Genomic DNA, 115,343 nt, shown 5'->3' with positions numbered 1-115,343 from the left:
TTTTGTATAAAATACCCAAAAGATAGTGTTGTCGAAGTTGCAAGAATATTCAACAATGAAAAAGCTAAAAATTTAAATCTAGAAATTGGTGTACTTCAAGTTGGAGAAAGTATAATTAGAGTTGAAAATAAAGAAGGAATGAGGAATTACACCGACATTTCGGGGAGTGGAATTGAAATGTCTTTTACTACTTACTTTGGGAAGGTCAGTGTTCATTTATCTCCTAGTGAGAGAGATAATAATAAGATAGAAGTAAAGCTCGGCAATGAAAAAAGCATAGCACGTTTTAGTAAGTTGGAGGATAAATCAAGTTTGGGAGAGAACTGTCTTTTAGGAGGAAAAAATGTTTTAACAGCCATAGAAGATGGTTATTTTAAAAGAAACAGTAACGTTTCTAAAGAGTTAGCTGAGACTATGAAACAGTCAGATTGTACAATAGAAAAATCATATCTTCCATTTAGCTTTATAAAAGAAGCTTATTGCAATCAGTTAGTAAATGAAAGGGGAATTTAAAAATCAGGCTCAAATATTTCAGAAATAACCATTCAAAGCAGCATTTTTTATACAACTTCGTTTTCAATCTATCTGGAAAGAAGATATCAAGTATTCAAAGTCCAATTCGACAAAGCCATAGTCCATTCTTCCTCTAGCTTTTTTTATCACTAATGCAAAATTTAGGTATAAGGTATTGAAACTAACAAGTGGAATGATTAAGTAATGCACATATTAGTAAAAGGAGGTACAACATGAGTAATATAGTTCATTCAAATAAAAACAATAACCGTGATAACTTTAGTGTAAGAGGGTTACAAAGAGCCGTTGATGACATATTTGATAGCTTCTTTACAGGATGGAATCCAGAGCTTTCCAGAAGAAGCAACAGTCTATTGCCAGCTTGTGACTTTTATGAAACAAAGGAAAGCTATTGCCTCTCATTAGAGTTACCAGGTATTTCCAAAGAAAGCATAGATATTAGTATATCTGGCGATAGCTTAATAGTGAAGGGTGAAAAGACATGTGATAACGAGTCAAAAGATAAGCAGTTTATCATCGAGAAAGGTACTATGGCTCTTTCTATAGGTCTATTCAGCTTCCAGTAAATGTAGAGCGAGATAAAGTATCTGCTAGTTTTTCAGATGGAGTATTACATGTAACCATACCTAAGTCAGAGAAACACATCAAGAAGATTGATGTAAAGTAACCAGTAAGTGGTAGCAGGCTTCTAGTTTGAGGCTTGCTATTTTGAATCATTATAGATAGAATATAATAAAGTTCTATTGTCTTTGCGTATTTGTTGTATAGATGGTGTAAGGCCTTTGTTGCGTTTAGATGTTGTTAATAATCTATTAATAGTTCTTATGTTATAATCAAGTTTAGGGGCTTTAATAAGTACGGACTATGACAGAAGCAAATCCAATAGTTACATTGAAGGTTAAAATTAAAGAATTTAGCTTTAGTAAATTAAAGGCTGGCGAGAGCAATAAATCAGCACACTCTGGTGAAACAATGTATTTCGATCTTCCAAGAATGAACTTTGTTATTAATGGAAAGATTATAGATACAGTTTTAACCTCTGCGTTAATGGAAGGAGCTAAATATTGCAAAAGCAACCTTTTTAATAGTTATGATATATATAGTACTGAAACCGCAAGAAAAAAACAAAGAGAAATAGATACAGATCATGGTAGGGCTTTTGTTGATTAACTCCTAAAGGATCTTGAAAAGGAACTTGCACATAACGCGTTAAGTGAATTGTGGGAAAGTCATTGTGAAAATCCTGAAATTCCTGATTATCAGAAAACCAATTCGTACGGTAGGGATTTTGAGAGATTTTACAATGCTGGAAGAGAGCATATGCATCTATTACTCAAAGTAGGAGATGAGAATAAGAACTACCGACCATTTGTAAAAGAAGTTTTTAAGGAAATGTTTAAATATGCTGAAGCAGAAGTTCCGAGTGACCCTATCTTAGAAGAACTAGTTACTAATTGTAATCAAGCAGGATACTTAGCAGGTATATTTATTGAATATTACTCTGCACTTAGCAATTATCGATTAACAACGCAAGACCCTGACAAAGTAATGAATATTGATTACACTGGCCATAATAACATAAGAGTAAAGTCTGATATGGAAATACCTGTAACCAAATTTGATAATCCAGGGGAAAAAATATGTGGTCTATCCACCTCACTGGAATTTACACTTGAGTCTCAAGATGGAAAAGATGGTGTAACCTATAAAGACGGTAAATTATCACTCACTGTTCCCAAGGAATTAAAAAATTATAAAGAGGGAGATAGAAACTTGCTCTCTATTATTAGAGAATATTTTCAAAAATTCTGTGAAAGATTGGGATTTAAATTTGAGATGGAAACACAAAAAATAGAGCATGATTTAGACGATTTGCCGAAAGTAAACAGTCATCTTCAAGACCTAAGAACGCCTATTTCCAGTAACGACCATATCATCGGTCATTAAAAAGTAAGTATGTGTTGTCAGAACGAATGAAAGTTCAGTTAAGCTTTTTCTAAAGTATAGCATTTCTCGTAATAGTCTGAATAGGGTAAGATATGTGGGTAAGGTTATGTTTGACTTGTGTTGTTTTTTTGCTATTGGTTAATTTAATGTAAGTTAAAGGTAAATTAAGTGGATAAGAAAAAGAAAGTATACTTATTTAAAGTTTCTCTAGACAAAAAAATCTACCGTGAGATGGAATTGAAAGCAGTCTTTATAAATTTGCAGAAACTATCATAAAGACCTTTAGTTTTGAGTTAGATCATTCATTTGGTTTTTATAGTAACATAAACGATATTTATGAAAGTAATGAAGTATACACTTTATTTTATGATACTGATTATAGTTTATGCCTAATGAAAAAAGCGTCAAAAATTCTTATATCTACAAGGTTTTTGAGCCAGATAAGTTGATGGATCACCTTGAGGAAAATAGCAGCCGGCTTAATACTTGGTTAGTAAATTAGAAGTATTTCTTAGGAAATTATTTTAATATCTGTGTTTTTTAGGAATGTTCTCTTGCGTTGGATTGGAAGAGCTCTTCTACGTTTTTTAGCTTTGCACTCGGTTCTAGGGTACTATATAACCCAAAGCTTATGCATGCCAATCCAGCAATCACTCCAACTGCTCCTATAGTATGCATTTTCATAATATGTGATATAACACCACTTACCAGTAGCGCTACCCCAACGACACCAACCAGAATAGCTCTTTGTTGAATCGTTTTTGTTGATGATTCTTTATCTGCAATTTTGCAAGATTTATCGTTAACATAAAAGTTAGAAGAAAGACCTTTGAAATTATGTGGTCCCTTTACCACCTTTATTCCTGAGCTGGCGAAATTACCTTGATTTTCTTCATTCCTTTCATAATCTTCACCATTATTAATCTTCTTGCACGGCTGAGCGCCAGTTTCTGTGGTTTCTTCTTGCTGTTCTCCATAAAATTTTTCTTTATACCTATCCGAAACTTCTTCAATATCTTCTGAAACATTACAAGCCACTGATCCTTCCATAATAGTTTCTATTAATGAGTTTTCTCCTTCTTCGTCACTTTTCAATGATGTGATATCACTTGGTACGTCTGAAGTGTCAGTTATCACATTTGGGTTCATCTCTTTCTTATTATTCCAATCCTTAAGATCTTTTACCCTTACTACACCATCTTCAACAGCACTATATGTATGTATTAGTTTTCCATGACTCCCTAAGTAGTGTGAGACTATTTTCTCATTATTAACCTCCTCAGAAAGCTCATGTTCTTTAGCTTCTTCTAAAATATCTCTCGTGGCTCGCTCATTCTTGCAAAATTTAGCGTAATGTAATAGTGTGAATCTGTCAGTTCTACCTCCATATGTATCAATTACTGTTACTAGTAGGAACTTTCGTGTATTACAATCAGGTTTACTAATTTCTTTACTAATACTTTTACCATTTCCTATTTTTTTAACAACTCAAAAAGCTTTTCTTTATCTTTACCTGTTAACTTACCTTCTTCTCTTGCCAATTCATAGGTTATATTTGCTTTATTAGCTTTTTTTAGTATTCTCATATTACTTTTCTCTTTTACCTTTTGTATAGCCAATTTGTATTAGCAAAGTATTAATTGTGTAATTTTTAAGATACCAACTCATAAAACTTCTCCAGCTGCTCACTCCAAAGCATTGGTATTTCCCTCAATTCAGCTAACTTCAAGCTTCTTGGCTGTCTCCCATTTATTATGTCTTCCTTAATCTTCGGTGCTAAATAATTCAACCTTAAAATCTGCTGTATACGTCTTGTACCTATATTAATTTTGGTACTCAGTTCTCCTACACTTGCATATTTCCCTTCTTCTAGTTGCCGTTTCCATAGGTGGGCTCTTACCACTGCTTTCAGTAGCGCATTGTTTGTTTTCCCTTCTGGCTCTATTACTGTGCATTTGTTTCCTTTCTTCTTTAAGTTCATTGGCACAAATTCCACCTTATCCTCCGAACCCACTTCTATTCCATCTTCTCTCACCATTATTTTTACTATTAACTTTTTCACTACTTCTTTCTGTTTCCCAAAACTTAAATTTTTCCACTCTTCTACTTTTTTTTCCAAATTTTCATATAGCTGCTCTGTTTTCCTCATCACTTCTTTTTCCACTTCTCCTGCTACTATAGTTCTGTTTATTGATTCACAATTCTTTCCCCTTAAGTGATTATTACATATATAGTATCGATACCTTTTATTCTTCTTTTTTGAGTATGTTAGCGTCATATTTACATCACAGCTCTTGCACTTAATTATTCCCTTTAGTAGCGCTTCCTCGTATTTCGCCTTTCTATATGGTTGATTCCTTATTAATTCCTGTGCTTTTTGCCATTTTTCTTCTTCTATTATTGCTTCATGCTTTCCCTCATACTCTTTCTCATAATGTCTGATTTTTCCCGTATATATTGGATTTGTTATTATTCTCCTCACCGTTGCCTTTTTGAAGATATCCGATTTTCCTTTCGTCCGGTATCCTTCTCTATTTAACTCCCTTGCCAACTCTGCCATTGACTTCAGCTCCACATATCTTTCAAATATATGCTTCACTGTCTTTGCTTCTTTTTCATTTATTACTAATTCTTTATCTTTTACATCATACCCTAGCGGTAAAGTTCCACCCATCCATAGACCTTGTTCTTTTGATGTTGCTATTTTATTTTTTACCCTTTCTACGATCATTTCTCTTTCTAGTTGTGCTGCACCTGATAATACCGTTTGTACGAATTTTCCCATTGGCGTATTATTGTCAAATATTTGTGTTACTGCTACAAAATTTACTCTATGCCTTCTAAAAAATGATGTTACTTCGATGCTATCTTTTGTTTCTCTTGATAACCTGTCTAGTGTATATACTACTACACAGTCTATCTCTCCTCCTTTAACATCTTCAAATAATTCCTTTATTGCTGGTCTTTCTAAATTTTTCCCTGAATATCCACCATCATCGTACCTTTTGGCCAATGCTACCCAGCCTTCTTTGCTCTTTATGTATTTTTCACATGCTATTCGCTGCGCATCCAAGCTGTTAAACTTCTGCTCTAGTCCATCCTCATTTGATTTTCTCGTATATATCGCGCATCTTACCTCTTTCAGCATTTTCAACTTCCCTTTTGATCACGCAAACCAAATAGGAGCGGTCCATTGTAACTCATTCCCATTATTTTTCCGGCTACTGCTGACAATGACGTATAAAATTCTTCTCTGTAGATTAAACCCTTATCTGTTACCATTACCGCATGCGTCTCTTCCCCTCTTTCTAATATTAGCTCTGTTCCTGCTACCGGAAGTTTGTCACTACTTATTCTCTTTCCCTTCTCTAGCCGATCTGCCAAGTATTCTAGTCTTTTGATTCCTTTTCTTGACATTTCCCCGTACGCTTTTTCCTGCATTCTATAAGCTAATCTTGGTATCAGGTATTTCTTTGAGTATCTGGGCGCTTCTTCTCCATGTACCTTCTTCCATATTCTTCTCAACTCTACCAACGCTTTTTTCTCCAAATTCATTACTTTCTTTTCTATTTCTTCCTCCATATTTTTAGCCTTTCATAAATAACTTTTCAATTCTGTCTATTTCTTTCTTCAACACTTCAGTTACTTCTTTACTGTTTTTCGCATAATCCATCGCTGTCATTCCAAATTTATCCGCTTGCTCTATTTCTCCTCCAGCTTTCACTAGCTCCTCCACTATTTCTTTTTCACCTACCATACATGCAAGGTGCAGCGGTGTGCATTTATTTCCATATTCTTCCGCATTTACATTCGCTCCTGATTTTATCAATTCTCTAACTATTTCTAGACGTTTCTCCGTTACCGCTAGGTGCAGTGCTGTATATCCTTCTACATCTTTAGCATTCACATTCGCTCCTTTTTCAACTAATAACTCCACTGTTTTTGCGTCTATTGCATAATTCAGAGCTGTTCTTTCCTTCTTGTCTCTTGTATAAATATTTTTACCTGAGTTCTCTAATAGAGATTTCTCTTTCTTACCAAGCTTTAACATAATCCACCTCCTTTTTCTTTAAATTTAAATCCCTCTTTTAAGCATTCCTTTTTACCACCTCATCTATCATTTCATTCACTTGGCTGATTATCTTGCTTGCTAAATTTTTACATTCTTCCTTTATTAGTGACTTATCTTTCTTCCTTATTTCTTCTATCTCTATTATTTTGAACTCAGGTAAATAGCTCCTATCCAACATATCTGCTATTTCTCCCACTAGCCTCTCTATTCCATAGCATGTCAGTTCTCTATTTTTTATTACTCCTCCTTTTTCTCTCAAAAATTTGCTTGCCTTTTCACTTTCTTTGCTATCACACAGAGAATACTTTTCACTTTCCCAGATGTAATACATTGGTGTTGCACCATATTTATTCAGTTGATTAACTTCAGCTCCCGCTTTTACTAGCTCTTTTATTATTTCAACTCCTGCTCCTCCTATTTTGCATGCAGAGTGCAATGACGTACATCCACTGACATATTGAGTGGCATTTACTTCTGCTCCTTCCCTTAGCAGCACTTTTACATTTTCTAAGCTTTTTGCAAATACTGCACAGTGTAGTGGTGTATAACCATTTTTATCTCTTGCATTTACCTCTGCCCCTTTTTTTATTAATAACCTTACTGTTTTGTAATTCGAGATTTCTACTGCTTGGTGTAATATCGTCTCTCCTTCTTTATTTCTTTTATTAATGTTTTTAAACCCGTTACTTGATACTTCTTTAAAAAATTTACTCTTGCTAAAACTCATTTCATACCTCACAAAATTAGCTTTTCCAGCGCCAGATAAATTTCTTATATTTACCTGCTGCTATTCAAGTTATGTCTATTTTAGCATGAGAAAGCAAGTCCTTTTCTTTTTCTTTCATACACTTTAACCTATTATTAATATAATATATGAGGATCTAAATATAAGTACTTAACTTATTAGAGATATTATTCGACTATCTTTCCAACTTCTGTGCAAATGTCGATGTTCATGCCACTTCAGTACTCCCGGGTAAAATACTAAAATGTAATTTTCTAATTCGTGTATTGAGTCTTTTTGCTCTGAATCTAAATCGTTTTTATAGTAAACGTTGTGTTCTGCTAAAACATATTTTCTGACCTTCTGATCTGTATAATTCTCTACTTTATAGTTGTGAGTAACGCTAAATCTTTCTAAAATTGGCTTGTGTTTTAAATTCCAACGTTGCCCTGAAAGTTTATCGTTTCCCAATACAAATTTATTTCCTTCTTCTTCTATGCTACCAACCGGAAAGCACGCATTTGTTTCTCCTAAGTTCCAACCGTCCGATAATATAACTTGCGCTTTCGCAAACTTAATTGCCGGTAATAAGCTCTGTGGTAGCGGATATAGCGCTTTTAAGTTGTACCACAAATGATCTCTTTCATAGATGCCTTTATAATCCCTTGTGTGAGGCTCGGTTTCTCCAAGGATTGCTACATCTAGGCGATATATATCATTGCTTAAAGCTCGTTCATAATGATCGCGTAGATAGTTTTCTATAATCCTAATAACTGGACCACTAGACCTGAAAAAATTTACTCTTCCAAATGATAACACTGGTCCATCTTTTTCTATTTTTACCCCTGAATAATCAGAAAGAAGATCTCCAAATAAACTCTCATCCAATATAAATCTCTGCACATTATAATAATCGTTAAAAATCCTCATCAATCTGGATCTTACAGGCAGTGATAGTTTTGCCAGCTCTACTACTGCATCTACGAAGAAGTCATTTGGTACCTCTTTTATCCCTACTTGCAACTCAAAAAAGTGTTTACCGGGTGGCTCCTCGATAATTGTAATATCTTCTATATTTGCCCATTTTAATGCTATTTTTAGTGATGCTGGAGTTCCTCTCAGTCTTTGAAATTTTACTCCTTCTACTACAGCTTTTCTTCTATCTTTTATCCAACGCAGTATTTCTTCTAAACCATATTCTTCTATTATCCACGGTAGTATTTCATCTTTAAGACTAAACTTAAACCCTCTGATACAGCTTGGATCAACCTTATAATCTATTGCATCTACTAGCGCTTTCTCCTGGTTTGTTGCATTTGGTGGCAATAACATTACTCAACCTTTAACTTTCTTAATGCAGCGCACTCATTTCCTAGTACTACAACGTCCTCTTTTGGCTCTATTAATTCCACATTTTCTACACCATCTACAAATAGATTCGCTATTATCCACGATCTTGTTACACTCCACCCTAATCTTTTTGCTAATTCAAACCTCTCAATAAACTGCTTCTTGATTTCCTCCTTTGATATTATAGGACTTATACTCATTCTGCTGTGAATATCTATTTCCATAATATTGCAACTAGTCACTGTTACTGCATCTGTTAAAACCCTTATATCATCTCTAGTAACTTGCTTTTTTACAATTTCAAGTAGCTCTTCTGACACTATGCCAGTTGTGGATAATTGTGTTGATAAGATTGAAATTTGTACTTTCCCTGGTATAGGTGATTCTACTAATGCATCTTTTACTCTTCTATCTGCTGACAGTGCGTGATACCTATAATACTCCTTGCTCCCACATGTGCTCCAACCTACTATCTTTGCTTTAATTCTTTTTCTAAATCGTTCATCATCTTCCCCTTTTTCCCTTTCTACACCATAAAACTCAGCTAAATTATCAAGATCTTCTCCCATTGCAAACTTCAGTACATTACTTTTTACTGCCTCATTTATTCTTTCTCTGAGCAGAAGTTCTCGCCATGCTGCTACCTCCAGAACTTTCATTGCTGGATCGGATTCTACTAATGCTGAAAAGTTTCCATCTCTACTGACTAGCTCTTCCTTCATTTTGGAAAATATTTCCTCAAAGTTCAGTGGTTCGATAATATTTGGCTGCTGCATTTTTAAACAATTACTCCATTAATATTTATGAACTTACCTTCTGAAAGATAGACACCTTCTAAATTCAATGTTACTCTCCCTTCTTTTACTCCTTCAACTTTTACTTTTTCTAACTTAAATCTCTTTTCCCATTTTTCCAAAGCTTCTGCAGTTGCTGCATATATCTCAAGTGTTAAATCTCTATTTATTGGCTTATCTACTAATTCAAATAATCTTGACCCATAATCCCTTCTCATTATCCTACTGTTAATAGGGGTGGTTAATATATCAATTATTGATTGTTTTAAGTGTTCCAAACCTTCTAACACTTTGCCTGTTTTAGCATCCATTCCTCTCATATATTTTTCATAGATTTGACTTAATACTTGCATGTTTTTCACGTGCTATAGAAATAGCCTTTCTCAACTTCTTTTCAAGAATTTCTTTAGAAGGAAGCTGTGTTAAATACTGTGCAACATGAATATTAGAGCCTTCGAGTTCAAGATATTCTATATCCTCTTGATCCTTATCAGCACATAAAATAATCCCTAACGGTTTTTCTTCACCTGCTTTTCGTTCATTTTTATCTAACCAATTTAAATACCATTCCATCTGTCCTTTATAAGCTGGTTCAAAGCGACCTATTTTTAGTTCTATTGCTATAAGGCGTTTTAATCCTCTGTGAAAAAATAGCAGGTCCAAATACCTGTCAGTTGTTTTAGTACTCATCCTTTTTTGACGTGTTACAAAACAAAAATCATTTCCAAACTCTTGTAAAAATTTTGTCAATTCATCCAAGATTGTATTTTCTAGATCAGTCTCACTATAAATTGATGGCAATTCCATGAAGCTAAGGAAGTATGGGTCATGAAAAATGAATTCTGGTGCTAACATATTTTCTTCACGTAAATTTTTTATACTCCTTCTTATGAAATCTTCAGGTTTTTTTGCTAGTGCTGTACGTTCATACAACATAGTATCGATTTTACTACGTAGTGCCCTAACACTCCACCTTTCAATACGACACATTTCTATATAATAATTACGCTTCAGCTCATCAGAAATTGCAATAATTTCTACAAAATGTGACCAACTTAATTGTTGTGACAGTGTCGCGACAATCTCTTGATCAGGAAAGAATTTTGAAAATTGTACCATACGAAATAATGACGCTCTATCAAATCCACGTCCATATTTAATCTGAAGTTCTTTTGCAAGTTGAGAGATGATTTGCTTCCCATAATCTGCACGTTTGTGCTTTAGGATATCTTGATCAATTCTGGAGCCAATTTCCCAGTTTAACAATACTAGAGTAGAGTTGAATTGAACAGAAAGATGATTCTTTGCTCTATCTATTAAATTACTAATGTCTCCTAATAGACTAGTAGTTATATCCATGTTCATAACCTTACTTTTGGTAAGTATAACAGATGGTTTATTTTTATCCTGAAAAAACATTATTACTTCCACTTATTACCTTGAAACCACAAGATACTGAATCCCCAACTCTTCCTACACTAAGACCATTTGCAAATACTGTTTTTGATCCTTCAGTTAATACTCTACCTTCTGTAAAATTATCTCTTTTCCGGCAAACTGGCTTACCATTTACAAAAACATTATTACTCCCACTAATGCAAAAATGCGGTGTTGTTTCTATACAATAATCCCCTAACCGCACAACTGATTTATTCATTCCTTTTCCGTTTAATTTAGATTTATTCTTTTTGCTTTTAGGCTTATTTCGCCCTTTGTCATCTCTATACTTGATTCCCCAGCCTTCAGTGTTATTTTATCTACTACTTCAATCTCTAAATGATGCTTTCCTTTATCATATGTAAACTTCGTCCCATCCTGAAATTTTATACTATTTATTTCTTTTTTATTCTCTGGTGCAGGGTATTTTTCCTGGTATATCCCTCCTAACACCACTCCTAACGATAATTCACCAAGAGGAGAAAATATCATAACTTGCTCATCAATATCTGGAGGAAACCAATCTCTATCTTTTCCTGCTTTGCTTGTTATCCATGGCAACCAATCTGTTAAAAATTCTCCTATCTTAACTCTTACTTTTGCTTTTTCATAATCTACTTCTTTCACCAATCCAATACGGATAATATTCGCTAATTTTCTATTTAGCTCTGAAATTGCAAAACTATGATCTAACATGCACTTCACCTATCTCAATAACATGTGGCATTATGCCAGTTGACCATACTGATTTACCCACGTGTACCTCATGAAACCATTCAACTAGCCACACAAGATAAGCATCCAATTCTGGCCTAAATCCGTCAATTTCTGCAGATATAAATTCACCTGGTGAAATATTTTTCATATTCCAAGTATTCTTATTTACTACTCTCGCAACCTCAGCAGCTAGTGTTCTAACAACTACCGAGGAATCCTCGACTGTTCCATCAACGACAATCCTCGCTTCAAACCTGGCTTTCAATGCTAATTCTTCTGTTCCTGGATCTTTTCCCGATTCTAAACTCACAAGCTCTACAAATAACGCTGGCGCTAATAATTCTTTCCTTATCGATGGATAAATTTCACAAGTTTGAATTGCTGGTATTTCTTTCTTCAGCGTAGTGCAGATTGCGTTATGCAAATCTTTAAAATTCATATATTTCTTGTAATATCACGTTCAAAGAACTTTTCAAACACTTCCTCAACCTCATAATTAACAAGATTCCCTATTATCCTTGAAGCCTCAGGTTCTAGTGGCAACTTAACTTCCTTTATTGGCAATGCTGCCCTTCCTTCACGTTTAAAAATACCGCTGTTTCCTTTTGGCATAACTGCTGCAAATCCTCCTATAAACTCATGCTTTCCTACTTTCGATCCTCTTCTTGTTTTTTGTATTTTGCCAATTGTCGATGCTCTAATGTCGTAGAGATTTGCTCTAATTAACACTTCTAATCTGCTTGTTTTTGCTTTAAAAATTCTTAATCTCTTTCTTATCAAACTTAATTTTATTCTCTTTTCCTCACTAATTTCCTTAGCTGCTTTTGATTTTAGCCATATTGCTGTTTTGTTTAATGCACTCACCGTCACTTTTTCCACTTTTTTCCTTTCAGCATCTATACTTTGTATAATACTACCGGTGTTAATACGCATTTATACTCCTGACGCTCGAATTTTCCATACCATTCCTGAATTATCTTGCAGCGGTGGAGAATATACTTTATATTTACGGTCACCTATAACAAAAATATCCCCTACAATTGGCTGCAGTACATCAAACGCACTTATTTCCAACACTAAAGTTTCTCCTACAAATTGCCCTTCACCAATCTCGTATAATTTATCTGGCTCTTGCTTTAACACCTGTACCATATATGACTTATCCTTTGATTTATATAAAGCCACTTCTCCTAAATGGGCAAAACAATCTTCTAATAATCGCTTAATATTCTCTCCTAAGAAACTCACTCAACTAACTCTTCTTGTTGAACTAATATGTAGCCAAATTCGCTCGCTTTTTTGATCAAATTTTTTACAATTCTATCTTTATAGCGTGTTTCATAGTATTCCATTCCTTTTTCTACATATTCCTGTCCGTATTTGAGCATACTATAAAATATGCATGCCATTTTTCTTGCAGTAGCTGTTATTGCTTTTGGTGCTCCTAGTCGTTTTTTCAATCTTCTGTAGTATGCACCCAACGCACTTTTACTCTTTCCTACAGAATGAGCAGCTATTCGCAAAGCATTTGCAGCACGGTTAATGACTTTACGTGTTCTTGTATTAAACACTTTTTCCCCTGTAACTTTATTAGCAGGACTGAGTCCCAACCACGACGAAAAGTGCTTTTCTGTTGGCCATTTACTGTGGTTTATACCAACTTCTGAAATTATGGTTTGTATACTTAATACATCAAATCCAGGAATTTTAGTGAAATCCATACCAGTGATTCGTTGCAGTTCCTCATACAAAGCAAAGCTTGGCTTACTTTTGCTATTTTTATTCTTTTGCTTACTTAGCTGTTTGCTTTCACAAGACTTTGTTTCAAACGTTTTATAATAGGCTTCAATATTTCTATCACATTCTGCTATTTTTTCTTGATAAATATTATATAGTTCAAATTCTTGCTTTAGCGTGAATAAGTGTTCTTCTCTATAGTCACCAGCTAACGCTTTTGCAATAGTAGACTGATCATTTTTCATTCGCACGTCCCTGAATTCTGCTAATTTTTCAGAATCTCTTTCGCCTTCAATTATAGCTTCAATGATTTTCATACCAGTTATCCCAGTAATATGACTAATAACCTTGTGTAATTGTATATTCATTTGAATTAATGCCTTCTGCATACGTAGAATATGTGTAGATGCACTTTCAGTGAGATTTCTGCGCTGCCGCACGTAACTGCGCAATACACACATCTGATTATCTGGCCTAAACGATCCATGAAGCAGTCCGTAGCTATGCAGTTGTTGGAGCCATTGGCAATCTTAAACGTCAGACTTCCTACCAGGTACATTCTTTACATGCCGTGCATTTACCAATCTTACCTCGAATTTATATGACTCAAGTATTTGAAATAAAGGAATCCAGTATACTCCTGTTGATTCCATAGCTACTGTTGTAACTTTACACTTTTTCAACCACTGTGCTAAGTTATGAAGGTCTTCAGTAAAGCAGCCAAATTTCTGAACGCGTTGTTCATCTCCTCCTTCAGGTACACACACATAGTGTACAGCTGAACCAATGTCTATTCCTGCTGCATTAGGATTCACTATTTCTAATTTACTTTTTGCTTTTTTCATGGTAACTCCTACATATAATTTGTTACAGGGAAACGCTTCAGCTTGGAACGGTTGATAGTACAATCTCCTAACCGAGGTAGTCTAAATGACTCCATCAATGATTTGACCGTTCCTTCCAAGACCATGCTTGCATACGGGCACTTAGGCACCATTGAAAATGTCGATCATAACTGCAGAGGCGCTCCCTCTACAACTATACTTGAAAATTACTAAAAACTTAAATTTGTGTGTTTCTTTCTGATTCGACAGATTTTGTCTGTTCGATGCTTGCATATTTCTTTTTGATATACTAACCTTTACATGCTAAGAAAGCGCATACCGGTAGAGTCGTTCTGTGCCTCACCACCTTGTAGTTACTCTACCAGTATTGTTATGCTGCAACGATCTTGACCAAAACGGCCGGGCGGTGGCACATTGGTAGAGGATTTGACTGCGTATGTAAATCGGTCCCTCTATCAAATCTTCTTGGCTCTTGTTTTGCATAGAGTGGCTGTCCGAGAGTATTCACCGTCTCATTAAAGTCTGCTGGTGCAAAATATGTTGTAAACGTGCTTGCTGTTCCTAGTGGAAAACAGTGCCCTGTATCTTTCTCAATAAATCTTCTAACCGTTCCTTCAGGGTCAGTTGCTTGCCCTCTATATTCCTCAAACGTTATGCCACAAAATGTAAACCCTGACCTCATATCATTTCGAAGTGCTGCTCCTTCTTGCCATCTTTCATATGCTTCTTTTACTTTTGCATGAGAAGTTAGTGCATCAAAAAACTCAGGGCTTACCAAGGCATGAATTCCAGTCATATATTCACCACTTAGGTTATCTTCTATATGCCGCAATACTTCCAGACACTTACGTTTTACATCAGTTGTTGCTGTTCCAAGGGCAAAATTTACTACTTTTGGTGTTATTTCAAATTCGTTGTACAGATTTAATAATTCTGACCCATCAGCATCTAAAATTATTCCCTTCAGCGCTCCCATTCGCAAATGCTCTAATGTTATTGCATGTTTGTTTCTCATTAGCTGTAAATGGTCAGTTATTACGTCTGCTAGCGCTTTCAGTTCATTCTCTGATCCAAATGCCCTTATTCCTTGTACTTCTTCTGGCAGCACTACATCATCATGCGGAATGTGCGGAATCGTAAATGTTCTTACCTTTCTTTTGCCGCGTTTTCCTACTGCTGCTGGTGCTCCGGGTACTTGCGTTGGTAGTAAACTTAACACTCCGTTGTGTTCTTCTATCGTAATATGTCTAAATCTTACTGACCTACTTGGAAATAAATTTAAATTTTCAACGCGTCCATAATTTATCGGCAATATATTTATCGCATTTGTTAGTGCCGTCATGCTAAATGCTGTATTTGTAAATGGATTTTGCATTTTTTTCTCCCCCTTTTTTCCTATTAATTTTAGTTAAACTCCCTTGCGGATGATGATTCCTCGTTCTTCAAGCTGCTTTATTGCTGCAGCTTTCTGCTCTTCAGTGATATTTGCTGGCCATACAATTGCATGATCGGCAAGAAGAGCAATACGAGTAATTATTACTGCTTTAGTATCTCCATCTTTGCTATTTACATCGCTTGTTATTACACCTATCGCTGTTTGTGTGCCATCTGTGGCAGTTGGATTTATTACCTTAATCATGTTGTCTTTATCACGACCAACAACTGTACCAAGTTTAAGATTTTGACCTTTAGCTACTGCTATTGAGTCTCTTGAATACAGGCTTGATGCCTCATACTTTAATAAGTCACCTAGATTATTTTGTTCTGTTATACTACTCATAAATTTCTCTCCTTAACTGCTTACCGCCGCTTTTATCAATGCTATATACGGCGGTTATAAAAATACTTTAACTCCTACGACTTTTCGCTACCTGCATCATCAATTCTTCTCCTGAATTCTGTGGTATTGCACTCAGTATCTCTGTCTTCTTTGTTCTCTCTGCAAGTAATTCCATTAAAACTTCCCTAGCTTGCTCAACACTTACACTTTGCTCAATAAATTCTCCTATCTTTTCTGGCATCTTCGATAAATTACATAAACGTATTAATTCAAGAACTTCAGTACGATACTTGGTTAAATTATCAGTTTCTAGGTCATTTGTAGTTTGTTCATTCATAGTAATACTCCTGTTTTTATTAATAGATGAAAGAATTGTCATTCCGTCTGCAAGGCCTATTTCTACTGCTTTCTCCCCAAAATATAGCCCTGCCTCTGTTGATCGAATCTTTTCAATTGAAAGACCTCTGTTCCTTGCTATTAGCTGCAAAAACATTTCATATAGTCGGTCTACTTCTTTTTGTAAGCTTCCCAGACTTTCAGACGTCATTGGCTCATGTGGGTTTAAATCATTCTTTCGACTACCAGCAAAGATTGTGGTGTACTTAACACCTTGCTTTTCATCAAATCTACTTTGATCTATATGACTTGCTATTACTCCAATACTGCCAACACCAGAAGTTCTGCTCACAAATACCTTCTCAGCGCTTGAAGCTATAGCATATGCAGCAGAGTATGCATCATCATTTGCTATCGCTATTATCCTCTTTTTTGCTCTTGATTCATAAATAAAGTCAGCTAGGTCAAATATACCGTTTACCTCTCCTCCGGGGCTATCTATTTCCAGCATAATTGTCTCTATGCTACTATCTGCTAATGCTTGTTTGATTTGTTCTTCTATTTGCTCATATGATGTCATCCCGAGCATTTCATCAAACGCACCTGGTTTTTTAGTCAAGATTCCATGTATTGCTATAATTGCAGTTCTTTCTACGTTACTTTTGATGGAGTGCTTTATGTTTTTAAACGTGGGATGTTTTTGATTGTTTAATGACAATAGCTCAAAACTCCTTGGTTCAAGCATTAATGGTTTTCCTAAGAGCATCATAATCCTTTACAATCAGAGTCAAACATTAAGTTGAGACTATTTGCACGTTTTTGATCTTCTGCTATTTCTTGATCTATTTCTTCAACATCGTAACCCATTTCTGATACTACTTCCGATCGACTCTTAAATCCATTCCTTACTGCCATTTGCTGCGATTGCTGGTCTTTCAGTGGATCCACCCAATCAAATCCCTGTGGTATCCATTTTACTTCTTCTTTCGCTGCTTTTACTACTTTTTCATCTATACTCAGTTCTCCACAAAACACTGCTAATTCTAGCCATCTATTCCAAATAGGTCTACAAAACTGGAACACTATCACGTTATGCTGTAACATTGCGCACCTTCTGCGAAACTCTATCAACCCTGCCCGAATGGATGAATAATTAACGCTTGTTAAATCTCCTGTTAGTTGCTCATATGTTATCCCTGTACCTATTGCTATTGCTCTCAGCTGCTGTCTCATGAATGCTTCATAACTTCCTCCAACATCTGATAGCTCTGAAAATTTTATGTCCTCTCCTGGATCTAAAAGCTGCATTGTTCCAGGTTCCAGGCCAGATAGTGCTACTCCTTGCTCACTTGCTTCACCTTCTCCCATGATATTTGCTTCTGGATCAAGTCTCGTAATAAATCCCGCAAACATTGCTGCAGTCTTTTTTCGTACTAATTCTGCATCATCATATTGATCAAGTTCATAGAGCTTTAGCAGTATACTCGAAAGCCATGGCTCTCCTCTAATTTGCCCAGGTCTTAGTGGTCTATAAATATGTAAAACATCATTTGCTGGTACTCTTACTGATTCTCCAAATGAGCCTTCGCCTGGATGTTCTCTAAATAAGTAATATGCTTCTCTTTGCCCAAGCTTGTTAAACTCAATCCCGTTTCTTATTACATTACCATTTGCTAAAGTTTGATTTGTTTTATTGTCTAAATGTTCAGACTCAAGTACTTGCAGTTGTAGTGGTACAGAAAATCTATCTTCCAGCTTTCTCGTTCTTAAACGTACAAAACATTCTCCTCCCTCTATCATACTTCTGCATACTAGAGCTTGTAATCCATCAAAATCATTTACTCCACTACTGTCTGCTTCATCTGTCCATCTCAGCCATAACTCTTGCACTCTTTTCCGAAACTCTGGATCTTTAGCTTTTGATTGCGGTTTTATTCCTGTTCCAATCGAGTTACTTACTATTGTATCAATGATATTTGCTGCATATGGATTTTTTCTTACCATATCACGAGAGCGGCTACGCAAGTGCTCAAGGCTTTGAGAGAGTAAATTATTTATGCTTCCCGTTTCTCCTTGCCAATACATTACCCTTCTTCCTGAGCCAGATGCATCCCAGGCTGAGCTTTTGATTTTTGGCTTGCTAAATAGTTGTTTGAATGATTTTAGTAACATTACAAAACTCCCTTGTTAGTAGCAAAAATAATTTTCCTCTTCGGCTTCATTCCAACAATCTTTAGTTCAGCCTTAATACGTTGTCTTAAGCTTAGTAAATCATTTATATCTACTTCTGCATATCTCACCACATGGTCACCATATGCAATTGATACCACTCGCTCTCCGTTTTGCAGCTTCTTTATCGCTTCTTCAATTTGAACTAAATACTCTTCGTTATACATTTACTACTTGCTGATCCACTTACTTTTCACTATTTTCTTTGATTTTTTACTTTCTGGTTTTTCACTTAAACTATTCCATTTACTCTCTGGCCATCTGTCTACTCCCAGTGCTATTGATGCTGCTCTTGCGTAAATTCGGCAATCTAATACTTCATTTCTTTCTCTTACTTTTTGCCACTCTTGTTTGGTGTATCCTTTTACTACCTTGCTGACTAATTGCTCTGCCGTTAGCTGCTTAAAATACTCAGGTACATACTCGGGAAAATGACAGTATCCTGCTGGAGCTTCTTCACCGTCCTTTAAAACATTAAGTAATTGAAAAAGTTCTGACTTTAAAATCGATACTCCTACTGGCCAGAGCTTTATTCCTCTCTTTAGCTTTTGACCACCAACTGTTATATCTACTCTACTTGGGCTGCTAAGTGGTACTAGGGCTTTATTTACACCTTTCACTGCCATTACTCTTCCACAGCCTTGATGACCTCTTACCCAATTGTATACTTCTTGCGTTGCATATCCAGCATCTACTGCCATCATACTTATCATATATTCAAGCCCATTTTCACCGATAAAATGATGATTGAGGAGCTCCGAAAGCTTTTTCCATACTTCTCCACCTCCTGTATCTCCTTCAAATACTCGGTAGTCTATTGACCAATTTTCACGACTTTTTCCCCATGCTACAACTTCTACTTCTAAACGATCTTTTTGGACATCTACTCCTGCAGTAAGTACCACTTCTCTCCTTGGTACTGTGCCAATCTGAAAAAATTCTCTTCGGTTAAATAATTGCTTCCAGTCTGGTACTTCTCCTTTATCTACCCAAGTTTCTCCAAGTGTGGTATTTATCCAAACTTTCAGTAATTGTTCACTTTCTTTTGCATGCAGAAAATCTTCTACTGCTTGTTGCCAACTATACCAGCCAACTGGACTATAAAGACTTGAAAGATGAAATCCTTTTTTCTCACCTTTTACTCTATTAGTAGGCCTCCATTCTCCACGTTCAAGCATCTCTGTCTTTTGATGATTTTCTATCTTTTTACCACATTCTATACATATATAGTGTGCTGTATTTGGATTTTTATCTTCCCATTTTATTTGTGACCATTTTAATATTTGGTAATAATTACAATACGGACATGGAACAAAAAAATATCTCTCATCTGTTGCTTCAAATTCCTTCTCAATTCTGCTTATTCCATGAATCGTTGGTGTTGACACTAAAAAAATCTTTCGCCGTGCAAATGTATTAGTTCGAGCAATACTAAGCAGTACTGGATCTCCTTCTCCTCCTGAATCTCCTGGATACGCATCAATCTCATCAAGAAAGAGATACTTTACTGGCATAGATCGGAGGCCTACACTGCTGTTTGCTCCAGTTATTACTACTATTCCACCTGGAAATTCCTTACTTTGTACAGTATTCCCTGAATCTCTTGATCTTGGGTCTTTTACTTTACTTTTTAAACATGGTGTACTCTCTATTAACGGTGCAAATCTTCCCTTCGACCAACGTTTTCCCATTTCAACTGTTGGCTGTACTACCAGCATTGGACCTGGTGTCTGGTCTATGATATAGCCAATCCAATTGTTGCCAGCTTCTGTTCCCCCAATCTGCGCTCCTTTCATGAATACTACTTTTTCTGCAGGTGAAGATGGTGATAGTGAATCCATTATTTCTTTTAAATAAGGAGTTCTTTCTGTTCTCCATTTACCTGGCTCTGATGCTGCAGTTGGCGCTAAAACTCGATACTCATTCGCCCACTCTGATACTTTAAGCTGGGGATCTGGCCTTAAACCTTCAGAAAAAGATGTAGCGTATATCATTGTCTGCATCTACTCATAACTGGTTCTATCTCGACATCATTAACAATAGAACTACACTCCTCCAATTCCATAAACATCTTTTTCTGAAATTCCTTTTCTATATATCTTTTGCTCATCTCACTTATCATTATTGCTATAACAAGCGCAAATACCCCTGTTATTGTTGCAAAAATGATTGCACTGCTTATTGTTGTTGTTATCAACCCTATATATACTGCTACTGCTATTGCGCTGACTGTAGTATAGATGCAGATAATATTATTATGTTTTTTCGTCCTTTTATCTGCTATTTCTCTCTGTGCTATATATTTATTATGAAGGGTTGGAAAATTAACAACGGTATCTCTGCAGAGCAAAGACCCATTTTTTTCAGTAAACAAAACTTTAAGTAACTCTAAATTGTTTGATTTAATTGCTAAATGTAAAACAGGTGTATAATTTGCTCCTTTTTTCAGCAATAACTTTACTACATGTAAATGCCCTTTTTCCGCAGCAAGGTAAACCGGTGATAAACCTTTATTATTTACAATATCAATATCGATTTCTTCTCTTAAAATTGCATCTACAATCTCAATTTCTCCTCTTTGTGCAGCTAAATGGAGTAGACTATTCTTTTCAGAACCGTATTTATTACTCATCAAAGCCTTCTTTATCTCAGGTTTAGCGTAATCAAATGGTGTTTTACCGCTATCGTCTTTTACCAGAGGGTCTATATCTTCTCGCGTTAGTAAAACTTCTATTGTTTTTAGTCTTTCAGCATAATGTAGTGGTGTTTTATTTTCGTAGTCTTGCAAATTTACTTGAGCATTAGGCTCCTTTATTAAGGATTTGAGGATATCAAGACATAAGTCTCTTTCATCGTAATTAGCATTACTTACAGCTATATGCACAGGTGACAATTTCATTGAGTTTTGTCCCATGCGTGCACTATTCACATCTGCTCCAAGCTTCAGCAGTAACTTTACTATCTCCAACTTTTTATTATTAACTGCATAGTGCATTGGTGTCTGATTTCGTGCATCAAAGACATCTATTTCAGCTTTTCCTTCTCTTATCAAAATCTTTACAACTTCTGCATGTCCTATGCCTGCTGCTAGATGTAATGGAGTATGGTGCAAAGCATTTCGTACATTAACGTCAATACCTTTTCTGATCAAATATCTCACTGCATTAATTTCACCTATCATTGCAGCTAAATGAAGTAAGCTATCTTGTTCTGACCCGTACTTGTTATTAATTAGTGCTTGTAATATTTCTGCTTTTTTCCCTTCTTTGGCGTAATCAAGAGATGTTTTACCTTCATTATCTTCCACAAAAGGATTAATGTTCTTCTTCGTGAGTAACAAATCTACCATGCTTAATTCATCAAACTCTATAGCGCAATGCAGTGGAGTTTTTCCGTTTAACCCTCTGACATTAACATCTAATCCAGGTTGATTGATTAAACACTTTATTAACTCTAAACTTAAGTTATCAGCCATTTTGTATTCAAAATCTTTTTATATTTTAAATTTAGCGTTAGATAATTCTTCAAGTGAGTTTGTAATCTCTTCAGTTAGCGTCTCGTGAATTTTTTCAGTGTCACTCAGTGATGCAAGCAGTGCTGAAACTCTATTTGGAACATTAAGCAAATTATTACGTACAACTCTTGCTACGTTAAATGCCTCACTTTTTACCTCCTCTACTGCTACAAGTTCTCCTATTTCAGCTTTTGCCTTTGCTTCTAGCAACCTTCCTCGCTCCATTTCATTTTTTATTCGCGTTTTTAGCAACATTGTAGAAAGGTTATTTGTATTTTCGTTTTCTGGATTTTTCCTCCTAAGTGGCTGACTTGGATCTCTTATTGCTGCCACCGCTTCATTTGCTTGTTCTCTATTGATCAAACCATCCTCCAACTCAACTATTCCTTTTTTTACTAAATAACAGACATATTGCTTTGATACTCCTATCTCTCTTGCCCATTCTGTTTGTGTGATTTTCACTTTTTTTTCTCCTCTCTCTTGTTTCTACGAATTTTCTTCTTGAATCTCTGAAAAGGTTTTGCCAGTATCAGCAATTTCCTACCTGTTTATACTTGCCGGCGTCTTAGAGATATTTTACTAATATAGAGCGAAGTACTCCGGTTTATAGCTGCTTTCTTTTTACATAGTGAAATTTGGCTATTTTCAACTAATACTATAAATTGCATCTTTGTAGTTATGAGATTCAACCACTACTTGCTCTAGCGTTAAACTGCTGCATTTAGCATCTTTACTGTGGTTTTCTTCAAGCACTTTTATCCTTGCTTCCTTTATTTCCTCAATGAACTTTCCATTAACTTTTTCTGGTTCAATTCTTTCCTCACAATATACAAGATTTGTGCAATTTGTTTTTCTGTAGTAATGTACTCCAAGGCATATCATTGATAGTGCAAGTATACTCGAGCCTACAAGTACTGATAGCCCTACGTTACTAATCAAAGCGTTCTGGTAAAACTTCTGTACACTACTAATACCACCTTCCACATACAGTAATAAAGGCCATACTATATTTGCAGCAACCAAACTGCTTAATAATGCTGTAAATAATGGCCTATCTTTGATTACTGATTCTACTTTATTCCTTTTACTAACGACTTTGTCGTCAATATTAATGAAGTCGTTCTTACTCTTCCAAGCGTTAAGTGTAAAATGTGAATGAGTACTATTGCTGTATTCCAGTCTGACTGATTTTATTACTTTATCTTTTGGTTGATACTTTAGCACCTGATTCAAAGTTTCATTCGCATTCTTTCCTCCTATTTGACACTCTTCAGTATCTCTAAATTGCTTTATTCCACAAAATATCGGACTAATTGCAACCAATAATGCAACAGCTAGAATTGGTATAGTCACATAGATGGTACTGTTTGCAAAAAATGCAATAAATTGTCCTTTATCCTGTAGATATACCAAAGCTGCAGAAACGCTAAGTGCAACAGCAGCTATACCGAAAATTATAAATTCCTTCTGCTGCACTGCATATTTTACTCTTGGCAAAATTCTATTTGTTTTCTTTTCTTTTTTAATTAACGGGGTTTCTTCATTATTACTTTTTTCTGATGAGCTAGTTGAAAGTGTAACTGGACTATCATGATTTAATGACATATTCTCCCATCCTTGATTGCCACAAGACTCACTCATTTCTGTTACTTGAGAATTTGATCTTGTCATCTCTGCACTTCTATTGTCTATTCCACTATCACCTCCTTCCAAACTCTTTTTTAAAAATTTTGTATTCAGATCTACAGGTTCACCAATTATATCTTCTGATCCTTTCTTAATTGATGTTTCTTCAGAATTTGACTTTTCCATCTCCGGACTTTGATCGTTTATTTCACCATCTAAACCTCTTTTCGAGAATTTTTTATTTTTGTCTATAGTTGCATACATAGGTTCTCCTATAGCTTCTTGCTCATCACATTTTTCTCCATTTAATTGGAAAGAAGAATGTGGTAGCTTTGGTGGTGCAATATCCTGAATAATACTCAACCGATGATTTTCTGCTGTTCTAGGTGAAGGTGGAGCTACATTTCTAATATTGTCCTTCTCCAACATTCCATTCCTAGGTAACGGCTTTGGTTTATCTCCTAATTCTTTATCCTCTTCCTCTTTTTGCATTTCTTTTGTATTGTCTATTTTGGGGTTGGAAGATGTGTTGGATGCTGCCTCAAACTGATCAAGAGAATACGGACGGTTATATTCTATTCCATTTGCCTCACAAACTGCATTAAATTCGTCCTCTATGTCTTTACCATCATCAAATACTAAAGAAGAACAACTCACTGAAAAATCAGCACCTGCTTCGTCTATTTTTGCTGTAATACTGCTATCGCTACTATTGCTAATCACATTTAAAGAAGCTAGTTTGCATTCAGTGTTCAGGTCAGGTTCTTGCTTCGTACCTTTTTCAAACAATTCAATTCTCTCCTTAACAGATAGTGTAGAATTTGAAACATTATTTTCTACTTCTTCAGAAAACGATGCTTCATTATTTGTTTGCGACGTTACTACTCCAGCTAACGTCTTTTCTTGATTCATTGAGTACACCACATTTAATCCAAAGTTATTTGTTACGCTAAACTCATTAAAATACGGTATATACCAGTAAATTAATATTACAACTACCAAGGCTTACTAAATTTCTGTTTGCGTTATCTTTTCCACTTTTTTCTTACTGTTTTTCTTCTTGAATCTCTGAAAAAGTTTTACCAGTACCAAAAAGAATTGCTTCCCTACCTGTGTACACTTGCCAACGTTTTATGGTTACATCTACAAATTTTGAATCTAACTCTATTGTCCTGCAAATTCTTCCTGTTCTCTCACATGCAATTAGTGTGCTGCCAGAACCACTAAATGGATCAAGTACTATGTCTCCTGGTCTGCTGCTGTTTACTATTGCTTTTTCCATTAGCTCTACTGGCTTCATTGTTGGGTGCAGTGAGTTATGTATTGGCTTATCATAAAACCACAGATCACTTTGATTTCTACCGCCATGCCACTCACGTTTATTACCGCTTTTCCATCCATAGAGCATTGCTTCGTATTGTCTTTGATAATCAGATCTGCCTAGCGTAAAGTGATTCTTTGCCCAAATGATAAATGTTGACCAACGACCACCTGCTTCTTCAAATACTTTTTGCAACGTTGAAAACTCTGATGATGATACGCAGATGTAAATTGCTCCTTTCGTATATGCTAAAATATTGGAACAGATGTCATAAAGGAACAATTCGTACTTTTCACCTTGATTATCGTTTAATATTTTTTTATCTTCTCTCTCTTGGCTACTACCATAGTCAACGTTATATGGAGGATCACATACAGTAATATCTGCCATTTTATCATCTAATACTGCTTTAAATGATTCAACTATGCAGCTATCACCGCAATAGATTCTATGATCACCTAAAATCCAAAGATCACCTGGTTTTGTTATTTCTACCTTGTTATCAATTAACTCCAAAACTCCTCTTTCTACTTCTTCCTTTCCATCAAAATCATCGAGAAAACGTTGAACTTTTTCCAATTCAAATCCTGTCATTTTTAGATCAAACTGCAAATCTTCTAACTCTTGAATTTCCACCTTCAAAAGATCATCGTCCCACTTTGCCCAATTAGCTGATTGATTGGCAAGTAACCGAAAAGCTTTGGTTTGTGGTTCATTTAAATTATCACTTAAGACCACTGGTATACTTTCCATACCAAGTTTTCTTGCTGCCTTAAGTCTCAAATGACCATCAACCACAGTTCCATCGCTTTTTGCAACTATTGGTATACGAAAGCCAAATTCCCGAATAGAAGCACACATTCTGTTGACCACATCGTCATTTTTACGTGGATTACGATCATATTCAACTAGGTTTCGAGTAGGATAATAGTGGATTGCTAAATTCATATAATTGCTATACTAATTAAAAAGTTAATAATTAAAATATCTCTGACGCTAGAGAAGGCCTGGGGTCCAACCCACCAAACCCGCCATTCTGGCTGAAAGGACCCACTTTTTATGGATTTTTCATCTTATTAATATCTTTACTAATATAGAACATTAATGCCAAAGCATCGGCCTCATTATCATCTCTAGGTGAAAAACTTTTTTCACGTATCGCTTCAATAACTTCACTCTTACTTGCATTGCCTTTGCCTGTGATAAAGCGTTTGATAGTCTTAACAGGAACGCTCTGATAGGGAATATGATTCTCTTCACACCAAGCAGACAAATGCGCCAAGAAACCTCCGTAGCAATGAGCAGCATCAGTCCCTAAGTGTCTTCTCACCTCCTCAAAATAAACTGTTTCAATACTTGGAAATTTTTTCTTCATTTCATTCAACCACTTACGAAAATTTAGAAACACCATGCCACCACCACTAAACCTGCTAACATGAAAACCTTTGCTACCACTTTGAATTACTCCATCTGTTAGAATTGCCCAGCCCGTTTGCTTGCCTAGATCTAGTGTTAGGATTGACATTTATTTGAAACTTTTGTGTTTGAAGCGCGTAGAGGTAAACTCACCTCATTGAAACAATGCCCCTTTATTATATATATACCGGATTTCTTACTACTTTTTCCGGGATTTTTTAAAAAAAAGTTAAAATAATTTTTAATCACAAAAAATGAAGAGACTATAGAAAAAAAGGTTTTCATATTGCCTTTTCTGTTGTTTTCTTGGCATTTTGTAGTGATTTATGTTAGATTACTTGAGTTTATTTAGGCTAAAATATATATAATGTCTATTTACGGGAGAACATGGTGGGGTAAGAAATGGCTTCAATCTTTCAGTGAAGTTGATTACGATAACCGCCTTTCACGTGGTAGAACTTATGCTAATACTGGTCGAGCTTTCGGTATTCAAATCAACGGCAATACAATTACAGCCAAAGTTAGTGGTTCAAGACCTCATCCATATAAAGTTAAAATAACACTCAATGAATTAAATTCATCAGCTATCCGTTGTATTATTGAAAATTCGCCCTCTATATTGCCTAAATTAATAAATAGACAATTACCAACACTTTTGTTTGATAAGCTTAACGACTCAGGTATTAAATTATTTCCTTCGAATTGGGAAGAAATGAACGCAAGTTGCAATTGTCCTGATTGGGCTATGCCTTGTAAACATATTGCTGCTGTAATTTATCTTATTGCTGCAGAAATTGATAAAAACCCTTTCGTAATTTTCAATATTCATAATTGTGACTTGTTGTCGCTGATTGATGATTTTGGAAATGGAAAATTAGAAAACATTCAAAGTATTCTAAAAATTAATGATCTATTTAAATCGTCTTCTAAAGTTAAAGTATATGACCAAGTAAACTTAAATGATATTGATCTATCGACTATTCCTAACCTTGCCAGCTGTATCGAAAATATCTTGACGAATAATCCACTCTTTTTTGAAAAAAATTTTCACAGTATTCTGCAAACAGCTTACAAGCATTGGCAAAAATATCCTACGGGGAAATCAGATTATTTTTTCTACTCTTCCAAGAAAAAGCTATCGGAAGAAGAATTGTTTACTAGCAAATGGGGAAGTATTGAACACTGGCAAACATTTCAATTATTTATCAATGACCAATACCAAGTTATTCAAGTAAGCAATGGTATAGCTAATTCATTTATGCTCAGCGAAAGTGTTTCAAGGAATATAGCACAATTTTTAAACGATATTCCTATTTCATTACTGCATAAGCTTAATCCTGAGCTTCGCTTCATGCATATGATTTCACAGTTTGCACGTATGCTCATGGAAAAATCAGCACTAGTACCACAAATACTACAAAATAAAAGAGGAGAATTTATAATTAGGTGGATCCCTGCGTTGTTTAATGAATCAGTCAAAGAAATTCATAGAAAAATATCATCTATGTGTCCACCTCTACTAATTCAATATCAGAAAACTTCTATAGATCCTGAAGAACAGGTTAATATTGCAGTTTCTTTAATCCTTTTGGGATACATGGCAAATAATTTTCCTGCAGCACTTGATAAATATAGAGAAAAGAATACCTTTCCTTCATCAATGGATAAGTATAGAGACAAGCACATCTTTGCATTATTTTTTACTGGATCAGCATACAAGTTTAGTGAGTTTAGCAACAGAGAAATACCTCAATCAATTAATCTCTGGTTATCACGGCTTTATTTAACAGATAAACTATACAAACTTTACTTAATGGTAAAAGATTATTATGAAAGATTTGAGCTTGATATACAGGTATCTTTAGATGATGGAAAATCGATAATAAAGCTGAAAAAAGCATTGTCTAACTGCAGCACAAAACTGAGCATTTTATCTGATATGGGAATGCTGTCCGAATACATACCTGAGCTAGAAAGATCGATTGACGACAGCAGTAGATTACTGTTTAGCTTAGATGATTTTGCACCATTGTTTTTAAATATCTTGCCGGTGTTAAAAGCAATTGGCGTTATAGTTATCTTACCGAAATCACTGGAAAAAATCCTAAAGCCAAAGTTGAGTCTTAATTTATCTGCTAAAGGCAAAATTGAAGAAGATCGGAAAAGTTTCTTAACGCTTGAAAAATTATTGAAGTTTGATTGGAAAATAGCGATAGGTGATAAAGAGATAAGCATTACAGAATTTAAAAAGCTACTGAAAGATTCTCGTGGACTTATAAAGATTATAGACCAATATGTGCTTTTGGATGATAAGGAGGTAGAAGCTCTACTGAAAAAATTTGATAAGTTACCTGAACGCTTGAGTCAAGCAGAGCTGATGCAAGCTGCTTTAGGAGGTGAACTAGATGGAGCAAAGGTAGGACTTGATCAGCAGATTAAAAGCCTATTTGAAAAGCTTAACACTTATGTACCTGTTGATGTACCAAGTAACCTAACAGCACAGTTACGTCCATATCAAAAACGTGGATTTAGTTGGCTTGTGCAGAACATAGAGACGGGGTTTGGTAGTATAATTGCTGATGACATGGGTCTTGGTAAAACACTACAAGTTATTGCAGCCATTTTATACTGTAAGAATGCAGGATTTTTAGATGAAGATAAAGTCTTGATAGTAGCACCAACAAGCATATTAAGCAATTGGCAACGAGAGATGGAACGTTTTGCACCAGAATTAAAGCTTTTTATCTATCATGGACAAAATCGAGAATTGGCAAATGATTATGATGTAGCTCTCACATCCTATGGTCTTGCACGTCGTGATAAAAAAGAGCTTAACAGAGTAGGATGGTTTTTGCTCGTGATTGATGAAGCCCAAAATATAAAGAATCCCCATAGTGAACAGAGTAAAGCTATAAAAGCTATTGCAGCAAAAAATAAAATAGCTATGAGTGGTACACCTGTTGAAAATAGGCTACTAGAATATTGGAGTATTTTTGATTTTACTAATAAATATTACCTTGGTACTCCTAAGGAATTTAAAACTCGTTTTGCAACGCCAATTGAAAAAGCGAGAGATAAAGTTTGTCTAGAGAGGTTCATGAAAGTTACTCATCCCTTTATGCTACGTAGGGTAAAAAGTGATAAAAGCATTATAGAGGATCTACCAGATAAAATTGAAAATAATCGTTATTGTTCTCTAACTCCAGAGCAAACAGCACTTTATCAAGAAGTAGTTAACACAACTATGAAAAAGATAGAAAGGAGTGAAGGAATTGAACGTAAGGGTCTAATTCTTAAGCTTATCAATGCTTTAAAGCAAGTTTGTAACCATCCATCGCATTTTGGCAAGAAAAAGCGTGCAAGTATTGAACAGTCAGGAAAGATGCAGATGCTAGAAGAGATATTGATAGGAATTAGTGAGCTTGCAGAAAAATCATTGATATTTACTCAATACACTGAAATGGGTGAGATTATAGCTAGGCTACTTGAAGAAAAGTTTGAATCAAAAGTGCCATTTTTGCATGGAAGTTTATCCCGTAAAGCACGAGACAAAATGGTTAATGATTTTGAAAACTCATTTCGATCAAATATTCTCATAGTATCTTTAAAAGCTGGTGGAACAGGGCTTAATTTAACAGCAGCAAACCATGTAATACATTACGATTTATGGTGGAATCCAGCAGTGGAAGCACAAGCAACAGATAGAGCGTACCGTATTGGACAAGAACGTAATGTTATGGTGTACAGGCTACTTTCAACAGGTACTTTTGAAGAGCGTATTGATGAGATGATTCAAAGCAAGAAAGAGTTAGCAAACTTAACTATAAGTAGCGGTGAAAGTTGGATTACAGAATTTAGCAATAATCAATTGAAAGATTTGATCAATATAAGAAATGCTGTATAAAAAACAAGTGCAGCTATCCACTTCTTATCTTAAAAATGTAAAAAAACAACATTTGGCCTGCTAACACATATCTTATCGCATTCGGACTATTATAAGAAAGGCTATATAGAGTATGAATCTGATTTTGATGAATTAATTAAAGCAGGTGAGAAAATAACTACAACAAAGACCAGCTTGTAGTTGAGTTATCTGTGTTTGACATCTTGTCTACCACCTTTTGTTTTAATTTCAAGGGGGGTGACCCACCCTTTAGAAAGCCCTATCTGCCAATAAATAGTGAAAACATAAATCTTTGTCTCCATTGTACGCGATGAAATTGGAGACGTAAATAAATAAATTTAGATCTTTATCTCCATTTTAAGCAGTTTACGAGCTCCATAGCTTATGTTTATGGCAAAACTTTTTTTCTTTAACTTCACCTACAATTTATTTATAGAGATTATCTAAAATAACCAGCTTTTATTGCACCGATTTAAAAGATCGTCCACTTTTTTTGAAAAAATATTTTACAACAAATAAAAAACGTGATAGACTAGAGTAAGGCTTTTTTATAGCAAGTAAAAGTTTAAGGTAAGAAATAATTTAAAAATGACTCTTAACCGGGTTTTGAGCTACCTTACATGAGTAACTTAGGTTCTGATTGTACAATTGTACCCTGAAGTCGTAGAATCTCTTTAAAACGCTATTATTAGCCATCTTGTCTTTTGTAAGCATTTATCTTTTTCAGGTTATCCAAAATGCAATAGTAGGTTTTTCATATTTTTGTCTCTGTGTTGTATTTTTATTTAGGGCGATCTGATTCATTAAGTCTTTTGGAAATGGAAAAATAACGTCTTATAGGTATTAAATGGATAAAAATGCAGAATTTCAATGGTTTAAGTGTATTATATTTCTATTTCCTTATTTTGAAATTTTGCTGGAAAACTCAGAACGGCTTTTTACTCCTTAAAACCTTACTTTGAAGAATAGGCCACAGTAGTAGATTAGGCATTTACCATAAAAGTGTTACCTTTAGCTATTTTTAAAGGCTATTAAAGTTTAGTGATACCTTTAATTATCTTACAATAACTCGGTTTATGTCTACTAATATCATGAAATGCAGCTGGTCCACCTGTATGCATAAGTAGTTAGAGTAGGTTATAGGCGGCTTTAAAAAACCGGTTAGTTGCCACTTGAGTTTATTTTTTAAATGACTTTTATATTTCGGTTAAAAATTTAAATGGACGGTATATTAGCCTTTTTGAAAACCATTTCAGTTGAGCAGACGGCCACCGCGGAACTTCTCTTAAGGTTTATATTATAATAAACTTATTACAGTTCATGTTTTTTTGCTTAACTTGTTATTTAAAAATTAAAAAAGTAATAAATTAAACACTTAAGCGCGTTAATAATATTTAGGTAGGTATTATGAAAGGTACATATCCTATATGTTCTATTATTATATATTATTATTTATTATATATATAATATATAAGGTTTTACCTGAAACTGGGCTACACTCAAAAATCCGCTATAATCCTAGCTTTTAAAGCAATTAAGAAGTTTTTTTGAATTTCAAACTTAAATTACTCTTAACCCTTTAATATAGCCGGGTTTTTCCTTTTAGGAGATTTCATTTTCCAATCTAAAATGGCTTAAACTGCCAAAAATCTATGTAATCTCGAATCTAAAGTACTTAATTCACAAGTAATTATTATGAATACCTTTACCAATATAGCGTTTTGTGGCTACTTCTTATAGACGGAAAATCTCTCCCCTGAGTATATTGTAAACACGTTAAGCTCTATTAAAGTTTAATAGAAAAATCGTAATGAAAAAAATTTTAGAGCAAATCATATTTCAGACTGCATTTCTAGTATATATCTGTTATGGAGGAGAAAAAAGGATGGCTTATTTGGTTATTCTCATAAGCAAAGTATAGTATATTTTGCAACATAATGCAGATGCAACTTATAGGCGGCCTTTTTGTTTAAAGTTAAAATGAAATTAAATTTTGTAATTTTTTTGAGGAGTGTAAGTTGAGAGCAGAGTTAAATTTTCAATACCACCATTTACCTCTACAGAAGAGAACTTTTTTAGTGTTGCCTATATATTTTTGTAGTTTTTCGGACGAATTTGAAATTGAACGTGTATATATACTACAGGGGAATATGAAAGATAAGAGAACGGAGTTGTGCAAAATTTTCTAAAAAGTGAACAGTTTTTAGAATTTTTGTGAACATATATAGTAAGGGAACAGTGTAAGTTTAAAGTCAGATGTTTTTATAATAAGGAGTAAACGTGTTTTGGAAAAATTTCCCTCACTTCCGGAAAGATCGATAAGGGATCCGGTATACTATAGTAAATGGTACAGAAATATAAGCATCTCTTGAGTTATGTTAATAAGTGAACTTAGTTTATGCAGTAAGCAACTGTTATAAATTTTCTAGCATATAGGTATATTTACTTATTAAAGTAAGCTTCAAAATGCAAATCATTTGGCAAACCTACCAAATAACCAGATGAACTTACAAAGAGAAATAAAAGAAAATCAATATCTTAAGAGAATTTCAAATGGCAAATAAAATTTCATTTGGCAAAATTGCCAATCGGCTCCAAAGCTGCGTATATGTGGAGTTTTAACCAAAATGTTAAATGGCAAATTTCCTTATATGTAATATATCAATGTGACAAAATAGAAGCATTATGATTATTTAATAGGAAGTTGACATAGTGAGGAAAATATTGTAGAATTATATTAGAGTATTTTGTCTTAAAAGAAAGAAAACTCTAAGAGCCTTCAATCTTACCTTTATTATAAACCTGAACTGACTTCCTTCACTTATTAATATATTTTTCAAGCTTTGCCAAGAGAACCACCTACTGCATTTTTTACTTCATGATAAGAGAACAAGACCGCAACCAATACAGCCTTTCTCAAAAACCTTTCAAACACTTAACTTTAAAAGGAGCTTCAACCTATGGTACAAGATTTTTTAACTGATGTCAAAGAAAAAAATACTTTAAATTATGATTTTAACAACACTGTCTCACATTTAGAACCATTAGAGCAATTTGATGTAGAAGAAGTAAAAAGACAACTATTATTAAACATAAGATCATGCCTTTCTTATTTATTTCCAAGAGGAACTTTTCATGGTGACAAATTTCAGATAGGTGATGTACAAGGTAATAAAGGCAAAAGCCTCAAAGTTGAACTAGCGTATGGAAAGGTCGGATTATGGATTGATTTTGCAACTGGAGACGGTGGTGACATTATTGATCTTTGGGCAGCTGCACATGGGAAAAACGCTAAAATAGAATTTGTTGAAGTAATTTCTTCGATAAGTGAATGGATAGGATGTAACAAGCGACCTACTAAAGAGCAAAAGAGAATAACTCAATGGGACTATCTCGATCAGGATAATCAGTTGATTGCCAGCAAATATCGTTATGATACTGCTTCAGGAAAAAGTTATCAACCATTTGATGCTAAAAAATCTACCTTTACTGCACCTGAGATCAGGCCTCTGTATAACATTCCAGGCATCGCTGAATCTGATAGAGTGATATTGGTAGAAGGGGAAAAATGTGCTGAGTTACTCATAGAACAAGGGATCACTGCAACAACAGCAATGTTTGGGGCAAAAGCACCTATTGAGAAAACTGATTGGACTCCACTTAAAGGTAAACACATTATTATATGGCCAGATAACGATGATCCTGGAAAAGATTATGCTCAAGAAGCCGCAAAAAAGCTTTCTGGTTTTGGAGTTGCATCACTTTCTATTCTCAAGATTCCTCAAGATAAGCCAAAATCTTGGGATGCTGCAGATAGTGTGCTAGAAGGAATGAACGTTGAAGAATTTATCCTTAACAACAAAAGCCCTTATTCTTCAAGAAAGTCAAAAAGAATTGATACTACAGTTTGGACCAATATCCCTCCAGAAAGAAAGTGGGTTATTAAGGATTGGCTCCCTGTAGGAAGTGTTACAGCTCTTTACGGTGACGGTGGTGTTGGAAAATCTCTTCTTGCTCAACAATTAATGACAGCCGCTGCTTCTGGTAAACCTTGGCTTGGAATAGATCTAGAAAAAATAAAGACATATGGTGTGTTCTGTGAAGATGATGAAGAAGAACTTTGGCGTCGGCAATGCGCAATAAATGAATTTTATCAATCAGGTATGGAATCTTCTGATTTTCAGGATAATGTTGGCTTATGGTCACGAGCAGGGCACAATAATCAACTTATGGTTTTTAATAACAAAGATACTGGTCAATTAACTACGTACTTTCAAGAGTTACTTGAGGATATTGAATCGTTTCAGCCGAAGCTTGTGGTATTAGATACAGCAGCAGACCTATTTGGAGGAAATGAAAACGACCGTTCTCATGTGAGACAATTTATTCAAAGTTGTTGTGGAAAAATAGTGAAAGTAATAAAAGGAGCTGTATTATTATGTGCTCATCCTTCTGATTCAGGAATAATACGTAAAACAGGTACAGGTGGTTCAACTGCGTGGAATAATACAGTAAGGTCTCGTTGGTATTTGACTAGACCAGATAAAGCTAATGCTTCTCCTGATGAGAGAATTTTATCGCGCAAAAAATCTAACTATTCGCAGTGCAATAACGGGCAAATGACACTTTACTGGAAAAATGGGGCATTTGTACATGACAATTCAGTTTTAAATTCAGAACCAATAATCAGAGATCAATATAGCAAAAAGTTGGATTTAGAACGGATGAGAAAACATGAGGTTATCTTGAGTTTAATTCGCAGTAGCGCATATCAAGGTAATATTTATACTGCTGGACAATTTGCAAAGCGTTTTGAAGGAGAAGAAGGGCTTGGCAGTGAGCGCAATATTAGAGAAAGAATAAATAATCTTGCAACTCTTGGACAGATTAAATTCTTTCGTAATGCTGCAGGATATGGGACCAATTCTAAATATGGATTTCTTTGTGTGCAGGATATGGAATTTAAAGTTTCAGTAGGAGATAAAGTAGAGTACAAGTTAATAAAGCCAACACATTACTATCTACAAGCAAATGGTGCGGTCTTACCTATTAAAGATTTAGATGTTTTGTGGTAATTTTTCAAAAATTTTCTAAAAATAGCAATTACTTTTTTTTACAAACAGCCTATGTTTTCACTTATTCAAATTTTCAGGATGTTGAGAGCATTTAAGAGGGGTAAGTGAGTTTTCTAAAAAACCTTCATACAAAATTTTCTTTACAATGAATAAAAATGACGATAAGATTATGCGCAAGTTTATTTTATACTAATAGAATTAGTAAAAGTATCTTTTATTCAAATTTTAAAGGTCATTACAGACGCTAAAGAGGTACAATCAATTGGTTTGGACAAACTCGCTTTAAAACTTAATTACAGGCTTTTTGGTGAATTAAGCAGTAGTTACCTTATTTCAAACAGAGTGGTCTAAGAGGTTTCATCAATAAAAACCATACTTGAAAGTAGCACACACTCAATTATAACTATGGGGCGTCTCTTTCTAAAATTTTACTTAAGAATTGCTAAGAATTACTACAGATGCTAATTTAACGAATTTTGTCTGTTCGATGGTAGTTATCTTCCTCTAGAAAATCAAAGTGGACTTTACATCTTACTAATTATAAATTAACTTACTACCTAATCAATTCCTGAGTTATGTATGAGTAAAATTTTGATAATATTAGCAGCAGGAAAGAGCAGTAGAATGAATTCTGAATATTCAAAAGCGTTGCACCAAGTGGGAAATCTTACTCTTTTAGAACATATAATTTCTAATGCAAAATTGCTGAGTCTAAAAAGCTTATCAATTGTTGTTAACAACTCCCTTCTAAAAGATTTAGAAAACTTTGATACTCTAAAAAGTATAATCGATCAATACAATATAAAACTAATAATTCAAGAAGATATTACAGGTACTGGCACTGCAGTTAAAATTGCTCTAGAAAATCTGGAGGAGTTATCTGATCAAGACATAGTTTTAATACAGTATGGAGACACTCCTTTTATATCTAGTGATACAGTTATGAAAATGACTGATTGTTTAAAGTATAATAATTTAGTTCTTCTTGGATTCAATAGTCAAGATGAACAATATGGAAGATTAGTAATTGATAATTACGGCAATGTTCAAAAAATCCTAAAAAATGGAGATAAAATGCTTCTTGCAAACTCTGGAATAATAGCTTCATATGCTAAAGATCTCTCTACCTTAGTAAAAGAAATAAAATTTAATAATTCGACCAATGAATATTGTCTTAATGATATAGTACCCATTGCAGCAACCAATAACTTGAGTGTAGGTTATGTAGTTACTGATGAAAGAGAAGCAATGGGAGTAAATAATAAAGAGGATTTGGTTAAAGCTGAACACTATTTTCAAGCAACAACTCTTCTTTCATAATCACATTTTTTATTCACTAATTTAAGTTGACATTTATTTTATACTGGTTTTATAATACCTTTTGATTCTTACTTGTAAGATAATTGGTACGACAAATTTTCCTAGTTGTAGTGAGAGGGTATACATGGGGATATTAATAACAGGTGCTGCAGGTTTGATAGGGTCAACCTTGGTGAAAAAGTTAGAAAACCAGGGCCATGAAGTAATAAGCTGTGATATTAGGTTTCACAACAATCCACTCAGTTTTTTTTCAGAAGATATAGTACCACTACTTGCTAAGTGTACAGGAATTATTCATCTGGCTGCAATTTCTCGGGTTATACATGGTGAACTTTATCCTGAACTGTGTAAAAAAATTAATGTTGATGGTACAATGCAGTTTTTAGGGTTATGTAAGTCACTTTCAAATAAACCATGGTTTATATATGCAAGTAGTAGGGAAGTCTATGGAGAGCAGAAGGAACTGCCGGTTACAGAATCTGCTAGTATCAATCCAATAAATAATTATGCCAAAGGTAAAGCATTTATTGAGAAACAAATAACAAGCTTAAAAGATTTTAATGTAGCAATATTACGCTTTTCAAATGTATACGGTGGTTTACTAGATCATAACAGTAGAGTAATTCCTGCACTCTGTATTAATGCATTAAGAGGTGATCCAATTAAAATAGAAGGTAAAGAATGTGTTTTTGATTTTACCTATTTGGATGATGTTATAGAGGGTATATGCTTAACTGTTAAATATTTACAAAGCGAAAAATCTTCTCTTCCTGCTATTCATCTTACTACTAATAGCCCATGTACTTTAGAAAACTTAGCAAAAACAATATTAAAAGTCACGAAAAGTGATTCTAGAATTGATTTTTATCCTCCAAGAAATTTTGATGTAACTAAGTTCCATGGTGATTTTACTAGAGCTAAAGAGCTACTTGGTTGGTCTCCAAAACATTCATTAGAAGTAGGATTAAGTAATTTTATAAAAAGTCTACAAAACAATACACAAGAATATCCTGACAATATAGATATGGTAATATATGAAAATATTAAAAGTTATTCATGGTTACCCTCCTTATTATAGTGCTGGTTCAGAGGTTTATAGCCAAACTCTTGCTCATGAACTAGCAAATAACAATGAGGTACAAGTATTTACTAGGTATGAAAATAGCTTTTTACCTGATTTTTATTATACTACAGTCCTAGATCGTAGTGATTCACGAATCTTACTGCATTTAATTAATATACCCATAACTAAATATCGTTATAAATTTATTAATGAAGAAGTAGATATAAAATTTAAAAGAGTAATAGATAACTTTCAGCCAGATCTTATACATTTTGGTCATCTTAATCATCTATCAATTACTTTACCAGAAATTGCTTTTAAAGAAAATATACCTACAATTTTTACGCTACATGACTTTTGGTTAATGTGTCCAAGAGGAAGGTTTATTCAACGCAATTCTGAAGATTTGTTACGGCTTTGTGATGGACAAAAGGATCAAAAATGTGCAACCCAATGTTACAAAGGATATTTTACAGGAGATGAAGAATTCCTGAATTTAGACATAAATTATTGGGAACAATGGGTTGCCACTAGAATGAAGCACACAAGGAAAATAATAGACTATATAGATTACTTTATTTCCCCATCAAAATTCTTGATGGATAAATTTACTCAGGATTTCAATGTTCCGATAAACAAAATTTCTTATCTTGATTATGGTTTTGATCTCAGTCGTCTTAAGAATAGAAATAGAGTACAAGAAAAAGAGTTTATTTTCGGTTATATTGGTACTCATACTCCCGAAAAAGGTGTTGACCTATTACTAAAGGCTTTTTCTCACTTATCATCTAAAGCAAAACTTAGAATTTGGGGAGCAGCAAGAGAAGAAACTAAAGCTTTAAAAGCGATTGCCGATCAGTTTTCACCTGTTATTAAAGAAAGAATAGAGTGGATGGGAAGTTATGATAATAAGAATATAGTTACTGACGTATTTAATAAAGTTGATGCAATAGTCGTTCCTTCAATTTGGGGTGAAAATTCACCATTAGTAATACATGAAGCACAGCAACTTAGAATACCACTTATAACAGCCGATTATGGTGGTATGGCAGAATATGTAAGAGATGGACTATTGTTTAAGCACAGAGATGCAAGTAGTTTATCAGAAAAAATGCAAGTCCTATCTACAAATCAGGAGTTATACAATAAACTTACCCAAAAAGGCTATCCTTATACTGAAAATGGAAATATACCTTCTATAAGTGAGCATACTGAAAAACTTAACAAGATTTACCGTAATGCTATTGAAAAGAAAGGCAAATCAGTAGCTGTTAAACCCGGTCCTTGGAGAATTACTTTTGATACTAATCCAGATTACTGCAATTTTGCTTGTATAATGTGCGAATGTTTTTCACCATACAGCAAAGTTAAAGAAGAAAAGAAAGCTAAAGGAATAAAACCTAAGATACTGTCGATAGAAACTATCAGAAAAGTAATTAAGGAAGCAGCTGGAACACCTTTAAGGGAAATCATTCCTTCTACTATGGGTGAGCCTTTAATGTATAAAAGCTTTGATGAAATAATCAATTTGTGCCATGAGTTCAACCTTAAGCTTAACCTCACAACCAATGGTTCTTTTCCTATTAAAGGAGCTAGAAAATGGGCTGAACTATTGGTACCAATTTTATCTGATGTTAAGATTTCCTGGAATGGGGCAACTAAAGAAACTCATGAAAGAATCATGAAAGGTTCAAAATGGGAAGTAGTGACAGAAAATTTAAAAACTTTCCTTGAAGTTAGAGATAAATACTTTAGCGATACAGGTGAAAGGTGTACCGTTACTTTACAATTAACATTTTTGGAAAGTAATTTACATGAACTCTATGACATAGTTAAGATGGCCATAAAAAACGGCATAGATAGAGTTAAAGGACATCATCTTTGGGCACATTTTGAGGAAATTAAGGATCTATCTATGAGAAGAGATGAGTTAGCAATTAGTAGATGGAACACGGAGGTGAGAAGGTTATACGAACTTAGAGATAATATGCTATTGCCAAATGGTAAAAAGATAAAATTAGAAAATTTCACAATCCTTTCTCAAGAAGGTATTAAGGATTTGGCTCCAGGTGGTCAATGCCCATTTTTAGGTAAAGAAGCATGGATAAACAATGAAGGAAAGTTTAGTCCTTGCTGTGCTCCAGATGAACTCCGTAAGACATTAGGAAATTTTGGTAATGTTAATGAGGTTAAACTCGAGGAAATATGGCAGAGTAGTGAGTACCTAAGCTTACAAAAGAATTATTTAAATTACAAATTATGCAAAACATGCAACATGAGAAAACCTTTGATCAATTAATCAAAGATAATCTTAAATCTATTAAAATTTCACCGTGTGAGAGTTTTCACGAATTACTAGGAAATCCTTTGTATGAAAATAGGTTTATAAAGGTTGGTAAATTTCATGAGCCCGGTCTTGCACCGGTTTATGATCAGACAGGTGCTTATCATATCAATGTGAGAGGAGAAGCAGTTTATCATCATAGATTTCTAAAAACTTTTGGATTCTACTTCAATAGAGCAGCCGTAGAAGATGATACAGGGTGTTACCATATTGATTCATCTGGATGTAGAGTATACAAACAGTCGTATCAATGGATTGGAAATTATCAGGAAGATGCTTGTGTAGTTAGAAGACATGATAAATGTTTTCATATTAATTTAAATGGCAACAGGATTTATCAGGAGGAATATGATTATGTTGGAGATTTTAAGGATGGTATCGCTGTAGTCTATAAGGATGGCAAAGCTACACATATTAATCATCATGGAAAGTTAGTACATAATAAATGGTATAAAAAACTTAATGTTTTTCATAAAGGGTATTCTATTGCAGAAGATCAACATGGTTGGTTTCATATAGATATTAATGGTGATCCTGTTTACCAGCAGAGATTTAAAATGGTAGAAGCATTCTATAATGGCATGGCAAAGGTTGAAACTTTTGAAGGTGTGTTAGGACAAATCAATATTACCGGAAATGTAAAGTTTAGTATTTTTGATTTAGGTAAAGAATCTCAAGTGCATAGGATTTCTGCAGAACTTTCAGCCTTTTGGAAAACTTACCTAACAAGCGTTGCTATTGAACTTGATTTGTTAAATATTTTACCTGCAACTATGCAGGTTTTATCTAAAAAGTTAAACATTATCGTACCAAATCTAGAAAGGCTGTTAAGGGCGTTGTGGGAAATAGGGTTTATTGATTACGATAAGGACAAGGACTTATGGCAACTATCATCAAAAGGTAAGTGCTTTAAGGAAATACCGTTTTTGTCTAAAGCTGCAACAATGTGGGTGAGAGTTGCAGCTGAAAAGAATTGGTTAAAGATTGCCGATATACTAAAACAGAAGTCAATCTCTTCATTTGAATCTTTTAAGGAAAGAGAAGCATCAGAAGATAAGAAAATAGCGTTTTACCAAGCATTGCTAGGATATTCTAGGTTTGATACTAAAGAGTTTAATTCTAGAATTAATATAGATGATGCTAAGAATATATTGCTATTTGGTGTACATTCTTTATTTCTTGCTTATTCTGATATACACAATAAAGGTTCTATAGGCCTATATAACGAACATAAAGTACCAAGACAGTTAGTAGAAAATTTAAAAGTCAAACTTATAACTCAGGAAGAACTATCAGTTACAAATTATGAATTAGGTGTCTTTTGCCGCTTTCTGCAGCATTATGATGATGATAAAGTATTATCTTATTTAAAATTGGTCAAAGGAATATCTCGTATTTTATTGATAGAAACTATTTTAGATTACCGCTCTCCAACTGGAGGCTCTGTAGATATTAATGTAATGGTTGAAACAGGAGGTAAACTAAGAACATTAAGCGATTGGGAAAAAATATTAAAACAAGTAAAAGGATTCAAAATTTTTGCTGTTGTGCCTTTAACAGATTACTTATCAGTCATTGATGTCAGGTATTAATCATATGGAAATACTACAAAAAAATGGTTTTTTTATTATCAAAAATCTGGTTCCTTTAAAGCTAATAACTCAGTCTTTAAGTGATATAACAAATAAGATATCAGAGCTATCCCAAGAACTAAGTGTTTCAACTTCTGACTACTTAAACTGTACCGGCAGATGGGGCACGTCATCTCAAGTAACTAGAATTATCTCTCAAGCATTAGATAAAATTATTAAAAATTACCTTGAAAAGTCACTTCAGTGTCAGATACTGCAGAAAAAATCAAATGTTATATGTAAAACTGCTGATTTAATAGATGCAGTTCCCTTCCACCAAGACATCTCCTATAGTTTCAATGATCCTTACCACTTTTCTGTTTGGTTAGCTTTGAATAATGTAAGTGAAACTTCAGGTGCACTACAAATTATAGAAAACAGTCATAAATGGGAAATACAGCCTTTAGTTGATTTTTGGTACCCATATTTTTTTGATCAGTACTCAAACAACCGAGAAAATTACAAAATTAAGTCACTACCTATTTCAGCAGGAGATGCGATAGTTTTTGATTCACGGTTATGGCATGGTAGTGATAAGAATACAGATGCTAAAGATAGATTTGCTTATGTAACAAGGTGGATTATAAAAGATCAAGACCTTCCCTATGTGCCAAAACCTCAGCCTTCAGTTTTTGGTATACTCAATTGTGGTGAGTTAACAGAATCTATACTGAGAGAATGCTTGTCATTATTTGGCTACCAAGAAAGTATAAAAGCAAAAAACATGAAAGAACTTATTAAGAGCTGTTTAGCCTTTATTACAGACACAACTACAAATATTTCTGAGATCGACACTACTGAGGCTAAGCGAGATTTATATAAGCTACTTATTCTGAATCAAGCATCAGCACTACATGATGCTGGAGACATCTCAGGAAAAATATACAAAAATTTATGGTTTTCACTACTTGTATTTCTCAATAAAAAAGTCAACGTAGTGGAGCTAGCATTGTAAATGAACAGAAGTAGAGTTGATAGCTTCAAATGTGTATTGATGTTCATCTTGAATATAGTATCTAAATTCAAGCTTAATGTGCTTGTAATGTTCCTGGTTGCCCTAGTAGTGGCTGTTGATTTATCTTTTAGAAAGTATTTAGTAAAAAATATCTTAGATACAGCTGTAAAATATCAGGAAGGTAATGTAATTGAAAATCTTTTATTACCTGTAAGCGCTTATCTTGGTATGGCATTACTTATCACTACTGCTTTTAGATTCTATGGCTATTTTGTTGACATTCGAATGTTTACCTTAATGCGTCAAAAGATAGCTGATATGTCTTTTTGTAGGCTACTCCAGCAAGACCATTCCTATTATCAGAACAATTTATCTGGAAGCTTAGTACATAAGGTCAGTAACTTAATGGATAGTGTGATAGAGTTAATAAGATTGCTTATAGATTGTTTTTTCGGTTACAGCATAGCATTAGTCTTAGCTATTTATACCTTATCATTAGTAAACATAAAATTTGCAATCGCCACATTCACTTGGGTAAGCATTTTTATTTTAGTATCGATTTTCAGCTTTCGTGTACTTACTGAACTAGCTGATAATTACTCTAAACAAAACTCACAAGTAATAGCTAGTATAGCAGATAGTATTTTAAATGTTATATCAGTAAGGTTATTTTCTCAGCAAGCACATGAGAGACACAAATTTTTTCAAATATGCAAGAAAAGAACTATTGCAGAGAGAAAATTACAATGGGCATACTTTTGTCTTTGGTTTATATATGGATATTCATTCGATATACTTCAAGCAGTAAACTTGTATTTTTTAATTCATGATTATCAATTGAACAAGGTTGCAATAGGAGATATTGCTCTTGTACTTGGAATTAATATATCGATTATAGAGTTTCTTAACCATCTAACTAGGAATCTTACCCAATTTTCTACTCATTTCGGCAAAGTTTCAGATGCATTGCCAATCTTGACTACCGTACCAGAAATTCAAGATAAGGAAAATGCTAAAGAATTAAATTTATTAAGTGGAAGAATAACGTTTAATAATGTTTCTTTTTCTTATGAAGGTCAGGAGCCATTATTTCAAGATTTTTCAGTTACCATTAATCCTTGCGAAAAGGTAGGTCTAGTTGGTTATTCTGGAGGTGGTAAATCTACTTTTATAAACTTAATTCTAAGGCTATTTGATGTTAAAAAAGGTAATATACAGATTGATAATCAAATAGTATCAGAAGTTACACAGAGTTCTTTGAGGCAACAAATATCTGTAATACCTCAAGACCCATTGTTATTTCATGATACTATTTTAGCAAACATCATATATGGTAAACTTCAATCTACTATCGAAGAAATAATGAGAGCTGCAAAGCTGGCTGGTATTCACGATTTCATTATGACTCTACCAGATCAATATGGAACTATAGTCGGAGAAAAAGGTATCAAGCTATCTGGAGGAGAAAGACAAAGAATAATAATAGCAAGGGCATTTTTAAAAAACGCTCCAATATTATTTCTTGATGAACCAACTAGTCAATTAGATTCTATAACAGAAAAAACAATTCAAATGAGTTTATTTAAACTGATGCAAAATAAAACTACGATTACTATAGCACACCGTATTTCTACACTTTTACACATGGACCGAATTCTAGTATTTAACAAAGGAAAAATTGTCCAAGATGGTAAACACGCTGAACTAGTTTCTAAGCAAGGTCTTTACAAGGAACTTTGGAATGCTCAAATTGGTTGTTTGAATGGCAAAAAATAAGATGGAAAAAATTATTGATCTGAGAAGTGACACTACAACTCTGCAGAGCTCCAACGTTATACATGCAATAAGTAATGCAACTGTTGGAGATTTTGCTTATGGTGAAGACAAAAGCTGTAATGACTTATCAGAATATTGCAAACAACTATTCAAAGTAGAAGAAGCATTATTTGTAACCAGCGGTATGCTTGCAAATAGATTAGCCATTGCCAGTCAAACAAGTCCTGGTGATGAACTCATAACTCATTATAATTATCACGTTAATTTTTTCGATAGCGCAGGCAATGCAAAAGTAAATAATATCGTATTTAATTGCATTAGAAATAATAGCGGAATCTTAGATGTTGATGAAGTAGAATATGCTATTAATTCTAAGCCGAGGTATAAAATTTTTGCTCAGGTGAGTCTTGTTTCTATAGAAAATAGTATAAATGGGTTTAATGGTAAAATTTATCCTTTTGAAAAACAAGTTGAGTTATATAACTTTTTAAAAGCTCACAATGTAAATCTTCATTTAGACGGTGCAAGAATATTTAATGCTCATATCGAAACGAATATTGCTTTAGCAGATTATGCTAAATACGTGGATACAATGAGCTTTTCTTTTACTAAAGGACTTGGAGCTCCTTTTGGTTCAATGCTTATGGGTAAAAGAGAGATAATTGAAAGGGCTAAAAAGCTACAGGTTTGGCTAGGTAGTGGTTATCATCAGATAGGGTATTGTGCTAATGCAGCAAAATACGTACTACAGAATAATATCTCTAGGCTTAAAGAAGATAATAAGCTCGCTAAATTACTTGCAGATAAGATTAAAGAAATTCCACACATAAAACTGGTACTACCTTATCCAGAAACTAATATAGTAAGCTTTAGTATAAAAGCACTAAATGTAACTAATGAGGTTTTCTTGAGTAAGTGCCAAGCTTATGGTTTATTGCTTTTTCCTTGGCTCGAGTCTCATATAAGAGCAGTTACCCATCTTGGCACAAAGAAAACAGACATCATGAAAGCTGCTGAAATTATAAAGGAGGTTGTGTTAAATTTAATATGAGAATAAAAATAGATTTCTTTAGCGATTCAAACACTGACCCTTCAGCTAAAATGAGGGAAGCGATGGCTAAAGCAAAAGTTGGAAACGAAGCTGCATGTGAAGATCCAACTGTGAACGAATTAGTGGCAACCGCATGTAAAATATTAGGTAAACCTGCAGGAATCTTGTTGATTTCAGGAACGATGTCCAATGTAATTGCTTATAAAGTACACATTCAAAGACCTGGTGATTACTTGCTGCTTGATGAAACTTCACATCCGCTCATAGTACAATCTGGCTTGATTGCGGCCCAGGCACATGCTACTCCTTTGCCCATCAAAGGTACGAGAGGAATATTTACTGGAGAACAAATTGTTGAGTTTATTACTCGTCCTAGTTTAAGAAATATTCCGAGAGTTGGGCTTGTTTCTATCGAACAAACGACAAATTTTGGTGGTGGAGCTGTGTGGCCTTTAGAATATATTCAAGAGATCTCAAGTCTCTGCAAAGAGAATGACGTATTCACTCATTTAGATGGAGCAAGACTGTTCAACGCTTGTGCTCATACTAAAATATCTCCAAAGGAGTATGCAAGTTATTTTGATTCGGTATTCATTGATTTTAGTAAAGGATTAGGTGCTCCAATGGGCGCAATATTGCTTGGAAGTGAAGAGTTTATTGAAAAAGCTTGGTACTATAAGTTTCAAATTGGCGGAGGTATGCACCAAGCTGGCATTATTTCAGCTGCATGTTTATATGCTCTACATAATAATGTAAATTCTTTAGAAGAGGATCATAAAAAAATGCAGCACCTTATAGAAGGCCTAGACTCCATAGATCAAGTTATAATTGATATCGACCTGTATAAAACTAATATAGCGTATTTTTCATTACGTACTAATTGTATATCTACTCAAGAATTAATAAACGTACTAATGACAAATTATGGAATTAGAATGGCTAACATCAAAGGTAAAATCAGAGCTATAACACATAGAGATATAAGCTATGAAGATATTAATACTACTGTATCTGCTATAAGAAAGATACTAAGTAAGTAATTTTTTGCACTAATTGTTTGCAAACTTCTTGTCAAACAATATTATACCAATATAGTATTATGCTAGCATCTGCATAGAGCTATTTGGGAATAGGTGTGAACTTTGTCTTCTTTCAATATTTACTATTCTTCTGTGGATATATGCTGCTTTATTTATCAAGACAAAGTATACCAATTGCTCTACCACTGTTAATAGATACTGACCATGTAAAATTAAGCTATTTTTTTGCCTGCTTTTCTTTTTTTTATGGAGTATCAAAATTTGTTAATGGAATAATAATGGACTCCAAAAATAATCCATTATTTATGTTTGGGCTATGCAATATTGCAACTGGATTATTAACCATTGGTATAACTTTATCATATAATAATCTAACTTTATTACTGTTAACATTAATATTATTAGCTTGGACACAAGGGTTAGGTTGGCCAGCTATTACCAAGTTTATGGTTACAAACTCTAGCATCTCTTCAATTGCATCATCATGGGGAGTTATGAGCTCATCTCAGCAACTTGGTTCTTGTATTACTTTAATTGTATTACCAAGTATAATTAAAATATATGATGCAAAAAGTGCATTTTTGTACTCTGGTCTCTTATGCTTACTTTTTGGAATTTATATAATATTAAAAGCATATTACAAAGAAAGTGCCAACTTTACTACCTATTATAAGGTGCATAAATCTCAAATAGGTATCAAGGTAACAAGTTCCATATGGTTTCTATGTTGTGCTACTTTTTGTGCTTATATTATAAAAATGGGAATCTTCTTTTGGTTTCCTATAATTTTAAGGGATAAATTACAAATTTCTCTTGTACAATCCTCACTAATAACAGGTGTATATGATTTAGGTGGAATCCTTGGAACTTTAATCACAGGAAGAATTAGTGATATGTACTTCTTTCAAAATAGAAGCTTGCTGGCATTACTTTACATGTTGGGTATAGCACTCACTTTTATTGCAATGAACTTTGGTCAAAACATAATTCTTATGAACCTTTGTGCAATCTTATCAGGATTCTTTATATTTGGAGTGCAAGTACTGACAGGTGTTATAGCTATAGAAATTGCTCCACAAAATAATGTATGTGCAATTGTAAGCTTAACAGGATTATTTGGGTATATTGCAAGTTCAATATTTTCATGCGTGGTTTTAGGAGTACTTGTTAAGCACTATGGTAACAGTATTATGTTTTCATTTTTTTCCATTTGCTCTGTTGTTGCACTCGTTTGCTTTTCCATACTATCAAGCAAAGATCTAAAAAAACTAAGTAAAGCGGTGTAAAAAAAATTTCTCAACAGTTAAACTTTGTAGATAGATTTTTTACCCAAGGAATAAACATGGTAACCATATCTTAGTAATAGCTCGCTATCTAATAAATTACGGAAATCAAAAACATTAGGTGCAGCCATAATACTCTTTAAACTTGCAAAATCTTGATTTTTAAATTCTTTCCACTCCGTTAACAATAACAAGGCTTCCGCGTCCCTTGCAGCCCCTATAGCATTGTCCGCGTATTCTATATCCTTTAGAACTTGCCTAGCATTATCCATCCCCATTGGGTCATATGCAGTAATTTTAGCCTTGTTATTCACTAACAATTGTGCAATATCTATAGCTGGGCTATTTCTTACATCATCAGTACCAGACTTAAAAGTTAGCCCCCATATTGCTATTTTTTTATTTTGGACTCCATTTAATACATATTCTACCTTTTTAGCAATGTTTGTTATATGATTATAGTTAGATTCCTTAACTGAATTTAAAATGTGTAGCTTGACATTGTGATCTTCAGCAAGCCTTATTAAAGCTGACAAATCTTTAGGAAAACATGATCCTCCAAATCCTGGACCAGCTTTGAGAAATTCCTTACCTATTCTATGGTCCATTCCCATACTGTTAGCTAAAAGGTCAATGTCTGCTCCTAATAGCTCACATAAACCTGCCATCTCATTGATAAAAGCAACCTTTGTTGCTAGAAAAGCATTAGAAGCATATTTAATCATTTCAGCAGTAACTGTATCAGTGACTATTAACGGAATATTCTTATCTATAAATGATCTATATATAACTTCTAGTTTTGCTCTAGCTAGCTTAGTTTTTACTCCTATTATTATCCTATCTGGGTATAAAAAATCTGATACTGCAGAGCCTTGCTTGAGAAACTCTGGATTAACCCCCAAATCAAAGTTATAGCCCTTATTAGATAAATAATTATATATATTTTCTGCAGTACCAGGAGGAACAGTTGACTTTATCACTATTAAGCAATCTTGATTAACTCTCTCAGAAACTTCACTTACTGCATTATATACATTCTGTAAATTTGCATTTCCTAGAGAGTCTGATGGAGTATCTACAGTTATAAATACTACTTCTGTATTGGGATTTATTTGAAAATACGAATCGAAAAATCTTATCCTTTGTGACTTTATATTATTCTCTAAATAATCTGCTAATCCAGGTTCATATAAGGGAATTTTCCCTGATTTCAAAAGTTCAATCTTCTCAGTATTTATGTCAATGCAATCAACTTTATGGCCCTGCTCCGATAACATTGTACCAGATACTAATCCTACATACCCTACTCCTATAATAGTTATGTGCATTTTATTATCACCTTAAAAATATAGCTTAGCATCTAAAATAAATACCATTAACAATTATAAACTTTTGTTGTTACATTATTTTTCTTAATTGCCTTACCCTCCGAATAAGCTATAAATAAGGTTGATGGTATTAATATCAAAGTACCATATAAAGCACTTTTATCAGGTAATTCATTAAATATAACGTATGTTACTATTGCAGAAATTATTAGCTCTATGTATCTATATGGTGCAAGTGCAGTAGCATCAGTAAGAGCAAAAGCTTTTAACATAAAGAGCAAAATTAGATTTGAATTAATTCCTAAAATCAGCAGTAATATTAATTCCAACAAGGAAGGCATATGCCAATAAAATAACAAAGGTGGAGTAGAAAAAATAGTTGTCGTTAGAGCTGAATAAAATAACATACTTATTACTGACTCTTTTATCACAAGTTTCTTATTAAGTATGTCTAATATAGCAAAGATTAACGCAGATACAATAAAAATAAGAATTTCAGGATTAAAGTCTTCACTATGAGCTTTGGTAGTAATAGCAATACCAACAAAGCCAATAACAGTTACTATCCATCTTTGCCAAATTATATTTTCGTTTAGTAAAGGGATTGCAAGAAGTATAACAAATAATGGTATAGAAAAACTTATAATCGTTGCAGTTATTATGGGGAAAGTACTCAATCCATAGGTCCATAAGACCATTCCAAAAAACAATAATGCACCTCTAGTTATTTGAATAGATATTTGACTTGTTTTAAAAGCTTCTATTCCATAGTAAAACATAAAAGGTACAAGGGTAATAGTGGTAAACAGAAAGCGGAAAAAAGTTATTTCAAAACTCTGAAGATGTAAACTTAGATATTTTGATATAGTATCATTAGCTACACTACTAAATAAGCTAAGTATAAACCATCCAACTCCAAGTAAGTAAAACCTTAATTTGTAATTCATAAAGTTCTTACAAAAATTTCCACAACATAACTTGACTTTAAAAAGATTAACAATACAAAGGCTTTCTTCTACCTACTGTTTAACCATATTCATGAATATTTAGTAAAAAAAAATATTATATAAAATTTGGCTTAATTGTATAGTTTTAATAGACTTGAAGGTAGAGATACTGACAGATTTGTCTTAATATATGATAATATTTGCGAATACAATTACAACTATCACCTATGTGGATAATACCATAACTGAAAACATCCAATGCAAATTAGCAGCAAAACTTTACCTCAATTATGAAAATGCTTCAGTTGAGTCAGCTAAACAAGGATTTAGAATAGTTAATATATTAACCACTTTCACTTATATCTTTAACACAATTCAATTTTCACACTCATCAGCAGTTAGGCCACTTGCTCGCGCAATAATATCAAGAGCAACACCTGCCTTTGCTAGATTTTTCGCAACTTTGATCTTTTCTATTTTTTTAACTTTTTTCTTGCCATTTTTCATACTTTCAGATAGAGATTTGACTAGTGATTCTTGTTCTCTGTACTCATCCATTAAACTCAATAGCTTTTTGCTTTCTCTTGTTTTAGGTAGCAGAACTTTAATATTCACTGATAATTCTCCTGCTATTTCATATAATTTATCTAATGATATGGCAGTATACCCTTTTTCATATTCGTGTATTTCCTTGAGTGTTACATCAACTTTATCCGCCAAATCTTTTTGAGTATACCTTCTTATCAATCTCCATTCTCTTATTCTTTGCCCTACTCTGTAGTATATAGAATCAGTGCAGACTTCTTTCTCTGTATTATCATACTCGTAAATAGATAAGCCGGTTGCTTGGGAAATTATGTCAACTGAAACTCCTTCTTTTACTAGATTTTTTGCTACCTCTAATCTTGCCTCTTCTTGATTAATTTTTTCGCTAATATGAACAAACCTGACTAATGAAGGTACTATTTTGCCTAACTTTTGATTCTCATATATTTTCGTTAGATAGAATATTTCTTCGTCTTCATCTTCATACTCTCTTACTATTATTGGTTTAGGTAATAGATCTACAGCATTAACTGACAATACTCTTGCTATTACATATAGTACTTCAATTGGAATAGGAGTATATCCATTTTCATAGCTGTTCACTTCTTGGTATGTTAAACCTATTTTACTTGCTAATTCTATTTGAGTATGACCTCGCATTAACCTACAATTTTCTATTTTTTGCCCTATTTTGTAGCGTATAGGACTAACATCACTTACAGAAACAAACATATACCTCAATTAAAAAAATAAACTTTTATGCAATTTGGTTAGCAGACAAACCGATTATTTGCAAAATAATATCAACAGAAATTCCTTCTTTCACTAAATCCTTTGCAACTTTGATTCTTTCCGCTTTCCTCACTTTTTCTTCACAAATCCGTATGCCTTCAAACAAAGATTTTATTAGTGCATTACGTAGTTCTTGGCTCTCAATCTCTTTGTATTCTTTAATCAAATCAGGTACTACTTTACTACCTTCATCTTCTTCCATTAGCAGATCTGTAATACCAATCGATAATATTTCTGCCATTTCATATAATTTATCAAGTGGAACAGCAGTCCTTCCTTGTTCATAATTGCTTATTTCGTCACGTGTTGTACTCATTTTCTCTGCTAAATCCTTTTGAGTACACTCTCTCACTAGCCTCCATTCCTTTATCTTTTTGCCTATTTGGTAGTATATAGAACCAACTTTTTCTTCAATACATTCATCAGCAGACAGACCAATTGTTTTTGCAACGATATCAACAGAAACTCCTGCTTTAACCAGACCATTTGCAATTTTTATTTTTTCCGATTTTCTACTACTTTTTTCACTGACTTGGACAAATTTGGTTAGCAAACAAAACATCCTACGCAACTCCTGATCATTAATCTTTTTATATTCTCTTACTAGATCTAATATTTCTTCTCCCTCATCTTCAAGACAGCTTTTTGATATAGGAATTAGATCCGTAATACTGATTGATAGTGCCTCAGCTATAGCATATAACCTTTCAATTGGAACTCTACGGTTCCCTTTCTCATATTGCAGTATCACCCAGTACTTTACACCAATTTTCTTTGCTAAATCTTTCTGAGTATAACCTCGCTCTAACCTCCAATTTTTTACTTTTTGCCCTACTTCATAGTCTAGATTTCTTTCCACAAAAAGAACCTTACATATAATATTTTCTACTATAGCTCAAAGGCTCCAGATATAATGGTAGATTCTGAAACCTTAAAATTAACCGTAAATGAAGAAAGAAGGTTAATTAAAGCCCCCTAAAAGTCTCTTTACTGCCTTCGCGTACTTTGTCTGCCCATGAAAACAATTTTTCACTTACTTCCTTCTGCTTTTTACTCCATATGCCGCACCTAGTGAAATTACCTCTTTCTACCACTTCCTTAAGATTCACTCCCCCAAAGAGGCAATTTTTTCCTATTTCTTCGCCTCTTTTTTGTAACTCAGCCCACATTTCCTTGTTTTCTACTCTGACTTGTACTTGATCATATTTTTTTACATCGTGGTACAATATAACATTTAGCTTACCAATGCTCGTAGGAAATTCTAATACAATAGAGCTTCCATCTGACATATCAGTATAGTTTCTTATATCTCCTTTCTCGCTTTTAACCTCTACTGCATTATTGCCCATTCTTAAAATTAAACCTCTGTTTGCTTCCAGTATTTTGGCTACCTCTACCTTGCTATCATCAGAAAATTCTATATATGATGTTGTATTGTCTATCTCGAAATCTATTAAGGATCCTTCTTGAACAGCACTTTCGCCAGCTTCCTCTAGCTCTTCTAGTTGCTTATCTATCTGTGGCTGAACTTCTGGCTGTAGCTCATTATAGATTTCACCTATCAGTTTATTCTGCAGTAAAGTATCATGAAACTCTGCACCGCTTAGCATTAATTTACGTATTAGCTTTTTTCGATCACTTTTTTCTAATCTGTGAAAATGTGTACCTAATACTACATATTCTTATATGTTAAAAACAAGTCTTTATAAATGTCACGAAATGGCGGTATAAAGACACGCAGAGAGGAGGAACCGTACATACTCTTGGTCATAAGGACCGTTTTGCAGCAAGGTTCTCCTCTCTGGTTTATTATACTGAAAGTTCCGAACAACTGGTTGAGCTTTTAGGCTCGTATATAAGGGTGGAAAATGCAGTATACACATTATTTATGGAGGGATTATGAATTTATCAAATATTATTACTGGCATTGATATTAGCAAAAATAAACTAGATATCCATATTCATCCACTTGGACATCATAAAGTATTTGAAAATAACGTTCAAGCTATTGATCAAATAATCGACTTTTTGCGTTTACATAACGTAACCAAAGTTGGACTTGAAGCAACTGGTGGGTACGAAAAATTATGTGCTTATACTTTATTAAGCCATGGTTTTGAAGTATATGTCATTCAACCAAGATGGGTGAGAGATTATGCAAAAAGCCTTGGTATTGCTACTAAAACTGATAAAATAGACTGTAGCATCATCTCACGTTATGTTAGTAATACAGACATGCGTGTCACTCCTTTAAAAGTTAGTAGTATTGACTGTTTGAAGCAAAAATTATCTCGCAGGAATCAACTAGTAGAAATAGCAAAAATACAAAAAACCCAAGCTCATCAAGTAACCGATTTATCTATAATCAAACAAATGGAAGAGCTACTTGCAGTTTTACAAAATCAAATTCAAGTCTTAGAAGATGAGGTAATGGAATTAGTCGATAAAAATCAAAAGCTTAAAAAAAAGTACATGTCAATAACTAGTATACCTGGTGTAGGTGCAATAACAGCTATTACTTTTATTTGTTATCTACCCGAGCTTGGAACTCTCCAACATAAAGAAATATCCAGCCTTTCCGGAGTTGCACCTTTTAATCGAGATAGTGGTTTTAGTAAGGGAAAAAGGTGTATTCAGGGTGGTAGATCACAAATTAGAAAGGTTTTACATATGTGCATTCTTAGTGCGCAAAGGTACAATTCTTATATAAAAATCTTCTTTGATAGGCTATACAATCAATATAAAAAACCATATAAAGTTACCTCTACTGCTGCAATGAGAAAATTACTTATCCTTGCTAACTCTTTAGTAAGAGACGGTAGACTGTTTACTGAGGAGTATAGCCCTAAAACTGCTTCTATATAGCAATAGCATAGCTGTGAATAAGTACGCCCACACAAATTTTAAGTACTTATTCACAGCTACATCAATTTTTCTATTGACTTTTAACACAACTGCTGCAAAACTCCATTCCCCATCATTACATGCATTTAGCCTTGCTCCAGCAGCTAGTGCTTCGTCTACAGCCTTGTGCAGTTCATTTGGACTTTTTGCTCTTACCACAGTACTCTTAAACCAGCTCAACTTTTCACTTTCACCTCTACTTGGCTTTATTTTTTGCAAGGCAGAGGTAAATGGATTTTTATCTTCTTGATCACTTATAGGTTTTGTACCATATATGTAGTCAAGTCCTTTCCCATAGTTGATTTGGTTTTCGCGAACTTCTCTACCAGGGAAAGGTACATCTCCAGGATTTTTAGCCTTATTAATTTTGCTTACAAAGGTAGACTGCTCTTTAGTACGACCAATTCCTATAATAGCATTTAACATCTCACCTTTTGATAACTTATCAAGGTCAACGTTTAATTCGTAAGTACCTCCTTTTTTGTCACCAAAAGGTACAATTATTTTATTACCCATACAATTACCTCCATTATTAAAAATACTTTCTAAGTGTATAGTTATTATACACTATATTACTCATTATAAATTATAGTGAGTAGATTTGCAAATACTTTCTGCTATAACAATCCACTTTCTCTAAAGCTAAAATACCCTGCACTTGTGATGATAATGTGATCAAATAATCTAACACTTACAGTACTACATGCTGCTGCTAAACTCTTCGTTACTTCTTGATCTTCTTCTGATGGTTCTAAACTTCCTCCAGGATGGTTATGTGACATTATTATTGATGTTGCATTTTTTATTAATGCCTTTCTTGTAATCTCCTTTATGTACACTGGTGCTTTTTCCATTTCACCAATATAAGATTCTTCTCCGATTAATTGGCGCCTTCTATTCAAATACAGTATTTTTATACATTCCCTTTCTGAGTGTCCTATACTTACGTTTAAGTACTCTACTAGCCCTTGCAAATTATCCATGATTGGCTCATTCTTGAGCTTTTCTCTCAATACCCTTTCTAGTGTTTCCTTAACACACATGATCATTGCTACTGCAGAATCAGTTACTCCTTCTATAACTTTCAGGTCATCCATTTCTCTACCTAAAATCCTTCCTACTCCCGTATAAGTATTCACCAGATTTTTAGCAATTTCTTGAGCTTGTGGCCTTTCATGTACTGCACTTAGAAACGTTTCCATTATTTCACGATCAAGTAGTGCTTTGCCTTTGCTTTCTAATATTCTGAATTCGATTTCTTCTTTACTTTTATTCATATAATTTACCCTTCACTAACAACAAACTTTTTTTTAATATTTACTGCTGTTTTTTATCAGCATTGGCATAAAGCCATAGCTTTCGAGTGAAGTCAAATCAATTTCTCAATCTTTTCTACTTATTTTTTCATGAATAAATTAAGATCTTAATAGATAATGATTTTTTTATTTTAAATCTGTTGAATTTCGCCTAAAGAGATGCCTACTGTTTTTAAAATAATATTGATAGAAATTCCTTCCTTAACTAAATTCTTTGCAATTTTCATCTTTTCTACTCTCTCCACTTTCTCTTTGCAAACTTGTATGCTTTCAAACAGAGATTTTATTAGCGCATAGCGTAATTCTTGACTCTCAATTTTTTTGTATTCTTTTATTAAATCAGGTAGTTCATTTTCTACTATCTCATCTTCTTCTATGAGCAGATCTGTAATGCTAATTGATAATGTTTCTGCTATTGCATATAATTTTTCCAGTGGAATGGCCACACGTTCTTGCTCATAATTGCTTATTTCATCACGTGTTGTATCCATTTTCTCAGCCAAATCCTTTTGAGTATACTCTCTCACTAGTCTCCATTCTTTTATCTTCTTTCCTATTTGGCAGTAAATAGAACCTCCTTTTTCTTCAACACATTCATCAGCAGAGAGACCAATTGTTTTTGCAACAATATCAACAGAAACTCCTGCTTTAACCAGACCTTTTGCAATTTTTATTCTCTCCGTTTTTTTACTATTTTTCTCACTAACTTGAACAAATTTGGTTAGTAAACAAAACATTCTACGTAACTCCTGATCGTTAATCTTTTTATATTCTCTTATTAGATTTAATATTTCCTCTCCCTCATCTTCAAAACAGATTTTTTCCTTTGATACAGGAATTAGGTCTACAATACCTATCGATAACACTTCTGCTATAGCGTACAACTTCTCAATCGAAATTTTACGTGTTCCTTTTTCATATTGTAGTACTATTTGATATGTTACGCCGATTTTTCCCGCTAAATCTTTTTGAGTATATCCCTTTGCTAACCTAAAACTTCTTACCTTCTCTCCCACTTGGTGATCTAAAGAATTAGTATAGCTAACGGTCATTCTTTTTCATAACCTACCATTTTAAAAGTTTTAGATAGAAATTTTGCTAGCATATGTTACCTTTGTTGAGAACTAGTATATTAAATGCCTATGCTATGACAAGCTAAGAAGTTCACACTTTAGATAGGTATCTTTGAGGCTGCTAAATCATAAATCCATTTGTTAGCATTTCAATATACCTTATAGAAGAGTTGATAAAAAGATCTACAAAAGGGCGTCTAAGGTGCATAGTAGCATTCTAAGGTTATCTATGAAAGTAATTTTTCCCAACTCTTGAAATTTTCTAACTTTAATAGACTTTAGCACAAAAACGTTGAATATTTCTTCAGAATTGTGTATAATTATTAATGCTTTTTAACTTACTTTCTCATGGCTCTTTCGAAGTTTCTTGACGCACGCAACGATTATGCATTTAAAAGAATATTTGGCACCGAGAAGAATAAAGATATCCTCATTCATTTCTTGAACGATATTTTAGGCTTTACTGGCTTAGCGGCTATTCACGATGTTGAATTCTTAGCTACCATTTTAGACCCTGAAGTTGCCGCTAAAAAGCAAAGTATTGTCGATGTTCTTTGTAAAGACTCTCAAGGTTCAAGATATATTATAGAAATGCAGTTCACTAAGACCAAAGGCTTCGAAAAGCGTGCTCAATATTATGCTGCTAAAGCCTACTCAAGTCAAGCTGATCAAGGTGATGATTATCATAACCTTAAAGAAATTATCTTTATTGCTGTTGCTGATTGTATTATTTTTCCAGATAAGGCTGAGTACAAATCTAATCATGTCATTTTAGATCAAAATAGCTTTGAACATGACTTAAAGGATTTTTACTTCGTATTCATAGAACTACCAAAATTTACAAAGACAAAAGAAGACCAACTAGAAAATATAGTAGAAAAATGGTGTTACTTTTTTCGCTATGCAGGAGAAACAAGGGAAGAGGATCTAGATAAGATAGTTGGTAGTGACCTAATAATAAAACGAGCTTATGAAGAGATGAATAAGTTTAATTGGTCAGAAGAAGAGTTACTAGCATATGAACAAATGAAAAAACGTATAATGGATGAGATCGCTGCTTTTGCTCAAAAATTTGATGAGGGTCTTAGAGTTGGTCAAGAAAAAGGTAGACAAGAAGGTAGGCAAGAAGAAAAAATCGAAGTTGCAAAAAACTCACTCAAGGCCGGTGTCTCTATTGATGTTATCGCTCAAATTACTGGTCTCTCTCATTCTGAAATTTTGCAACTTAAGAAAAAAGCATAATATCCCTACTTATTCACTTTAACATTTATGAAAACCTTTTCTAAGTGAGAAATATCCCCTAATTAAGAGTCTAATGAACTATCTAAAACAGCTATAAAGATTGCACATAGAATTATATAAATTACTATCATAACGTTACCCAAACTTCTATATCAAAGCTACGTGCTGTAAGTTTAATATGGATAGTATATTAACCATTTATTCCCCAACTCTAGTCTTGTATTCCTACTTCATTCATGTTAGTATTAGAGCCATCAAACTTGCTACTGGTATACCTAATTATTTTGTGGCTAATTTTGCCACCTTCACTTTAAATTTTCCACTACTTGGCATATTATAGCTCCACCTCTTATATTATAACCTACCTATTGAGATTACCTCCAAGTTTGGTTACTCCTACATCAGAAAGACAAGTTGATACTTTATCCTTTGGCAAGACATTTGTACAAAAGCACTTCTTGCACTTTTCTAAAACATTATCTAACCCAACATTACCACTAAATTCAACTCCTCTTTCCAAGCTTGCTATTATTTCTGGATATGCATCTTTAAGTTCAACATGTATTCTAGCTTGTTCTTTTGATTCTAGGTTTCTTATTTTATCTTCTACAAATGAATTAAATTTTTTAAGAGCAAATTCAACTGCAACTCTGCTGCTTGGCACAACTTCTACTCCTTTACTCATTAAACCTTGATAGCGCCTACTTGGAGTATTATCTAATGCATCGGCAACACAACTTGCAAGAGCAATATTTTCATTATTTAGGAATTTATTCCAACCAACAGATGATGTACTTTGTGGTATTTTTTTATTATCACTTTTTACATTATTCTTGTCTGCAATGTTGTATTGAGAGGGTAATGCAGGAATTATAGAGAAAATGCTGGCTGCTAATTTTTTCGCCCAAGAAATACAATTATTTATCCATGAAGATGGTCTTGTACCACTGCTTGTTGCTATTTCAGGTTGATTACTTGAATCTATAGCAAGAGGTTTTCTTGACATATGATGACGATTGTGATCACGGCGTTTGCGCTGTCTTACGCTATCATCAGCTAGAATAACTTGAGGAATCAACATTGAAGATGGAACTGCAGACTTGCTCCTTAAATATTCCTTAATTTCTCTATAATTCTGATTGATAGCCAAATCATAGGGTGTTCTACCGTCAGCAGTTAAGGCATTAACATCAGCACCTCTTTCAACAAGACGCTTAACGACGTCTAATGAACCCAACTGCACAGCCCAATGAATAGGTGTCCAACCTTCATTATCTTTGACCTTAATATCAGCATTGTTATCTAAAAGAAGTTCAACTATATTAAAATTGTTCTTTTGAATGGCCCAAAATAAAGGAGTCCAACCCTGCCTATCTTGAATATTAACATTAGCACCTCGTCTGATACTTTCTCTCACTTTTTCAAGATCTCCTTTTTCTGCAGCAATTAATAATTCTTTATCTAGATTTAATTGTTTTTGTTTCAAAACTTCTACTATATCTTCGTAACCCTTTTGAATAGCTAGGTCTAAGGATGTCTTGCCGTACATGTCTGTAGCCTTTAAATTAGCACCCCTGTCAAGAAGTAGATTTACTACATTCAACCTGTTTACATCAACAGCAATATGCAAAGGTTTCCTATTGTATGCATCTTGAGCCTCAATATTAGCACCTTTGTCAAGAAGAAATTGAACCATATTTGAATTACCTTCTTGAGCTGCAAAGTGCAAGGGTGTTCCTTGATATGTGATCTCATTATTAAACTTGGCACCCTGAGCTATAAGGAACTTGACCGCATCCCATTTACTTCCCTGAGCGGCATAGATTATAGGTGTCCAACCATTATTACTATCTTGAGTATCTAAGCTAGCGCCTCGAACTACAAAATCCTTAACTTCATTAAGATTACCACCTTGTACTGCAGTTAACAACTGCCTATCTAGACCTAATTGTGTTTGTTGTAAGTATTCTACAACATTATTATATCCTTTATCTCTAGCAAGATCTAGCGGTGTTTTACCATTCCTATCTTTAGCATTGACATTGGCTCCCTTACCTACTAGGTATTCTATTATATTAAGATGGCCATTCCAAGAAGCCCAGTGCAGAGACATCCAGCCGTCTTTGTCAACCTCATTAACACTTACTCCTTTATTAAGAAGAAGTTCTATAATATTTTTATTATCGTGCTCAGCAGCAATGTGTATAGGCTCTCTGCCATAAACGTTTTGAGCATTAATACTAGCCCCTTTGTCAATGAGAAACTTTGCAACTTCTAAACAGCCTTTCGACGCTGTATAATGTAGCGGTGTCCAACCATAGTTACTGGTATCATCAACGCTTACCCCCTTATCGAGAAGGAACTCTATAATATCTTTGTAATTCTTTTCAGCAGCAATGTGTATAGGTTTCCTACCAAAAATGCCCACTTCTATAGCATTAACACTAGCACCCTGACCAACAAATTTTTTGACTTCAGAGAGATCTCCATTTTCTGTGGCAGTCAATAATTTTTTGTCTAATTCTGTTTGTTTTAAAAATCCTACTATGTCTGTATAATTCCCTTGAATAGCCAAGTCTAAAGGTGTTTTTCCATCGCTAGTTTTAGCTTCAATATTAGCCCCTCGACTTGAAAGTACTCTAACTATATCAAGCCTGTCTTTGAAAACTGCATGATGTAAAGGTGTCTGTTCATCTTTGATTTTAGCTTCAATGTTAACACCTTTATCTATAAGAAATTCAATTATTTTAGGTGTAGTATTATTGTGCTGAATAGCCACATGCAAAGGTGTTAAACCATCATTAGTTTTAGCTTCAATGTTAGCCCTTTTATCTATAAGAAGCTCAATTATTTTCAATTGACCATAAGCATTTGCTATATGTAACGGTGTTTCTCCAATATTAGTTTTAGCCTCAATATTAGCATTTCGATTTAAAATTGCCCTGGATGTATCAAGCTTATTATCGTTATCAGAAGCATAGTGCAAAGGTGCCCAACCACGCCTATCTCTAATATTAACATCTGCACCCATACTGAGAAGATTCTTAACTTCACTAAGATTATTTCGTCTCACAGCATCAAACAGTTGCTCTGTAGATAGAATTGCTTTTTCTTTATTAAATTCCACTATAACATCTTCTGAGTTACAAATAGAAGCTATACACTTTGAGTTAGAAACTATTGCATCATTAAAAGCAAACATCATTTCTCTTGCCGGTTGATAAGTATTCCAGTTCTCTACTTTTACAAGAGTGTTATTTTTATGTGATAGCAATAAGGTATCATTCATAACTTTCATATCGAAATCTAATATAGACTTATCTTTCAAATCAACTAAACCAATATCATTCTTGTTAATAGGTTGATTATGATAAATCTGTAACCCTTGCTCATCTGGCTTATAATACCTGAAAGAACTAAATTCATCAGCTCTTTCTCCAAATTCTTCTGGTTCTATAATTCTATTGTTCAGTTCTACAGATAAATCCCAATTTTTGTGAACAGAAGAATAATAATTTGATATCGATAATGCTCCTCTATCTGATAGCAATAGCAAATTATTATTTAGTTTCAAAAAAAGTACTTTGTCTGAGTCAAATGTGAAACAATTATGATGATTTAAAAGGTCAGTACCATTAACGCTAAACCTTCCATCTATTTTTAAGCTATGAGAACAATAATCTCGCTCTAGTTCCCCATTTTGAAATTTGTAATATTCTTCTCCGTCAAATGTAACTGTAACATCTTTGTAATTCGGCAACATGGTTACGTGTAAGCTATTTCTGTTAATCTTTATTTCTCCTTCATTATTCTCTGTAAATGGCATATCATCTAATGTACAATTTAATTGGCTAAAATCTAATATACCATTTGCTTGAGCAATCGTAATATTAGCGTTTCTGTTATCGAAAAGATAAAGATGACTTATATTACTTGGAGCTTCCCAGTAAAAATTATGATGTTCTTTATCAGGATAAAAAATATGATTACTGGAACTACCTATAGTACTATGATAATTAGCACTTGATAATTGCTTTGTAATATTAAAGTTTGAATTGTCTATCTTTCGTAAATTATCTAATTCATCATCTAACACAATATCACCACTCAAGCTTTTTGTCACATGCAAGTTTGTTACTACGCCAGTCTTATCATCTATTTTCGTTAGTGTTACAAATAAACCATCTGCTGTTTTTACCGATGTTTGTTTATCTACACTTATAAAAGCCCCACTTTTATTATAGATGGTTGTTATGTTATTAACGTGGGTTATGTTATCTATATCATTAAAATTTATCGGTAATAATACTAAACCTTTTCCATGAATGGAATCACCAAAATAACCCTTTATTGCAGTAAAGTTTTTTGCTGTTATTACATCATTGCCACCCTTACCATCAACGTAACCTGCATGAGAAACTTCTATATGATTAGCTTTATCACTGCCAATAATAGAATGTATATTCTCTGAATCTGTAAAATTACCTTGCGTTACAACTATGTTCTTTTGTCCTTCTATTCCTAAATTACATACAAAATTATCCTTTGCTATGTAGAAGAAGTTGTTACCTGATTTTTGTACATCACAGCTCTCCAACGGACTCATAAAATAGTACCTATTTTCCACTTTATCACTTCCTTTTTTACTTGAATCAGCAATAGATACATGAGTTCCCCAAAAAATAAGATTAAGGCTACCTTCTTCACTTATATGTATATCAGTATATAAAGATTTTATGTAATACATATCAGTTTTATACTTGTGAGGACTCTCGTTCTTATACACAACTACGTTTTGGCAGTGAGGTGGATATTCTTGTAAAGACCATTTCTCTTTTACTGTACTTAATACTTTACCTTTATGTGGTGAAGAATCATCGCATAATGCTTCACTTGGTAGTTTATGCCAGGTTTCCCTAGATACTTCTTGTTCTTTTATATTATCACCACGTGACCCACAAACAATATTATAGTTTTCAAGAGAGTGAGGAACTATTCTAGAATAGTGATCAGTGTATCCTGTATTAGATGAAGACACAGCAGCAGTAAAGTTAAAATCAAATTCCCTATCAACAACCTTTGTTCTAATGCGGCAAGCATCGAATAAATGTTTCATTTGATTATCTATGTCATCCACTACACCTCTTTTCTTTTGACGAAGCTGATTATTAGTAGCATACTCTATTTTCTTAACTGAAATGGGAGGTAAGGATATAGCTATCCTGGAATAATCATTCTTAAACTTATCTACAATCTTCGATATATATTGTTTATATATCTCTTTTACTTCCATATTGTCTTCTATATAATGAGGTACTTTTTTACCTAAGAATAAATCCCAATAAAGATCATGTTTTTCCTGATCTGTAAGGTTCATTTGTTCTTCTAATTTTTCTACCTCAAGCCCTGCTTCTACAAACTGTGATATGACAATAACAGCAACTGAGACAGCAGCACCAACTGGACCAGCAAATTCTCCTACCACTCCAGTTTCTAAGCCTGCTACTGACATTGTTTCAGTAACAACCGCAGGGACATCTGCGGCGATAAAGATAGAATTAGTTGCGATGTTTAGGTCAGCAATCTTTATATCTGCAGGATCTGTCGCACTTTGCCTTGCTTTTATTGACTCCGCTAACCCTAAAAATGCCGCAAAATTACCTATAGCACGTCCCATAACTGGAGCAAATCCCTTTAGCATCTGAGAATCAAGCTTTGTTCCTAACTCTAACATTTTTCCAGAGATTTTTTCACCAATCTTTGGCATTACCCAGAGATTTAATGCATCATAACCTAGCCCTTCTACATCTCCATTTGCTATATGTTTACCAACTAAAAATACCGTAAAGGCAAGACCTGCACCTTCTGCTACTTTCCCTATTTTTTCTGCTACTCCAGACCTTCTCAGGATATTTTTCATTTCTTCTTTATTTTCTATGTTGTCCTTCATCTCCTTCACAATATCCCTAATCTCTGGATCTATTGAACTTAGATCTATATTTTTAACTTTTGCGATAAATGCTTCTTCAACATTTTGGTCTATAGTTTCACCTCTAGATATTCGCTCAGAAACCTTGAAAAGCTGATCATAAAACTCAATATTCTTTACTCTTTCTGCTACCTTGTCAGCATTAAACAACTCTTTGATACGTTGTTCTTTTTCCTCTTCTGTAATCTCTTCTTCATCAAACGAATCCTTGCAGGCCATATTTACACTTCTTTCTCTTCTTGGTTTTTTACTTGGTGGATACTCTGGTGATGAAGGTTCTCTTTTTTCTCCTTTAGAACACTGCCCTACAGTAGGTAACATATGAACTGAACTATGAACTACACCAACAGGAATAAATCCTTCCTTAGCTGTCCTACTTGTTAAAATAAGTTTATTTGGATTATTAGATCCTTTATCGAAAACAACACCGATAAATTTTACCTCATCACCATCTGTTAGTGTTTTATAGGTAACACCTTCTTTGTATTCTTCATTTATTTGATCATTTGCTTCCCTCAATAAAGCTTGAGCTCCCTTACCCTGCCTTGATGCCTTAAGTTCCAATCCTATTGGAGTATACTCTTCAGCATTTCCACCTTGAGCTACAAACTTAATACCATGAACTAGCATATCAATGCGTTCCCCTCTACCAGTTTGAAACTCAGTTAAAACTAATGCTCTAGTTTCTGGTGATTCTTGTAATTTTAGGTCGCTATAATAACTAAATACTCCATTCAATATTCCCTGGAAATGAGCTTCTTTATTAACGAGACTCTTAAAAGGGAATATTCCTTCTCCAATTTTTTCTAATAATCCACTATATCCTTTTATTGATAAGGATTGGATATCTAGTGCTTTATCAAATGTTTCTTTTAACTCATTAGGATAAGGAACTTCTTTGAAAGTACCTTGAAATCTCTCAGCTCCGTTGTTGTACTCTTGTAAAGAATTATATTTTTCAGTCCAAATAGTAAGATATCTTCTAAAATCTGACTTGTATCTAGTATCAAAATTAAGATTTAATTCGACTATTTCCCTATTCCCTATTTCTCTATTTAATCTATCAAGAGGGAGTACTTCATTTAGCATGTTCAGAACATCTTTTCTGTTAGCTTCAATAATATTTATCACATAAACCAATTTCTCTGTATTTTCTGGAATAAGCACCATTGTTACAACTGCATGGCTTGCATCAAGATTAGCCGATAGTCTTTCTCTGGCTCTTTCAGCTGCTGGACGTCTAAGCCTACGAAGATTAGGATGCACTTCAGTAGGTATATTGCCTCCATAGATAAAAATGTATTTTTTTAAACTTGTTCCTGAATCTTCACTTAATAATAACAATTGCCCTAGTAAAAACCTACTAAAATAATGATTATCTCCCTTTTCCGGTGTACCAGGAAACGTGTGATAGATACGTTCCATATTATTTTTTATTCGTTTTTTTAGCGCATTTGTGTAGATTTCTTGCGTATCCCAATCATCAGCAGACTTTAATATATCTTGAAAAAGAGGAATTACTCTCCCCTCACGGCTCGACCCTCCGATATTAGAAATAGGAGATGAACTATCAAGATTGACACCAACACATAAAAAATTTCGTCCGCAGTGGTTAAAACCCGCATAACATTTGGTTGGAAGCCTTGTGCATACCTCTCTGCTTGTTGCAAAGCCTTATCTGGAGTGGCATTAGGACCTGCCCCTGCTTTTAATTCAATAATAATGGGAATAGAGTTTAATGCACGATCAGGACCACGAGCTAGCAGGATAATATCTGCATAACCCCTTCCTGCAAATTGCTCTGGATAAACTCTAAGATTATACCTATAGTGGAAATTCATGAAAACGCCTACCATAAATCCATGATGTGCTGCTTCACGTGCTCTGCTAGCATAGATTAGTGAGTCTGCATATTCGGAGTGAATTGTGTAAATCTTATCAAGAATTCTCCTTAAAGATGCTTTAACTGTTCGCTGATTGGAAATAGCTAGCTTCGCTATATCGACTTCGGGATCCCTCCATAACCCTTTTCTCACTTTTTTAAATTGAACTTCAGAATTATGTTCTATGTCTACTCCTTTATCTTTCACATCAACAACTATTTCTCCCTGATGACCGGCATCTTTAATGATTTTTATTGATTTAACTTTAATTTTATCTAGGTTATTTTCAATAAGAGAGTAAAGCTTGCCTAATACCTCCTTCAATTCACCTTGATCAAACTCTTGAGTGTAAGAATGAGAACCACTTTCTGATATAACAAATAATTTTACTTTATCGATCACATCTTTTTGACTCTTCATTTCACCATTTTTTATAATAGCTACCTTCAAAGTCTTTGCACCGTCAAAGCTAAAATAAATCTCCTTGATGTCTAGCTTTTTTGCCATCTCTGTATCCAACAAAGTAGAAAAACTACCTAGGAAGAAGTGTGTAAAAAACCCTGCTTTTTCTACAGAGTGTAAATAAGATGGAATCTGATCCACAAATGACTGAAATCTCGGTTCAAAAGATTTAAAATCCTCATCTTGCCGGCTTATACCAACTTCTTTATCTGCTTCCTCTATCAATAACTGTATTAACTCAAAGTCTTGTGGTCTTACTTTACCCATGACTCTTTTTAAGCCTTTTGCAAGCTCTTTATCATTATCAATAATATTCCTTTCAAGACCAAAATTATAATGGTTTCGTTTACCTGGTGCACCAACATGAAATAATTGTATTTGAATATCCCCATTACCATATTGAGTCTCAACTTCACCAGAAACACTAATCGTTGCGCTAAGCATTCCACTCATTGCTCTTATTTCAGGTTCACCTCCCCAAGTATTAAGTTTTCTCATGTTTTCTAAGTAATCTTTGAAACTTAGTCCACTTTCACCTTCAACAAAATTTCTAAACTCGCTTTCATGAGAACTTATATGATCAACTACTCGATTGCGAAACACATTTCTTACTAAGTTTGCAAATGTATCATCATAATTGGCAGTACTTAAATTCCTTACCAAATTCCTAATACGATCTAAATTTTGAATTACAGCTCCTTCATTTCCAAATAGTACTTCATACCTTTGTCGAAATAAAGCATCGTCGTTTCTGACAGGTATTAAGTAAGCCATAGTAACAGACCAAAACAAGCAACTACCGTCTCCTGGAACATCGATTCTCTTAACCTGACTTCCACTTTCGGAATCAACATCAGATCTCCGATAACGCTTAAGTTGAGAAAATTCTCTAGCTTGCTCTATATATTGCACTAACATAAACCCCCTTCATTATATTATACTAAACCCACTATACCAAGCTTATTGTATAACCATCAGAGATATCAATAATAAAAGCTATTTTTGCCTACATGCTGACTTGTGTATATAACATTTGTATTACAATGCAACATCTTTTTGACAGAAGCTAAAGTAGTAACAAGAAACCACCACCTACTTTATAGAATTGCCTTATAATACCTTAATTGCCTAACCCTAATTGCTCACATGCTTTGCTTAATTCAACTTCAGTTAAGCTAGTGAACTCTTCATCTGTAGACTTTCTATATGCTAGAAACTTATTCAATGAATCAGCATCCCTTTTTTCCAATATAGATCGTATGTAGCCTGCCTGTTTAGAACACATAAACTCTTTAACCTGATCAGAATTAGCTTTATTTAATAACGCCCATACTGGTTCCATACAGCCCTTTTCTACTAAAGGTGTTAATAAAACTGTACAGAAAAGAGGTGATTTATCCTCTAGTTCCTCTCTTATCACTAAAGCACGATGGCTATCAAATCCTTCCTTCATCCACATATGCATAAAAAGCTTTACACTTTCACTTACATAAGGCTCTGAATGTTTTTTGATTTCCATGTCTAACCAGATATTATAATCATCTTCTGGAACATCATTTGGCTTTAAACAATCAAATAATTCCTGAAATTTATCAAAGCGAAGTGCACCCTGTAGTGTACTCAAACTACCATAATAACCATTTTCAGCTAAGTCTCTTTTTAGAAGTTCTGGATATTTATCAGGACTTATTTGACTAAAACAAAACTCGAATATTTCAGGATAACTATTACAACGACTACCTGCTGCATACACTGCTGTCTTCATGAAGATTTCATCCTTTTTCTGTGAGCCCATTTCATCTTCAGGTAATGACTTTATTTTATTCCAGAAGAATTCTACTGCTTCCGCTTGTTTCAAATCTATAGCACATTTAAGTCCATATTCATATGGATGACGACCATCTAGATTTAGTTTAGAGATGTAACCGCTAACAAAATGTGACCAAAAACCTGTTAAAAGGTCGCTTGTTAAAGATTTAACTAAGTGACCATACTCCAACAGACTACTTTTACCTTGAGCTGATAATCTTTTTTTTCTTTCCTCAAATAAAGCAATAATATCTTCCTCTAAGCAGCACCTACAGGCAATTTCATAGCTAGGGTTACTAAAGGGACTGCCTGGCATTATCAGCTTTTTACCTATCACCTGCCTATCAAGTTTAACTTGATGTAAATTATCTACTTTTTTCCAACAATCCTCATTAGATAACACCTGCGCAAGAAAATTGTGTCTCTTTTTACCAGCCATTTTGTGCAAATCCCAATTCGCATAGCACCAACGTTCAATTTGAAAAAGCTTAGATGCTCTATAGGGATCATCATCTTTAATAGACGAAAACAAAACTTTTGGAATATCTGAACGCAGCATAATTACCCCTCTATGAATGGAAAAACATGAAAACTGGTACACCTAACATACACTACAGTAATTTAATACTATTTTAGGCAAGATATCCTATCTCTAAATTTTGTCAATCACTATTTTAGAAAAATTTTTTAGGCTTGAATAACTTTTGATACAAGCCTCTTAATAGGCTCAATACATGATATTTTATTTATTTTAAATTTTGTTTCGTCATGAGCTTGTCTTAATTATTCTTCCGCAAGTAAATCAATATTAATTCAACAAAATATATTATTAAAATCTCAAGTAAAATAACTATTTCCAGCGTTCAAAACCAAGCGCGGTGAGAAGTGTTTTTCTTGGGATGGCTTGCTCTACCGCTAGATCCGTGCGAACTTTTATTTATAATAATTTTACTATATCGCGAAGTCAGCTATTTTAGCCTACTTTTGCCACATTTAGGTACGAACTGATTTGCCTAACTTTGTTGTAACAATTTTACGCTTTTATTTTTGAAACACCCCTTTTACGTAAAAAGCTCTCACAAATATACGTACTATTTTATGTTTTTAGAAAAAGTCAATAATTAGATTTTTTGTGATGCTAATTGGCTTACATTTTTATTGAAAATATTTTTTAAAAAAGTGGTTGACTTATAGTTTAGCTGTCTTATGATAGCGTTAGCATTAGCATGTTTATTATGTAATGTTTATATGTTACATGATAGTATTAATATGGAGGGTAAAATGGACTTTTCTCAATATGTCGAAGGTGACGCTTTAGCATTATCTCACACCACAATAAATACAAGCGAATTGGTAATCTTTTTACGGAGTAGGACATACATTACAAAGCTTTCTTTACGGTATTGCAATATTGATGACACAGATGCAGAGGTCTTAGCTGGTGGGAATCTTTCACATCTTACTTTACTTAACTTAAGTAGTAACAATATTGGTGACAGAGGTGCAGAGAACTTAGCTAAAGATAATCTTTTAAATCTTACTTCACTTGACTTACAGTTTAACAAAATTAGTGACGGAGGTGCAGAGGCCTTAGCTGACGGTAATCTTTCAAATCTTACTTCACTTAACTTACAGTCTAACAATATTGGTGACGGAGGTGCAGAGGCCTTAGCTGATGGTAATCTTTCAAATCTTACTTCACTTAACTTACAGTCTAACAATATTGGTGACGGAGGTGCAGAGGCCTTAGCTGATGGTAATCTTTCAAATCTTACTTCACTTAACTTACAGTCTAACAATATTGGTGACGGAGGTGCAGAGGCCTTAGCTAATGGGAATCTTTCAAATCTTACTTCACTTAACTTAAGTGGTAACAATATTGGTGACGAAGGTGCAGAGGCCTTAGCTGATGGTAATCTTTCAAATCTTACTTCACTTAACTTACAGTCTAACAATATTGGTGACGGAGGTGCAGAGGCCTTAGCTGATGGTAATCTTTCAAATCTTACTTCACTTAACTTACAGTCTAACAATATTGGTGACGGAGGTGCAGAGGCCTTAGCTAATGGGAATCTTTCAAATCTTACTTCACTTAACTTAAGTGGTAACAATATTGGTGACGAAGGTGCAGAGGCCTTAGCTAACAGTAAGCTTTTAGGTTGTACTAAAATTAACTTAGATGGTAACAATATTGGTGACAAAGGTGTAGAGGCCTTAGCTAACAGTAAGCTTTTAGGTTATACTAAAATTAACTTAGATGGTAATATTGGTGGCCAAGGTCCAAATGGCTTAGTAGAGTTCTTAGCTGGCGGTAAGGCTTTAACTCTTGCTTTACTTAACTCAGATGGTAACAATATTAGTAACAATATGAAGGACTTAGTTAACGTACCAAGAAATAGACAGGGATGGACTTCTTTACATTATGCTGTTAAAAATGGCAATGTAGGTAAAATAAATGATCTAATAAAAGGAGGAAAAAATGTTGATGCACAAGATGAACAGGGATGGACTCCTTTACATTTGGCTGCTACCGGAAGTTATACAAAGGTAGTAAATGCTCAAATGTAGGGGGATGATATTCATGCTAGAGAAACCGGAAGTGAGGAACCTATATATATTAAAGCATGCAAAAATATTATAGAGTCTTTCCTAGACAAACTATTAAACATTAAAGTAGTAGGAGCTTTAATAAAAGGAAAAGCAGAGATTAATGCAAAAGATAATCAGGGAATGGCTCCTTTACATTGGGCTGTTAAAGTTGGTCATATAAATGTAGTAAATGGTCTAATAAAAGGAAAAGCAGAGATTAATGCAAAAGATAATCAGGGAAGGGCTCCTTTACATTGGGCTGCTCTAATTGATCGTACAAGTGCAGTAAAAGCTCTAATAAAAGGAAAAGCAGAGATTAATGCAAAAGATAATCAGGAAAGGACTCCTTTACATTATGCTGCTAGCGGAAAGGTAGTAAATACTCTAATAGACAAAAAAGCAGAGATTAATGCAAAAGATAGACAGGGAAGGACTCCTTTACATTGGGCTGCTAGCAAAGGTGGTATAGAGGTAGTAAATGCTCTAATAGAAAAAGGGGCAGATGTTAATGCAGTGAATAAGTATGGAGATGCACCTCTGCGTTTTGCTGCTCGAGATGGCCATATAGATATAGTGAAAGCTCTAATACAAGGAGGTGCTAATGTTAACGCAAGAAATAGTGACGGTACTCCATTACATACAGCTTATGGCCATGAAGAGATAGTAAAACTTCTAATAGAAAAAGGGGCAGATGTTAATGCAGTGAATAGTAATGGAGATACACCTCTGCGTTTTGCTGATCGAAATGGCCATATAGATACAGTGAAAGCTCTAATAAATTACGTAACAAAACTAGAAGCTGCTGATCTGTATGTTAGTCAAAAGAACTTAGAAGAAAAGAATAGATTGATAGGTGATTTGCACGATCTACACAGTAGTTATCCACAACATCTTCAAAACTGTAAAAAAGAAGTCAAAAAGATTGAAAAAGAAAGTCAGGAACTACATTCCTTTTTGAAAAAAAGTGATATTAATGAACTAATTAGTGTGTGGGAAAGGAATGCAGACATACAGAATCAGATTGATAATCACGATAACCTAAAAGAGCAATATCCAGAATACGCTCATATTTTAATTAATAAAGCTAATGAAGTGAAAAAAGAAATTTTTCTGCACAATCATAAGCCGCTAATTGATGCTTTATCAGCACATTATAAATGTGATATAAAAACAATGACATTTGCTGGTATAGAAAACTTTTTTAAAGTTGTTCACAGGGATGATTTTAAAGAAAAGCTAGGAAATGGAGGAATAACTCTGAAAAACTTTGTAGATTTAAAAAATGTTGAAAAGAGAGATGATGTTCCTAAGTTAGGAGTAATTGCATTTAAGCATGGGTGTCAATTAAGTGAACCAAGGGTAACAAGAGTAATTGATCAGGCTCTTTCTCTCTAATAGGATCATTGAGCAAACTGTGGGTTCATGGTAGGAAAAAATTGACCTTACCCAAGAGAAGAAGAAAGAAAAATTTTCATAATAAAAGTGTTTTTTTAGAAGGAGCAGTAATGACACAAGGAAATTGGGACTCTGACAAAAATTTTGCAGGGTAGCTTGTTATATAGCTAAAAAGAACCAAATAGCAGGTTCACAATGTCAGTGAAGTTTATGAAGTTAGAATGGGTATAGAAGGAAAGAAAACACAGATCTCTAAAAAATATCAAAGTTAGAAAAATTATTCTTGCATTAGTTTTTATTTGTGCTATGTGATGTACATAATATCTTTGTAGAATGGGGGGAGTATGTTAACTAGAGATATTTCAAGGCCTGAGCAGGTTTTTAGTGGAGCAGAAATAAGCGAAAAAAAAGAGCTATTAAAAAAGCTAGAAGAGAAATCAAATACTCGACAAGGGCAGTCAGAAATAGGCGGATCGTTTGATGATCAATATGAGTTGATTATAGAATATCTGTTGCAGATTCCACCATCTAATGATCGGTTAGAAATTTTACGAAAGCAAGGACATTCACAGAGTGACATAGATGAAATGTTTAGTCAGGGGGATTCTTGGTATACTCAATCAACCATATCGTCATTTCGAAGTTATAATAGTCCACCGTCTTTAATGGATAGTAAATATTCACTGAGTAAACAGGTATCTGTTTGGTCCGCTTTAGATCATAATCTCACAGAAAGTCAAAAGAAGTTAAACATAGAGTTACTAAATGTTTTAAAGTATCTAGAATGGCATGATGAAGGTGCTCTTTTTGATTATGATAATGGTCAGGTCGATGAGCTTGAAGAATTTTTAAAAAATAATAGAGGCAATCCAGATCTAAAAGCCGTTCTAAATGTCAAAAGAGGAGAATCTGGGTCAACAGTATTGCATGCGATTGCGGGAGCTCATATAGGTGCATCTTACCGTCAAGAAGACCGACCTATAAATTTACTCTTAGAAGCAGGAGCCAGTCCAAATATACAGGATGATAAAGGAGAAACACCTTTGCATCGCGCTTCTGCTATGGGCTATGATAAAAATATATATTCTCTCTTAAGGGGAAATGCTGACCCCAATATATGTGATGGACAAGGGAAAACTCCACAACAAACTGCAGTTGATAATCATAATTACCATGTTGAAAGGTGTTTTTTTACTGACAATCAAAAAAAGTTGCGAAAAGAATTAAATAATATACTTAATGAACATCGCTACAAAGAAGGCAATTTAGGCTATATTGTTACACTCACTCTATTTCAGTTTCTCGAAGATCTAGAGGAGTTTTTACATGAACATAAGAATAATAAAGACCTAAAAGTAGTTTTAAATACTCGGGACATAGCAGGAAAGTCAGAAGTGCTGGAACATGTAAAAAATGCTTTTTCCGGCTTTCAAGCTGCTGATGAAATAAAGAAATTACTTTTGGAAGCGGGAGCAAAAGAGTTCACGTATGAAAGGAAAAAATTCTTACCTAAATCTGGGGTTTTGTGGGGTAATATAATACCAGCTCAGAAGGAAAAGCTAAGTAGATCCTTAGGTATTTTATCTGAAATTCAAGACATAAATCAATTGGAAAAATTCGTGAAGATAGCTATCAAGTCTGGAGTGCGACTTAATTATCGTTTCACCGTTCCTTCACCTTTTGAAGGTTATAGTTTCACAGATTATGTGATAAAAAGAATTAGTGAATTAGAAAAGTATCCTAAGGTTGCTAGTGGTATAATATGTCAATTGGTATCAAAAGGAGCAGTGTTTGGTAGCCCAGAGAGCATTGATGTAATTAATGAACTGGGATTAGAATGCAAAGATCACAAAGCCAATATGATAAAAGCTTTTGAAGGTTACATTAATGATGCCCATAGGTTTATTAAAGTTGCGAAAAGTGCAACCACTAGTAAATTGAATGATATAGCAATAGGTAATACTACTCTTTACTTAGAATATTCGGAGGAGAGCAAAATAGATATTGCAAAGATCACCGATGGAGCGAGAAGTTTATGGTTAACTCATGAAAATGCAGGATATGAAAGAAATATAGTAAAGATTGGTGAAAGTGAGGTGGAAATTATAACGCAAAATGGTAAAAGGCATTACACAGACCTTACAGCCAATAGTAATATAGCATTGATTTTCTGTACCTCTTTTGGAGAATTAGAAGTTAGATTGTATTCTGATAAGCAAAATGAAAACAGGATTAGGGTAGAAGCAAGAGATCAAGGGATGTTGAAAAAATTAAAAGATTGTGGAGAAGAAATAGGAAAAAATTGCTCACTTGGTTATCACTCAGTTTATGATGCTATTGAACGTGGGTACTTCGAAAAGCCTGCTCCATCTTCAAGAATTGTCCAGGAAGAAAAATTACAAAATGGTAAATGGGCAGATCAAGTACGATATACAAGAAAAAATGGAGCACAAATTGGATAGTACTAAGCTTTGTAGACAAAAACGTTGGTATGGTTTTTACTGCTTCAAAAAGGTTTTACTTTATTTTTTTTATTTTAATAATAATATTTTTAGGAGGGTTTATGCACACATCTAAACTTACTGCAGCAGAGAAAGATTTAAATAGCAAGCTATTTTATGCTGTAGAACAAAATAACCTTGATAAGGTTAAAGAGCTTATTAGAAATGGGGCTGATATTCATGCTAGAGAAATTAGTAGTAAAAAAGCTATACACATTGCTGTTAAGAAAGGGAACAAAAATATCGTAGAGTTTTTCTTAAATGAAGGGATAAGCGTTAACGATACCAATAACAGCGGTTGGACACCTCTACACTATGCTGCCTTTGGTGGTGAGTTGGAAATAGCAAAACTTTTGGTTGCTAATGGGGCTAATGTTCGTGCTGAAAACGCTTATGGTCAAAAGCCTATAGATTTAATTCATTATGGTAAAGATGATGGATATAAAGGCATTATGGAACTTCTTCTAAATAAAGGAGGAGGAAAGGTTAATGATATTGATAAAGAGGGTTGGACACTCCTACACTATGCTGCCTTTAATGGTAATTTGGAAACTGTAAAGTTTTTAATTGACAAAGGAGCTAGCATTCATACTAAAAACAATGGACGTGAAACGCCTTTAGATCTCGCTAGAGAAGGAGGAAGTACGGAAGTTGTAAATATGTTAAGCAGTATAAATACAAAAGTGACAGATGTATCGGTATCTCAACTCTCTATACCAAGAAAAAGGACTGTATGAATTGATATAAGCAAAAAAGGGAGGATGTTTCTATAGGTTATACACGTCAAGTTATTGTTAAAAATAGCAGCAGGACTAACGGAGGTAATTCTTAGTTAATAGTTTAAGAAATCTTCTAAAGAAGTTATCTTGTTGTTTATGATTTTTTGAGCATAGCCTTTTATGCTAGATTCAAAGAAGACTGAATAGGCTGCTCCACACTTTCCACTTTTTCTAGCTTTGTGCTGGGCTTTAGCACATTATACAACGCAAAGCTCAGACACACCAATCCAGCTATTCCCACAACCGCTTCTATTACAGGCATTTTCATGATATACAATGCAACACCGCTTGCCAATAACACTGCACCAACAACACCAGCTACAATTGGTTGAATTGCCTTTTTTGATGATTTTTCGTCTACAGAATTTCCTTTACTATCAAAATATAGTTCAGTTGGAGATGGGATATCAGGCTCTTCTTCTGTTAAAGCATTTTGAGCTTTCTCACTGGTTTCAAATATTAGCTCGCTATCTTTATTAATATCTCCACGCAATTGAGCTGTAGCTTTACTTTCCCATGTTAAATTATCTGTCAACTTCTCTCTTGATTCTGTATCAGTTTTGATTAATTTTCTTTTATGCTTTATTTCTGTTAATGATTTTCCGTTCTCAGCACTTCTAGATTTGCTATGAGAGCACGATTGCGTTTGATCTCTTTTCACAACTTCAGTAAAAGTGGTTGTAGAAATACTGGAACTTTGTGTCTGATCTATATCATCTTTTGTTAAAATATTTTTAGCTTCTTCACTGCTTGCAAGCATAGGTTCATGTATTTCAAGATCTTCACAGTCTTTATTGATATCTTCACAGCTAGTTTCAGCATTACCACTTACAGGTTTAACTTCTATATTAAGACTTTCTTTAAATTCCTTGAGAGTTGCTACAATTTCTTTACAATTTTGTTTATTAGCATAATCAATTAGTGTATAGCTTATCTTCTGGCTATTTGCTTTTTCTTTTATCATTTTCTGGTCGAGGATTTCTTTCAAAATACCGTTTTCTTTAGAAACTTCTAAAACTGCCCTAACAGCTTTGCTATTTTTCTCTGAAATACAGTATGCTAGTACCGTGTAGGTTGTTTTTTGAACACCCAGAATTCCTCCGGTTAATTCGTCATTCAGAAGATCTTTTAAAAATTTTCGTTTTGCTGCTTCTTGTAAAAACGTCTCAAAAGCTTGATTATTCTTAAGAGATATAGCATAACACGGTAGCGTAAATACTCCTTTCCTCCCTTCTTCACTATAAGGTATTTTTGTTGTTAAAATTTTCTGTAATGTATCATCATTAAATTTTTCAGCAATGCTATTCTCATTTTTCGTCCTTCTCCAGAACATAAAGGACTTTTTTTTTCCCTAGATTTTCTATTTCTTGCTTCAGAGTATCAAACTTACCTTTCTCTTTTTCTGTTAATCCACATAATTTATCAGTACGCTCTTTTTTCTTTACTGGCATAGTATTTCCCTTCGTATAATGTTTGTTTTATAAGTTAGTTGCGTTAATAACGTATTAATTGTGTGATTTTTAAGACGCTAATTTGTAAAATTTTTCCATTTGCTCACTCCATAGCATCGGTATTTCCCTTAAATCAACTAACCGCAAATTACTCGGTTGTCTCCCATTTACTATGTCTTCTTTGATCTTTGGTGCTAAATAATTTAATCTTAAAATTTGTTGTATACGTCTTGTACCTATATTAATTTTAATGCTCAGCTCTTTCACACTTCTATATTTTCCTTCCTCTAGTTGACGTTTCCAAAGATGGGCTCTTACCACTGCTTTCAGTAGCGCATTGTTTGTTTTTCCTTCTGGTTCCACTACTGTGCATTTGTTTCCTTTCTTCTTTAAATTCATTGGTATAAATTTTTCCTCTGACTCAGAACACACCTCTATTCCATCTTCTCTTACCCACACTGTTTTTATTAATTTCTTCACTGCTTCTTTCTGTTTTCCAAAACTTAAATTTTCCCATTTTTCTTTTTTTGCCCCTTTTTCCCAATTCTCATATAAGCATTCCGCTCTCTTCATTACTTCTTTTTCCACTTCTCCGGCTACTACTGTTCGGTTCATCGACTTGCAACCTTTTCCTCTTAAATGGTTATTGCATATATAATATCGATACCTTTTATTTTCTTTTTTTGAGTATGTCAGCGTCATGTTTACTTTGCAGCATCTGCATCTTATCATCCCCTTTAGTAGCGCCTCTTCATATTTTTTGCCTCGATATGGCTGATTCTTTATTAATTCCTGTGCCTTTTGCCATTTTTCTTCTTCTATTATTGCCTCATGCTTTCCTTTATACTGCTTCTCATAATGCCGTATTTTTCCCATATATATCGGATTTGTTATTATTCTCCTCACTGTGGCCTTTTTAAAGATATCTGATTTTGCTTTCGTTCGATATCCTTCTCTGTTTAACTCTCTTGCCAATTCTGCCATTGATCTCAGCTCCATATATCTCTCAAATATATGCTTTATTACTTTTGCTTCTTTTTCATTTATTATTAATTCCTTCTCTTTTACATCATACCCTAGTGGCACATTCCCTCCCATCCATAATCCTTCCTCTTTCGATGTTGCTATTTTATTTTTTACTCTCTCTACTATCATTTCTCTTTCTAGCTGTGCCGCTCCTGATAACACTGTTTGTACAAATTTTCCCATTGGTGTGTTGTTATCAAATATTTGCGTCACTGCTACAAAACTTATCCGGTGCCTTCTAAAAAATGACGTTACTTCTATGCAATCCTTCGTTTCCCTTGATAACCTGTCCAACGTGTATACTACCACGCAGTCTACCTCTCCGGCTTTTACATCTTCAAATAATTCCTTTATCGCTGGTCTATTTAAATTACTTCCTGAATAGCCTCCATCATCATACTTTTTGGCTAATGCTACCCACCCTTCTCGGCTTTTTATATATTTTTTACATGCTACTCGCTGTGCATCAAGACTATTAAACTTCTGCTCTAGCCCGTCTTCATTTGATTTTCTCGTATATATCGCACACCTTACCTCTTTTAGCATTCTCAACTTACCTTTTTATCACGCATCCCAAATAATAAAGGACCGTTGTAGCTCATTCCCATTATTTTTCCGGCTACCGCTGATAATGACGTAAAAAATTCTTCTCTGTAGATTAAACCCTTATCTGTTACCATCACTGCATGCGTTTCTTCACCTCTTTCTAATATCAACTCCGTTCCTACTGCTGGCAGTTTATCGCTACTTATCCTTTTTCCCTGTTCTAGCCGATCTGCCAGGTATTTTAGTCTTTTTGCTCCTTTTCTTGATATTTCTCCATACGCTTTCTCCTGCAACCTATACGCCAATCTTGGTATCAAATATTTCTTTGAGTTTCTAGGCGCTTCTTCCACAAAGACCTTCCTCCATATTTTTCTCAGCTCTTCCAACGCTTTTTTCTCTAAATTCAATACTTTCTTTTCTATTCCTTCCATCCTAGCTTCTGAATTTAAAAAAAAGTTGCGGCTCATAGCACTTTTTCATCCATAGTTTCTAGCTCTTTCACCTCTTCTTTTGCTACTATCACACCTGCTGCTGTACTTTCCGATACAACTCTTATTCTTTCTATAAATTCCCTCTGTTTATTTGCCATTTTTACGTTCTCTAACACTTCTTTTATCTCTTTATTATTTCTCACATAATCCATTGGGGTCTTGCCAAATTTATCTTTTTGTTCCACATTCCCTCCCGCTTTTACTAGCTCTTCTACTATTTTTATCTCTGCTACCATGCACGCAAGGTGTAACGCGGCAAATTTGCTACTTCGTTCCACTGCGTTTACATCGACTCCTGCCTTTATCAGCTCTTTTGTATTTTCTAGACGTTGCCCCATCACTGCTAGGTGTAGTGGTCTATATTTCCCGGCATCTGCTGCATCTACATCTGCTCCCTTTTTGATTAATAATTTCACTTTTTTCGGATCTGGCATTCCCACCGCGTAATGTAGTATCGTCCTTCCTTTTGTGTCTTTTTTGTTAATATTTTCTATTGAGTTATCTAATACTTCTTTCCACGACTTATTAAATTCTTCTCTTTCTTTCTTACTAAATTTTACCATAAGTTCCTCAGCTATTAATGCAATATAAAGTGGCTCCAATTTGGCTCACTTTAGCGCTTAGCAAACTTTGTTTGTTTACCAGCTACTTTTTCACTTAGGGCTGTTTTGGCATAAAAAGCAAGTTTTTTTTACAAAATATACACATTTTTTCAGCATATTATATTAAGATATAAATCTATATATTTAATCTGTTAAATAATAGCAATTCCTCTCCTGCTGTTGCCAGCTTTTCTCTTCTATTTTTTCCATATATTTAGCCTCTTATTTCCTCACAAAAAGTCTGCAAACATCTACAGCCCTTTCCTCCACATCATTTAGCTTCTTTCCACCATTTACCACCTGCTTTTCCGATACCTTACTTATTTTTTCCATTAACTCCCTCTGTTTGTTCACTATTTTTCCTCCTTTTTTCTTTAATACCTCCCTTGTCTCTTCATCACTTGCGTAATACATTGGGCTAAATCCTGATATACTTACCAGGTTTATTTCTGCCCCTGCTTTTATTAACTCTTCTACTATCTTTTTTCCACCTACCATACACGCTAGATGTAGTGCCGTATTTCCATCTTCTTCGGTTGCGTTTATATCTGCTCTGGCTTCTATTAATTCTTTTACGTTTTCCAGACGCATTCCAAGCGCTACTGAGTGCAGTGGTGTATAACCTTCGTTATCTCTTGCATCTACATCTGCTCCTTCCCATATCAGCCAGTTTACTTTTTTTCTCGTCGACATTTTTGCTGCTCGGTGCAACATTGTTTCACCGTTTTCATTTTTTCTATTTATATGCTTTTTAGACAATTTGCCTGCAAGCAACTCTTGAAATAATTCATTAAAATCATCCCTTTCTTCTTGACTAATCCACATGATGTACCTCACTATAAAACTTCCTAACTTCTAGCGTTTGGTAAATCTTTTTTGTTTACCTACACCTACCTAATTTATAGCTGTTTTGGCATGGGAAAGCAACTTCTTTTTTTCAAAAAACACACATTTTTACCGAATATTAATGTAGTGTATGAAGATATAAGTATATGTATTTAACTCATTAAACATACGACCTGTTTTTCTTCCCAACTTCTGTTCAAATGTCGATGTTCGTGCCATGTTAGTACACCTGGGTAAAACACTAAAATGTACCTTTCTAACTCATGTATTGAATCCTTTTGCTCTGAATCTAAATCGCTTTCAAAATGAACATTGTGTTCTGCTAAACCAAATCTTATAACTTTCTGGTTGGTAAAATCTTCTACCTTGTAGTGGTGAGTAACGCTAAACCTTTCTAAAACTGGTTTATATTTTAAATTCCACAGTTGTTCAGATAGTTTGCTACTTCCCAATAAAAATTTATCCCCTTCCTCTTCTATACTAGTAACCGGAAAACATGCGTTTATTTCCCCTAAGTTCCAGCTATCTGATAATACTATTTGTGCCTTATAGCAAACTTAATTGCCGGTAATAAGCTCTGTGGTAGCGGATATAGCGCTTTGAAGTTATACCACACATGATTCCTTTCATAAATACCGTTATAGTTCTTAGTATGAGGCTCGGTTTCTCCAAGTATTGCTACATCTAGGCGATATATATCATTGCTCAAAGCTTGTTCATAATGATTGCGTAGATAGTTCTCTATAATCCTAACAACTGGACCACTAGACCTGAAAAAATTTACTCTCCCAAATGATAACACTGGTCCATCTTTTTCGATCTTTGTACCAGAGTAGTCTGATAATAAGCTGCCAAAAAAGCTTTCATCTAAAATAAATCTTCCAATATTATAGTGGTCATTGAAAAGCCTCATTAGCCTCGATCTTGCTGGCAATGATAGTTTTGCTAGTTCTACTACTGCATCCACGAAGAAGTCGTTCGGAACATCTCTTATCCCTACCTGCAACTCAAAAAAGTGTTTACCGGGTGGCTCTTCAATGATCGTAATATCTTCTATATTTGCCCACTTTAATGCTATTTTCAGTGAGGCAGGTGTGCCACGCAGTCTTTGAAATTTTATTCCTTCTCTTATCGCCTTTCCTTTGTCTTTTACCCAACGCAGAATTTCCCCCAATCCATATTCTTCTATTATCCACGGTAGTATTTCATCTTTAGAATTAAACTTAAATCCTTTTATCCTGCTTGGATCAACTTTGTAATCGATAGCCTCTACTATGGCTCTTTCTTCTTTTGTGCTATTAGGTGGAAGTAACATTAGCTTTTGCCCATTAATTCGATTTCTAGCTTGCCTAAACAAACGCACTCATTCCCCAGTACCACAACATCTTTTCTTGGCTCTATTAATTCCACGTTTTCTACCCCTTCTACAAATAGATTTGCTATGATCCATGATTTTGTCACCTTCCATCCCAATCTTTTCGTTGCTTCAAATTTTTCGATAAATTTCTTCTTCACCGTTTCAATAATATCCGGTCTTTTAATGCTAATTTTGCTGTGGATATCTATTTCAATAATATTGCAACCAACTACTGTTATCGTATCTGTCAATACCCTTATATCATCCCTGGTGACTCGCTTTCTTACAATATCAAGTAGTTCTTCAGATGCTATGCCATTTGTGGATAACTCCGTGGATAAAATCGAGATCTCTACACTCCCTGGCACTTTTGATTCAACCAGCGCATCCTTTACTCTTCTATCTGCTGAGAGTGCATGATATCGATAATGTTCTTTACTTCCTCCAGTTGACCAGCCTTTTATTTTTGCCTTGATTCTTTTTCTAAATCGTTCATCTTCTTCTCCATCTTGCCTCTCTGCTCCATAAAACTCAGCTAAATTATCAAGTTCTTCCCCCCTTGCAAACTTCAGTAAGTTGCTCCTTGCCGCTTCGTTTATTCTTTCTCTCAGCAAAAGTTCTCGCCATGCTGCTACCTCTAAAATCTTTATTGCTGGGTCACTTTCTACTAATGCCGTAAAACTTTCATCACGACTTACTAATTCTTCTTTCATCCGGGAAAAAATCTCTTCAAAGTTCAGTGGTTCGATAATATTTGGCTGCTCCATCTCTATACCATAATCCCATCAAAATGAATATTTTTCCCATTTGGTAGATAAATACCATCTAATGAAATATTGACCTTTCCTTCTTTCACTTCTGTAATTTTTACTTTTTCTAACTTAAATCTTTGCTCCAACTTTTGTAGAGCTTCTGCTACTGCTGCATAGATTTCCAAAGTTAAATCCCTATTAATTGGCTTATCTACTAATTCAAGTAGTCTTGACCCATAATCCCTTCGCATAACACGTGATCCTATCGGCGTGGTCAGTATGTCAACTATCGATTGCTTTAGATGGTTTAATCCTTCCAATTCCTTTCCCGTGCTAGCATTCATGCCTCTCATTCTGCAAATACATTTTTGCTATCACCCATCACATGAAAACCACACGATACCAAGTCACCTGTTCTTGTTATGCCAATATCATTAACAAATACGCTATTTGATCCCTGAGTTAGTTTCTCCCCTAGAGTTAAGATATCTCCTTTTCGACACACAGATCTACCGTTTACAAAAACATCGCTGCTTCCACTCATACAAACATGTGCTGGTATTCCACTGCAATAATCCCCTATACAAACCACAGCTTTAGCCATACTTAATTAAGGTCGATTCTCTTTGCTTTGAGTTTTATGCCTCTCTTGGTAATCTTCATACTTGATTCTCCTACTTTCAACGTTATTTTATCCACTACATCTATCTTAAGATGGTGCTTTTCTTGCTCATATGATAACTTTGTCCCATCTTGAAATTTTACACTATTTATTTCCTTTTTATTCTCCGGAGGGGGATATTTCTCCTGATATATTGCTGGTAATACTACCCCTAATGACAACTCTCCATATGGCGATAATACTATTACTTGCTCATCAATATTCGGCGCAAACCAACTTCTATCTTCTCCTGCTCTTGCCGTTACCCACGGAAGCCAATCCGTTAAAAATTCCCCTATTTTTACCCGCACTCTTGCTTTTTCATAATCTACTTCTTTAACTAGACCTATACGAATAATGTTCGCTAACTTCCTATTCAGCTCTGAAATTGCAAAATTATGCTCTAACATTTTCGCCAACACTTATTGTATGTGGTATGATACCAGTTTCTAACCACATTGATTGACCTGTATGTAGCTCGTGAACCCATTCGACCAACCACACCAAATATGCATCCAACTCTGGTTTAAAATCATCCCCTCCTGCTGATATAAATTCACCTGCTGAAACATTTTCCACGTCCCAAGTATTCTTATTCACTACCCTTGCAATTTCCGCTGCCAGTGACCTTACCACTACCTGAGAATCCTCAACTGTTCCATCAACTACCACTCACTCTTACCTCAAATCTTGCCCTCAACGCTAATTCCTCAGTCCCCGGATCTTTCCCTGGTTCTAAACTTGCAAGCTCTACAAATGCTGCTGGCGCTATTATTTCCCTACGTATTGCTGGATACACTTCGCACGTTTGTATTGCTGGGATTTCTTCTTTTAGCGTTTTACAAATCTTCTGATGTAGATCTCTCCAAAACATACGCTCTTAAATAAAATTAAGTTCATGGTCAAAATACTTCTCAAATACTCTCTCTAATTCATTAGAGACTAACTCTTTCATTGTTTCCCGAGCATGGGTATTTATTTTAATTTCATCTATTGGCAAAGACGTGGTATACCTTCGTCTGAAGATTCCTATATGACCATTTTTCATTGTTGCTATAAATGCTCCTTCATACGTACGGCTTCCTACTTTTGCTCCTATCTTTGTCTGTTTTATACTCCCAAGTTTTGCTACTCCTATCCACTGCGAACTGAGCTTTACTACTGACCATAAGCGCTTTCTATTTGCTTTATCCACACTTAACTTTTTTCTCATTGCTTTTTTTGGTATTTGTTTTTCTTCGCTAACTTGTTTGACAGTTTGTGACCTTACCCATAGTGCTGTTTTGTTTAGTGCCCTCACCGTTGCTTTTTCCACTTTTTTCCTTTCAGCATCTATACTTTGTATAATACTACCGGTGACTTTGATGTTAATACGCATCTACACCCCTGACGCTTGAATTTTCCATAGCATTCCCGAATTGTCCCTAAGTGGTGGTGAATATACTTTGTACTTACGCTTATCAATAATAAAGATATCTCCTTGTATCTTGTCAAAAGCATCTGATGTTTTAAGCTTAAGCATTAGGTGGAGAAGGGAAGAACTTTGAATATCTCCTTAGATATAAAATCTGTGTGGTAGACAAGAGTTCCCTTCTCAAAAGTATAGGCTGAACGGTATCGTAGAAAGACCTAAATGGTTATAATTCTGTATCCACAAGGTTAGCCTTACTTTTCATTTTAATAGTAACGTATGGAGTTATATATGATCAACAACTTTTTGGGTATAGACATATCAAAAGATCGCTTTGATGTTTCTCTTTCATTCATAAGCAACAAAGGAAAACGTGAAACCAGGAAAAGGAGTTTCAAGAATAATGATCATGGGTTTCAAGGTTTACTGAGCTTTCTACAAAAGCATAATGTAGAACAAGTAAAAGCCTGCATGGAAGCTACTGGTTGTTATAGTGAAGCCTTAGCTGAATTTCTACACAATACTGGACATTTTGTGAGTGTTGTTAATCCAGCTTGTATAAGATTTTATGCAAAAAGTAAGCTTATACGACAAAAGAATGATCAGACTGATGCAGAGATAATTGCCGATTATTGCCAAAGACAGGAACCTATTCGTTGGGCACCACCTTCTCCTGAGTTAAAGAAATTAAAGCATCTTTATCGTTGCTCGGCTGCGTTAAAAGATGAATTGACATTAGTAAATAACCACTTAGAAAAAAAAGAGAGACTGCCTAAAGAAGTTGCAAATGCTTGGGAAGACCTTGCAATGAACATAAAACAAAAAATAGAAAGAATAAAAAACTCCTTACGTGAACTATTAAATAAACACAAAGAATTGTTGGAAAATTTTCAACTTCTATTGACCATTCCAGGAATAGGAGAAGAATCAGCAGTAGCTATTTTGGCTGAAGTTCCTAACATAAAAGCTTTCAAGGATGCCAGGCAATTGGCAGCATATGCTGGAGCTATACCACGAAATATAACGTCAGGTACGTCTGTACATGCCAAGCCCAGATTAAGTAATCCGGTTCACGAACATTATGTAAGGCAATGTACTTTCCTGCCATAGTAGCTAAGAATCATAATCCTACTATTATGACTTTTTGCAAAAGGTTAAAAGAGAAAGGCAAGCATAACATGGCCATTGTGGGAGCTGCAATGCGTAAGTTACTCCATATTGTTTTTGGTGTTTTAAGGTCAAAGAAGGCTTTTGATCCAGATCATATCAAAAACTACAGAGCTAGGAGTTTGGCTGAAAGTTTAGTGCTTTAAAATCAAAAAACGCTCCAATTATGTAAAATAGTATCTTACACAAATTTTGTAACTGGTTAGTGAATATGTTGATAAGTAAATTAATTTTATACGTACAAAAAAGCGGAAATTTACTTATCAACATATTCACTAACTATAATCTGTGTACCGTTACACAAAATGTGAATTGGAAGTATTTTTTAATTTTATGATACAGCTTGAACAATTTTTGTAATTTTTTTGTTGACTTGCAAGACGGTATCTATTGCAATCTTGTTCAATTGATAATCATGAATTAAAAAATACAAGTTTACTGCTTGGAGTATATCAAATGAATAGCCATATATAAACCAAAGCCAAAAGTATGCCCATTGTAATTTTCTTTCTGCAATAGTTTTTTTCTTGCATACTTGAAAAAATTTATGCCTCTCATGCGCTTGCCGAGAAAATAACCTTACTGATATAACATTTAAAATACTGTCGGCTATACCCGCTATTACTTGTGAACTTTGTTTAGAATGATCATCGGCTAATCCGGTAAGCACCCGAAAACTGAAAACCGAAATCAAAATAAAAATGTTCACCCAAATGAATGTAGCTATTGCAAACTTTATATTTACTAGTGATAAAGTATAAATAGCCAAGATTAATGCTATACTATAACTAAAGAAACAGTCTATAAGCAGTCTTATTAGCTCTATCACACTATCCATTAAGTTACTGACCTTATATACTAAACTTCCGGATAGGTTGTTTTGATAATAGGAATGGTCTTGCTGAAGCAGCCTGTAAAAAGACATATCAGCTATTTTTTGACGCATTGAGGTAAACATTCGAATGTCAACAAAATAGCCATAGAATCTAAAAGCAGTAGTAATAAGTAATGCCATACAAACATAAGCGCTTACAGGTAATAAAAGATTTTCAATTACATTACCTTCTTGATATTTTACAGCTGTATCTAAGATATTTTTTACTAAATACTTTCTAAAAGATAAATCAACAGCCACTACTAGGGCAACCAGGAACATTACAAGCACATTAAGCTTAAACTTGGATAAGATATTCAAAATGAACACCAATATATACTTGAAACTACCAACTCTACTTTTGTTCATTTATAATGCTAGCTCCACCACATTGACTTTTTTATTGAGAAATACAAGCAGTGAAAACCATAAATTTTTGTATATTTTTCCTGAAATGTCTCCAGCATCATGTAGTGCTGACGCTTGATTCAGAATAAGTAGCTTATATAAATCTCGCTTAGCTTCAGCAGTGTTAACCTCAGAAATATTTGTAGTTGTGTCTGTAATAAAGGCTAACCAGCTCTTAATAAGTTCTTCCATATTTTTTGTTTTTATACTTTCCTGGCGACGAAATAATGATAAGTATTCTCTCAGTATAAATTCTGTTAATGCACCACAGTTTAATATACCAAAAACTGAAGGCTGAGGTTTTGGCACACAAGGAAGACTTTATCTTTTACAACCCATCTCGTAACATAAGCAAACCTATCTTTAGCATCTATATTCTTATCACTACCATGCCATAACCGTAAATCAAAAACTATCGCATCTCCTGCTGAAATAGGTAGTGACTTAATTTTATAATTTTCCCGGTTATCCGAGTATTGATCCAAAAAGTATGGATGCCAAAAATCAACTAGAGGCTGTATTTCCAGTTGTGACTATCTTCTATAACTTGTAGTGCACCTGAAGTTTTATTGACATTATTCAAAGCTAGCCAAACAGAAAAATGATAAGGGTCATTAAAGCTATAAGAGATGTCCTGATGGAAGGGAACTGCATCTATTAAATCAGCAGTTTTACATATAACATTTGATTTTTTCTGCAGTATCTGGCATTGAAGTGACTTTTCAAGATAATTTTTAATAATTTTATCTAATACTTGAGATACAATTCTAGTTACCTGAGATGATGTACCCCATCTTCCAGTGCAGTTTAAATAGTCAGAAGTTGAAACACCTAATTCTTGAGATAACTTTGATATCTTGCTTATTATATCATTTAAAGACTGAGTTATTAACTCTAAAGGAACTAGATTTTTGATAATAAAAAAACCATTTTTTTGCAATGCTTTCATATATTAACACCTAATGTCAATAACTGATAAATAATCTGTTAAAGGTACAATACTAAAAATTTTAAGCCCTTTTACTTGTTTTAGTATTCTTTTCCAATCGCTCAATGTCCTTAGTTTACCCCCTGTTTCAACCATTACATTAATATCTACAGAACCTCCCACTGGGGAGTAGTAATCTAGGATAGTTTCTATCACTAAAACGCGTGGTATTCCTTTATTTTTTACCAATTTTAAATAAGACAATACCTTATTATCATCATAATGCTGCAGAAAGCGGCAAAAGACACCTAATTCATAATTTGTAGCTGATAATTCTTCTTGAGTTATGAGTTTAATTTTTAAATCTTCTACTGCCTGCCTAGGCACTTTATGTTCGTTGTAATAATATAAGCCTATAGAACCTTTATTGTGTATATCAGAATAAGCAAGAAATAAAGAGTGTACGCCAAATAGCAATATATTTTTAGCACCATCTATATTAACCCTAGAATTAAACTCTTTAGTGTCAAACCTGGAATATCCTAGCAATGCTTGGTAAAACGCTATTTTCCTGTCTTCTGATGTTTCTTTCTCCTTAAAAGATTCAAATGAAGATATTGACTCCTGCCTTAATATATCGGCAATTTTTAACCAATTCTTTTCAGCGGCAACCCTTGCCCACATTGCTGCTGCTTTAGGCAAAAATGGTATTTCCTTAAAACACTTACCTTTTGATGATAGTTGCCATAAGTCCTTGTTCTTATCGTAATCAATAAACCCTATTTCCCACAACGCCCTTAACAGCCTTTCTAGATTTGGAACGATAATATTTAACTTTTGAGATAAAACTGGCATAGTTGCAGGTAAGATATTTAACAAATCAAGTTCAATAGCAACATTTGCGAGGTAAGTTTTCCAAAAGGCTGAAAGTTCTGCAGAAATCTTATGCACTTGAGATTCTTTATCTAAATCAAAAATACTAAACTTTACGTTTCCGGTAATATCGATCTGTCCTAATACACCTTCAAAAGTTTCAACTTTTGCCATGCCATTATAGAATGCTTCTACCATTTTAAATCTTTGCCGGTAAACAGGATTGCCATTAATATCTATATGAAACCAGCCATGCTTATCTTCTGCAATAGCAAATCCTTTATGAAAAACATTAAGCTTTTTATACCATTTATTATGTACTAACTTTCCATGATTATTAATATGTGTAGCTTTACCATCTTTATGGACTACAGCGATACCATCCTTAAAATCCCCAACATAATTGTATTCTTGCTCATAAACTCTATTGCCGTTCAAATCAATATGAAAAAACTTATCATGCTTTCTAATCACACAAATATCTTCTTGGTAATTTCCAATCCATTGATACGAATGTTTGTATACTCTACATCCAGATGGATCAATATGGTAATACCCTGTGTCATCTTCTACGGCTGCTCTATTGCAGTAAAATCCAAAAGTTTTTAAAAATCTGTCGCGATAAATTGCTTCTCCCATTGCATCGATGTGATAAGCGCCTGTCTCATCATAAACTGGTGCAAGGCCAGGCTCGTGAAATTTATCAACTCTAATAAATCTATTTTTGTACAAAGGATTTTCTGACAATTGGTGAAACCTTTCACAGGGGGAAACCCTAATAGATTTAAGGTACTCACTATCTTTCATTAATTGACTAATGGTTTTCTCATGTTGCATGTTTTGCATAATTCATAGTTTAAATAATTCTTTTGTAAGTTTAGGTACTCGCTACTTTGCCATATTTCCTCCAGTTTAACTTCATTAACATTGCCAAAATCTCCTAATGTTTTGCGTAGTTCATCTGGAGCACAGCAGGGACTAAACTTGCCTTCATTGTTTATCCATGCTTCTTTACCTAAAAATGGGCACTGACCACCTGGAGCCAAATCCTTGATACCCTCTTGAGAAAGGATCGTAAAATTTTCTAATTTTATCTTTTTACCATTTGGCAATAGCATATTATCCCTAAGTTCATATAACCTTCCCACCTCCGTATTCCATCTACTAATTGCTAATTCATCTCTCCTCATAGATAGATCCTTAATTTCCTTAAAATGTGCCCAAAGATGATGTCCTTTAACTCTATCTATGCCATTTTTTATAGCCATCTCAACTATGTCGTAAAGTTCATGTAAATTACTTTCTAAAAATGTTAATTGTAAAGTAACGGTACACCTTTCACCTGTATCGCTAAAGTATTTATCTCTAACTTCAAGGAAAGTTTTTAAATTTTCTGTCACTACTTCCCATTTTGAACCTTTCATGATTCTTTCATGAGTTTCTTTAGTTGCCCCATTCCAGGAAATCTTAACATCAGATAAAATTGGTACCAATAGTTCAGCCCATTTTCTAGCTCCTTTAATAGGAAAAGAACCATTGGTCGTGAGGTTAAGCTTCAGGCCGAACTCATGGCACAAATTGATTATTTCATCAAAGCTTTTATACATTAAAGGCTCACCCATAGTAGAAGGAATGATTTCCCTTAAAGGTGTTCCATCTGCTTCCTTAATTACCTTCCTGATAGTTTCTATTGACATTATCTTGGGTTTTATCCCTTTAGCTTTCTTCTCCTCTTTAACTTTACTATATGGTGAAAAGCATTCACACATTACACAAGCAAAGTTGCAGTAATCTGGATTAGTATCAAAAGTAATTCTCCAAGGACCAGGTTTTGTAGCCACTGATTTGCCTTTATTTTCAATAACATTACGGTAAATTTTGTTAAGTTTCTCAGTATGCTCACTTATAGAAGGTACATTACCATTTTTAGTATAAAGATAGCCTCTTTGGGTCAGTTCACTGTATAATTCCTGGTCTGTAGATAGGACTTGCATTTTTTCTGACAAACTATTTGTATCTCTATGCTTAAATAATAGTCCGTTTATTCCATCTCTTACATATTCTGCCATGCCACCATAATCAGCCGTTATTACTGGTACACTCAGTTGCTGTGCTTCATGTATTACTAATGGTGAATTTTCACCCCAAATTGAAGGAACAACTATCGCATCAACTTTATTAAATACATCAGTAACTATATTTTTATTGTTATAACTTCCCATCCATTCTATCCTTTCTTTAACAGCATGTGGAAACTGATCGGCAATCGCTTTTAAAGTTTTAGTTTCTTCCCTTGCCGCTCCCCAAATTCTAAGTTTTGCTTTAGATGATAAGCGAGAAAAAGCCTTCAATAATAGGTCAACACCTTTCTCGGGAGTATGAGTACCTATATAACCGAAAATAAACCCTTTTTCTTGCACCCTATTTCTATTCTTAAGACGATTTAGATCAAAACCATAATCAAGATAAGAAATTTTGTTTATCGGAACATTAAAGTCTTGAGTAAATTTATCCATTAAGAATTTTGACGGAGCAATGAAGTAATCTATATAGTCCACTACTTTCTTTGTTTGCTTCATTCTAGTTGCAACCCATTGTTCCCAATAATTTAAGTCTGAATTCAAGAATTCTTCATCTCCTGTAAAATGCCCCTTGTAACATTGGGTTGCACATTTTTGATCCTTCTGTCCATCACAAAGCCGTAACAAATCTTCAGAATTACGTTGAATAAATCTTCCTCTTGGACACATTAACCAAAAATCATGTAGCGTAAAAATTGTAGGTATATTTTCTTTAAAAGCAACTTCTGGTAAAGTAATTGATAGATGATTAAGATGACCAAAATGTATAAGATCTGGTTGAAAGTTATCTATTATTCTTTTAAATTTTATATTTACTTCTTCATTGATAAATTTGTAACGATATTTAGTTGTAGGTATATTAATTAAATTCAGTAAGATCCGGGAATCACTACAGTCCAGAGCTATAGTATAATGGAAATCAGGTAAGAAGCTGTTTTCATGCCTAGTAAATATTTGTACCTCATTATTATTGGCTAGTTCATGGGCAAGAGTTTGGCTGTAAACCTCCGAACCAGCGCTATAATAAGGAGGGTAACCATGAATAACTTTTAATATTTTCATATATTACCATATCTATATTGTTAGGATATTCTTGTGTATTGTTTTGTAGACTTTTTATAAATTTACCTAATCCTACTTTTAATGAATGCTTTGGAGACCAACCAAGTAGCTCTTTAGCTCTAGTAAAATCACCATGGAACTTAGTTACGTCAAAATTTCTTGGAGGATAAAAATCAATTCTAGAATCACTTTCCGTGACTTTTAATATTGTTTTTGCTAAGTTTTCTAAAGTACATGGGCTATTAGTAGTAAGATGAATAGCAGGAAGAGAAGATTTCTCGTTTTGTAAATATTTAACAGTTAAGTATATACCCTCTATAACATCATCCAAATAGGTAAAATCAAAAACACATTCTTTACCTTCTATCCTAATTGGATCGCCTTTCAATGCATTGATACAGAGTGCAGGAATTACTCTACTACTATGATCTAGTAAACCACCATATACATTTGAGAAGCGTAATATTGCTACATTAAAGTTAGAACCTTTTAAATTTATTACTTGTTCTTCAATAAATGCTTTACCTTTGGCGTAATTATTTATTGGGTTGATACTAGCAGACTCTGCAACTGGTAGTTCCTTTTGTTCTCCATATACTTCTCTACTGCTTGCATATATAAACCATGGTTTATTCGGAAGCGACTTGCAGAATTCTAAGAATTGGATTGTACCATCGACATTAACTTTTTGGCACAATTCAGGATAAAGCTCACCATGTATAACTCTAGAAATTGCAGCCAGATGAATAACCCCCGTACACTTAGCGAGTAGCGGCATTATATCTTCTGAAAAAAAACTGAGTGGGTTGTCGCGAAACCTAATATCGCAGCTTATTACTTCATAACCCTGCTTTTCTAACTTTTCTACTAAAGCCGATCCTATCAAACCTGCAGCACCTGTTATTAATATTCCCATGTGTCCCTCTCACTACAACCAGGAAAATCTTTCACACCTATCATCTTACAAGTAAGACTTAAAAAGCATTATAAAACTAGTATAAAACAAATGTCAACTTAAATTAAGGATCAATGAATAAAAAAATATAGTTATGAAAGAAGGGTTGGTTGTCTTCTTCTATTTGCCTGAAAATAACGTTCTGCTTTGACCAAATCCTCTTTGTTATTTACCCCCATTGCTTCCTTTTCGTCAGCGACTACATAACCTGCACGTAAGTTATTGCTTGCTGCAATGGGTATTATATCATTAAGACAACATTCGTTGGTCGAATCATTAAATTTTACTTCTTTTATTAGGGTATAAAGATCTTTAGCGTATGAAACCATTATTCCAGAGTTTGCAAGAAGAATTTCATCTTCACTTTTCAAGACTTTTTGAACATTGTCATTATCATCAATTACTAATCTTCCATATTGCTTATCTTGACTATTAAATCCAAGAAGAACTAAATTATTACACTTTAAACAATCAGTCATTCTCATAACTGTATCACTAGATATAAACGGGGTGTCTCCGTACTGTATTAAAACTATGTCTTGGTCAGATAACCGCTCCAGGCTTTCTAGGGCAATTTTAACTGCAGTGCCAGTACCTGTAATATTTTCTTGAATTATCAATTTTATATTATATTTATCAATTATATCTTTTAAGGTACTAAATCTTTCTAACTCCTTTAGAAAAGGCTTGTTAATGACAATTGATAGACTTTTTAAACTCAGCGGTTTTGCATTGTGAATTATATGCTCTAAAAGAGTAAAATTTCCTACTAGGTGTAGTGTTTTTGAGTACTGTGAATTCATTCTACTGCTTTTTCCTGCTGCTAATATTATCAACGTGTTATCCATACATAACTCAAGAACTTACTAGGAGGTAAGTTAAGTGATAATTAATGAGTTGTAAAGTCTACTATAGTTTCCTAAATGATCCAGAAAAAATAATTAACATGCTTGAAATATATAAATCCTCTATGACGCTAATATAGATTAGCCGATAAAGTAAGCTTCCCAGAACTACTCATTTATATTGACCCATCAGTACTTATACAAAAGCTAGTTAATCGAGAAAATAGGCAAATCCTTATCAACGGCCTACTACTTTTCCTAACTTATGCTTCCTTGTTATATTGTTGAGTATACTTTTTAAATAGTTTTTTTCTGTTTTCTATCAACCAATAGAAGTTTCTTTTAGCCCATAAGGATATTTATATAGGAACTGATATTTTCTATGCTGGCAAGAGTCTTGACGCCGTAAAAAAAACTACTCAATAATTGGGTAACTTCTGATGACATTTTCACTGTACATTTATCGCACAACATTAGTGCTACAATCACAGGTGTAAAGGTATTAAACAACCTTTAAAAAGTTTCACTTTTCCCTTAATCAATTTTTCCTTTGATATAAGTGTTTATTGCTTTTGCCCTCTCTGTTGTTATAATTAACATTTTGTAGTAGTTCAAGATGAGTTTTGCATATTCAGAGAAAATCGTCCATAGAATCAGCATCTAGCTTATCTAGGTTAAAATATATAGTTTTACAAGATGACTATTTATGGAAGAACATGGTGGGGTAAGAAGTGGCTCCAGTCTTTTGACGGAATAGATTATGATAACCGTCTTCCACGTGGCAGAACTTGTGCTAATACTGGTCGAGCTTTTGGTATTAAAATTAATGGTCACATAGTTACAGCTAAAGTTCATAGCTCAGGATCTTACCCATATCGTGGTTCAAAACCTCAACCATATAAAGTCAAAATTATACTCAATGAATTAAGCTCATCAGAACAACAGACCATTCGTCAAATTATTGAAACTTCACCAGCTATATTAGCTAAATTGATAAATAGACAATTATCAGCCAGCTTGTTTGATAAGCTTAATGATCTTGGGATTAAATTATTTCCTTCAAATTGGCAGGAGATGAATGCAAGTTGTAGTTGTCCTGATTGGGCTATGCCTTGTAAACACATTGCTGCTGTAATTTATCTTATTGCTGCAGAAATTGATAAAAACCCCTTCATGATTTTTAATATTCATAATTGTAATTTGTCAGCACTTATCGATGATTTTGGGAATGGAAAATTAGAAAATGCTCAAAACATTTTAAAGATAGATGATATATTTAAGGCATGTTCTAAAATTAGAATACATAACCAAGCAATTTTAAATGATATTGATTTATCAACTATTCCTAACCTTTTTGATTGTATCAGTAGTATTTTAACAGATAATCCACTTTTTTTTGAAAAAAACTTTCATAATATCTTACAGATAGCTTATAAGCATTGGCAAAAGTATCCTGCAGGAAGATTAGTGTACTATCCAGCTTCTAAGAAGGAACTATCAGAAGAGGAGCTATTTATTAAAAGATGGGGAAATATTGAGAATTGGCAAACATTTCAACTATTCATTGATGATCAGCATTACCTTACTCAAGTGAGCAATGGTACAACTAATTTATTTAGGCTCAGTGGAAATGTATTGAGGGATGTAGCACGATTTTTAAATGATATTCCTAGTTCGTTACTCCACAAACTTAACCCTGAACTTCGCTTCATGCATATGATTTCACAGTTTGCACATATGCTAATGGAAAAGTCAGCGCTAATACCACAAGTATTACAAAACAAAAGAGGAGAAGTAATAATTAGGTGGATTCCGGCGTTGTTTAATGAGTCAGTTAAGGAAATTCATAGCAAGATATCATCTATTTGTCCGCCTCTATTGATTAAATATCAAGAAATCGTTATGGAACCAGAGGAACAAGTAAATGTTGCTATCTCTCTCATCCTTTTAGGGTATATAGAAGATAACTTTCCTGCATCACTGGATAAGCATAGAGATAAATCCATCTTTGAATTATTCTTTACTGGAAGATCATACAAGTTTACTGAGTTTAGCAACAAGGAAATACCGCAAGCAATTAATCTCTGGCTTTCACGTCTTTATTTAGCAGATAAACCTTACAAACTCTATTTAATGATAAAAGATCACCATGAAAAATTTGAACTTGAGGTACAGTTATCACTGGATGATGAGAAGTCATTCATCAAGCTGGAAAAAGCACTCTCTAATCAAAACGTAAAGCTTAGTATTTTATCTGATCTTGCACTTTTGTCTGAATATATACCTGAACTAGAAAAGTCGATTGACGATAATAGCACATTATCATTTAATTTAGATAATTTTGCACCATTATTTTTGCATATCTTGCCTGTACTAAGAGCAATAGGCATCAAAGTTATTTTGCCGAAATCTTTACAAAAAATCTTAAAACCACAATTAAGTCTTAATTTGTCTACTAAAGATAAAATAAAAGAAGATCGCGAAAGCTTTTTAACGCTGGAAAATTTATTGAAATTTGATTGGAAAGTAGCAATAGGAGATAAAAAACTAAGCGTTACAGAATTTAAAAAATTGCTAAAAGATTCCCGAGGGCTTGTGCGAATAGTCGATCAGTACGTCCTTTTGGATGACAAAGAGGTAGAAGCTTTATTAAAAAAACTTGATAAATTGCCTGATTATTTAAGTCAAGCAGAGCTTATGCAAGCTGCTCTAACAGGAGAAGTAAATGAAACTAAAGTAGCATTTGACCAGCAGCTTACAAGCTTATTTAATAAACTTAATACTTACACACCTGTTACTACACCAAATAATCTAATAGCACAACTACGCCCATATCAAGAACGTGGATTTAGTTGGCTTGTACAGAACATAGAAAACGGGTTTGGTAGCATAATTGCTGATGATATGGGTCTTGGTAAAACATTACAGGTTATAGCAGCTATTCTGTGTTGCAAAAATACAGGGTTTTTGGATCGGGACAGAGTCTTGGTAGTAGCTCCCACAAGCATATTAAGTAATTGGCAACGAGAGATGGAACGTTTTGCACCAGAATTAAAGCTTTTCGTCTATCACGGACAAAATCGAGAATTGGCAAGTGATTATGATGTAGCTCTAACATCCTATGGTCTTGCACGTCGTGATAAAAAAGAACTTAATAAAATTCGCTGGTTTTTGCTCGTGATTGATGAAGCACAAAATATAAAAAATCCTAATACCGAACAAACCAAGGCAATTAAAACTATTGCAGCAAAACATAAGATAGCTATGAGTGGTACGCCTGTTGAGAATAGGTTGCTTGAGTATTGGAGCATTTTTGACTTTATCAACAAATCTTATCTTGGTACTCCTAAGCAGTTTAAAAGCAGCTTTGCAACACCGATTGAAAAAGCAAGAGATAAAACTTGTCTAGAAAGGTTTATGAAAATCACTAGCCCTTTTATGTTACGTAGGCTTAAGAGTGATAAAAGCATTATTCAGGATTTACCAGATAAAATTGAGAACAATCGTTATTGTTCCCTCACTTCAGAGCAAACAGCGCTTTATCAAAAGGTTGTTGATACAACTATGGAGAAGATAGAAAAAAGTGAAGGGATTGAACGTAAGGGACTAATCTTTAAACTTATCAATGCTTTAAAGCAAATTTGTAACCATCCATCACAGTTTGGCAAGAAAAAGCGTGCGAGTATTGAACAATCCGGTAAAATGCAGATGCTTGAGGAAATATTGATTAGTATTGGTGAAGTTGCAGAAAAATCATTGATATTTACTCAATACACTGAAATGGGTGAGATTATAGCTAGGCTACTTGAAGAAAGGTTTGAATCAGAAGTGCCATTTTTACATGGAGGACTTTCTAGAAAAGCACGTGATACAATGATTAATGACTTTCAAAACTTATTCCAGTCCAACATTCTTATAGTGTCTTTAAAAGCTGGTGGAACAGGGCTTAATTTAACAGCGGCAAACCATGTAATACATTACGATTTATGGTGGAATCCAGCAGTGGAAGCACAAGCAACAGATCGGGCCTATCGTATCGGGCAAGAACGTAATGTCATGGTGTACAGGCTACTTTCAACAGGTACATTTGAAGAGCGTATTGATGAGATGATTCAAAGCAAGAAGGAATTAGCAAACCTAACTATAAGTAGTGGCGAGAGTTGGATTACAGAATTTAACAACGATCAATTAAGAGATTTAGTTAATATAAAAAATGCACTATAATATAGCTGAGTTATTTAATGTAAAGAACCAGCTAACTACCGCTAATAGTTCAAAATAGAGACAAAGATTTATATTTCGTACTTTATGTCTCATTGGTAGGCAAAAAGCCTGTAATTACGTTTTAAAGTGATTCCACTTTAAACTGTACCCTTTAGCACCTGTAATGCCCTTTAAAATTTGAATAAAAAGCATCTTTAATAATTCTATTCATGAACCAAAAAGTAATTGCCGTTTTCAGAAACTTTTCATTTTTACAGATGGCTTGAAAAGATTATCATTAATAGGTAGGCCAAACTCCTCCAAAGAAAAAAGTTTTTAATTTTTTCAGAAAAAGTCATAAGAAACCCGGTATATATATAGTAGAGGGTTTTCTATCAAAGACACCATTATGAATTATATAGCAGAAAGAAAACATTAGTTTTTTTAATTTATTTTAAATATATCAACAGAATAAAAACTAAGTGGTTGACATGGTGAGTAAAATGTAGTAGAATTATAATAGAGTATTTTTCCTTAAAAGAAAGAAGATACTAAAACCTCACTTTTCACCTGAACTGACTTCCTTTACTTGTTAATATACTTTTCAAGCTTTGCCAAGAGAACCCCCACCGTAGTTTTTACTTACATAATGAAAGAGTAAGACCCCAATCAAAACAGCCTTACTCAAAAACCTTTCAAACGCTTAATCTTAAAAGGAGTTTCAACTTATGGTACAAGATTTTTTAACTGATGTCAAACAAAAAAATACTTTAAATGATGAATATTATGATTTTAATAATACTGTAGAACCATTAGAGCAATTTGATGTAGAAGAAATAAAAAGACAACTATGATTAAACATAAGATCATGCCTTTCTTATTTATTCCCAAGGGGAACTTTTCATGGAGATGAATTCCGAATAGGTGATGTGCATGGTAACAAAGGACAAAGCCTCAGAGTAGCATTAACTGGTGGAAAAGCCGGACTCTGGCAGGATTTTGCAACTGGGCAGAAAGGTGATGTTCTTGATATTTGGGCAGGTGCACAGGGAAAAGATACAAAGAGAGACTTTTGTGAAGTGATGGCCTCTATAAGTGAATGTCTTGGATATAACAAGAAATGCGCAAAGGCTGAAGAAGACTTCGAGAAATTTATTACCCACAGTTGGAATTATTATGATGAAAATGGTCAGGTCATTGTAAAAATTTATCGTTCTGATCCTCCTAAAGGAAAAAAGCAATATAAGCCTTTTGATGTTAAACAATCTCGGTATGGTGCGCCAAAAGTAAGACCTCTCTATAACATACCAAGTATTTTAAAGTCTGATAAAGTTGTTCTGGTTGAAGGGGAAAAATGTGCAGAAGCGCTGATAGAACAAGGTATCACAGCAACAACAGCAATGTCTGGAGCAAACGCACCAATTGATAAAACAGACTGGTCACCACTTAAAGGTAAGCATATTATCATTTGGCCAGATAATGATGAAGCAGGTAATAAATACGCAAAAAATGCTGAAAAAAAGCTTTTAGAGATCGGAGTTGCATCACTTGCTGTGCTTGAAATTCCTCGAGGTAAGCCTGAGAAATGGGATGCTGCTGATTGTGTAGAGGAAGGTATAGATGTCAAAGAGTTTTTAGCTTCAACTCCGTTGCTTACTATTGATACTCCAGCTACTGATACTTCAAATATGAAAAGTTTAAAAAGATCCACAAAACAGCCACTTAACATTTTAGATTGGAGTGCAGAGCGCTTTGTAGGTCCGGTACCAGAGCAAAAGTTTCTTGTTGAAGGTCTATTTCCTTTAGGTGTTACTTCAATAATAGCAGCAATGGGAGATACAGGCAAAGGTATGCTTCTTCTTGACCTAGCGCTTAAGGTTGCAAGTGATAAGGATCAGATGTGTGGCTTTGGTTCACTTGTTACTGAACATGGATCAGTAGTGATTTTTTCAGCAGAAGATGATGCAAGTGAGATACACCGCCGCTTAGAACGACTCGACCCTAAGTGTGAAAGGTTGAAACATAAAGATAAATTATTTATTGTACCACTGCCAAACGTCAGAGGATCACTTACAATACTCAGAAATGTTCGTGGTAAAATCGTCGAAGTTTCTCCTGAATTCGAATCCGTAATGAAACAGCTCGAGGAAATTAAAGATCTGAAATTGATAGTATTTGATCCACTTGCTTCATTTATCCATGCAGATATAAATGCTGATCCTGCTGTAGGGGATTATCTAATGTGCTTATTATCTGATTTAGCATGTAGTACTGGAGCTTCGATAATTACTGCTCATCACATGAGAAAGCCAAAAGGAGAAAAACCAATATTAACTGCTGAACAAGCACGCGATGCAATTAGAGGTACCTCTGCTCTTGTTAATGGTGTTAGATGCTCATACGCTTTTTGGCCAATAGAAAATACAGCTAGGCTAGAAATCTTTAAGGCAGTAGGAGAAACACCAAGACAGAATGCTTTGTTTCATGGGGCAGTTGTGAAGGCCAATGGTTTAGCTGATCGCACTGTAAGAACTTACCTAAGAAATCAGGAAACAGGGCTACTAGAAGATATAACAATACAACTAACAGTTAAAAATGCTAGTGAAAAAGACCTTAAAATATGTCTTACTGATGCAATTACACGATCTGCTGTTGCAGGACACCCATTTACTCACACAGGAAGCACAGGAGTATATAAACAACGGCATAGGCTACCTGAGATTTTCCACAGTATGGGAAGAGATCGACTAGAGCGTATAGTTCAGGAACTTTTACAAGCAAAGCAGTTAGTTAAAGGAATGTCTACAGGTGCAAAAGAGGATAAGTGGCTTGACATTCCAACTGGACCATTTGCTTGTGGTATAGGAAAGTTCACTCTTGGAGCTGAAGATTTTAGCTATAGGCAAAATTTAATGTTAGGATAAGTCTTTCTTTATGGGTGGCTCTTTAAATATTTTAGAGTTGCCCTATTTTCTCTATTCAATCTACCATCTACTCAATCTAACTTCGGAGCCACAACCCTATTATAAGTTATGATTTCAATTAAAAAGGGATAAGACATCAAATGGTTGAATTATATTCCTGATTCCTTGGTTACTAAATAAGTAATGAGAAACTAGGAAGCTAAAGATCGCTTGAATCCTAACCTTTTGCCCTCTATTCCTAAAAGTGTTCCTAGTTATTATGTGTCTGAAGTCAGCCAGTATAGCGGATTCTGCGTTCCTAAAACCCTTATATATTATATATATATAATAGTAATAAATAATAATAGATAATATAAAATAATAGTAAAATACAAATAAAGTACAATAACTTAAACAGCAAAAAGAAAGAAGTCCAGAAAGGCTGCCACAAAATATTATTAAGATATTTACATTTAATGAAAAATACAATTAGTGCGTTTTTAAAAGGCTCTTACTCTCATCTTTTTTTTATGCTGATAAAACTCAAATAAACGTTGGTCTGCTAATGCGGTTTTAAAACGATTCTACGACTTCAGGGTACAATTATACCACCAAGACCTAAGTTGCTCATGTAAGGTAGCTTAAAAATCGATTATGAGGCATTTCTAAATTATTTTTTATCTCAAATTTTTATTTATTACAAAAAACCCTAAAGCTAGTCTATCATGTTTTTTTGTTGGTTGCAAAGAAAATTTTTCAAAAAAGATTGAACAACTTGTGGTGAGTATAAGGGGTTAATGGAGACTATATGAGAATACAACAACTTTTATTGCAAACCTCTGAGCAATTGATTGCAAAACTCTCAGTGATGAAACAATCTTTATCAGCAAATTGTAGATGAAGCTAAAGGAAAAAAGTTTGAAGTTACTGCCATAGAAGAAGAGACAGAAGCTCGTAAAATTTGATTGCTGCTTAAAATGGAGACAAAGAGCAAAGTTTATTTACGTCTCCAACAGAAAAGCTTCTTTTGTAGTAGTCAAAAAAAGCAGAGATATAGGGCTTTCTGAAGGGAGGGGGTCTGGTAGAGACTCATGACCTTGAAACCAGCGATTTGGTCTCATAACCATAGTCTCCCCAAAAGAACCGTGCTTGCGGATTTCCCGCACACGGCTCCACAATACAGCGTTCACACTAGTGCTCCTGTGTATAAAGAAACATATACCTTTGGTTTTGGTAATGGATTTACTTTTAAATAGTGTATAAATTGTTCCCAATCCATACTTTTCTTTTGACTACGTCGGTTTATCCACTTAAATGCTAACTTTGTTACCGGTCGATAGAATTGAATCAAACACCGATAATTTCCGCTAACTCCGAAGTAGCTATAGTGTCCTGTTAGTTTGGCTTTAAGTTTCTGCCACCAATCTTTGAGACAGATACGACTTCGTACCATCTTCAACCATTCTTTGATTTCTTTAATCTTTCTGGCTAGGCTTATTTTTGAAGTTTTCTGCTTCATCATAAGTTTACCATTACGACTTTTTCCACAATAATGTGTAAATCCTAGAAAGTTGAAGCTAGCCGTCCTACGTTTCTCTCTTTCTGCTTGATACCATTCTTTCTTACCAAACTTTACTATTTTTGTTTTATTTTCAGCTATTTCCAACCCAAATTTACTTAGTCTTTGTTTCAGTAATTCTAGAAATTCTTTTGCGTCTTCTTCCCTCTCGCAGCCAACTACAAAATCGTCGCAAAACCTTATTAGCTGTAAATATCCTCTGGCTTTTGGCTTAAATTTCTTTTCAAACCATAAGTCCAGCACATAGTGTAAGTATATATTAGCTAATACAGGGCTTACTATACCACCTTGTGGTGTGCCTTGATCGGTTGCTTTATAACATCCAACTTCGACTATTCCTGCCTTTAGAAATCGTTTTATTAACCACAATAAATTTGGGTCAGCTATTCGTTCCCTTAGACAATTCATTAGCCATTTATGTTGAACATTATCAAAGAACTTCTTGATATCCACTTCTACAATATAGTTAATTGGTTTGTGCATAACTGCTTTATCTAGAGCGTTTATCGCCTGATGACAATTTCTTCCTGGTCGAAATCCATACGAGCTGTCCATAAAGTTTGCTTCATAAATATTTTCTAATATCTTCTTTAGCATTACCTGTACCAACTTATCTTCCGTTGATGGTATTCCGAGACCGCGCTTCTCTTTGCTCCCGGCTTTGGGTATGTATACCCTTTTCACTGGTAGCGGTTGATATTGTTTTCTCTTCATACTATCCACTAGTGTTTTAAGTTTCTCTTCTAGATTTTCTCCATAAGCTTCCACTGTCACACGATCTATACCACAAGCCTTGTTGCGTTTTAGTTCCTTATAACACTCTGCAAGATTCTCTTCATTAATCAAATGAACTAATGATGTAAATTTTACTCGCTTATCTTGCTTAGCCCTTACTGCTATCTGGTTTAGTTTTCCTTGCATACTCCTCTAATCTCTGTTGTATTGGTATAGCAATCCCTATACCAGTCACTATATTGCTAACCGCTTCCCCTTGTATGTGGCTTTCCCACACTCCGAGTACTATCAGTTAGTCCGACTTCCTTTGCATCTTCCTCCAGTCCTCGCCTTTATTGACTTGTTCCAGAGTACCCTTACAGGAATACAAAGGATCTCCCAAGTTCACGTAAGGTCCATCTCAACACATGACGCGGCCTTCGATCCCGATGAGGTGAGTAATATCTTGCCTTAGCGTTATTACCCATGTTGCCTTCCACCAAATGTAAAGTGTCAGCCCCATGACGCGTGAATTACGGGACTCAATACCTTCACTTTCGTTGCACCCTATGTTGTCCATTCCATTAGCTTTACTACGCTCGTTACCTTACGCAGCATAATGGTTTGTTCCAGGTTGCCGGCTAAGCTTTACCCGTGTTGGATTTTCACCAACTGTTCCTTACGCACTTCTTGGCGCACACAATTTTTCACCCCCCTTAAAATTAAAACAAAAGGTGGTAAACAAGATGTCAAACACAGATAACTCAACTACAAGCTGGTTTTTGTTGTAGTTAGATAGTTATTTTCTCACTTTCTTTACTTGCTTTAATTAATTCATCAAAATCAGATTCATGTAATTTGTCCTGTATAACTCTGTACTTTTCGTATTCTCCTTCAGCCAGGGCTTTTGCAACTTCAGCACTAACTTTACCGGCATCTTTAAGTACTTCATAATCATTGAATAATAGAAATGCATCCAATTTTTCAGCCCAGTCTTGCATTTTCATCAGCCGATTCTTTTTTGCTTGAAGTTCTGCATAATCTAGATACATCGAAACAATGTGGTTTAGTTCACTTAGTTCTTCTTCAGTTAAGTAATTTTTCGCAATACTTACATCACTCTTGTGAATTTTTTTACCTGGACCATCTTTCCATGTAGTTAGCCCCATATGTGGTTTTTTGTGATCAACCCGAGAACATATCAACTCTGCTGCAGTTAAACCATAAATTGCCCAATATAATTTGTTTTGTACTTTTGCGTAAAATTGTTTTGTTATTTCTGAATTTGGATCGTAATCTGCAGAACATTCGGCATAAATGTCGGTAATCTTCTGGTAAAATCTACGTTCGGATGCTCGTATTTCCCTGATTTTTTCAAGTAATTCATTGAAGTAGTCTTTGCCAAACTTTTTCCCGTTTTTTAGTCGTTCACTATCTAAAGCAAATCCTTTGATAATAAAATCCTTCAAAACTTTTGTAGCCCATACTCTGAATAATGTTGCTTTTTTAGAATTAACTCGATAACCAACAGCTATAATTGTATCTAAATTGTAAAGTTGTGTTGGGTAATTTTTACCGTCTGCAGCGGTTACCTCAAAAGTGGAAACAACTTCTTTTTCCTGTAATTCACCAGATTCAAATATGTTCTTGATATGCTTACTAATAGCTGGCAGTTGTACATCAAATAATTCAGCCATCCTTTTTTGCGTAAGCCAAAGATTTTCATCTCTGCATAAAACTTCAATTTCTATATTTCCACCTGGAGTAGTATAAAATACAATCTTATTCTCATCCATTATCTATCTCCTATAACTTACAAACAAACCATTGATCATCAATAGGAATTTAACCAATTAATTGTCTCTACTGCAACTAAATTCTTTAAAACGTCTTTAGAGGGCTATTATAACTTATTAATGAGCTGGATAGAGGGGAATATCTGTTTTATCAAAAATTCATGTGACCTCTTCTCAGCTCCAGTAAACAGTTATTTCCAAAATGGAAACAACTCAAATAGTAAGGTGTCTAGGAGGTCGGACTTCCGTTTAGCGGGTTCTTAAAGTTTAGGCTCTCTTTAATTTCTGAGCTGCATTCAAATTATTTTAACTTTTTTTCAGAAAATCCCGGAAAAAGTGGTGAGAAATCCGGAGTATAGGGGCATTGAGTGTAGATGTGCTTCAAACACAAAAGTCGGCAAATAAACAGAGTAGAAAAGATTGAAGGAAGCAAAAGAAATTTAGGCTTTTGGTAAGTTACGTAATTGAGAATTTGTATTTTTTTAGATGAGGTAAAAACTTTGTTTTAAGGCTAGATGCAACTTTAGGGTACAAATACTACTATTACCAAAGAACGCATATAATACCCCTTAGAACTCGAATAAATGGCATTCTTAGCAATTCTATTACTGTATAGCAAACTCACAGGTGAGTTTAGCACGTTTTTTACGCTTTGCAAAGAAAAATTAAAAAAAAGTGAACAGTTTTTGTAAAATCGGTGAATATATATAATACCAAGTCCTAACTAAGGTAGGTAGCATAAGATTCTTGTCATTGGCCAACAAAAACCCATTCATAGCGTATTTTGAAGGAACCAGACGATATTTAGCGCTACTTATAGTTTTAAATAATAGCAAATGTCAATCCTCACACTCGACCTCGGCAAACAAACCGGCTGGGCTATTCTTACAGATGGAGTAATTCAAAGTGGGAGTGAAAGTTTTCATGGTAATCGTTTCAGCGGAGGTGGAATGGCTTTGTTGCATCGCTACTTATGAAAGGCTAACTATAGTTAGGATTATAAGCAACCTATTGAAAATCTTGTTTTTTTGCAATCAATCTGATCAAATTTAAGAATAGTAATTTGTTATTTATATTAATAAATTTAATTCTATTGAAAATAGCTAAAGCATTGAAATTCTTGAATTTTAGCCAGATTAGTGAGTGGTAGTGAAATTTCTTTTACTCAAATTTAGGTATTCACTGACCGTTCTTGTTATAAATACCAGAATAATAAGCTACTGATATTCCCTATCTTTTTTATCTTTAATCCATCATAGCTAGCGATGCAACAAAGCCAGGTGGAATGCACTTCTTAAATTTTCGTAGGTGGCTCAATGAGATGAGGGAAAGATTTTCAGATATTGAAGCAGTGTATTTTGAAGAAGTAAGAAGACACCTTGGAACTGATGCTGCTCATTGCTACGGAGGCTTTCTAGCTCATTTAACAGCTTGGTGCGAGGAAAACAATATACCTTATCAAGGTGTACCTGTCAAGACGATAAAACGCTTTATCACCGGTAAGGGTAATGCAAGTAAAAGTGAAGTTATTGAAGCTGTGAAGGGAAAAGGGTTTATTCCTCAAGATGACAATGAGGGGGATGCTTTGGCGTTGATGTTCTATGTTAATAATTTTAGTAAAGATTTTAACATGCTAGATAGCACATAGGAAGTGGGTCCTTCCCTCCAGCAAGGCTGATTTGGGAGCGAAACCCCGGACCTTCTCTAGCGTCAGACGTTTTTTAATTATTAACTTTTTGTTAAGAATTTAAACATAGCAATTTAATACACTAATATGAACTTAGCAACACACTACTATCCTATTGAAAATCTTGTCGAATATGATCGCAACCCTCGCAAGAATGACGATGTAGTAAACAGAATGTGCGCCTCTATTCGGGAATTTGGGTTTCGTATTCCAATAGTTGCAAAAAGCGATGGCACTGTGGTTGATGGTCATTTACGCCTCAAAGCAGCAAGAAAACTGGGTATGGAAAGTATTCCAGTAGTCCTCAGTGATAACTTAAGTGAAGCCCAAACCAAAGCTTTTCGGTTACTAGCAAATCAATCAGCTAACTGGGCAAAGTGGGACGATGATCTTTTGAAGTTGGAAATTCAAGAGTTAGAAGATTTGCAGTTTGACCTAAAAATGACTGGATTTGAGCTGGAAAAGGTTCAACGTTTTCTTGATGATTTAGATGGAGAAAACAGTGAAAAAGAAGATTTTTCCGACTTAGCCGGTGATAGCAAAAAGGTAAAAATAACAAAACCAGGGGATCTATGGATTTTAGGTGGTCATCGAATCTACTGTGGTGATAGTTGTCTGGTTGAATCATTTAAAGCGGTATTAGACGATAAAATGGCAGATATTACCGTGTGTGACCCTCCGTATAACGTAGCATATGGTGACAGTCAGGAAAGAGAAGACAAAAAAATACTAAACGATGATCAAGGTGAAAAATACGAACTTTTTCTGTATGACATTTGTTCTCACGTTTTAGCGTACACCAAAGGTGCAATTTACATCTGTGCATCATCATCCGAGCTGGCAACGCTGCAAAAGGTATTTGAAGAAGCAGGTGGTCGTTGGTCGACATTTATAATTTGGGCAAAGAATCATTTTACGCTAGGAAGATCTGATTATCAAAGACAATACGAAACAATACTCTACGGTTGGAAAAATGGCAATAAGCGTGAGTGGCATGGAGGACGTAATCAAAGTGATCTCTGGTTTTACGATAAGCCAACGTACAACTCACTGCACCCAACGATGAAACCAGTGGAGTTAATGGAGAGAGCGATAGTAAACAGCAGTAGACCAGGGGACATAGTTCTTGATCCATTTAGCGGGTCTGGGAGTACGTTGATTGCATGTGAGAGGACAGGAAGAATCTGTAGAACGATAGAGCTAGATCCTACGTTTGTAGATGTGACCATAAAACGTTGGCAAGTATACACGGGAAGAGAAGCGATACTTTCCAATACTGGCAAAACCTTTGCCCAAATTCAAGAAGAAAAACGGTAAAAGAAGGGAGAAAAAAGTGGAAGGAGGAAAAATCACGCAGACGGAATGGGCAAGAGAACTAGGAGTTTCAAAGCAATACGTCTGTTACTTAGTAAAGAAAGGAATAGTTGAGCTGGAGGATGGTTTGATTGACCGAGAACAAGCAAATGAAGCGGTGGCAGCAATACGAGATCCAAGTCAACCACTGAGGAGAAAAAATCCAGAAGGTGAAGAAGTGGGAAATAATAAACTTTCCATGATGTTGCTAAAAACGCGGATAAAAAATGAGATGGAGCGGGGAAGACTGCTCGAGGCAAAAGCAAAAGCTGAGATTGGTGAACTTATCTCAGTAGAAGAAGTAAAGACTGAAGCATTTAATGTTGCAAGAGTTGTCCGTAATAATTTGCTTAACATTCCAGATAGGGTTTCAGCGTTACTAGCATCGATAAATGACACAGAGAAGATCCATGAGACACTGACTGAGGAAATCAGAACAGCTTTAGAAGAGCTGACACAAAGTGTATTTTAATGACTACATATAAATTACTGAAAAAGCGTCTTATCGCCTTGGTGAGCCTAATTCACATATTAGTTGCAATAATGATTTTAAGTAAAGCGTCAGCAGATACTTATTGTAGAGGGAAAATACCTTTTTCTCTTAGCTGTGTAAAAGTATAAAAATTGCAGCAGATGGCATTATGATATATAGCAGTAGCTTTTATACAGGGTTAAAGCCAGATCCACTGCTCAAAGTATCAGAGTGGGCAGATAGAAATCGTCAACTTTCAACGATAGCATCATCAGAGCCGGGGAAATGGAGAACAGAGAGAACGCCGTACCTTAAGGAAATAATGGATTCACTATCTTCGTCTTCACCGGCCGAAAAAGTGGTATTCATGAAAGGAGCGCAGATAGGCGGAACAGAAGCTGGGAATAACTGGATAGGATATATAATCGACCAAACACCAGGCCCTATGCTGGTAGTACAGCCAACAGTAGAAATGGGCAAGCGTTGGTCAAAGGGAAGATTTGCGCCGCTCATTGAAGATACGCCATGTTTAAGGAGTAAAATAAAAGACCCAAGGTCGAGAGATTCAGGCAACACTGTACAAAGTAAGGAATTTCCCGGAGGAACGGTAGTAGTAACAGGTGCCAACAGTCCAGTGGGTTTACGTTCAATGCCGGTAAGATATCTTTTTTTAGATGAAGTAGATGCATATCCAGGAGATTCAGGAGGAGAAGGAGATCCAGTTTTACTCAGCATAGCCCGAACTAATACATTTACGCGGAGAAAAATATTCTTAGTTTCAACACCAACGGTTCACGGAATAAGCAGAATAGAGAAGGAATTTGAGAGTTCAGACAAACGATACTTTTTTGTACCTTGTCCACATTGTGATCACTATCAGGTGCTGAAATGGCCACAGATAAAGTGGAAAGATAAAGATCCCTCAACAGCCCATTATGTGTGTATAGAATGCAGCGGCAAAATAGAAAACCATCAAAAAACAGAGATGCTAGCTAGAGGTGAATGGAGAGCAACTAGGGAGGAGGGAAAAAAAGAGGCAAAAATAGGGTTTCATTTATCGAGCTTGTATAGCCCAGTTGGTTGGTATAGTTGGAAACAAGCAGTGGAAGATTATCTGCATGCAAAGGAAAATGAACAATTACTAAAAGTTTGGATAAATACAACACTCGGAGAAACCTGGGTAGATAAGGGAGAAGTACCAGACTGGAAGCAACTATTTGAGCGTCGAGAAAATTTTCCGATAGGCATGGTGCCAAAAGGTGGAAAAATAGTGTTAACGGCAGGGGTTGATGTACAAAAAGACCGCTTAGAAGCAGAAGTAGTAGCATGGGGTATGGGTCGTGAGAGTTGGTCAATAGACTATCAGGTATTAGAAGGTGATACTGGAAGTGGAGAAGTATGGGGGAAACTGTCAGAGCTCTTGAATCATCATTTTATCGGTGAAAATGGGCTTGAATACATGATAAGTATGATGGCGGTAGATGCTGGGTATGCAACACAGGAGGTATACAATTGGGTAAGAAGTCATCAAGGATCGGGAAGAGTAATGGCAGTGAAAGGGGTAAACAAAGCCCTAGTGCCGCTTAACAGCCCAAGTAGAGTAGATGTAACAGTTGGCGGACAAAAGCTAAAAAGAGGAATAAAGCTCTGGCCAGTTGGAGTATCGATATTAAAGTCAGAATTGTTTCAGTTGCTGAATGTTTTAACAGAAGGGGCGCCGGGATATTGTCATTTTCCCGAATATCCACCTGAATATTTTAAGCAGCTAACCGCAGAGCAACTAATTACCAAAGTAGTAAAAGGATATACCAAACAAGAGTGGCAAAAGATAAGAGACCGAAATGAAGTATTAGATTGCAGAGTTTACGCAAGAGCAGCGTCTATTGCCCTGGGGATTGATCGTTGGCCAGAGAGTAAGTGGGAGAGTTTAGTAGGTGAAAAAGCTAAAAAGTCAAAAAAAGTGAGAAGAAGTCAATGGTTGAGTGAGAAAAGTTGATGTACAACCAAGAATATTTAACTCAAGTAAAAGAAGCGATAAAGAAGCTACAGAGCGGGGAAAGAGTAGTATCGATTGCATATGGCGATCACGTGGTTAGGTACGGAGAAGTGCAGATAAATGACCTCTTGAGCTTAAGACAACGCATTAAAGCTGAGCTGAAAGTTGCAGGTGTGAAGAGAAAGATTGTTATTTCAACGAATAAAGGAATTGACAAGTGAAAATGTAATACTGTACGTTAGATAATTTATAAATATAGGGGTAACATGATAGGAAATGTAGAAAGATTGCAAAGAGAACTACTTGAAGAAATGGGGTCTATTTCTTTGGGGAGTAGTAATACAAGGGCATTAGAGATTGTCAATCAATTAGGAGAAGATCACATTAATGATACTATTATGACTCTTGATGGCAGGCAGTTTACAGCTTTAGATTGTGCAATTATGTTTGACAGTCAAGGTAATAATCCAAGAATAAATGAAAGGCCGAGAATAAATAACAATGCATTTAGAGAATTAGAAGGTGCTATTAGGAGTGCTGGAGGAAGAACATCAGAAGAATTGGGTAGAAGACAAGATATTCCTTATGATCGAGAAAGCTTTAATGAGCAAGTGAGTACGTTTTTAACAGACGTTACTATAGAGCATGTTATGGCAGGGAGACTACATCTAATGGTTTAAATTGAATGCGGAAAAAATTATCCTAACGGAAAAAAGCTGAGGAAATTGGTTAACCAATTGTTAAGTATTTAAAGGAGATCCGGGACGTAAAGAGGAGAGTTGTGATTTCGACGAACAAAGGGATTGTATAAAGAAATACTTATTGAAAAATTAAAAGAGATACTGTATAATTAGTGTAACATCTAGGTTTGGTTAAACATATGGTAAACTCAAGAGTTAATGTAACCTTCAATCCAAAAACTTCACAGCATCTTATTGAACTAGCTAAAGCAACTAAGCAGTCTGTTCAAAAATTAACAGAAAAGCTAATCAAAGAAGCAATTGAGCTTGAAGCAGAAGACATTGCGTTTTCCAAAATTGTTAGGGAGCTTGATGCTGACGATTCAGAAGAAGTAGAGGATAGTGAAGACATCTGGAAATAAGCGGTACACTATAAAATACCTTAAGCATGTTCTTAAAAGGAATTTGCCCTCCTTACCAGAAGCTATAAAGCCAAAAATTAAAGATGCAATAAGAGAGTATCTTGCAACTGATCCCATTGGTAATGGTGTATTGCTACGTAATAGATTAAAAGGACACAGAAGAATAAGAGTTGATGATTATCGTGTCGTCTATCGTGTAAATACTGCAGAACGTAAAGTAACTATTGTTTCAATAGGACACAGGGACAACATTTACAAGCAGGCAATATTAGATCTACTAAAACATTAAGAAAAGACATTTGTGCAGGAATCTCTTGCATAAATAGAAAATGTCAACAGCTTGTTTTCTCCAGCAGCTTGACGTAATTTTAAATAGCGCAACAATTTATTGCCCAATTAATAGTCTAAATGTTACTCAAATCATTCAAACAATTATTCCGCAAACCAAAAATCAAGAGCTCAGCCTGGGATGCGTCAGGCTCAGGAAGAAGATTATTGCACTTTCAACCAGAAGTAGGAAGTATAAATAGCTTACTTTCCCAGAGCCTTGAACACCTGCGTAGTCGGTCACGTGACATGGTAAGAAAGAACTCCTATGCGGCAAACATAATCGATACGATAGTGAGTAATTGCGTTGGAACGGGAATAAAACCGCAATCAAAAGCCAAGGATGGAGAATTTCGGAAAAAAGTGCAAGAATTATGGCTGAGATGGACAGATGAAGCAGACAGTAGTGGAGTAAGTGATTTTATGGGTTACAAGCTTTGGTTTGTAGGAGCATGATAGAAGGAGGAGAATGTTTTGTAAGACTTCGAACAAGAAAACGAGAAGATGGTCTTTGTGTGCCGTTGCAATTACAAGTACTTGAGTCAGAGCATTTAGACAATAAGAGCAATCAAACCCTTGCCAATGGTAATGTAATTAGAAACGGGATTGAATTTAACCGACTTGGGCAAAGAGAAGCGTATTACCTTTTTCGAGAACATCCGGGTGAAGGCTCGTTTGGAGAATCAGTTAGAGTGCCAGCAAACGATGTTTTACATATCTATAGACCACTAAGACCTGGGCAGATTCGAGGAGTACCATGGTTGTCCAGTGTACTGTTAAAGCTCTATGAACTTGATCAATACGATGATGCGGAATTAGTCAGAAAAAAGACTGCAGCAATGTTTGCGGGATTTATTACCAGACTTGATCCTGAAGCAAACATCATGGGAGAAGGAGAGAGTAATGAACATGGAGTAGCGCTGTCTGGCTTAGAACCTGGGACTATGCAATTACTTGATCCCGGAGAAGATATTAAGTTCTCGGAACCATCAGACGTTGGGGGAAGTTATGAAGCATTCATGAAACAGCAGCTTAGGGCAATAGCAGTAGGCACAGGGATAACTTACGAGCAGCTAACAGGAGATCTAAGTGGTGTCAATTATTCATCAATAAGAGCTGGGTTAATAGAGTTTCGTAGGAAGTGCGCGATGTTACAGCATAACGTGGTAGTATTTCAGCTTTGCCGGCCAGTATGGAATAGGTGGCTAGAATTAGCACTACTCTCTGGAGAACTGGACATAGGTGAAAATTGGGCAAAAGAAACAGCAAAAGAGGTAAAATGGATACCGCAAGGGTGTGCTTACGTAGATCCACTAAAAGACCAGCAAGCACAGCAAATGGCAGTGAGAAATGGATTTAAGAGTCGATCGGAAGTGGTTTCAGAACTAGGTTATGATGTAGAAGAAATAGACCAAGAAATTGCTGAGGATCAAAGACGTGCGAGTGAACTGGGCTTAAGTTTTGATTCTGATGTGAATTCTAATGCTGAAATGATATAAAATTCTATTTCTATGACAAATGGGTTTTTATTGCCCCAGACACAAATAAAAAATTTTAAAAACATATGACGACACAAATAAATTGGATGAATAAGCCGATGATGATAGAGCAAAGGAGTTTTGAATTATTGTCATTACATGCTGGAAAACACCCTACGTTTAAAAACATAAAACACACTGCAGAAAACAACGTAGAAAAAATAGCAATAATACCAATACATGGAATTTTGACCAAGAAACCAGGAGCTTTTGATGACATGTTGGGAATGACATCATATGAGAAGATACGTGAAGAGATAGAAAAAGCTTTAATAGATGAAGAAGTAGAAACAATAATTTTGGACATAGACAGCCCTGGAGGGGAAGTAAACGGTTTATTCGACCTTTCTGATTTTATTTACGAAGCAAGGGGATTAAAAAAGATCGTAGCAATAGCAAATGATGATGCGTATTCTGCGGCGTATGCAATAGCGTCAAGTGCTGAAAAAGTATTGGTAACGAGGACTTCAGGAGTTGGAAGCATAGGAGTAATAGCAAGTCATATAGATCAAAGTGGGTTTGATGAAAAACAGGGGATAAAATATACCACAGTATTTGCAGGAAAGAGAAAAAACGATTTAAATCCGCATGAGCCGATAACATCAGAAAGTGTGGAAAGCTTACAAGATGAAGTAGACCGCCTATATGAGATGTTTGTCGAGCTTGTAGCAAGAAATAGGAATCTTTCCACGGAAAAAATCAAATCAACGGAAGCAGGGCTATATTTTGGTGAGAAAGCAATAGAGATTGGACTTGCTGATGAAGTGATAACATATTCTGAATTTATAGATAGGAGAAACAATATGAGTAAAGCTGAATTTAACTATAAGGGCCACACCATCGATGCTGATGAGTTAATGGAAGAATCAAAACGAATAGGTTATGAGAGGTGCCGCAAGGAAGTATTAGAGGTAATAAGATTGTGTAATTTGTCAAAGATGCCAGAGAAGATAGGAGAATTTATTGAGCAGGATGTAAACGCAAAACAAGCCCAAGAGATATTAATGTCGATACTGGCGGAGAGAACGAAGAAGACAGAGATACTGAGCACAATACCACAAAGTTCATCAGAAGATTTAATGATGCAGGTAGCAAGAACTCGAGCGCAATCTGGCATTTGAGAAATTTAGGTACCAGCAATTACAAATGCCGCGGTAAACAAGTCCGCCAGAATAGCCAATTATAAAGTTTTCACCGCGACGTATAGCAACTTTAAACACCGCGGTAAACAAATCTTGTAACCGCCGTATATAACACTAACAAAAGCGGCGGTAAAACAATTAAGGAGATGGTATGAATAGTTATTGCTTGGTTGGAAGCATGAGAAGATAATACCTTCTCAGAGTGGATAGGTGGCAGATTGAAAATGTTTGTGAGGCCCTTTCTGCTTTTTGCAGTATAGGAAAAAGACCTCGTGAAGGAGATTAATCGCCCCTGCCACCGAAAACCATCGTGCGGCCTATAAAATTTAGTGACCGCGTATAGGAGAATGGACCAACCGGTAATATTCTACTCTGATATGTTGGAGTATTCAATAAGGGAGAAGATTTATGCGTTACATAGGTGTTGATTTACATACTAATAGTTTCACTGCTTGCTACTTAGAACAGGAAAAACCAGAGTATATTAAAACGTTTCGCTTACAGGATTTAGGTAATTTTATCAAAAATCTTCAAGAAACAGATGAAGTAGCCTTAGAGGCAACGGGAAATAGCTGTTTCTTTTATGATGAAGTTTCACCTTACGTTAAGCGCGTTGTTGTGGTTGCTCCCTTGCAATTTGAAGTTATTCGTCGTTCTGTGAACAAAACAGATAAACATGATGCAAGAGCTATTGCTTTTTTTCTCAGCAAAGATATGTTGCCTGAAGCAAAATGCAAGAGCAAACAATGCCAACAGTTAGCTTCTCTTCTTAAAACAAGAGATCAGTTAGTAAAATCACGGGTATCTTTAATCAATAAA

The 115,343-nt window shown here is 34.6% G+C and carries 88 protein-coding genes and 10 pseudogenes (2 of these 98 cut by a window edge); 36 read left to right on the top strand and 62 right to left on the bottom strand.

Annotation, left to right across the window (positions count from 1 at the left end):
* The 3 genes and pseudogenes from ACQH2O_RS03530 to ACQH2O_RS03520 all read left to right on the top strand — a co-directional run.
* A protein-coding gene (locus ACQH2O_RS03530; protein WP_425385339.1) for a hypothetical protein crosses the window boundary here: on the top strand, nt 1–513 show its 3' end. Its footprint begins 912 nt before the window's first position; the window shows 513 of its 1,425 coding nt (coding positions 913–1,425); the start codon falls outside the window, past its left edge; it ends in the stop codon at nt 511–513.
* A 233-nt stretch (nt 514–746) separates the two neighbouring features.
* Nucleotides 747–1,201 (top strand): annotated as a pseudogene (locus ACQH2O_RS03525) (Hsp20/alpha crystallin family protein).
* A gap of 197 nt (nt 1,202–1,398) precedes the next feature.
* Nucleotides 1,399–2,481: pseudogene (locus tag ACQH2O_RS03520) on the top strand (hypothetical protein).
* Between the two features lie 540 nt (nt 2,482–3,021).
* Here the strand turns inward: ACQH2O_RS03520 and ACQH2O_RS03515 are convergent.
* The 26 genes and pseudogenes from ACQH2O_RS03515 to ACQH2O_RS03390 all read right to left on the bottom strand — a co-directional run bounded on the left by ACQH2O_RS03515 (nt 3,022) and on the right by ACQH2O_RS03390 (nt 26,488).
* Entirely contained in the window at nt 3,022–3,630 is a 609-nt protein-coding gene (locus ACQH2O_RS03515; RefSeq protein WP_425385338.1) for a hypothetical protein, read from the bottom strand.
* Nucleotides 3,631–4,132: 502 nt separating this feature from the next.
* Nucleotides 4,133–5,629 carry a recombinase family protein gene (locus ACQH2O_RS03510; protein WP_425385337.1) on the bottom strand — a complete coding sequence of 499 codons (1,497 nt, stop codon included), beginning with the start codon at nt 5,627–5,629 and terminating at the stop codon, nt 4,133–4,135.
* 2 nt (nt 5,630–5,631) lie between these two features.
* Nucleotides 5,632–6,063: a DUF2924 domain-containing protein gene (locus tag ACQH2O_RS03505; RefSeq protein ID WP_425385336.1), complete on the bottom strand. Its 432-nt coding sequence runs from the start codon at nt 6,061–6,063 to the stop codon at nt 5,632–5,634.
* A 4-nt stretch (nt 6,064–6,067) separates the two neighbouring features.
* The gene (locus ACQH2O_RS03500; RefSeq protein ID WP_425385335.1) at nt 6,068–6,532 is read right to left on the bottom strand and encodes an ankyrin repeat domain-containing protein; all 465 of its coding nucleotides are present in this window, start codon (nt 6,530–6,532) and stop codon (nt 6,068–6,070) included.
* 37 nt (nt 6,533–6,569) lie between these two features.
* Nucleotides 6,570–7,280, bottom strand: coding sequence for an ankyrin repeat domain-containing protein (locus ACQH2O_RS03495; protein ID WP_425385334.1), 711 nt, complete (start codon nt 7,278–7,280; stop codon nt 6,570–6,572).
* Between the two features lie 168 nt (nt 7,281–7,448).
* On the bottom strand, nt 7,449–8,609 hold the full coding sequence (locus tag ACQH2O_RS03490; RefSeq protein ID WP_425385333.1) for a phage tail protein: 1,161 nt from the start codon (nt 8,607–8,609) through the stop codon (nt 7,449–7,451).
* Nucleotides 8,609–9,403 (bottom strand): baseplate assembly protein, encoded by a 795-nt coding sequence (locus ACQH2O_RS03485; protein ID WP_425385332.1) that lies wholly within the window; start codon nt 9,401–9,403, stop codon nt 8,609–8,611. Before ACQH2O_RS03485 ends, ACQH2O_RS03490 begins: the two co-directional genes overlap by 1 nt.
* A gap of 2 nt (nt 9,404–9,405) precedes the next feature.
* Complete coding sequence (locus ACQH2O_RS03480; protein WP_141457318.1) at nt 9,406–9,741, bottom strand: GPW/gp25 family protein; 336 nt, start codon at nt 9,739–9,741, stop codon at nt 9,406–9,408.
* Between the two features lie 7 nt (nt 9,742–9,748).
* Entirely contained in the window at nt 9,749–10,840 is a 1,092-nt protein-coding gene (locus tag ACQH2O_RS03475) for a PDDEXK nuclease domain-containing protein (protein ID WP_167482794.1), read from the bottom strand.
* The gene (locus ACQH2O_RS03470; RefSeq protein WP_141456767.1) at nt 10,824–11,078 is read right to left on the bottom strand and encodes a PAAR domain-containing protein; all 255 of its coding nucleotides are present in this window, start codon (nt 11,076–11,078) and stop codon (nt 10,824–10,826) included. Before ACQH2O_RS03470 ends, ACQH2O_RS03475 begins: the two co-directional genes overlap by 17 nt.
* An 11-nt stretch (nt 11,079–11,089) precedes the next feature.
* Nucleotides 11,090–11,554 carry a phage baseplate assembly protein V gene (locus ACQH2O_RS03465; protein ID WP_141456766.1) on the bottom strand — a complete coding sequence of 155 codons (465 nt, stop codon included), beginning with the start codon at nt 11,552–11,554 and terminating at the stop codon, nt 11,090–11,092.
* Nucleotides 11,541–12,014, bottom strand: coding sequence for a hypothetical protein (locus ACQH2O_RS03460; RefSeq protein WP_141456765.1), 474 nt, complete (start codon nt 12,012–12,014; stop codon nt 11,541–11,543). The genes ACQH2O_RS03465 and ACQH2O_RS03460 overlap by 14 nt, the downstream gene beginning before the upstream one ends.
* A complete protein-coding gene (locus ACQH2O_RS03455; protein ID WP_141456764.1) occupies nt 12,011–12,508 on the bottom strand; it encodes a phage tail protein in 498 nt (165 codons plus the stop codon). The genes ACQH2O_RS03460 and ACQH2O_RS03455 overlap by 4 nt, the downstream gene beginning before the upstream one ends.
* Nucleotides 12,509–12,823: a head-tail joining protein gene (locus ACQH2O_RS03450; RefSeq protein ID WP_047759657.1), complete on the bottom strand. Its 315-nt coding sequence runs from the start codon at nt 12,821–12,823 to the stop codon at nt 12,509–12,511.
* Nucleotides 12,820–14,157 (bottom strand): annotated as a pseudogene (locus ACQH2O_RS03445) (IS110 family transposase). The gene ACQH2O_RS03450 and the pseudogene ACQH2O_RS03445 overlap by 4 nt, the downstream one beginning before the upstream one ends.
* 370 nt (nt 14,158–14,527) lie before the next feature.
* Nucleotides 14,528–15,532, bottom strand: coding sequence for a major capsid protein (locus ACQH2O_RS03440; protein ID WP_425385331.1), 1,005 nt, complete (start codon nt 15,530–15,532; stop codon nt 14,528–14,530).
* A gap of 33 nt (nt 15,533–15,565) precedes the next feature.
* Nucleotides 15,566–15,937 carry a head decoration protein gene (locus tag ACQH2O_RS03435; RefSeq protein WP_425385330.1) on the bottom strand — a complete coding sequence of 124 codons (372 nt, stop codon included), beginning with the start codon at nt 15,935–15,937 and terminating at the stop codon, nt 15,566–15,568.
* Nucleotides 15,938–16,004: 67 nt separating this feature from the next.
* Nucleotides 16,005–17,039 (bottom strand): S49 family peptidase, encoded by a 1,035-nt coding sequence (locus ACQH2O_RS03430; protein WP_019236400.1) that lies wholly within the window; start codon nt 17,037–17,039, stop codon nt 16,005–16,007.
* The gene (locus ACQH2O_RS03425) at nt 17,039–18,445 is read right to left on the bottom strand and encodes a phage portal protein (RefSeq protein WP_425385329.1); all 1,407 of its coding nucleotides are present in this window, start codon (nt 18,443–18,445) and stop codon (nt 17,039–17,041) included. The genes ACQH2O_RS03430 and ACQH2O_RS03425 overlap by 1 nt, the downstream gene beginning before the upstream one ends.
* Nucleotides 18,445–18,669, bottom strand: coding sequence for a gpW family head-tail joining protein (locus tag ACQH2O_RS03420; RefSeq protein ID WP_187297528.1), 225 nt, complete (start codon nt 18,667–18,669; stop codon nt 18,445–18,447). The genes ACQH2O_RS03425 and ACQH2O_RS03420 overlap by 1 nt, the downstream gene beginning before the upstream one ends.
* A gap of 3 nt (nt 18,670–18,672) precedes the next feature.
* The gene (locus ACQH2O_RS03415; protein WP_425385328.1) at nt 18,673–20,496 is read right to left on the bottom strand and encodes a phage terminase large subunit family protein; all 1,824 of its coding nucleotides are present in this window, start codon (nt 20,494–20,496) and stop codon (nt 18,673–18,675) included.
* Nucleotides 20,493–21,977: an ankyrin repeat domain-containing protein gene (locus tag ACQH2O_RS03410; protein ID WP_425385327.1), complete on the bottom strand. Its 1,485-nt coding sequence runs from the start codon at nt 21,975–21,977 to the stop codon at nt 20,493–20,495. Before ACQH2O_RS03410 ends, ACQH2O_RS03415 begins: the two co-directional genes overlap by 4 nt.
* 18 nt (nt 21,978–21,995) lie before the next feature.
* Entirely contained in the window at nt 21,996–22,478 is a 483-nt protein-coding gene (locus tag ACQH2O_RS03405; RefSeq protein WP_015589000.1) for a hypothetical protein, read from the bottom strand.
* A gap of 183 nt (nt 22,479–22,661) precedes the next feature.
* Complete coding sequence (locus ACQH2O_RS03400; RefSeq protein ID WP_425385326.1) at nt 22,662–24,554, bottom strand: hypothetical protein; 1,893 nt, start codon at nt 24,552–24,554, stop codon at nt 22,662–22,664.
* A gap of 133 nt (nt 24,555–24,687) precedes the next feature.
* Nucleotides 24,688–25,911, bottom strand: coding sequence for a DNA modification methylase (locus tag ACQH2O_RS03395; RefSeq protein ID WP_425385325.1), 1,224 nt, complete (start codon nt 25,909–25,911; stop codon nt 24,688–24,690).
* A gap of 109 nt (nt 25,912–26,020) precedes the next feature.
* Nucleotides 26,021–26,488, bottom strand: a complete 468-nt coding sequence (locus ACQH2O_RS03390; protein WP_425385324.1) for a crossover junction endodeoxyribonuclease RuvC — start codon at nt 26,486–26,488, stop codon at nt 26,021–26,023.
* A 258-nt stretch (nt 26,489–26,746) separates the two neighbouring features.
* On the opposite strand from ACQH2O_RS03390, the gene ACQH2O_RS03385 reads away from it, so the two are divergent.
* The 11 genes from ACQH2O_RS03385 (at nt 26,747) to ACQH2O_RS03335 (ending at nt 47,824) form a co-directional block, all read left to right on the top strand.
* The gene (locus ACQH2O_RS03385; protein WP_425385323.1) at nt 26,747–30,283 is read left to right on the top strand and encodes an SNF2-related protein; all 3,537 of its coding nucleotides are present in this window, start codon (nt 26,747–26,749) and stop codon (nt 30,281–30,283) included.
* A 2,960-nt stretch (nt 30,284–33,243) separates the two neighbouring features.
* On the top strand, nt 33,244–35,358 hold the full coding sequence (locus tag ACQH2O_RS03380) for an AAA family ATPase (protein ID WP_425385322.1): 2,115 nt from the start codon (nt 33,244–33,246) through the stop codon (nt 35,356–35,358).
* Nucleotides 35,359–35,937: 579 nt separating this feature from the next.
* Nucleotides 35,938–36,678: an NTP transferase domain-containing protein gene (locus ACQH2O_RS03375; RefSeq protein WP_425385321.1), complete on the top strand. Its 741-nt coding sequence runs from the start codon at nt 35,938–35,940 to the stop codon at nt 36,676–36,678.
* Nucleotides 36,679–36,802: 124 nt separating this feature from the next.
* Entirely contained in the window at nt 36,803–37,756 is a 954-nt protein-coding gene (locus ACQH2O_RS03370) for an NAD-dependent epimerase/dehydratase family protein (protein ID WP_149168735.1), read from the top strand.
* Nucleotides 37,713–40,040, top strand: coding sequence for a glycosyltransferase (locus ACQH2O_RS03365; protein WP_425385320.1), 2,328 nt, complete (start codon nt 37,713–37,715; stop codon nt 40,038–40,040). The genes ACQH2O_RS03370 and ACQH2O_RS03365 overlap by 44 nt, the downstream gene beginning before the upstream one ends.
* Entirely contained in the window at nt 40,001–41,677 is a 1,677-nt protein-coding gene (locus tag ACQH2O_RS03360; protein ID WP_425385319.1) for a WG repeat-containing protein, read from the top strand. The genes ACQH2O_RS03365 and ACQH2O_RS03360 overlap by 40 nt, the downstream gene beginning before the upstream one ends.
* Before the next feature lie 4 nt (nt 41,678–41,681).
* Nucleotides 41,682–42,671 carry a phytanoyl-CoA dioxygenase family protein gene (locus ACQH2O_RS03355; protein ID WP_425385318.1) on the top strand — a complete coding sequence of 330 codons (990 nt, stop codon included), beginning with the start codon at nt 41,682–41,684 and terminating at the stop codon, nt 42,669–42,671.
* Nucleotides 42,672–44,447: an ABC transporter ATP-binding protein gene (locus tag ACQH2O_RS03350; RefSeq protein WP_425385317.1), complete on the top strand. Its 1,776-nt coding sequence runs from the start codon at nt 42,672–42,674 to the stop codon at nt 44,445–44,447. It begins immediately after the preceding gene.
* A gap of 1 nt (nt 44,448) precedes the next feature.
* Nucleotides 44,449–45,498, top strand: coding sequence for a threonine aldolase family protein (locus ACQH2O_RS03345; RefSeq protein WP_425385379.1), 1,050 nt, complete (start codon nt 44,449–44,451; stop codon nt 45,496–45,498).
* Nucleotides 45,495–46,538, top strand: coding sequence for a threonine aldolase family protein (locus ACQH2O_RS03340; RefSeq protein WP_425385293.1), 1,044 nt, complete (start codon nt 45,495–45,497; stop codon nt 46,536–46,538). Before ACQH2O_RS03345 ends, ACQH2O_RS03340 begins: the two co-directional genes overlap by 4 nt.
* Nucleotides 46,539–46,678: 140 nt before the next feature.
* Nucleotides 46,679–47,824 carry an MFS transporter gene (locus ACQH2O_RS03335; protein WP_425385292.1) on the top strand — a complete coding sequence of 382 codons (1,146 nt, stop codon included), beginning with the start codon at nt 46,679–46,681 and terminating at the stop codon, nt 47,822–47,824.
* A gap of 17 nt (nt 47,825–47,841) precedes the next feature.
* Here ACQH2O_RS03335 and ACQH2O_RS03330 read toward each other — a convergent pair whose 3' ends face one another.
* From ACQH2O_RS03330 to ACQH2O_RS03310, 5 genes and pseudogenes are all read right to left on the bottom strand, one after another.
* Nucleotides 47,842–49,149 carry a UDP-glucose dehydrogenase family protein gene (locus tag ACQH2O_RS03330; protein ID WP_425385316.1) on the bottom strand — a complete coding sequence of 436 codons (1,308 nt, stop codon included), beginning with the start codon at nt 49,147–49,149 and terminating at the stop codon, nt 47,842–47,844.
* A 47-nt stretch (nt 49,150–49,196) separates the two neighbouring features.
* The gene (locus ACQH2O_RS03325; RefSeq protein ID WP_425385315.1) at nt 49,197–50,096 is read right to left on the bottom strand and encodes a DMT family transporter; all 900 of its coding nucleotides are present in this window, start codon (nt 50,094–50,096) and stop codon (nt 49,197–49,199) included.
* A gap of 375 nt (nt 50,097–50,471) precedes the next feature.
* A complete protein-coding gene (gene wmk, locus ACQH2O_RS03320; RefSeq protein ID WP_425385314.1) occupies nt 50,472–51,374 on the bottom strand; it encodes a WO male-killing family protein Wmk in 903 nt (300 codons plus the stop codon).
* A gap of 25 nt (nt 51,375–51,399) precedes the next feature.
* Nucleotides 51,400–52,293 (bottom strand): WO male-killing family protein Wmk, encoded by an 894-nt coding sequence (gene wmk / locus ACQH2O_RS03315; protein ID WP_425385313.1) that lies wholly within the window; start codon nt 52,291–52,293, stop codon nt 51,400–51,402.
* A 106-nt stretch (nt 52,294–52,399) separates the two neighbouring features.
* Nucleotides 52,400–53,116, bottom strand: a pseudogene (locus tag ACQH2O_RS03310) (hypothetical protein); the annotation flags it as partial.
* A 217-nt stretch (nt 53,117–53,333) separates the two neighbouring features.
* Between ACQH2O_RS03310 and ACQH2O_RS03305 the strand changes: the two are divergent.
* Nucleotides 53,334–54,299: an IS110 family transposase gene (locus ACQH2O_RS03305; RefSeq protein WP_425385222.1), complete on the top strand. Its 966-nt coding sequence runs from the start codon at nt 53,334–53,336 to the stop codon at nt 54,297–54,299.
* An 81-nt stretch (nt 54,300–54,380) separates the two neighbouring features.
* Here ACQH2O_RS03305 and ACQH2O_RS03300 read toward each other — a convergent pair.
* From ACQH2O_RS03300 to wmk (ACQH2O_RS03290), 3 genes and pseudogenes are all read right to left on the bottom strand, one after another.
* A pseudogene (locus ACQH2O_RS03300) lies at nt 54,381–54,854 on the bottom strand (hypothetical protein); the annotation flags it as partial.
* A 101-nt stretch (nt 54,855–54,955) separates the two neighbouring features.
* Nucleotides 54,956–55,615 (bottom strand): JAB domain-containing protein, encoded by a 660-nt coding sequence (locus tag ACQH2O_RS03295; protein ID WP_425385312.1) that lies wholly within the window; start codon nt 55,613–55,615, stop codon nt 54,956–54,958.
* Between the two features lie 170 nt (nt 55,616–55,785).
* Nucleotides 55,786–56,706, bottom strand: a complete 921-nt coding sequence (gene wmk, locus ACQH2O_RS03290) for a WO male-killing family protein Wmk (RefSeq protein WP_425385311.1) — start codon at nt 56,704–56,706, stop codon at nt 55,786–55,788.
* A gap of 369 nt (nt 56,707–57,075) precedes the next feature.
* Between wmk (ACQH2O_RS03290) and ACQH2O_RS03285 the strand changes: the two genes are divergently transcribed.
* Nucleotides 57,076–57,969 (top strand): Rpn family recombination-promoting nuclease/putative transposase, encoded by an 894-nt coding sequence (locus tag ACQH2O_RS03285; RefSeq protein ID WP_425385310.1) that lies wholly within the window; start codon nt 57,076–57,078, stop codon nt 57,967–57,969.
* A 361-nt stretch (nt 57,970–58,330) separates the two neighbouring features.
* Here the strand turns inward: ACQH2O_RS03285 and ACQH2O_RS03280 are convergent, their stop codons facing one another.
* From ACQH2O_RS03280 to ACQH2O_RS03270, 3 genes are all read right to left on the bottom strand, one after another.
* Nucleotides 58,331–65,383: an ankyrin repeat domain-containing protein gene (locus tag ACQH2O_RS03280; RefSeq protein WP_425385309.1), complete on the bottom strand. Its 7,053-nt coding sequence runs from the start codon at nt 65,381–65,383 to the stop codon at nt 58,331–58,333.
* A gap of 92 nt (nt 65,384–65,475) precedes the next feature.
* On the bottom strand, nt 65,476–67,221 hold the full coding sequence (locus tag ACQH2O_RS03275) for an OTU domain-containing protein (RefSeq protein ID WP_425385308.1): 1,746 nt from the start codon (nt 67,219–67,221) through the stop codon (nt 65,476–65,478).
* A 202-nt stretch (nt 67,222–67,423) separates the two neighbouring features.
* Nucleotides 67,424–68,671, bottom strand: a complete 1,248-nt coding sequence (locus ACQH2O_RS03270; protein WP_425385307.1) for a hypothetical protein — start codon at nt 68,669–68,671, stop codon at nt 67,424–67,426.
* Between the two features lie 722 nt (nt 68,672–69,393).
* On the opposite strand from ACQH2O_RS03270, the gene ACQH2O_RS03265 reads away from it, so the two are divergent.
* The 4 genes from ACQH2O_RS03265 (at nt 69,394) to ACQH2O_RS03250 (ending at nt 75,334) form a co-directional block, all read left to right on the top strand.
* A complete protein-coding gene (locus ACQH2O_RS03265) occupies nt 69,394–70,680 on the top strand; it encodes an ankyrin repeat domain-containing protein (protein ID WP_425385306.1) in 1,287 nt (428 codons plus the stop codon).
* 162 nt (nt 70,681–70,842) lie between these two features.
* Nucleotides 70,843–72,096, top strand: coding sequence for an ankyrin repeat domain-containing protein (locus ACQH2O_RS03260; RefSeq protein WP_425385305.1), 1,254 nt, complete (start codon nt 70,843–70,845; stop codon nt 72,094–72,096).
* Nucleotides 72,097–72,440: 344 nt separating this feature from the next.
* Nucleotides 72,441–74,558, top strand: coding sequence for an ankyrin repeat domain-containing protein (locus ACQH2O_RS03255; RefSeq protein WP_425385304.1), 2,118 nt, complete (start codon nt 72,441–72,443; stop codon nt 74,556–74,558).
* Between the two features lie 101 nt (nt 74,559–74,659).
* Nucleotides 74,660–75,334: an ankyrin repeat domain-containing protein gene (locus ACQH2O_RS03250; RefSeq protein WP_244226857.1), complete on the top strand. Its 675-nt coding sequence runs from the start codon at nt 74,660–74,662 to the stop codon at nt 75,332–75,334.
* Between the two features lie 160 nt (nt 75,335–75,494).
* Here ACQH2O_RS03250 and ACQH2O_RS03245 read toward each other — a convergent pair whose 3' ends face one another.
* From ACQH2O_RS03245 to ACQH2O_RS03180, 14 genes and pseudogenes are all read right to left on the bottom strand, one after another.
* Nucleotides 75,495–76,709, bottom strand: a complete 1,215-nt coding sequence (locus ACQH2O_RS03245; RefSeq protein WP_425385303.1) for a WD_0033/WD_0034 family tandem repeat-containing protein — start codon at nt 76,707–76,709, stop codon at nt 75,495–75,497.
* Nucleotides 76,684–76,827 (bottom strand): hypothetical protein, encoded by a 144-nt coding sequence (locus ACQH2O_RS03240; protein ID WP_010962488.1) that lies wholly within the window; start codon nt 76,825–76,827, stop codon nt 76,684–76,686. Before ACQH2O_RS03240 ends, ACQH2O_RS03245 begins: the two co-directional genes overlap by 26 nt.
* 69 nt (nt 76,828–76,896) lie before the next feature.
* Complete coding sequence (locus ACQH2O_RS03235) at nt 76,897–78,399, bottom strand: recombinase family protein (RefSeq protein ID WP_425385302.1); 1,503 nt, start codon at nt 78,397–78,399, stop codon at nt 76,897–76,899.
* 2 nt (nt 78,400–78,401) lie between these two features.
* Nucleotides 78,402–78,830 carry a DUF2924 domain-containing protein gene (locus tag ACQH2O_RS03230; RefSeq protein ID WP_015588926.1) on the bottom strand — a complete coding sequence of 143 codons (429 nt, stop codon included), beginning with the start codon at nt 78,828–78,830 and terminating at the stop codon, nt 78,402–78,404.
* Nucleotides 78,831–78,862: 32 nt separating this feature from the next.
* The gene (locus tag ACQH2O_RS03225; protein ID WP_010962485.1) at nt 78,863–79,453 is read right to left on the bottom strand and encodes an ankyrin repeat domain-containing protein; all 591 of its coding nucleotides are present in this window, start codon (nt 79,451–79,453) and stop codon (nt 78,863–78,865) included.
* 261 nt (nt 79,454–79,714) lie between these two features.
* Complete coding sequence (locus ACQH2O_RS03220; protein WP_425385301.1) at nt 79,715–80,317, bottom strand: ankyrin repeat domain-containing protein; 603 nt, start codon at nt 80,315–80,317, stop codon at nt 79,715–79,717.
* A 173-nt stretch (nt 80,318–80,490) separates the two neighbouring features.
* Nucleotides 80,491–81,653: pseudogene (locus ACQH2O_RS03215) on the bottom strand (phage tail protein).
* Nucleotides 81,653–82,462 (bottom strand): baseplate assembly protein, encoded by an 810-nt coding sequence (locus ACQH2O_RS03210; protein WP_010962482.1) that lies wholly within the window; start codon nt 82,460–82,462, stop codon nt 81,653–81,655. Before ACQH2O_RS03210 ends, ACQH2O_RS03215 begins: the two are co-directional and overlap by 1 nt.
* A 2-nt stretch (nt 82,463–82,464) precedes the next feature.
* Nucleotides 82,465–82,800, bottom strand: coding sequence for a GPW/gp25 family protein (locus ACQH2O_RS03205; protein WP_015588922.1), 336 nt, complete (start codon nt 82,798–82,800; stop codon nt 82,465–82,467).
* The gene (locus ACQH2O_RS03200; RefSeq protein ID WP_010082109.1) at nt 82,797–83,051 is read right to left on the bottom strand and encodes a PAAR domain-containing protein; all 255 of its coding nucleotides are present in this window, start codon (nt 83,049–83,051) and stop codon (nt 82,797–82,799) included. The genes ACQH2O_RS03205 and ACQH2O_RS03200 overlap by 4 nt, the downstream gene beginning before the upstream one ends.
* Nucleotides 83,052–83,053: 2 nt before the next feature.
* Complete coding sequence (locus tag ACQH2O_RS03195; protein WP_015588920.1) at nt 83,054–83,518, bottom strand: phage baseplate assembly protein V; 465 nt, start codon at nt 83,516–83,518, stop codon at nt 83,054–83,056.
* Nucleotides 83,505–83,982 (bottom strand): annotated as a pseudogene (locus ACQH2O_RS03190) (hypothetical protein). Before ACQH2O_RS03190 ends, ACQH2O_RS03195 begins: the two are co-directional and overlap by 14 nt.
* A gap of 6 nt (nt 83,983–83,988) precedes the next feature.
* A complete protein-coding gene (locus ACQH2O_RS03185; protein ID WP_425385300.1) occupies nt 83,989–84,486 on the bottom strand; it encodes a phage tail protein in 498 nt (165 codons plus the stop codon).
* Nucleotides 84,487–84,630 carry a head-tail joining protein gene (locus tag ACQH2O_RS03180; RefSeq protein WP_010962478.1) on the bottom strand — a complete coding sequence of 48 codons (144 nt, stop codon included), beginning with the start codon at nt 84,628–84,630 and terminating at the stop codon, nt 84,487–84,489. It lies immediately after the preceding gene.
* Nucleotides 84,631–84,810: 180 nt separating this feature from the next.
* Here ACQH2O_RS03180 and ACQH2O_RS03175 point away from each other — a divergent pair.
* Nucleotides 84,811–85,832: pseudogene (locus ACQH2O_RS03175) on the top strand (IS110 family transposase).
* Between the two features lie 185 nt (nt 85,833–86,017).
* On the opposite strand, the gene ACQH2O_RS03170 reads toward ACQH2O_RS03175, so the two are convergent.
* From ACQH2O_RS03170 to ACQH2O_RS03135, 8 genes are all read right to left on the bottom strand, one after another.
* Nucleotides 86,018–86,929, bottom strand: a complete 912-nt coding sequence (locus tag ACQH2O_RS03170) for an ABC transporter transmembrane domain-containing protein (protein WP_425385299.1) — start codon at nt 86,927–86,929, stop codon at nt 86,018–86,020.
* The gene (locus ACQH2O_RS03165; RefSeq protein WP_425385298.1) at nt 86,930–87,277 is read right to left on the bottom strand and encodes a hypothetical protein; all 348 of its coding nucleotides are present in this window, start codon (nt 87,275–87,277) and stop codon (nt 86,930–86,932) included.
* On the bottom strand, nt 87,241–87,453 hold the full coding sequence (locus tag ACQH2O_RS03160) for a phytanoyl-CoA dioxygenase family protein (protein ID WP_425385297.1): 213 nt from the start codon (nt 87,451–87,453) through the stop codon (nt 87,241–87,243). Before ACQH2O_RS03160 ends, ACQH2O_RS03165 begins: the two co-directional genes overlap by 37 nt.
* Nucleotides 87,454–87,476: 23 nt before the next feature.
* The gene (locus ACQH2O_RS03155) at nt 87,477–87,917 is read right to left on the bottom strand and encodes a phytanoyl-CoA dioxygenase family protein (RefSeq protein ID WP_425385296.1); all 441 of its coding nucleotides are present in this window, start codon (nt 87,915–87,917) and stop codon (nt 87,477–87,479) included.
* 3 nt (nt 87,918–87,920) lie between these two features.
* Nucleotides 87,921–89,615 (bottom strand): WG repeat-containing protein, encoded by a 1,695-nt coding sequence (locus ACQH2O_RS03150; RefSeq protein ID WP_006280066.1) that lies wholly within the window; start codon nt 89,613–89,615, stop codon nt 87,921–87,923.
* Complete coding sequence (locus tag ACQH2O_RS03145) at nt 89,576–91,912, bottom strand: glycosyltransferase (protein WP_006280065.1); 2,337 nt, start codon at nt 91,910–91,912, stop codon at nt 89,576–89,578. The genes ACQH2O_RS03150 and ACQH2O_RS03145 overlap by 40 nt, the downstream gene beginning before the upstream one ends.
* A complete protein-coding gene (locus ACQH2O_RS03140; RefSeq protein WP_006280064.1) occupies nt 91,869–92,828 on the bottom strand; it encodes an NAD-dependent epimerase/dehydratase family protein in 960 nt (319 codons plus the stop codon). Before ACQH2O_RS03140 ends, ACQH2O_RS03145 begins: the two co-directional genes overlap by 44 nt.
* A gap of 131 nt (nt 92,829–92,959) precedes the next feature.
* Complete coding sequence (locus ACQH2O_RS03135; RefSeq protein WP_425385295.1) at nt 92,960–93,715, bottom strand: NTP transferase domain-containing protein; 756 nt, start codon at nt 93,713–93,715, stop codon at nt 92,960–92,962.
* A gap of 693 nt (nt 93,716–94,408) precedes the next feature.
* Here ACQH2O_RS03135 and ACQH2O_RS03130 point away from each other — a divergent pair.
* The 3 genes from ACQH2O_RS03130 (at nt 94,409) to ACQH2O_RS03120 (ending at nt 100,839) form a co-directional block, all read left to right on the top strand.
* Nucleotides 94,409–97,936, top strand: a complete 3,528-nt coding sequence (locus ACQH2O_RS03130; protein WP_044471241.1) for a DEAD/DEAH box helicase — start codon at nt 94,409–94,411, stop codon at nt 97,934–97,936.
* A gap of 707 nt (nt 97,937–98,643) precedes the next feature.
* Nucleotides 98,644–98,769: a hypothetical protein gene (locus tag ACQH2O_RS03125; RefSeq protein WP_425385294.1), complete on the top strand. Its 126-nt coding sequence runs from the start codon at nt 98,644–98,646 to the stop codon at nt 98,767–98,769.
* 6 nt (nt 98,770–98,775) lie between these two features.
* Nucleotides 98,776–100,839, top strand: a complete 2,064-nt coding sequence (locus tag ACQH2O_RS03120; protein ID WP_425385380.1) for an AAA family ATPase — start codon at nt 98,776–98,778, stop codon at nt 100,837–100,839.
* A gap of 1,165 nt (nt 100,840–102,004) precedes the next feature.
* Here the strand turns inward: ACQH2O_RS03120 and ltrA are convergent.
* The 3 genes from ltrA to ACQH2O_RS03105 all read right to left on the bottom strand — a co-directional run bounded on the left by ltrA (nt 102,005) and on the right by ACQH2O_RS03105 (nt 104,907).
* Complete coding sequence (gene ltrA / locus ACQH2O_RS03115; protein ID WP_006280268.1) at nt 102,005–103,318, bottom strand: group II intron reverse transcriptase/maturase; 1,314 nt, start codon at nt 103,316–103,318, stop codon at nt 102,005–102,007.
* On the bottom strand, nt 103,281–103,409 hold the full coding sequence (locus ACQH2O_RS03110) for a hypothetical protein (protein ID WP_255324786.1): 129 nt from the start codon (nt 103,407–103,409) through the stop codon (nt 103,281–103,283). Before ACQH2O_RS03110 ends, ltrA begins: the two co-directional genes overlap by 38 nt.
* Before the next feature lie 493 nt (nt 103,410–103,902).
* On the bottom strand, nt 103,903–104,907 hold the full coding sequence (locus ACQH2O_RS03105; protein WP_010962468.1) for a virulence RhuM family protein: 1,005 nt from the start codon (nt 104,905–104,907) through the stop codon (nt 103,903–103,905).
* A gap of 836 nt (nt 104,908–105,743) precedes the next feature.
* On the opposite strand from ACQH2O_RS03105, the gene ACQH2O_RS03100 reads away from it, so the two are divergent.
* The 12 genes and pseudogenes from ACQH2O_RS03100 to ACQH2O_RS03045 all read left to right on the top strand — a co-directional run.
* Nucleotides 105,744–105,884, top strand: a complete 141-nt coding sequence (locus ACQH2O_RS03100; RefSeq protein ID WP_010962469.1) for a hypothetical protein — start codon at nt 105,744–105,746, stop codon at nt 105,882–105,884.
* A gap of 302 nt (nt 105,885–106,186) precedes the next feature.
* Nucleotides 106,187–106,555, top strand: a pseudogene (locus ACQH2O_RS03095) (Holliday junction resolvase); the annotation flags it as partial.
* Between the two features lie 126 nt (nt 106,556–106,681).
* Complete coding sequence (locus ACQH2O_RS03090) at nt 106,682–107,911, top strand: DNA modification methylase (protein ID WP_095742730.1); 1,230 nt, start codon at nt 106,682–106,684, stop codon at nt 107,909–107,911.
* Nucleotides 107,912–107,927: 16 nt separating this feature from the next.
* Nucleotides 107,928–108,419: a MarR family transcriptional regulator gene (locus ACQH2O_RS03085; protein ID WP_010962472.1), complete on the top strand. Its 492-nt coding sequence runs from the start codon at nt 107,928–107,930 to the stop codon at nt 108,417–108,419.
* Nucleotides 108,420–108,588: 169 nt separating this feature from the next.
* Nucleotides 108,589–110,415, top strand: a complete 1,827-nt coding sequence (locus tag ACQH2O_RS03080) for a phage terminase large subunit family protein (protein WP_015588914.1) — start codon at nt 108,589–108,591, stop codon at nt 110,413–110,415.
* A complete protein-coding gene (locus tag ACQH2O_RS03075) occupies nt 110,415–110,636 on the top strand; it encodes a gpW family head-tail joining protein (protein WP_010082193.1) in 222 nt (73 codons plus the stop codon). The genes ACQH2O_RS03080 and ACQH2O_RS03075 overlap by 1 nt, the downstream gene beginning before the upstream one ends.
* 45 nt (nt 110,637–110,681) lie before the next feature.
* Nucleotides 110,682–111,095, top strand: coding sequence for a hypothetical protein (locus ACQH2O_RS03070; protein WP_010082194.1), 414 nt, complete (start codon nt 110,682–110,684; stop codon nt 111,093–111,095).
* 200 nt (nt 111,096–111,295) lie between these two features.
* Nucleotides 111,296–111,517: a hypothetical protein gene (locus ACQH2O_RS03065; RefSeq protein ID WP_010082195.1), complete on the top strand. Its 222-nt coding sequence runs from the start codon at nt 111,296–111,298 to the stop codon at nt 111,515–111,517.
* Complete coding sequence (locus tag ACQH2O_RS03060; RefSeq protein WP_010082196.1) at nt 111,498–111,806, top strand: type II toxin-antitoxin system RelE family toxin; 309 nt, start codon at nt 111,498–111,500, stop codon at nt 111,804–111,806. The genes ACQH2O_RS03065 and ACQH2O_RS03060 overlap by 20 nt, the downstream gene beginning before the upstream one ends.
* Before the next feature lie 119 nt (nt 111,807–111,925).
* Nucleotides 111,926–113,343, top strand: a pseudogene (locus tag ACQH2O_RS03055) (phage portal protein).
* 65 nt (nt 113,344–113,408) lie between these two features.
* Nucleotides 113,409–114,503 carry a S49 family peptidase gene (locus tag ACQH2O_RS03050; protein ID WP_015588915.1) on the top strand — a complete coding sequence of 365 codons (1,095 nt, stop codon included), beginning with the start codon at nt 113,409–113,411 and terminating at the stop codon, nt 114,501–114,503.
* A gap of 429 nt (nt 114,504–114,932) precedes the next feature.
* The gene (locus tag ACQH2O_RS03045; RefSeq protein WP_076611893.1) for an IS110-like element ISWpi14 family transposase occupies nt 114,933–115,343 on the top strand; it runs 602 nt beyond the window's last position. Within the gene, nt 114,933–115,343 belong to an annotated coding region that runs on past the window's edge; the region does not span the whole gene.

It is taken from the genome of Wolbachia endosymbiont (group B) of Schoenobius gigantella (assembly GCF_964031005.1).
Taxonomy (GTDB): Bacteria; Pseudomonadota; Alphaproteobacteria; order Rickettsiales; family Anaplasmataceae; genus Wolbachia; species Wolbachia pipientis.
This window is presented reverse-complemented; position numbering and strand designations above follow the sequence as displayed.

Excerpts from the sequence above, each read along its gene's own strand:
- ACQH2O_RS03360 (WP_425385319.1), top strand. The coding sequence starts at position 40,001 with ATGCAAAACATGCAACATGAGAAAACCTTTGATCAATTAATCAAAGAT.
- ACQH2O_RS03180 (WP_010962478.1), bottom strand. The coding sequence starts at position 84,630 with ATGCTTAAGCTTAAAACATCAGATGCTTTTGACAAGATACAAGGAGAT.
- ACQH2O_RS03090 (WP_095742730.1), top strand. The coding sequence starts at position 106,682 with ATGAACTTAGCAACACACTACTATCCTATTGAAAATCTTGTCGAATAT.
- ACQH2O_RS03480 (WP_141457318.1), bottom strand. The coding sequence starts at position 9,741 with ATGAGAGGAATGGATGCTAAAACAGGCAAAGTGTTAGAAGGTTTGGAA.
- ACQH2O_RS03265 (WP_425385306.1), top strand. The coding sequence starts at position 69,394 with ATGGACTTTTCTCAATATGTCGAAGGTGACGCTTTAGCATTATCTCAC.
- ACQH2O_RS03430 (WP_019236400.1), bottom strand. The coding sequence starts at position 17,039 with ATGCTCTTAGGAAAACCATTAATGCTTGAACCAAGGAGTTTTGAGCTA.
- ACQH2O_RS03455 (WP_141456764.1), bottom strand. The coding sequence starts at position 12,508 with ATGCGTATTAACACCGGTAGTATTATACAAAGTATAGATGCTGAAAGG.
- ACQH2O_RS03075 (WP_010082193.1), top strand. The coding sequence starts at position 110,415 with ATGTACAACCAAGAATATTTAACTCAAGTAAAAGAAGCGATAAAGAAG.
- ACQH2O_RS03410 (WP_425385327.1), bottom strand. The coding sequence starts at position 21,977 with ATGGCTGATAACTTAAGTTTAGAGTTAATAAAGTGTTTAATCAATCAA.
- ACQH2O_RS03125 (WP_425385294.1), top strand. The coding sequence starts at position 98,644 with ATGGTACAAGATTTTTTAACTGATGTCAAACAAAAAAATACTTTAAAT.
- ACQH2O_RS03235 (WP_425385302.1), bottom strand. The coding sequence starts at position 78,399 with ATGCTAAAAGAGGTAAGGTGTGCGATATATACGAGAAAATCAAATGAA.
- ACQH2O_RS03375 (WP_425385321.1), top strand. The coding sequence starts at position 35,938 with ATGAGTAAAATTTTGATAATATTAGCAGCAGGAAAGAGCAGTAGAATG.
- ACQH2O_RS03210 (WP_010962482.1), bottom strand. The coding sequence starts at position 82,462 with ATGGAGCAGCCAAATATTATCGAACCACTGAACTTTGAAGAGATTTTT.
- ACQH2O_RS03250 (WP_244226857.1), top strand. The coding sequence starts at position 74,660 with ATGCACACATCTAAACTTACTGCAGCAGAGAAAGATTTAAATAGCAAG.
- ACQH2O_RS03415 (WP_425385328.1), bottom strand. The coding sequence starts at position 20,496 with ATGATATACGCTACATCTTTTTCTGAAGGTTTAAGGCCAGATCCCCAG.
- ACQH2O_RS03195 (WP_015588920.1), bottom strand. The coding sequence starts at position 83,518 with ATGTTAGAGCATAATTTTGCAATTTCAGAGCTGAATAGGAAGTTAGCG.
- ACQH2O_RS03345 (WP_425385379.1), top strand. The coding sequence starts at position 44,449 with ATGGAAAAAATTATTGATCTGAGAAGTGACACTACAACTCTGCAGAGC.
- ACQH2O_RS03340 (WP_425385293.1), top strand. The coding sequence starts at position 45,495 with ATGAGAATAAAAATAGATTTCTTTAGCGATTCAAACACTGACCCTTCA.
- ACQH2O_RS03400 (WP_425385326.1), bottom strand. The coding sequence starts at position 24,554 with ATGAATCAAGAAAAGACGTTAGCTGGAGTAGTAACGTCGCAAACAAAT.
- ACQH2O_RS03325 (WP_425385315.1), bottom strand. The coding sequence starts at position 50,096 with ATGAATTACAAATTAAGGTTTTACTTACTTGGAGTTGGATGGTTTATA.
- ACQH2O_RS03425 (WP_425385329.1), bottom strand. The coding sequence starts at position 18,445 with ATGTTACTAAAATCATTCAAACAACTATTTAGCAAGCCAAAAATCAAA.
- ACQH2O_RS03460 (WP_141456765.1), bottom strand. The coding sequence starts at position 12,014 with ATGAATTTTAAAGATTTGCATAACGCAATCTGCACTACGCTGAAGAAA.
- ACQH2O_RS03395 (WP_425385325.1), bottom strand. The coding sequence starts at position 25,911 with ATGAATTTAGCAATCCACTATTATCCTACTCGAAACCTAGTTGAATAT.
- ACQH2O_RS03200 (WP_010082109.1), bottom strand. The coding sequence starts at position 83,051 with ATGGCTAAAGCTGTGGTTTGTATAGGGGATTATTGCAGTGGAATACCA.
- ACQH2O_RS03230 (WP_015588926.1), bottom strand. The coding sequence starts at position 78,830 with ATGGAAGGAATAGAAAAGAAAGTATTGAATTTAGAGAAAAAAGCGTTG.
- ACQH2O_RS03140 (WP_006280064.1), bottom strand. The coding sequence starts at position 92,828 with ATGGGAATATTAATAACAGGTGCTGCAGGTTTGATAGGATCGGCTTTA.
- ltrA (WP_006280268.1), bottom strand. The coding sequence starts at position 103,318 with ATGCAAGGAAAACTAAACCAGATAGCAGTAAGGGCTAAGCAAGATAAG.
- ACQH2O_RS03475 (WP_167482794.1), bottom strand. The coding sequence starts at position 10,840 with ATGTTTTTTCAGGATAAAAATAAACCATCTGTTATACTTACCAAAAGT.
- ACQH2O_RS03495 (WP_425385334.1), bottom strand. The coding sequence starts at position 7,280 with ATGAGTTTTAGCAAGAGTAAATTTTTTAAAGAAGTATCAAGTAACGGG.
- ACQH2O_RS03435 (WP_425385330.1), bottom strand. The coding sequence starts at position 15,937 with ATGAGTAGTATAACAGAACAAAATAATCTAGGTGACTTATTAAAGTAT.
- ACQH2O_RS03370 (WP_149168735.1), top strand. The coding sequence starts at position 36,803 with ATGGGGATATTAATAACAGGTGCTGCAGGTTTGATAGGGTCAACCTTG.
- ACQH2O_RS03205 (WP_015588922.1), bottom strand. The coding sequence starts at position 82,800 with ATGAGAGGCATGAATGCTAGCACGGGAAAGGAATTGGAAGGATTAAAC.
- ACQH2O_RS03390 (WP_425385324.1), bottom strand. The coding sequence starts at position 26,488 with ATGTCAATCCTAACACTAGATCTAGGCAAGCAAACGGGCTGGGCAATT.
- ACQH2O_RS03065 (WP_010082195.1), top strand. The coding sequence starts at position 111,296 with ATGGTAAACTCAAGAGTTAATGTAACCTTCAATCCAAAAACTTCACAG.
- ACQH2O_RS03305 (WP_425385222.1), top strand. The coding sequence starts at position 53,334 with ATGAATTTATCAAATATTATTACTGGCATTGATATTAGCAAAAATAAA.
- ACQH2O_RS03510 (WP_425385337.1), bottom strand. The coding sequence starts at position 5,629 with ATGCTGAAAGAGGTAAGATGCGCGATATATACGAGAAAATCAAATGAG.
- ACQH2O_RS03490 (WP_425385333.1), bottom strand. The coding sequence starts at position 8,609 with ATGTTATTGCCACCAAATGCAACAAACCAGGAGAAAGCGCTAGTAGAT.
- ACQH2O_RS03440 (WP_425385331.1), bottom strand. The coding sequence starts at position 15,532 with ATGCAAAATCCATTTACAAATACAGCATTTAGCATGACGGCACTAACA.
- ACQH2O_RS03355 (WP_425385318.1), top strand. The coding sequence starts at position 41,682 with ATGGAAATACTACAAAAAAATGGTTTTTTTATTATCAAAAATCTGGTT.
- ACQH2O_RS03185 (WP_425385300.1), bottom strand. The coding sequence starts at position 84,486 with ATGCGTATTAACATCAAAGTCACCGGTAGTATTATACAAAGTATAGAT.
- ACQH2O_RS03225 (WP_010962485.1), bottom strand. The coding sequence starts at position 79,453 with ATGGTAAAATTTAGTAAGAAAGAAAGAGAAGAATTTAATAAGTCGTGG.
- ACQH2O_RS03505 (WP_425385336.1), bottom strand. The coding sequence starts at position 6,063 with ATGGAGGAAGAAATAGAAAAGAAAGTAATGAATTTGGAGAAAAAAGCG.
- ACQH2O_RS03150 (WP_006280066.1), bottom strand. The coding sequence starts at position 89,615 with ATGCAAAACATGCAACATGAGAAAACCATTAGTCAATTAATGAAAGAT.
- ACQH2O_RS03350 (WP_425385317.1), top strand. The coding sequence starts at position 42,672 with ATGAACAGAAGTAGAGTTGATAGCTTCAAATGTGTATTGATGTTCATC.
- ACQH2O_RS03170 (WP_425385299.1), bottom strand. The coding sequence starts at position 86,929 with ATGAACAAAAGTAGAGTTGGTAGTTTCAAGTATATATTGGTGTTCATT.
- ACQH2O_RS03100 (WP_010962469.1), top strand. The coding sequence starts at position 105,744 with ATGTCAATCCTCACACTCGACCTCGGCAAACAAACCGGCTGGGCTATT.
- ACQH2O_RS03470 (WP_141456767.1), bottom strand. The coding sequence starts at position 11,078 with ATGAATAAATCAGTTGTGCGGTTAGGGGATTATTGTATAGAAACAACA.
- ACQH2O_RS03500 (WP_425385335.1), bottom strand. The coding sequence starts at position 6,532 with ATGTTAAAGCTTGGTAAGAAAGAGAAATCTCTATTAGAGAACTCAGGT.
- ACQH2O_RS03050 (WP_015588915.1), top strand. The coding sequence starts at position 113,409 with ATGACGACACAAATAAATTGGATGAATAAGCCGATGATGATAGAGCAA.
- wmk (WP_425385314.1), bottom strand. The coding sequence starts at position 51,374 with ATGTTTGTTTCTGTAAGTGATGTTAGTCCTATACGCTACAAAATAGGG.
- ACQH2O_RS03240 (WP_010962488.1), bottom strand. The coding sequence starts at position 76,827 with ATGCCAGTAAAGAAAAAAGAGCGTACTGATAAATTATGTGGATTAACA.
- ACQH2O_RS03245 (WP_425385303.1), bottom strand. The coding sequence starts at position 76,709 with ATGTTCTGGAGAAGGACGAAAAATGAGAATAGCATTGCTGAAAAATTT.
- ACQH2O_RS03135 (WP_425385295.1), bottom strand. The coding sequence starts at position 93,715 with ATGGATAACACGTTGATAATATTAGCAGCAGGAAAAAGCAGTAGAATG.
- ACQH2O_RS03385 (WP_425385323.1), top strand. The coding sequence starts at position 26,747 with ATGTCTATTTACGGGAGAACATGGTGGGGTAAGAAATGGCTTCAATCT.
- ACQH2O_RS03080 (WP_015588914.1), top strand. The coding sequence starts at position 108,589 with ATGATATATAGCAGTAGCTTTTATACAGGGTTAAAGCCAGATCCACTG.
- ACQH2O_RS03485 (WP_425385332.1), bottom strand. The coding sequence starts at position 9,403 with ATGCAGCAGCCAAATATTATCGAACCACTGAACTTTGAGGAAATATTT.
- ACQH2O_RS03070 (WP_010082194.1), top strand. The coding sequence starts at position 110,682 with ATGATAGGAAATGTAGAAAGATTGCAAAGAGAACTACTTGAAGAAATG.
- ACQH2O_RS03260 (WP_425385305.1), top strand. The coding sequence starts at position 70,843 with ATGGCTCCTTTACATTGGGCTGTTAAAGTTGGTCATATAAATGTAGTA.
- ACQH2O_RS03420 (WP_187297528.1), bottom strand. The coding sequence starts at position 18,669 with ATGTATAACGAAGAGTATTTAGTTCAAATTGAAGAAGCGATAAAGAAG.
- ACQH2O_RS03270 (WP_425385307.1), bottom strand. The coding sequence starts at position 68,671 with ATGCTGCGTTCAGATATTCCAAAAGTTTTGTTTTCGTCTATTAAAGAT.
- ACQH2O_RS03220 (WP_425385301.1), bottom strand. The coding sequence starts at position 80,317 with ATGTGGATTAGTCAAGAAGAAAGGGATGATTTTAATGAATTATTTCAA.
- ACQH2O_RS03280 (WP_425385309.1), bottom strand. The coding sequence starts at position 65,383 with ATGGAACGTATCTATCACACGTTTCCTGGTACACCGGAAAAGGGAGAT.
- ACQH2O_RS03515 (WP_425385338.1), bottom strand. The coding sequence starts at position 3,630 with ATGAACCCAAATGTGATAACTGACACTTCAGACGTACCAAGTGATATC.
- wmk (WP_425385311.1), bottom strand. The coding sequence starts at position 56,706 with ATGACCGTTAGCTATACTAATTCTTTAGATCACCAAGTGGGAGAGAAG.
- ACQH2O_RS03145 (WP_006280065.1), bottom strand. The coding sequence starts at position 91,912 with ATGAAAATATTAAAAGTTATTCATGGTTACCCTCCTTATTATAGCGCT.
- ACQH2O_RS03105 (WP_010962468.1), bottom strand. The coding sequence starts at position 104,907 with ATGGATGAGAATAAGATTGTATTTTATACTACTCCAGGTGGAAATATA.
- ACQH2O_RS03255 (WP_425385304.1), top strand. The coding sequence starts at position 72,441 with ATGTTAACTAGAGATATTTCAAGGCCTGAGCAGGTTTTTAGTGGAGCA.
- ACQH2O_RS03275 (WP_425385308.1), bottom strand. The coding sequence starts at position 67,221 with ATGTTAGTGCAATATATAGAGCAAGCTAGAGAATTTTCTCAACTTAAG.
- ACQH2O_RS03155 (WP_425385296.1), bottom strand. The coding sequence starts at position 87,917 with ATGAAAGCATTGCAAAAAAATGGTTTTTTTATTATCAAAAATCTAGTT.
- ACQH2O_RS03380 (WP_425385322.1), top strand. The coding sequence starts at position 33,244 with ATGGTACAAGATTTTTTAACTGATGTCAAAGAAAAAAATACTTTAAAT.
- ACQH2O_RS03330 (WP_425385316.1), bottom strand. The coding sequence starts at position 49,149 with ATGCACATAACTATTATAGGAGTAGGGTATGTAGGATTAGTATCTGGT.
- ACQH2O_RS03465 (WP_141456766.1), bottom strand. The coding sequence starts at position 11,554 with ATGTTAGATCATAGTTTTGCAATTTCAGAGCTAAATAGAAAATTAGCG.
- ACQH2O_RS03295 (WP_425385312.1), bottom strand. The coding sequence starts at position 55,615 with ATGAATAAAAGTAAAGAAGAAATCGAATTCAGAATATTAGAAAGCAAA.
- ACQH2O_RS03335 (WP_425385292.1), top strand. The coding sequence starts at position 46,679 with ATGCTGCTTTATTTATCAAGACAAAGTATACCAATTGCTCTACCACTG.
- ACQH2O_RS03130 (WP_044471241.1), top strand. The coding sequence starts at position 94,409 with ATGACTATTTATGGAAGAACATGGTGGGGTAAGAAGTGGCTCCAGTCT.
- ACQH2O_RS03285 (WP_425385310.1), top strand. The coding sequence starts at position 57,076 with ATGGCTCTTTCGAAGTTTCTTGACGCACGCAACGATTATGCATTTAAA.
- ACQH2O_RS03365 (WP_425385320.1), top strand. The coding sequence starts at position 37,713 with ATGAAAATATTAAAAGTTATTCATGGTTACCCTCCTTATTATAGTGCT.